The organism is Chryseobacterium sp. PvR013 (assembly GCF_017833095.1).
In the GTDB taxonomy this organism is placed as follows: domain Bacteria; phylum Bacteroidota; class Bacteroidia; order Flavobacteriales; family Weeksellaceae; genus Chryseobacterium; species Chryseobacterium culicis_A.
Genome location: NZ_JAFIBT010000001.1, coordinates 1,903,157 through 2,018,499, shown reverse-complemented (window position 1 = coordinate 2,018,499; position 115,343 = coordinate 1,903,157). Strand labels below are relative to the sequence as shown.

Below are 115,343 nucleotides of genomic sequence, written 5' to 3'. Positions count from 1 at the left end.
AAAGCTATTAATGATTTACGTTTTGATGTAGAAATTTATGCTGAAAATGCGGGTGATTATACATTAGATCTTAATAAAATCCACCAAAAAATATCTTTAAAAAAAGGAATCAATACAATTTCGGTTCCTTATGAAACGAAAGGAATGAAGCTTTGGCAGCCTAACGGCCGTGGGGAAGCTAACCTCTATGATTTCGAAGTAAAACTTTCTAAGGATCAGAAAAATATTGATGGTAAAAATATCAGGATAGGCCTAAGAACGGTAGAATTGGTCCAGGAAAAAGATGAAAAAGGAAAGTCATTCTACTTTAAAGTGAATGGGCAGCCATTGTATATCAAAGGAACCAACTGGATTCCCGGAGACAGTTTTTCACCAAGAATGACCAAAGAAAAATATCAGAAGCTGATCAAAGATACCAAAGATGCCAATATGAATATGATCCGTATCTGGGGAGGAGGGATCTATGAAGATGATGAGTTTTACAAAGCCTGTGATGAAAACGGAATTTTAGTATGGCAGGATTTTATGTTTGCAGGAAGTTTTTATCCGGCAGATGAAGCTTTTTTAAATAATGTAAAAGAGGAAGTAAAAGATCAGGTCAACAGACTTCAGAACCATCCTTCAATTGCTTTGTGGTGTGGAAATAATGAAATTGATGAGGCTATAGTCAACTGGGGATATCAGAAACAGTTTAAATATTCAAAAGACGACTCATTGCAGGTTTGGAAAGACTATAAAAAGTTGTTCCATGATGTCATTCCCAATGCATTGTCAGAAAACCTGAAATCAGATAAAAATATATATTGGCCAAGCTCTCCATCCATCGGTTGGGGACATAAAGAAAGCCTTACAGAAGGAGATTCCCATTATTGGGGTGTTTGGTGGGGTGAACAGCCCTTTGAGATTTACAACGAGAAAGTAGGACGTTTCATGTCGGAATATGGTTTTCAGGGCACACCCAGCCTTGAAACCACAAAATCTATGTTTTCAGGAACTCCGGAGTTGAACCTTCAAAATCCAACAATTAAAGCTCATGAAAAACATGCAAGAGGCTGGGATATTATTAATGAATATCTGAAGCGTGATTATAAGATTCCCACGGATTTTGTACAATATAATTATGTTTCACAGCTTTTGCAGGCAAGAGGAATGCAGATTGCCATTGAAGCTCACCGCCGCGCAAAACCTTACAATATGGGAACGTTGTATTGGCAGCTCAACGATTGCTGGCCAGTGGTTTCATGGTCTTCCATTGATTATCTTGGAAACTGGAAAGCCTTCCATTATCAGGCAAAAAGAAGTTTTGAACCTGTGTTGGTATCAATAGCTGAGACCGATAAAAGCTATGATGTTTATCTGATCAGTGATTTGATGAATACACTAAAGCTTAATACAAAATTTGAATTGATTGATTTTAAAGGAAAAACACTTTGGAAATCCACTCAGTCAGATGATATTAATGCTGATGTAAGTAAGAAAATTAGAAGCATCAGTAAATCAGAACTCGCTCAGTTTGATTTATCCGGAGTTGTTTTAAAAATAAGTTCTGATAAGGATTCGAAATTTGAAAAACACTTCTTCTTTAATAAGCCAAAAGATTTAAAACTTTCAAAACCGGAGATTACAATCAGAAAAATTTCACCCACCGAAATTGAAATATCAACGGACATCTTGGCAAAAGATGTTTACCTTATCGGAGATACTCACTTCAGTGATAATTTCTTTGACCTGTTACCGGGAACCTCCAAAAGAATCACTCTTTCAAAACCTTTGCAAGACGTTGAAGTGATGAGTCTTTGGGATGTGATAAAGAATTAATTTTTTTAACGTTCTGAAGTAGCCAAAGCATGTCAAGGTTTTAAACCTTGACATGCTTTATACCTAAAAAAATATAAATTTTACCCTTCCAACTCAAAAATCAGCCGTAAATTTGCACTATATTTCTTATAGTTATGGTAAATTTTGTTCTGATTGCAGTGTGTATCATTGCAGGAATGATATTCAAAGCAACAAAATCTATCCACCCCGATGCCCATAAAGGTATCAACACCTGGATTCTTTATCTTGCTCTTCCGGCAGTTTCGTTTAAATATCTGCCTAAAGTAAAATGGACGACAGAAATGCTGTTTCCCATTGCAGCCACATTTTTAATTTCTGTGTTCTGTTTCTTCTTTATGATGTTGTACAGCAAAAGCAGAGGGTATTCCAGGCGGTCCAGAAGTACTTTAGAACTGGCAAGCGGTTACAGCAATACTTCATTTATAGGATTCCCGTTAATCAGTGCTTTTTATGGGGAAGGGTTATTGAGTATTGCGATTATCTGCGATCAGACCATGTTTTTTGCCCTTTCCACACTCGGAATTATTGCTGCCGTAAAAGGAGGAAGCAAATCAGGAAAAGTAAGTGCCTTATTTATTTTAAAAAGACTGGTGACATTTCCTCCGTTAATAGGTTGTATTTCCGCCTTGGTATTGTCGCAGTTTATAGATTTTACTGTTGCAGAACCGTTTTTTGATAAATTAGCCGCTACGGTAAGCCCATTAGCTTTGTTTTCAGTGGGATTACAGCTGAAATTCAATGGATGGAAAAAACTGATTCCTCAGATGTCAATGTCGATGCTTTATAAATTGATTCTTGCCCCTGCAATTGTGTTGGGAATGGCTTTGTTATTGGGAATAAAAGGAGATGTGGCAAAAATTACTGTTTTTGAAGCGGCTATGCCTACACTTGTTACTTCAAGCATCATTGCAGAACAGTTCAGGCTGAATACAAAACTCACCAACCTGATCATTGGAGTCAGTATTATTGTCGGATTTTTTACTTCTGCATTTTGGTATGAGATGACTGAACTGCTTTTTTAATGATTAGTCATCATTTATTAATAAGGCCGGTTTTTTAACAACGCTTTATGTGCATTCTTTGTTATTTTGTAAGAATACCTTTGCTGAGTGGAACGCCCTTGCGAACGAATTAAAACGATTCATCATATCTTTGCAAACATTGCGTTTAGACCATGTTTTGGCTAAAGCCGATTGAGATTTTGATGATTAATTAAACGGACTAAAGTCCGTTCCTATTGAATTTTTTCTGACAAGGGTTGCTGGCACTGTTAAATAGTGCGAAAGAACTACTGTAAAGTTGCAGTTCTCTCAGGAAAAATCTAATTTTACACTTTAAATATTTCCCTTGCAATACGCTCAAATTGTTTTACCCCTGAACCTGAAAGGATCTTTTACCTATAAAGTTCCTGAAGAAATGATGTCTGAAATCCAACCTGGAATGCGTGTTCTGGTACCTTTTGGCGGAAAGAAGATTTATACGGGAATTGTATTTGAGCTTCATGATAACGCACCGGAAAACTTTGTAGCAAAGGAAGTCATCAGCATGTTGGATGATAAACCCATTATGCCTCAAGAGCAGATTGATTTCTGGAATTGGCTATCGGAATATTACATGTGCAGTCTGGGAGAAATCTACAGGTTTTCATTTCCTTCTTCATTAAAACTGGAGAGTGAAACCTATTTAAAATTAAAACCAGGAGTCGTTGTAGATTTTGAAAATCTGGATGTCAACGAAATGTACCTGATTCAGTCACTGGAAGTACGACAGCTGATTAATCTCACGGATATTGAAGCTTTTATTCCTAAAAAGGATATTATTAAAACAATCAATTCATTGATTGACCTTCAGTACATTGAGATTGATGAGAAAGTTGCTGAAAAGTATAAAGCGAAGGAAGTTGCTTATGTAAGAATCAATGATGAGGTTTTGGCCAATCAGAATCTTACAGACATTCTTTTAAAGCTGAACAGGGCTCAAAAACAGAAAGATCTTTTCCTTCTTATTTTGGAAAAGCAGACAGAAAATCCGAATGTTCCTATTAAAAAATCGGAACTGTTTGAAGATGGTTATTTCGGAAGCTCTCACTTCAAACCTTTGGCAGATAAAGGTCTTGTGGAGGAATATTACATGCAGAAAGACAGAATTGAAAGCTATGAAGGAGAAATTGAAGAACTCGAAGAACTTTCAGAACAGCAGAAAACAGCAAAATCTGAGATTGATGAAGCGTTTGAAGAAGGGAAGAATGTTTTGCTTCACGGAGTGACTTCCTCAGGGAAAACTCATATTTATTTAGAGAAAATTGATGAATGCATACGTGACGGAAAAAATGTTCTGTTCTTGCTTCCTGAAATTTCTCTCACCAAACAGATTACCCAGAGATTAGAAAAAAAATATGGCCGACAACTTGGTTTTTATCACCAGAAACTGACTGATTTTGAAAGAGTAGAAGTGTGGCGAAGAATCAGGCAGAATGATATCCGTATTCTGATAGGAACCCGTAATGCTCTGTTTTTACCTTATCAGAACCTTGGGCTCATTGTTGTGGATGAAGAGCATGATTCTGCGTACAGACCAAGAGAAGTTTCTCCTTATTTTAATGCTAAGGATGCATCATTGGTTTTAGGCGGATTTTACAATGCAGGAGTGATTTTAGGCTCTGCAACACCTTCTGTTGAAAGTTATTACAGAGCCCGGAAAGATAAAATGAAATATGTTTTCCTGAATGAAAGATTCGGGAATGTCAATCTGCCGGAATATGAACTGATCAACTTTAAAGAAGCTCTGGAATCAAAAAAGGTTTCAGGAAATTTCTCCCTGAAGCTTATTGAAGAGATCAAGAAAACTGTAGATGAAAAGAATCAGGCGATCGTCCTGCACAATCGTCGTGGCTATTCAAATGTCATAGAATGCGAGAGCTGTGGTTACGTAAATTATTGTTCCAATTGTGATGTGGTAATGACTTATCACAAAGCGGCTAATGAAATGAAGTGTCATTATTGCGGACAAAGAGCCTCAAAACCGAGAACCTGCCCGAAATGCAATTCTGAAAAGCTGAATGAAAGAGGAGTTGGAGTAGAACAAATCCATGAGGAAGTTACCCAACTGTTTCCTGAAAATGAAGTAGACAGAATGGATGTAGATTCTATGCGTAAAAAATTTGCCTACGAAAAGCTTTATGAGAAGATTGAAGATGGAGAAACAGATATCATTGTAGGAACACAGATGATTTCCAAAGGGCTGGATTTTGATCATATTGAACTGGTTACTATTCCTAAAGCGGATTCCTTATTATATGTACAGGATTTCAGAGCAGAAGAAAGAGCTTACCAATTGATCACCCAGGTTTCAGGAAGAGCGGGAAGGGTTTCCGGAAAAGGGAGGATCCTTATTCAGACCTTTAATCCTGATCATTCTGTATTTCAGCTGATCAAGATGAACAATCCTGCGAAAATCTATAAATATATCCTTACAGAACGTCAGAAATTTCATTATCCGCCATTTACCAAGCTGATTATGATTGAAATGAAGCACAGAAGGGAAGATAAAGTAGATCGGGCGTCTCAGTTTCTGGGTTCAATCCTCAGAAAATACCTTCCGGAAGATTGTGTGTTAGGTCCGGAAAGAGCTCAGATTGCAAAGCTCAATAATCTGTATCAGTTCCAGATTATGCTTAAGCTTCCCCGTGGAAAAAACTATGAGAAATTTAAAAACATGGTTTTGATTAGTTTGAAAGAATTTGATGAAATCACTGCTTATCAAAGCATTAAAAAAGATGTTTTTGTAGATTTTTAACAATTTTTAACAAACTTTACACTCTTTTATAACAGGTCGGTGGTCCGTTATATGACAATAATTTCTACTTTTGGACGTTGATTAAGTGTTTGGCTCTTTTATTGGATGATTTAACCTGTCATTTTTTATAGAGTCAAAACTATAGAACAAAAAGAAGATAGATGGTAAATTTCAGAAAATATATTTCAAGTGCGGCGGTGTTGGCTTCTGGTCTTTTCCTGGCTCAATCTACCGTTTCTACCGTTCTTTATTCTCAGAATTATGACAATCAGAAAAGCAGTTTAAACCTGCCATCACCCGTAAGTACGATGGTGGAGAAAACTGTTTTGTCAGCAAAAGAACTGGTAGACATTAATGTAAACACAATGATGGCGGACCCTGTGCTGAAAAATGCAACCTGGGGATTCGTAGTGTACGATCCGAAAACGAAGAAGGTAATCTCTTCGTACAATGAAAATACTCCTTTAGTACCTGCTTCTACAACAAAGCTCCTTACAACGGAAACCGCATTAAATATGCTGGGGGAAAACTACCGTTGGATGACGCAACTGGAGTACTCAGGAACTATAGATGAAAATGGAGTTTTGAATGGAAATCTTTATGTGATAGGAAGTGGTGACCCGTCTTTGGGAACAAACAAAGCAGGAGCTGCCTCTTATAGAGATATTATTTCAGATTTCGTAGGCGGAGTTTCAAGAGAGGGAATTAAAAAGGTAAATGGTGATATTATCATTCAGACAGCGCTTTTCAAAGGCAATATTTCAGTGCTTCCGGAAAATGTTGTATGGTTGGAAAACAATAATTACTATTTGCCGGTAGGAAGTACCCGCGATATCAATCCGGCCAACGAAAAACTGATTGTTAAAAAAGGAGGTTTCTCTACAGAAAAGAAGTTTTTCTATGTTTCTCCTTATAATCATCAGATGGTATATGCTGATAAATATGAAGGAAACGGCACTTTAACAACCAAACTTCCTGATGCTCCGGCTTACCTTGCCAATTCTTTCAGAACAACATTGGTAAAAAGCGGAATTTCTGTTACCGGAAAAGTAACCCCGAAAATGACAGATGCAGCTCCGGAAGGAAGAAAAATGCTTTCAGCGTATAAATCACCTACTTTGAATGATATTATTTATTATACCAATCAGCACAGTGATAACTCATTGGCAGAAGCTTTGCTTAGAACGGTAGGATATCAGAGAATGGGTGACCAGACTTCAGAATCAGGGAAAATTGTAGTAACTAATCACTTGAAAGAGGCAGGATTTGATATGATTGGTCTTAATTATATCGATGGAAGTGGGCTTTCAAGAAGTAATAATGTAACCCCAATTTCTCAGGTGAAGTTTCTTACTTCTTTAATGGATCAGAAATATTACAGATCTTATCTGACTTCTCTGCCAATCGGAGGACAATCCGGAACACTAAAAAGAATGTTTAATGTAGGAGGGAACGGACAGGTTTTTGCTAAAACAGGAACTTTAAATAAAGTAAAAACATTAGCAGGATATCTGAAAACAAATTCCGGGAAAACATTAGTGTTTTCTTTAATGGTAAATAACTATTCAGGATCTGTAGATATGGTGAAGAAAAGGATGGAGAAAATTCTTGAACCTGCATTGGATCTTTAAAAATTTTTTATTTTATATATTATAACAGCCTTTTAATCATTGATTAAAAGGTTTTTTTTTATATTTGATTAAATTTTTCTAAACATGACAAAATTGTACCTTTTGGTGTTGGGATTTTTATTATCCCAGCAATTCTATAGCCAGAAGCAACGGCAAAATACGGATATGAAAGGATTGATCGAAAAAGAGAAAAAATCCTTTACTCAAAAAATGAATATCGGGAATATCAATCCCAATACACTCAATTACGATTTACAGTATCAAAGAATGGATGTTAGCCTGGATCCTGCGGTATATAATATCTCCGGATCAGTGACTTCTCATTTTAAACCAACACAAAGTATGGGAAGTATTTATTTCGATCTTTCCAACTCCTTAACGGTTTCTCAGGTGAAATATCACGGAACCAATATTACAAGTTTCCAGCAGCTTCCTTCCAAAGAACTTAAGATTGATTTTCCGGCTTCTATTCCGGCCAATACACTGGATTCTCTTACCATCTATTATGCAGGAGCACCCTCTACAGCTAATGATGCTTTCAAAACTGCTCTTCAGAGCGGAACTCCGGTTCTTTCTACGTTGAATGAACCTTACGGTGCACAGGATTGGTTTCCTACCAAACAAAGCTTAAATGATAAGATCGAAAGATTTGATTTTAAAATTACTACGCCATCCAATTACAGTGTGGCAGCCAATGGAAAACTGATGTCTGAAACATTTCCTACAGGATCTACAAAGCTTACTTTCTGGAGAACAATGTATCCTACACCAGCGTATCTGATTGCATTGTCCATTACTAATTTTGTGAAGCTTACAGATACCATCGGAAATCCTCCGTTTCCTTTTGTCAACTATATTTATCCGTCCACGAATTCAAACCAGACCAGTCTGAATAATATTCAATGGACGAAGCAGGTCATGGGTACTTTTGAAACCTATTTTGGGGCTTATCCTTTCCGTAATGAAAAATACGGACACATGGAATTCATGTATGGTGGAGGAATGGAGCATCAGACGATGTCTTCCATGGGTGGATGGAGCAAGCAGCTGATTGCCCATGAGCTTACTCACCAGTGGTTTGGAGACAAAGTAACTTGTGGTGCCTGGAATGATATCTGGCTGAATGAAGGTTTTGCAACTTTTGGTGAACACCTTGCCAATGAAAAACTGCTTATGACCAATAGCGAATTTCTGAATTATCTACAGGGGCAATCCAATTACATTACTGCAAGTACAACAGGAAGTGTATATGTACCGGATAACGGACTTTCAAGCATCAACAGAATATTTGACAGCAGATTATCCTATTCCAAAGGAGGATATGTGCTGAGAATGCTGAAGTGGATTTTAGGAGATGCTGCATTTTATCAGGCACTTAAAGACTATCATGCAAGACCAAATCTGGCATACAACTATGTGCGTACAGCTGATTTTAATGCTTCTTTGCTTCAGTCTACCGGAACAGATTTTACAGAATTTTTTAATGACTGGGTATATGGAGAAGGATATCCTACTTATACTATCAAATGGATGCAGGGCGGTAATCAGGCTTTGTTTAAAGTTTCCCAGACGCAAAGCAGTCCTACAGTTAGTTTTTTTGAAATGCCTTTACCTATTAAAGTGACAGGAACTTCGGGGCAGACGGCTTACTTTGTTCTTAATAATACATCCAATAACCAAAGCTTTTTGCAGTCGGTAACATTCCCTATTGCAAGTGTTCAGTTTAATTATGAATATCAGATTATTGAGAAAAACTCTACGGTTACTCAGGATAATACTTTAAGTGTTTCTTCCGTTGAGAAGGAAGGTTTTGGCTTATATCCGAACCCCGCAAAAAATGAAATTAATCTGAAAGGAATTAACAGAGCTGTGGATTTTACGATTCATGCTATCGATGGAAAACTGGTAGGAAAAGGAACCTATCAGCCCGGCAAAGCAATTGGAATTTCAGAATTGATTCCCGGAGCTTATGTTATTACTATTGACGAAAAGAGTATTAAATTTATCAAACAGTAACAAGGAAGAGACTAAAGTAGGAATCCTTACTTTTTCGAAATCAATATAACAAAACAAAGAAGCTTTCAAATTTGAAAGCTTCTTTGTTTTCTGGCTGCTCTGGCTCCTCTTTTTCTGGCTAGCCTGACCTTGTAAGAGAACCATTTTTCTTTGAATATTTTACGCATAAGATTATCAAAATGCCTGGTGATGACCAGGTTTTTAAAACCCCTCCATTTTTCGAGAGAACTTGATGGAAGTGCTCTTACCGATATAGAATATCCTTCTGTATCATATTGAATATAATGCCACCATCCGGAAGGAATATAAAGGGTTTCTCCGGGATGAATGATGGCTTCGTAGCCATTTAAATAAAGAAGAGCCGGATATTTTCGGTAGTCAGGGTTTTTGATCTGAGCCAGGCTGTGGAAGTTATAAGGCAGTTTATACATAAAATCAGACTGTTCCCACGGGAAGAGCCAAATCCTTTTGATTCCCTGAAACTGTGTAATGAAAACGTGCGACATGTCGATATCAATATGGTTTCTGGTGACAGAACCTTCGCCTCCAAAAAACATAAAAGGCAGCCATTTTAGTATTTTACCATGGGTCACATCATTGTAAATAAGATCATTCTTAAGTTCGGGTTTTATTTTTAAGAGATTAAATAAGAAAAGTCTGTGTTCAGTTGGGGTAGACTGTATCAGATCAAGGTATTCTGAAAAAGTAGACTGAGCTATAGGATCACTGGCTACTCTGTCCAGGGAATCAAGCTCACTGCCATATATATTCACCCTGTGATCTCCTGCAATTTCCTTGAAGTATTCATAGTTCCACTTTTTGAAAGCTGGACTTTCCGGATGGATAAAGTTTTCAAGAATAATGGGAACTCTCGGCTTCATATGGCTGTTGATAAAGGTTTCTGAACTGATTGTCTTTATTTTTTGTACCGGCTTTAATCTCATGCATTAAAAATTTAAACAAATATAAATATTATCCTACTAAATTTATAGACTAATAGTGTTAAAACTGATTCCTGAATTGATTTTTTAGAATTAAGCTTATAAAAGGTTTTATTTTAATGCCTTTTTAGTAAATTAGCACATCTAAAAAATTACTAAAAATGATCTCTGAAAAATACCTTCAACATTTACAGAACGAACTTCAGAATATTGAGAATGACGGACTTTACAAAAGAGAAAGAATCATCACGTCTCAGCAGAGTGCAGAAATAGAAGCGAACGGGAAAAAGCTTTTGAACTTCTGTGCGAACAATTATCTGGGATTATCCAACAATCCGGAAGTGATGAAAGCTTCTCAGGAGATGATTCAGTCTCACGGGTATGGAATGTCTTCTGTACGTTTCATCTGTGGAACACAGGATATTCACAAAGATCTGGAGAAAAAAATTGCTGATTTCTTAGGTCTTGAAGATACCATCCTTTATGCTGCTGCATTTGATGCAAACGGAGGAGTTTTCGAACCATTATTTACAGAAGAAGATGCTATTATTTCAGATGAACTGAACCATGCATCAATCATTGATGGTGTTCGTCTTTGTAAAGCTGCGAGATACAGATATAAAAACAATAATATGGCTGATCTGGAAGCGCAACTGATTGCAGCTTCTGAAAAAAATCACCGTTTCAAAATTATTGTAACAGACGGAGTATTCTCAATGGACGGTATTGTTGCAGATTTAAAAGGTGTTTGTGACCTTGCAGACAAATATGATGCTTTGGTAATGGTAGATGATTCCCACGCTACAGGTTTCATTGGGAAAACAGGCCGTGGAACTCATGAAGCTAATGAAGTAATGGGTAGAGTAGATATCATCACTTCTACTTTAGGAAAAGCTTTAGGAGGTGCTTTAGGAGGTTTTACTTCCGGTAAGAAGGAGATCATTGATATGTTGAGACAGCGTTCAAGACCTTATCTGTTCTCTAACTCTTTAGCCCCGGGAATTGTAGGAGCTGCTTTGAAAGTATTGGATATGATCTCTGATGATACTTCTCTTCGTGATAAAGTAATGGAAAATGCAGAATATTTCAGAACGGAAATGAAAGCGAAAGGCTTTGATATTCCTGAAGGAGATGCTGCAATTGTTCCGGTAATGCTTTATGATGCACCTCTTTCTCAGAAAATGGCTGAAAAGCTTATGGATGAAGGAATCTACGTAATCGGATTCTTCTATCCTGTAGTACCAAAAGGAAAAGCGAGAATCAGAGTACAGTTATCTGCGGCTCACACAAGAGAACATTTGGATAAAGCCATTGCTGCTTTTGAAAAGGTTGGAAAAGAATTAGGAGTGATCTCTTAATCGTTAAATTGGTTACAATAATGAAAATATAATGTTCGGCTCGGGCAGCTTTGCTACCCCGAGCCGAACTATTTTTTATATAAATCTATTTTTACTTATATTTTCTTGATCAAAAGAAAATTATTTTTAACAATTATATAATAAGCTTATCTTTGCTGTTAATTTTTTCTGAATGCTTTACACAATAATCAAAGCGCTGCACATTATTTTTATGGTAAGCTACTTTGCGGGAATTTTTTATCTCGTGAGGATTTTCGTTTATTATAAAGACACCGATGAATTTTCTGAAGAAAAAAAGAAAATTCTGAGAGAGCAGTACACTTTTATGGCCAGAAGACTGTGGAATATTATCACAGTTCCTGCCGGAGTAATCATGGCAGTATGCGGATTGGTCATGATCTTTTTAAATACCGGGCTGATGAAAATGCCGTGGTTTCATTTGAAATTGACTTTCCTTATCGGGCTTGCCATTTATCATTACTGGTGCTGGAAAAAAGTTCTTCATTTAAAAGAACTACATGGAGATACACTGCCTATTGCCAATATCAAACTGAGACAGGCGAATGAAATTGCAACATTCATTCTGTTTCTGGTGGTATTTACCGTCATTTTAAAATCGATGGTGATTGAATACTGGTGGCAATTAATCACAGGATTTTTCGTTCTTGTATTTCTGATCATGATGACCGTTAAACTGGTTAATAAAAATAAAAATAAAAAAAACAAATAATTGTAGAGTAGGGCGTATGTTTTGAAACATTCATCCTTTTTACATCTTACAAAAAAACTATGATTGCAATTTTAAAGAAAGAACTTTGGAGTTACTTTGGAAACTGGAGTGCATGGGTGATCATCGCTGCTTTCAGTTTGATAGCAACCCTTTTCCTGTTCTTTTTCGACAACGATTCTAATATTTTTGAGATCGGAATGGCCTCGTTGCAGAGCTATTTTGTATTGGTTCCATGGCTGTTGATGTTTATCATTCCGGCACTTTCCATGAAAACTTTTGCAGAAGAACAGCAAACCGGTACCTTAAACTGGCTTTTCTCGCAGCCGTTAAGAGTTTCAGAACTAGTAACCGGAAAATTCCTTTCTGTATGGATCGTTGGAATTTTATGCCTTATTCCTTCATTGATTTACCTTTATACGGTATACGTGTTGGGAGTGCCAGCAGGAAATATTGATCTTGGAATGACCTTCGGAAGTTACATTGGTTTGATTATTTTAATCGCAGCATTTTCAGCCGTAGGAATTTTAGCATCTTCATTATCACAGAATCAGATTATGGCTTATCTGCTGGGTGTTTTCATGTGCTTCATTATGTATTTTGGAATCGAACAGCTGGCAAGTTATAAACTATTGGGAGGCGCAGATTTTATCCTTCAGAATATTGGCTTTTATCAGCATTTCTTAGGCTTTACAAGAGGCCTTATTGATTTTAAAGATGTAGCCTATTTTGTACTTGTCATCGGTGCTTCATTAGTATTGTCTAATCATTTTATTAACAAAAAGAAGTAGAATCATGAAGAAGTTCAATGCTAAATCTCCACTGGGAATTTTCCTAATTGCCATTGTTCCATTGGTAATTATCCTTACCTATTCAGGGATAAGATTAGACTTAACAAAAGAAAAAAGATATACCCTTTCCGATAACACTATCAAAGTACTGGAGTCTGTTAAAAAACCTCTGACTGTAGAAGTGTATCTTGAAGGTGATTTTCCGGCAAGTTTCAAACAGCTTCAGAGCGAAACGAAATTTATGCTGGAAGAGTTCAGAAAAATTAATCCAAAGATTGATTTTAAATTTATAGACCCTATTAAAACAAAAATGTCTCAGGATACCCTGATGGCAATGGGTATGCAGCCATCTATTCTTCCAGATGTAAAAGATGGGAAAATCTCACAGATCACGCTTTTCCCTTATGCTGTGATCAAGCATGGAAATGATGGGGTTTCTATACCATTGGTAGTACAACAGGCAGGAATTGATGCAGATCAGCAGTTGACAAGATCTATTGAAGGGCTGGAATACAACCTTGTTTCCAATATCAAAAATATTGCAGCGGCTAAGAGAAAGAAAATCGGGATTCTGGTTAATCAGGATGAATTAAGTCCGGACGAATTTCAGGGATTTGTACAGCTGGCCATGGAAAACTACGATGCAGGACCTATTATTCCTAAAAATCAGACTGAGCTTTCCATAGAAGATATTCCGCTATTGAAGCAGATGAGTGCTTTGGTGATCGCAAAACCAAGAAAAGCATTTACAGATAATGAAAAAGTAATTCTTGACCAGTATATCATGAACGGAGGGAAAACCCTTTGGATGATTGATGCCGTAAATGCTGAAATGGATACCTTAACAAGATCCAAAAAAGTAATGCCTTTCCCTGTAGATATCAACATGACAGACTTCTTTTTCAATTATGGGTTGAGAATCAATCCTGCTTTGGTAAAAGATGTTAAGAAGTTTGCCCTGTTAAGGCTGGTGACAGGAGAAGTAAGTGGAAATCCTCAGTACACAAGCTTACCCTGGCCATATTTTCCCCTGGGAATTGCAGAAAATAATAATCCGATCACCAAAAATATTAACCCTGTAAAGTTTGAATTTCCAACTTCCATTGATACTTTAGGAGGAAGAAAGAATATAAAAACAAAAGTTCTTTTCGAATCCAGTGAAAGAACATTGCTGAAACAGGTTCCGAACTATGTGGATTTAAAAGAGGTTGCAAGCGTAGACAGTCTTGGACAAATGGAAAAACCAAGTACACCGAAGATCTTTGCTGTAGCATTGGAAGGGAAATTTAATTCTGCATATGCTTCAAGAATTGAAAGAAAATCTTACCCTGGCTTCAAAACATCAAGCCCTGAAAATAAAATGATCGTTATTGCAGACGGAGATGTCGGCAGGAATAAAGTGATCAAAGGAAAACCGCTTCCATTGGGAGTTGATTTGTTAACGAACGAACAGTTTGGAAACGAACAGTTCCTGAGAAATGCTTTAGATTATTTGCTGGATGACAGCAATCTGATGGAGCTTAGAAATCGAAATATCGAAGAAAGACTTCTTGACAGACAAAGAATTACTGAAGAGAAAACCAACTGGCAGTGGCTAAATTTACTGCTTCCATTGGTCATTATCGGCCTTATCGGAGGATTGTTCTTCTGGTTAAGGAAAAAGAAATTTGGATAAAATATAAAAAATTCCGGAAGATTTTCTTCCGGAATTTTTATTGATAAAAATATCAGATTTTAATATATTATTAGATATTTTCTATTTTTTGTAAATTGGATAAATAGCAACCAGTGTCATTACAATTGTCAAGAATGCAATCACATATGTTAATATTACTATTTGTTTATTAAAACTATATTGTTTATTAACTAAACTATCTAAGGCTCTTTTCTCTTCAATTTCTTGAACAGAAAAAATCAGTTTAAATAATTGTTCAGAAATACTTTCAAATTTTACTCTCTCCCTATATAAATTGTATGAATAATCATTTACTGTAATATTTTCATACTTGTCATATGGATTGACATTTTTTTCAAATTTTTCCTCATGCTGAATTAAAAAATATGTTATATTTTTATTTTCAGCAGATGAGTGTAAAAATGCAGACTTTATTAGAAATGAAGAATATATTTGTGCACTATAGCTTTCTAAATATGGCTTCTTTTCTGTAATTGACTTTAGAGTTTTATATGAAGAATCCATTACTTTTTCTAAAATATCTAACTGAAATTTATCTACTTTTTCTTTCAAAAGTATATATGATTTTATTAGTTTTTTTAATTGATCATAATCTGAAAACGTTGCTAAACTGTTTTCAGGATCTGAAAAATATAAACCTTCCTCTAGTTCTTGTAGATTTTTTTTAAATTCTACATTTTTATCTTTAATATTTAAACTGTCATTTTGATTTATTCCTCTATATATTGAATCTAGATTGATTAAACCTTCCAAATAATAAAATGATTCACGAACACCTTCTGTTATTTGTTTAATATCAGTGGGAATAGTTAAAACTATACTGTTCTCTATTTCAAAAATGTGCTCTTCATCTTCCATAGAAAAATTAATTATAAAGCTTTATCTGGACTTAAATTTTTTATTCTCTTCCTTTAAAGCTTCCACCTGTTCTTCCAAAACTTTAATATAGCTCTGTAAATTTTCTACAATAGAATCCGGAATACTATGGAAGTTATTGAAATAGCTGCCTGCATTATCATTAAAAGTAGTATTGTCATGATTATTATGGACAATAGCTGTTTTTCTTTCCTCTTTGATCTCTTCTACAGGAACATCAAGCGCTTTAGCAAGTTTTTCCCATTCATCATCAAATATTCTTACTTCATCATTCTCTTTTCGGGAATAATTGGATACGTCTGTTGATATAATATTAGACATATATTCTTGTGTGTAGCCTCTTTGCTTTCTTAGATTTCTTAGCTTTTCCATAATGAATTTTATATTTGTGCCTTTGTACAAATATAATAAAATGGAACAAAATTTTAAACGTATTTTTGGAAATGATTCTGATACTTTTCCAATATATTCCAGATCCCATAAAAAGCATCATTCCCTTTTTTGTTTGAAAATTCGGATTAAAAAATTCTCCCAGAGTATTTTTCGGATCAAAAACAGTAGAAATTACTTCCGGATCACAAAAAAAGAAACCTGAAGGTTTCTCTTTTTTATTTTATAGCTATAAGATGTAATCATTTATCAGGCTGATGACTGAAATTATGTAAAGAAATTTCAGTATTATCAATCTGGATATCCAAGGATATTAGAGATATCGAACAGATTGGTATTTGTACTTTTAGGTTAAAAAAAATGAAGTCTGTTTCATTTCATAATTTTGAGGTAAAAGAAGAATCTAAGTTATTGCTGATACGTTTCTTTTGGAAGTAGAGCTGCTGTTCTGTAATAACTGATGTCAGTAGTGATCTGTGCCTGAAGATCCTGGAAAGTGTCATAATCATAATGTATCCAGTTTTCTTCATGATCAGGATCAGGGGTTTTATCTACTGCCAGCTCAAGTTTCCCGTCTTCCTGATAGCTGCATTCAATGGCGGCATATTTTTCCCCTTTTTCATCATGGGTATACCAGCATTTAATGGTCCTTTCAAGTTGAGGCTGATGAGTTTCATTGTCGATAACCTGTGAACAGATAAAGTTTTCCGGGTCATCCGTTTTGAAAACAGTTTTAGAAATTAAGGGCAGATCGTCTACAGATAAGGAATATAATTTATTGGTGGAAATAATAAAGCCGTCTGCAGCTTCCCTTTTTTCTATATCAAAAAAGTCAGATTTTTCTTTAAGATAATCCACTACCTGCGCCTCGTCTTCTTCGTCACTTAAAAAATAATTGATGTTGTAAATATTATCTTCGTTGATAAATTCAATTTCTTTCAGGAAATCGGAACCTTCTTTATAATAATACAGATGATATTCGCTCAGCTTCACAGCATTACTTTTGGAAATAATCTCTCCAAAAATGTTTTTGTACACTTTTCTCATTTTTAATCATGTTAGTTTGTTTCATCTATTAGTTTAAGTGGTGTGGCAAAGATAAGTTTTCTTTTTTATCTTAACCTGAAGTGTAAAATAGTATTTATTTCGTAAGTATTCTATATGTCCTTTATAAAATCCTCATATTCGTAGTAAAAGCGTTCAAAACCGTCCATTTTGTCTACAAAAAATTCAAAAATTTCCTGCCATGTATTTTTGTTAAAAATGGAAACATTATGTTTTTCAATCCATATTCTACTGATTATCTTACCGTTATCAAGGGTGAAATGCTCTTCTTTCTGAAAATCTCCGATGAAATCTTTTAAAATATCTTCCAATGACCAGATCTTTTCGTAGTAAGCATTCCGAAAGATCTCATCTTTCATTTCAATATCCAGAGAAACTTCTACTTTTTTATTGTCGGCAGAAAATTTAAATGCCATGTCCTTGATTTTGGTGTCATAAAGAATCCATTTTCTGGGAAATGATCTTCCAAAAGCTGTCCAAAATTCCTTTTTTAATTGCTGTGCCTCTTGTTTACTGAACATATGGCAAACATAATGATTTAATGGGAGAAAGGCAAAAGTGTGGTACCTAAAACCGTAAAATTACGGAGAGAAAAATTTATCTTTTTACTCTTTTACCATTTCGTTTTTCTCTCCTTCTTCAAATATTAAACAATTTTCTTATTTTTGCTGTAATGCTTTCAAAAAAATCTCAATATGCGTTTAAGGCGCTTTCATATCTTGTAGAAAAAAGAAATGAAGGCCCGATTCTTATTTCTGAAATTGCGGAACATAAAAAAATTCCCTTAAAGTTTTTGGAAAATATCCTTCTTGAATTGAAAAAATCAGACATCCTTGACAGTAAAAAAGGAAAGGGTGGAGGTTACTTTTTCAAAGAAAATCCTGAAGATGTGACGCTGGCGAAGATTATTCGTCTTGTAAACGGTCCTATTGCGATGCTTCCCTGCGTAAGTCTGAATTTTTACGAAAAATGTGCTGACTGCAATGAAGATCACTGCGGGCTTCACGATGTACTGATAGAGGTTCGGGATGCTTCCCTGAACATTCTGGAGAAAAAAACTTTAATGGATCTGGTAGATTAACCTGATCCTTTTTTTTGAATTAATAGTCTACTTGTTTTGTAGGATAAATATTTTATCAGATATTTGCACTACTTCAAATGAATAAATTATGATTTCAAAAGAAGAGGCAAACCAGTTACAAAAACTTACACCTTCTATTCCTGCAGTACATTCGGCTGCTGCACGTGTTATATCTGAAAACAGGTCTGTACAAAACAGATCATCGTTACATGTCTTTATGGTCAGTGCTGCTGATGATGAAGGAGTATGGATTAAAACGGTTTTGTAATATGGTGATCTCAAGAAAAATTCAGGTAAGGCTTAATGTCCTTTTTGTGACCGCTGTTATGATATCCATTGCTGTTTTTTCAATGTATGAACTGGGATATCTTGAAGAGCTGCAAACCATTCTGGCCAAAGATCATTATATTTTTTATTGGATGCTTTTGGTAGGTGTTTTTGCAGAAATTGTTGCAGGATCCATGGGAATGGGATATGGAGTCATTTGTACCACCACACTTATGCTTTTGAATATTCCGCCACATATTGTAAGTGCAAGTATTCACTCGGCGGAAAGTTTTACAACGGCAGCGGGAAGTATCAGCCATATCAGATTGAAAAACGTCAGTAAGAGTTTAGTGAAGAAACTTGCAGTGCCGGCAGTTATCGGGGCTGTTATTGGTGCAGTCAGTCTTACTTACCTTGGAGAATATTATGCGAAAATCACCAAAACACTGATTGCTTTTTATACTTTATATCTTGGGATTCAGATTCTATCGAATGCATTTAAAGAAAAGCAAAGTAAGGCTCTGAAAAGAAAAACCAATCTGACCAGGCTGGGAGTTATAGGTGGTTTTATAGATTCTTTTGCCGGAGGAGGCTGGGGCCCTTTGGTAACGGGAACATTGATCAAAAATGCATTTACTCCAAGATTTGCAGTGGGAAGTTCTACAGTGGCCAAATTCATCCTTACCATCACAGCAGCCGTTACCTTTTTCTTTACTCTGGGAATCCAGCACTGGAATATCATTCTCGGGCTTTTGATCGGAGGAATTATTACTGCTCCTTTTTCAGCGATGCTCACTGCTAAGCTTCCTGTAAAGAAAATGTTTGTGATTATCGGAACATTGGTGATTGTGATGAGTTCTATAACTATTTATAAATCAGTTTTTAATTAAAAATTATGCATTGTGTTGAAAAATAAAGGGCTTAAAAGGATATTCGGTTTTGAAAATATTTTACTTTTACATCACTAAATATTAGAACATGAATTTACATATCATTGCACTTTTTAAGTTTAATGAAAATTATCTGATGGATGCTGTAGAGCTGTTTCAGAACCTTGTGAAAGAAACAAGAAAAGAAGAAGGCTGCCTGCAGTATGACCTTATTGAGGATAAAGATAATAAAGGAACTTTTTTCCTGATTGAGCTTTGGGAAAGCGTTGAGCACCACAACAGACATAACGGTCAGGATCACCTTTTAGATTTCCGTAAAGATGCTTCCAAAATTATGGAAAGCTCAGCAGAGGTTTATAAAGGATTTAAGATATATTAATCTTTTAATATTTAAAGATTTAAGAATTTAAGAATTTAAGAATTTGAGAATTTAAAGATTTAAATGTTTTTAGTTTCCTTAAAGAATAAAAGGCGGTTCCAATACTATGAAACCGCCCTTTTTATTAGAAAAAATAGAAAGTATTAAAATAAAATATTTTATTTCACGATAAGCTTTTTCGTTTCTGAATGGCCACCGTAAGTAATTTTTACAAGATAATTTCCTGATGTAAGGGTAGAAAGGTTCAGATCCTGCTTATAGAATCCTGCCTGATTGGTAAGTTCCGCAGAATATACCTTTTTCCCGGTAAGATCATAAACTTCCACATTCCCTTTATTCCCTGCTTTTTCTTTAACATCAAAAAGAACAGTTACCTTTTTATCTGCTGTTGCCGGGTTAGGATAAATACCGAAAGAAGCTTTTTTTCCTACTTCAGTAATTCCCAACGTTTCCGTGATCTTTTTGTATTTGAAATACATATTTCCTGTACTGGCTCCACCATTGGTTGTGAAATACATTCTGTAGTAATCATTTCCTTTTTTAACGTAGTATACAACATCATTTTTTACCGTTCCGATACCTTTCCATGAGTGTCCTACAGTAGTAATCGCTGATGAGAAACTTGCATTGGCAGGAATAGTATAAGCCGTTGTTTGCTGAGTTTCCGGTTGTGTCATTGCTACTTTAACATTCGGGCTTTGGATGGCTCCGGAAAGCGGGTACATCTGCATTCCCATATAGAATGTATAGTATTTGGTAAATACAAAATCCCATGCAGTTCTGGACGGCTCCAGACTTGGTACTTTTGCTCCGGTATCAAAAGAGAAATAATTGAAATAAGAATCATCCGTACCATTCGCCAGGGTTCTTGTTTCTGTAGCTCCCCATGATGTACCGTTCCATTTTGAATATTTGAAGGTGTATCCCGCGAAGGCATCCTCAATAGCAAACTTAATATAAGTTCCTGAAGCATATTTTAACACAAAAATAGCTTTCCCCTGAATATGGTGATTTACCGGGTTGTAAACTCCCCAACCTGTGGAAGGGATATTAGGGTTTGGAGAGGTCACAGGTCCCTGTTCAAAGGCTCCCTGGCTCCAGTCTGTTGTCTGATCCGGATTGTAAAGCGGTGCTCCCCATGAAGCTTCATTACTGATGCTGATATTATCCCAGTCAGCTAAATTGGTTGAAGCAGTGAATACTTCAATATCTTTAGCATCATTTACTCTTGAACCGAATGCATAGTTTGAGTTTCTATAAAAAGCAATATCCCACGTATTGGCTGGCTGAGAAACCATATTACCGTCTGCAAGGTTTACAAACACACGGTTTTGGTATCCGCTTCCCATTGTCATATTTACCAGTGAGTATCCCAACGCATCAGTCTGTGCTAAAACAGTCTGCTGAACAGACATTGCCAGTACTGAAGCCAATAATAGTTTTGTTTTCATAATTTATTTTTTAAATCCTTATTTAGAATGATTCCACAAAAATATATAATTATTTTTAATCAGTCTAAATAAAAACATGATTTTTATCGTGTTTTTACTTTAAACATTCTCATACCTAAGAAAAAAGCAGACACGAATAAAGCCGGAAGGAGTGATCCCGCCGGCTTTAAAAAGGCAAATAATAGTCTAATAAACCTTATTTTTTGATGAATTTTGATTGGATCGTTTTTCCTTCTGCAGTTTCAATATTCATAAAATATACTCCTGACTGAAGAGCGCTGATATCAAATCTTTGTCCGTTCAGTTTTCCTTCCGCTGCTTTTTGTCCTGCTGCTGAATAGATTTGGATGTTTTTAGGATCTTTTTTTACGATAAATTCTAATGCTGACTGATCAGAATTTAGGGCAAACCTGAAATTTTCTGTTGATTTGATATGGTCTGACACTCCTAAAGAAGCCGTAGTATTGTACACTACATTATCTACCTGAATCGCTACGTGAGTCGCTGTAGGAGTGAATTTAAATACAATATATGAACCAGTTGATGCCGGAATATTCACACTGATATTCTGTACTGTACCAATAACCGATACATTAATAGGGCTTCCTACAGGAACGAATGTTGACATATCTGCAGGGTTGGATGCCACTCCTATCTGAATGCTTCCAGGTCCGGGAGATGGGGACACCAATGTAGTATCAAAAGTCAAAGTTTTATTTCCTGTTGGAGTTTCAATCTGTGGAGTAATCAGATAAGAAGAACCTGTAGCATTGTTTCCTGCATATGACTGAACGAATCTGTTAGAATCTCCCGCTACAATCATTCTTGGAGGTACAGGAGGAAACTCACCTGTGATGGGTGCAACGATGGCAGACCATCCAAATTGTGGGAAAGTGGTATTCCCAGCTGTAAAATTGTTGAAATTTTCATTGATGTTAGACACCTGAGCATTCGCCGTTAAGGCTGTAAACATCAGAGCTCCTAAAAGTAATTTTAATTTCATGAGATTATTTTTATTTAGAATTATTCCACAAAAATATACAATTATTTTTAATGAGTCTAAATAAAGTTTTATATTTGTCGAAAATTTGTACCCTTATGAAGAAGAAAGTGCTTTCCGTTCTATCGTTATCCGTGACCTTATGGGTAAATGCACAAGAAAAGGATTCTCTTAATCAAAAGAAAATTGAAGAAGTTGTTATTACAGGACAGTATATGCAGCAGTCCATTAACAAGTCCATCTATAAGGTTGATGTTATTGATGCAGAGCAGATTAAAAATATGGCAGCCACGAATGTTGCGGAAGTTTTGAATCAAAGTCTTAACATACAGATTACCCCAGATACACGCTCAGGAAACTCCACAGCAAGAATTATGGGACTTAATGGGGATTATGTGAAAATTCTTATAGACAATATTCCGGTAGTAGGGGATACAGGATTAGGCAGTAATATCGACCTTACTAAAATTACTTTAAGCAATATAGAGAGAATCGAAATTGTAAAAGGAAGTATGGGGGTTGAGTACGGAAATGGTGCCGTTGCCGGTGTAATCAATATTATTACAAAAAAAACCAGTACAAAAAAGATCAGTGTAAGAGGTTCTTTACAGGAAGAAACAGTAAGAGACCAGTATGATCTTAAGAAAAGAGGAAACGGAAGACATATTCAGAATCTGAATGTAGATTATAATATCAGTAATGAATGGTTTGCAAGTATCAACTTCAACCATAACCAGTTTATGGGATTTGCAGGAGAAAGCAAAGGCTATAAATATTTCGGACAGGATAACCAAAGAGGATATGAGTGGAATCCTAAAGATCAGTATGATGCTTCCGCATTGTTGAGATACAGCAAAAACAAAACAACATTCTTTTATAAACTGTCTTTCCTGAATGAAAAGTTTAATTTTTACAACCCTGAGGTAAACAGAAATCCTCTTAATGACGGGTTGGGTGGAGTAGCCTACGAAAGTAGAGACAGAGAATATAATACCAACCGTTGGGTTCACCAATTCAATATCCAAACCAATCTGGGACATATCCGTTACATGGGAGATTTCTCCTACCAGAATCAGGATAGACAATATTTCGACTACAATTACGATATCCCGAACAGAGCTGTAAAAAGCAAACAGGAAAAACAGTCTTATTATAAAACAGATGTCATCTATTCAAGAGGGATGTTTAGTAACTTTCTGGATAGTAAAGTCTTTGATTTCCAGTTAGGATATGAATTAGATTATACCAATGGATATGCTGCACTGATTGCAGGAGACTTCTTGGGGCAAGCAGTAAAAAGAAAGATATTTACCTATTCCAATTTCCTTTCAGCAGAATGGAATGTTTCAGATAAATTCTCTTTAAGACCGGGCGTAAGACTTTCTTTGAGTGAGAACTTTAACAATCAATATAATTACTCTCTGTCAGCTAGGTATAAGACTTCTGAGAATTCAAATCTTAGAGCAGTTGTAGGATCTGCCAACCGTTTTCCTAAATATGATGAGTTATATACCTATTTTGTAAACATCAATCACGATGTACAGGGAAATCCTGATTTAAATCCTGAAAAAGGGTTCTCAGCAGGACTTTTCTGGGATCAGAATTTTGTAACTCATAATGACTGGAGAATTGCTTACGGAGCAGATGCATTGTATCTGGATGTTCGTGACAGAATTGAAATGGTAATGGTAAAAGAACCTTCTACCTACAAATACATGAATCTTAATACGTATAAAAACTTATTGATTTCAGCGAATGTTGATTTCAGAAAAGATCAGTTTGCCTTAACATTAAGAGGATCTGTAAGCGGAACATCAGTATCGTTGGTTGATTTAAAATCTTCGTCCCCTACAGATTTCCAGTATTTGGTACAGGCAGGAGCTACAGCAACCTATAAACTGAAAAATACAGATACCAATTTTGCCCTTTATTACAAATTCACAGGTCCGGACAGACTTTATGTATCAGACCCAACAGAGGGGTTCCGGCTTGGAAAAATAGATAGCTTTCATATGATGGATTTCATTGTGAGCCAGCCCTTCTGGAATAAACATTTTGAAATTTCTGCCGGGGTAAAAAATATATTTGATGTAACGAGATTAAATTCTACCGCAGTGGCAGGTTCTGCTCATACCGCGGCGAATGGGTTTGTTAATTTATACTATGGCAGAAGCTATTTTGCCCGATTAATGTTTCAATTTTAAATAATAAGTTACGATTATGAAGTATTTAAAAATATTATCTGTTCTTTCTATCATGGCTGCCACACAGTCTTGCCTTTCTGCAGACGAAGATCCGGTTCCGGTTCCTCCTATGACAGGGTCTGAAGTAAGTGTGCAAATTGGCGGTCCTACAGAACCTAATCAGGTTTGGATTGATTTGAGTGACAATACCAATCCGGCGGTTAACAGCAGAACAGACTGGGATCTTGGTTTTTATAGTGGCGATGCCTATAGAGTGATTATGAACGGATCTCTTGCCATGACGGTGATTAAAATACCGAACGCTTCAGACATCAGTAAAGTAAAAGAATCTGATATATCCAGCTTGAAAGACATTGCTCAGGTGGGAACATTTGATGCAGCGAACATGCAATATGTTGACAACCCGAACGGAGATTTTCTTAATCAGACTTCCGGAATAGATGCCATCAAAGAAAATGATGCTGAAAATCCTGTTTATCTGATCAATCTGGGGAGAGAAATACCTTCTGCAGCCAATATCGGGGCAGGTTCAGTTTCATTGTCCGGTGATCCGAGAGGATGGAAAAAGATTCAGATCCTGAGAGCTCAGAATGGATACAAAATCCGTTATGCCGATGTGAATGCAATAGGAACAGATATCAAAGAATATCTTATTACCAAAGATACAGAATACAACTTCTCATTTTTCAATCTGAAAACAGGAACTCCGGTAAAAATTCAGCCTAAGAAGAAAAAATGGGATCTGGTCTTCACAACATTTACCAATGAAGTATTCATGGGACCTACAACCAGTGCAGGAAGTTATTTTTATGCTGACTTTGTAGCAACGAATACGCTTAATGGAGTAGGAGCTTATCAGGTAAGTGTTACAGGAAGTCTTGATGCGGCTTACAATTCATTTAAATTAAAAGATGTGGAGCCTGCAAAATTTGTATTCAATGACCAGAGAGCGATTGGAGATAAATGGAGAACCACTACCGGTACTGCATCCAATCCGGTTCCTTTTGTGTATGCAGACCGTTTCTTTGTATTGAAAGATGCCGAAGGTTTTTATTTCAAACTGAGATTCAATACCATGAAAAACACGAAAGGAGAAAGAGGATACACCAATTTTGAATTCGAACCTTTATAAATAATCAAATAATAGTATATCATGAAAAAATTCATCCTTGCAGCTTCTGTTCTTGTAGCAGTATACTCTTGCAAAAAAGCAGAAGCAGGAGCAAAAGAAAATACTACAGAAGCTACTTCTGAAGCACCAAAAACTAACAATAAAATAGTAACGCTAAACGGAGGAATTACTGAAATCGTAGCTGCTTTAGGCCACGAAAAAGAAATCGTTGCAACAGATGTTACCAGTACTTATCCAGCAAGTTTAAAAGCTGCCGCTAAAGATTTAGGGCACATGAGATCTATGACCATTGAGCCGATTATGGCGGTATCTCCTACCTTAATTTTAGCTTCTGATAAAGATATCAACCCTGAATTAATGGGGAAAATCAAATCTTCCGGAATTAAAACTGAAGTATTCAAACAGGAATACACTGTGGAAGGAACTAAAAAACTGATCGAACAAGTAGCAAAAGCGATCGGAAATACAGACTATCAGAAACTGAATGACAAGATTGATGCAGATCTGAAACAGGTACAGCCAATCGCTAAAAAACCAAAAGTATTATTCATCTATGCCAGAGGAAATATGCTGATGGTGAGCGGTAAAAATACACCCATGGCTTCATTAATCACCCTTGCAGGCGGAGAAAATGCAGTAACGGATTTTGAAGATTTCAAACCATTAACACCGGAGGCTGTTGTAAAAGCTAATCCTGATGTATTGTTCTTCTTTGAAACTGGTTTACAGGGTGCAGGAGGTAATGAAGGAGCACTTAAAATGCCGGGAGTATCCCAAACCAATGCAGGTAAGAACAAGAAGATCATCGCAATGGACGGAGGTTTAGTATCTGGTTTCGGACCAAGAGTAGGAGAAGCAGCAGTAGGATTAAACAAACTTTTAATTGAAAGCACAAAGTAAACTATACTTTTATCTTATTATAAGTGCAGTACTGCTTGTCATTATAGCAGTACTGTCACTTAATACAGGAGTTTATGATTTCGGAGAAAACTCTCCGTTCAGGGCACTGTGGCAATTTATAAAAGGAGATCCCCATTTATCATTGAGTGATAAATATGTGATTTGGGACGTAAGAGCAGCCAGAATTATCATGGCTATTTTAGTAGGAAGTATGTTGTCGGTTTCAGGAACAAGCCTTCAGGGGCTTTTCAAGAATCCTTTGGCAACGGGAGATTTAATCGGACTTACATCAGGAGCAACCCTGCTGGCAGCAATTGCGATTGTTTTAGGAGGACATTTCAAAGAATATCTTCCTGAAGCTGTACAATTTTCACTGGTAGGCATCGCAGCTTTTATAGGTTCTTTTTTATCTATGATGTTGGTGTACAGAATTTCAACAAGCGGAGGAAAAACCAATGTGGTGATGATGCTGCTTACCGGAGTTGCAATAACAGCGATCGGCTTTTCGATAACAGGATTTTTAATCTATATATCAAAAGATGAGCAGCTTAGAGATCTTACTTTTTGGAATTTAGGAAGTTTGGCAGCAGCAACATGGACGAAGAATATCATTCTGGCCATTGTTACGATTATTGCTTACATTATTTTATTGCCTAAAGGAAAAGCATTGAACGCAATGATGCTCGGAGAAAAAGATGCACAGCATTTGGGAATCAATGTGGAAAGGCTGAAAAAGCAGATTATTATCATTGTGGCTTTAATGGTGGGTAGCTGTGTGGCATTTTCAGGAACCATTGGTTTTGTAGGTCTTATTGTACCTTATATTTTAAGACTTTTATTCAAATCCAATTATGCTTTTATTCTGCCATTGTCGGCCATGTGTGGAAGTATCTTGTTATTGACGGCAGATACATTCAGCAGAAGCATTGTAGCACCATCAGAATTGCCGATCGGAATTTTAACAGCCTTAATGGGAGGACCTATTTTTGTCGCTATTTTGGTTAAATTTAAAAAATCACTGTAATGATCAAGGCACACCAGATTAATTATAAACATAAAGAATTCCGTATCTTGGATGGGGTAGATGTCTCTCTGGAATACGGTGAATTTCTCGCCATTGTAGGGCCCAACGGAGCAGGAAAATCAAGTCTTCTGAGTGTTCTGGCAGATGAAGTGAAATCCGGCAATAACAAAGTTTTATTTAAAGATAAACCGATCAGAGAATGGAATATCAGAGAGCTTTCCAAACACAAGGCAAAGTTCTCACAACATAACAGCAATGATATTCCGCTGGAGGTGAAGGATGTAATCATGATGGGAAGATACCCGTATTTTGATGCCCAGCCCGGAAAAGAAGATCTGGAAGCCATGAATAATATGATGTACGAAACTGATATTTTTCATCTCAAAGAAAGAGAATACAATACACTTTCAGGAGGAGAAAAGCAACGTGTACATCTTTCAAGAGTAATGGCACAGCTTGAAAATAACATCACCCATAAACTGGTTTTTCTGGATGAACCTTTGAACAATTTAGATATAAAACATCAATATAAAGCATTGGAAATTATCAAAAATTTCACAAAAAAAGCCAACAGTGCCATTGTTGTTTTACATGATCTGAACCTTGCTGCACAATTTGCAGATAAGATTTTATTAATGAAATCAGGACAGGTTTCCGCCTATGGAACGCCACAGGAAGTTTTTACTGAAGAAAATATCAGCAATGCTTATAACTTTCCCTGTACCATCTGCGGACATCCTATTACCAATAACCCAATGATCATTTTTGGATAACCATGGAAAAAGACGAATTAAAAATCCTCGCACAGAATCTTGCCAACCCTCAGGGGGAAAAAGGAATCGAGATTGGTGAAATGATGAATGCTACCAACATCAGTATGACGTTGGAAAGCATCAAAACACTTGTGATAGATGACGGTCAGCAAATCCTTGAAATAGGACACGGAAATGCCGCACACCTGAAAAGTATAATGAGTCTTGCCAAAAACCTCAGATATACCGGGATTGATATTTCTGAAACCATGCACAATGAAGCCAAAAGACTCAATAAAGAATTTGAAAACCAGGCAGATTTTGTTTTGTATGAAGGCAAAAATCTTCCCTTTCAGAATGAAACCTTCGATAAAATATTCACTGTAAACACCGTTTATTTCTGGGAAAATCCGGTGGAATTCTTAAACGAGATCTACAGAGTCTTAAAAGATGACGGAACATTCGTCCTTACATTCGGACAAAGAGAATTCATGGAAAAACTGCCGTTTACGGAATATAACTTCAGGCTGTACAGCAACAGTGAAATGGAAGAACTGATCTCCAAAAGCCATTTTAAAAGAATGAAAACTTCTGAAAAAGAAGAAGAAATAAAAAGTAAAACAGGAAACGAAACAATACAAAGAATTTATACAATTTTAACCATAAAAAAGTAAAGTAATGAGCACATTAGTTAATGATTTAAAGGAAAAATGGGAAGCTCTGAAAGCAGAAAATCCACATATCAGAATAAGAAATGCAGCAGCACAGTTAGCGGTAAGTGAAGCAGAATTGCTGGCAACAAGCATTGGAGAAGGAGTAACTGTCCTGAACCCGGATTTCCAGGGAATTCTTACAGAAGCTGAGCAATTAGGAAAAGTAATGGCTCTTACCCGTAATGATGAATGTGTTCATGAAAGAAAAGGAACTTACCTGAACGGAGATTTCAGCAGTCCTCATGCACAGCTTTTTGTGGGTGAAGATATCGATCTTAGAATTTTCCTTAACCACTGGAAATTTGCTTTTGCCGTATTGGAAGGAGATAAAAAAAGTCTGCAGTTTTTCGGAAAAGACGGTTTGGCACTTCACAAAATTTATCTGACTAAAAACAGTAATGAAGCTGCTTTCGATGCAATTGTTGAAAAATTCAAAACTGAAGATCAGAATCAGGCATTGACTTTTGAAGCAGTAGCTCCAAAACAGGCTGAAAAAGCAGATTCTGAAATTGATGTGGAAGGTTTCAAAAAAGCATGGACAGAGTTGAAAGACACCCATGATTTTTTCATGATGACAAGAAAATATGGAGTAAGCAGAACACAAGCTTTACGATTGGCTCCAGAAGGATTTGCTAAGAAAATTGATAATGCTAAAGTGGTCAACATCCTTGAAAATGCTTCTGAAAAGAATACACCCATTATGGTTTTCGTTGGAAACAGAGGAATCATCCAGATCCACACAGGAAACGTTAAGAAAACTCTTTGGCACCAGCAGTGGTTCAATGTAATGGATCCGGATTTCAATCTGCATCTTGATGTAACGAAAATTGCAGAAGCCTGGATTGTTAAAAAACCAACTGAAGACGGAGAAGTAACTGCTATCGAAGTATTCAACAATGAAGGTGACTTTATTGTTCAGTTCTTCGGGAAAAGAAAACCTGGAATTCCTGAACTTCAGGAGTGGAAGGATCTTGTAGCAACATTAGAGAAATAATAATTAGATGATTTGAATGGGACCGTTTTGTTTGTAAAATTCAAAGCGGTCTTTTTTATTGCAAAGAAGTAAAAAAGCAAATTTTCATATAAGCAGATTGACAAGTACTGTGCAGTAAATGACAAAATATTTGTTTAATTTGTGATTAAATACAATATAAAATGAAAAACATTTTCATAGCAATACTGCTTGCCGGTTTCTGTTCATTGAAAGCGCAGGAATTTAAGGCGTATCAATTTTATGATAAAAAAGGAAAGGAAATAAAGACCGAAAAACTGGTGAAAGAACTGGCAGATTATGATGTGGTCTTTTTTGGAGAAAATCATAACAGTTCTATCAATCACTGGCTTCAGCTTAAAATTACAGAAGCTCTGTTTGCAAAAAAGAACGGTCAGCTTATTTTAGGAGCAGAAATGTTTGAAAGAGATAATCAGGCGCAGCTGGATCAATATTTAAATGGAAAATTTGATGCGAAAACATTGAAAGACTCAGCCCGTTTATGGAACAATTATGCAACAGATTACAAGCCTTTGGTAGATTTTGCCAAAGATAAAAAACTGAATTTTGTGGCCACCAATATCCCAAGAAGATATGCCTCTCAGACGGCTAAAGAAGGTCTTGAATCTTTAAATAAATTAAGCGGAAAAGAGAAAACATACATTGCTCAGCTGCCTATCAAAGTTACGCTGGACACCCCAGGTTATCCGGAGATGAAAAAGATGATGGGAGACCATGCTGAAGGAACAAGAGTGATGAATTTTATCTCAGCCCAGGCTACAAAAGATGCAACCATGGCTGAGTCTATTCTGAAAAGCTTCCAGGCCGGAAAAACATTCATCCATTACAACGGAAACTATCACAGCAAAGAATTTGGGGGAATCTATTGGTACATCAAACAGAAAAATCCTAACCTGAAAATGGCAGTAATTTCTGTTTTTGAATCAGACGATCCTGAACTGAAAGTTCCAGCCAAAGACTATATCCCGACAGATTTCAATCTGATTATCCCGGGTGATATGACGAAGACTTTTTAATTTTTTTACAAAAGTGTCATTCTGACGAAGGAAGAATCTTACTATTAATTATGAGACTGCATTGCATCCCTTGCAGAATGACAAAAATCAATGACTTACATTAAATTCAATAGGAACGGGCTTTAGCCCGTTCATTTTTATATCAAAATTCCATCGGCTTTAGCCAAAACATAATGATTGATTAATCTTTAATGACCATTTTTACTCCACAATATTTACCTTTGTACAATACTCAAAAATATGAAGAAATTACCCATCCTGCTGATCTTTTTTATCGGACTGTTCAATGCTCAGAAACTTACCTCCAATGAGATTTCCATTATTAATCAGGGTGATGTAAATGCAGCATTACCGATCTATCAGACCACGGATGCCAGTCAGCACAAAACATTGCTGAACATTTCTTCAGAAGCAGATCCCCTTGATCCGAATACGGCAGTTCTGGTAAAAAGAATGAAAGAATCCCTTCTGTCAACAGATGGTGGAGTAGGAATCGCTGCTCCTCAGGTAGGAATCAACAGAAAAATAATCTGGGTACAGCGTTTTGACAAAGAAGGAACTCCGTTGGAATACTTTATCAATCCGGTAATTGTATGGCGATCTGATCTTCAGAACCTCGGTCCTGAGGGAGATTTATCTATTCCTGAATTCAGGGATCAGTTCTACAGAAGCAAAGTCATTCAGCTGGAGTATGTAGATCTGAAAGGACAAAAATATTCAGAAATTGTAGAAGGTTTTACGGCTGTTATTTTCCAGCATGAAATCGACCATCTTTTCGGAATTCTGATTTCCGATAAAAAAGAAAAAGAAAAAAACGATTCTTATAAAAAGGTAGATGCCTATCAGAAAAGTGATGTAAATAAAGACAGGAGGTGATGATGAATTATAAATTATAAATTATAAATTATAAATGATGAATGATGAATGTGAAATTTTTCCATCATTTACAATATACGCAATCATCTGTGCTCATCTGAGAAATCTGTGGGAAAATAAAATAAAAAGGAGCTGTTTCCATGGAAACAGCTCCTTTCGTTATAACTATGCTTAAAAAAATTGGATTAATCGTTGTTGGTTACTGATAGTTTCACCTCCATATTGTTTCGGGTTGCATTAGAATAAGGACAAATTTGGTGAGCCTTTTCAGTCAATGCCTGTGCTTCTTCAATAGAAACTCCGGGGATATTCACATCAAGTTCTGCTGCCAGTCCAAAACCCCCGTTTTCAATCTGTCCTATGCTCACTTGTGCGGTAACAGTTGTTTCTCCGGTTTTCACTTTAGACAGACTGATTACTCTGTTCAAAGCACTGTCGAAACATGCAGAATATCCGGCTGCAAAAAGCATTTCAGGATTGGCAAAATCATCATTGGCTCCTCCCAGATTTTTTGGCATTCTTACCTCAAGATCCAACACTCCGTTTTCACTTTTTACATGTCCGTTTCTGCCACCTTTAGCGGTAACCTGAGTTGTATATAACGTTTTCATTTATTTTTCTATTTTGTTTAATATTTTTAGGACTGTGTCTTTAAGATGCAGCAGTTCTTCCGGCTGTATTCCCAGTTTTTCCTGAATTTTTCCCGGAATTTCACATGCCTTTTTCTGAAGCTGTTTTCCAGCTTCGTCTAAAAATACTTCAACCACTCTTTCGTCCTCTTTTTTTCTTTTTCTGCTAATAAATCCTTTAGACTCCAGCCTTTTAAGAAGAGGCGTTAACGTTCCACTGTCCAGATACAGTTTTTCCCCGATATGGGTTACCGTAAGTCCGTCGCCATCCCATAATATCATCATCACAAGATACTGCGGATACGTAATGCCCAGTTCATCAAGAAAAGGACGGTAAAGCCCTGTAATCTCTTTAGCAATGACATACAGCGGAAAGCAAATCTGGTTTTCTAATTTGGGTGTATTCGGATTTTCCATAATATTGAGTACGAAAGATTCGATGAAGGTATTACTTTTTTATGATAAATTCATCCATTGGAATTCTGACTTTTTTCATAGAAGACAGCCAGTCATTGGCTTCATCACGGTATCCAAGGTATAAAAGACTTACACTTTTTAATCCTAATTCTTTTAATCCCAATACTTCATCTACTACAGCATTGCTGAATCCTTCCGCCGGAGTACTGTCGATTTTAAGTTCTGCAGCCTGTGCAAGAGCAATTCCTAAGGCAATATAAGTCTGGCGTGCAGTATGTGCAAAATGTTCTTCAGGAGTCTGTGCTCCATACATTTCTTTAATTTTATCGGTATAGCTTCCGAAACGACCTCTTGGAAGATCTCTTACATCGGTATGATAATCGTAAACTTTGTCAATCTTTTCATTAGAATAGCTGTCCCATGCTGCAAAAACCAAAACATGAGAAGAATCTCTCATCACTTCAGGGTTTAAAGCTCCTGCTACCATTTTTTCTTTCAGTTCCTGATTTTCCACTACAATGATTCGGAAAGGCTGCAATCCGGATGAAGTAGGAGCCAGTCTTGCGGATTCTAAAATAGTAGTAAGATCTTCCTGTGAAATTTTTTTGGTGGGATCATAAGCTTTTACGGCATGTCTCCAGTTTAGATTTTCTATTAATGACATTTTTTTATTGTTTTAAATTAAACTACTTGGTGATTATTAAACTTCTTTTTTTTTATTGAAGTAAATTAACATTGCAAATATACAGTCAATTTAATTGTGTACAATTTAATTTTGAAAGATTTTATTGATGTCAATTATTGATGAAACTAAAAAAGATAAAAACTAGTTATCCAATTCCGCATGATTCGGATTTTTTCAAAGGCTCTGTATTCCAATCTTTGCAATAGAAATTTAAACTAAAAAACAATGCAGAGATTTAAAAACAAAACAGCATTAATTACGGGTGGAACTAACGGTATGGGATTGGCTGCCGCTCAGAAATTTATTGAGGAAGGAGGATCAGTGATTATCACAGGGAGAAGTGAAGACACAGTGAATACTGCTCTGGAAAAGCTAGGAAAAAAGGCTTTTGGAATTGTCTCTAATGCCGGAAGCATAAAAGATCTGATGAACCTTCAACAGGAAGTCAGAAAATATACAGAACATATTGATCTGGTCTTTGCCAATGCAGGATACGGGAGATTTGCTCCGGTGGAATATGTAGATGAAAACCAGTTTGATGAACTTTTTAATATGCTGGTAAAAGGCCCTTTTTTTACAGTACAGCAGGTATTACCATTGATGAAAAGCGGAAGTTCCGTTATTTTCAATACATCAGTAGCTACGGAAATTGCCATGCCTAATTTTTCGGTCTATTCTGCAGCCAAATCAGCAGTACAGTCGTTCATTAAAACTTTTGCAGTGGAACTTACAGAACGTGGCATCCGCGTCAACGGAGTGAGTCCAGGGCATATTAAAACCAATATTTTTAGTAATACGGGTTTAACCGGAGAGCAGATTGAAAGTGCCATTGATGATATTATTCCTACCATCCCTTTTAAAAGACAGGGAGAACCGTCAGAAATAGCGAATGTAGTTCTGTTTCTTGCTTCAGAGGAAGCTTCATACATCCATGGAGCTGAAGTAAAAGTGGATGCCGGAATTTCTGTGATCAGATAGTCAGGATTATTTGACCTCTTTAATTTGTTTGATGATATTGGTTTTATTTTCAATCCCTATATCATAGGTTTTACTTTTTTTAAAGCTCAGTGTAGCTTTTTCTATAAGACTCTTGTAATCCGGTGATTTCTTTGAAATATAAAAAACCTGAGCACTTATTCCGATGGCCACACGAACAACTTCATTAGGTTTGTCCGGGTCTTCCGTAATATCTGTGATGGTGGAATTGTTATACCATGTTAAGTTTTGTGAACTGGAATTACCGGAACAAGATGTAATCATAATAAAAAGTAATAATAAATAGGACCAGGCTTTCATAGCAAAAAGTATTAAGTAAAAAGCTCCTGCAATGTATCAAAATAAATGCAGGAGCTCTATATAAATTAGTTAAAATCCGCAGCTCGCTACACTTGGTGCAGGAGAAGGAGAACATCCTGAAAGGGATGAGAATATATTCAATACACAATTGGTATTTACATAATTGTTATCATACAGTAAAGATCCTGATGGACTTCTGTAATATACATTTCCTGCTGTATTGGCATAAGAAGATACAGAAGCAGATCCACAACTTGTGTTGGTACAAGCGGCTCTCCATGCTGCGTCAGTTACAGGTCCGCTGGAGAATAATGAAGGATCGATGATTCTTTTCTCAACAATTCCGGAAGCATTTTTGAAGCTTACCAATATGGCTACGTGATATACCCATGATACGCAGCAAGTTCCTGTAGAAGCTCTCAGGTTTCCGTAAACGAACTGCTTTTCACAGTCGTAGCCTGCATTAAGGAGGATCTGTCTCATTTTGTGAGCTCTTGCATAGCATCCATCCACCGGATATCTGAAAGTGATACATGGAGAAGATGCTGTAGAAGTACCGCAAGCCTGGTTTTTAATCTGCGTAAATAAGCTGTTCAGTGTTGCCAGGTTAGGAATAACACTCACTGCTTTTTTGCTGTCTCCTCTCTCTTCTTTATTGAAAACAGATTTGAAATAACGGATATCATCATCAGTAGGTTTATCTACTTTTGCAATTTCATTGGAGTTGGTTTTCAGTAAGATATGAACAGGAGTTTCGTTTTCAACGGCTTGTCTGATCATAGAAATATAACCTGCATTTTCTTTACTGTCTTTAATGTGGTATGGCTGAGCACTCACCATAAAAGAGACTTTAAATTTTCCCTCTTCTTTTTCAATCCCTACCGGAACAGTTTTACCGAAATCTTTCATCGCGATTTCATTAGACTCTTTAGCAACAAGATTGGGATCCTGATTGGCACCTGAATCTGAACAGGCATTGAATGACAGCATCGTCACGAATACCATCATGGATAACAGAAATTTTTTCATAGTTTTTATATTTTGGTGGTTAATTTTCAGTGAACTTTATAATGGTGATAGTTCACTATTTTGTGACATTAAAAGTAATAAAATTTAAAATATGAGCAATATTTTTTTAGAAAAAAATAAATTATTTTGTTGCTTTTTTGATTTTATGATATTAAAAATGCTGATTTTTATAGAGATGTTCAGGAGGAATAGAAAATTTTTAAAATAATATTTTTTTGATTCTTGCAGTCTGGATTCCTACAGAATAGACAATTTGGATGGATAATTTATCACTAGAATACGGATGTTTTTAGTAGGTATCTTTTCTTTACTCGCTTTGTCATTTCGTAGGAATCTAAACTCCTATTTTATCTTCATTCATTATCACAAGCTTTCTGTATCTGGATTCCTGCGGAATGACAAACGTTGTGGATAGTCTAAGCGAATAAAAATAACAATATCATAAAACAAGCCCGGTTTCAACTATTGAAACCGGGCTTATTATATTGTAAGTAGACTTGACTATTTGTAAATCAGTTCTGCCTGAAATACCTCTGCAAAATGTTTTCTGATCTTAGCCTTGAGTTCCTCCATTTCTTCAGGAGTTAATTCTCTTTCAAGTTCTCTTTTTAAAGAAGTAACCTGTTTGTCTTTGATTCCACACGGAATGATGTATTCAAAATAACGCATATCCGTATTTACATTCAGTGCAAAACCGTGCAGGGTAACCCAACGGGAAGCTTTCACTCCCATGGCACACATCTTTCTTGCATAAGGTTTTCCTACATCCAGCCATACTCCTGTTTCTCCCGGAGAGCGTTCTCCTTTAATCCCATATTCGGCAATGGTTCTGATGATTACTTCTTCCAGATTTCTCATATATAAATGAATATCTGTAAAAAAGTTTTCAAGATCCAGAATAGGGTAGCCTACAACCTGTCCGTACCCATGATACGTAATATCTCCGCCACGGTTTACTTTTACGAAAGTAGCATCAATTTCTTTCAACTTATCAATACCGGCCAACATATTTTCCTCGTGCCCGCTTTTTCCCAAAGTATACACGTGAGGGTGTTCTACAAAAAGAAGGTGATTGGGCGTCGTACTATGCTCCTCTGCAGGAAGATCCCTGTTTTTTATTTTGGTGTCAATGATATTTTTCATCAGCTGTTCCTGATAATCCCAGGCTGGCTGATATTCTTTGACTCCTAAATCTTCAAATTCTACTGCTTTATTTAGATTTGTATTCATTTCAATTTTTGATATACAAATTTAGTGATTTTTACCCTTTTATGGAATGGATAAAATCTATAGCCGTTTTCTTCCAGTCTTTATCCTGAAGCAGGATATTTACAAAGGCTGTTCCGATAATACCACCGTCCGCTTTTTCTGTAACATTTTCAAAATCTTCTTTCGATTTGATCCCAAATCCGATCATTACCGGATTTTTGAGTGGAAGAGAAGCTACCCTGGAAAGGTAGTTTTCATTTTTTACCACTGCATTTTCATTACCTGTTGTAGAAGAAGAGCTTACTGCATACAGAAAACCTGAACTTAAAGAATCCAGATAAATCATTCTCTCATCCGAAGTTTCCGGAGTTACCAGAAAGGTGAAATTAAGGTTATATTGTTGTAAAATCTGCTGGTAGTTTTTCTCAAATTCAATAGGAGGAAGGTCAGGAAGAATCAGTCCTGAAACACCACTTTCAGAGCATGCCGCACAGAATTTTTCAAATCCGAAGCTTAGAACGGGATTGATGTATCCCATCAGGATAATCGGAATTTTGATTTCATCTTTGATGGCTTTCAACTGAGACAGCAGTTTTTCAATCGTCATTCCGTTTTGTAAAGCGAGTTCGTGCGCTTTCTGAATTACAGGTCCATCTGCCACAGGATCAGAATATGGCATTCCGATTTCGATCATATCTGCTCCGGAATCCTGAATCAGTTTTATAATATCAGCGGTATCTTCCAAATGAGGAATTCCTGCTGTGAAGTATATATTTAGTTTTTTCATTTTTTATTGTATTAAAGTATAATGTACAAAGTATAAAGTAATGAATACTAGCCGGGGAAATACATTGTACATTTTACATCCGACATTTTACAGATTTTTAAGATACGTTTCCATATCCTTATCTCCACGGCCGCTCAGACAAATAACGACAACATCATTTTCGTTAAATTTTTTCTTGTCCAGAACTGCAAGCGCATGAGAACTTTCCAGTGCCGGAATAATTCCTTCCAGTCGGGTCAGCTCAAAAGCACATTTTAGGGCTTCATCATCATTAATACTAAAGAATTCTGCTCTTTTCTCTTTAAATAAATTTGCGTGAAATGGCCCGATTCCAGGATAATCCAGTCCTGCGGAAATTGAATGGGGTTCTATAACCTGTCCATCTTCTGTCTGCATCACAAGGCTTTTGCTTCCGTGAAGTACTCCAAGCGTTCCTAAAAGGGTAGTCGCTGCAGATTTCCCTGAATTGACTCCCAATCCTCCGGCTTCAGCAGCGATAATTTTCACCTCTTTTTCTTCTACAAAATGATAAAAAGTTCCTGCTGCATTACTTCCTCCGCCTACACAGGCAATTACGTAATCAGGATTTTCCCTTCCTATTTTTTCTTTAAGCTGTTCTTTAATTTCTTTTGAAATAATACTTTGAAATCTTGCCACCAGATCCGGAAAAGGATGAGGTCCCACAACACTTCCAATCACATAATGAGTAGTCACAGGATTGTTGATCCAGTCTCGTAATGCTTCATTCACCGCATCTTTAAGGGTTTTTGAACCTGAAGTAGCTGCCACAACTTCTGCACCCAGCATTTTCATTCTTGCTACATTCGGGGCTTGTCTCTGAATATCAATTTCTCCCATATAAACAATACACTCCAGACCCAGTAAAGCACATGCTGTAGCGGTAGCAACGCCATGTTGCCCTGCTCCGGTCTCAGCAATAATCCTTGTTTTTCCAAGGCGTTTTGCCAATAGAACCTGTCCCAGCGCATTATTGATCTTATGAGCTCCCGTATGGTTAAGATCCTCACGTTTTAAATAAATCTTAGTCTGGTATTTATCGCTTAAGTTTTTAGCAAAATAGAGTGGTGTAGCCCGTCCTACATAGTTTTTAAGCAAATCCTGATACTCCGTCTGAAAACCTTCAGATTCTATGATTTCAAGATAGTTTTTTTGCAGTTCTTCTACATTAGGATACAGCATTTCGGGGATGAAAGCTCCTCCAAATTCTCCATAATATCCGTTTTCATCGGGGTTTTTATAATTCATTTTTTTATTCTTTAATAATTAAATAAGCGTTGTTTTGTGAGCTTAACTGATTCAGCAGTTCTTTTCTTTCCTGTGATGTATGAAAAATTAAAATATCATCATCTTCAGAATTTACCCAATCTGAGCCTATACTTTCTTTGATCATTTTGGCTTTGTCATAGAGTATTTCTATGTCACATTTTTCATAAAAAGGACGAAGATCTGAGTGGCAAAAACCAATAGTTTCTTTATTTCTATGAATAACATTTTCCTTGAAACGGCTCACTAAAGCTGCACCATATCCTTTCTTTTTATGAGTGGCTACAAGTCCTACAGCTTCTGCAAAAACATATTCTGTGTCTGCTATTTGTAAGGTAAAATCAAAATTTACCCTCAAAACTGCCAATATATTTTCATCTTTATCCATCAGAAAATGAAATTCCGAATCTTTGAAAAACATCCGGAAATAGGCTGATTTCATGGAGTTCCAGGCAGAAACATCCCAAAGTTTCAAGATATGTTCTATCTCATTTTCTGTTAAATCTTTTGTTTCTTTTATCTGATGCTTCATGGGTTTAAACTATTAATAAAAGTAAGATGGTAGTCATGTTGTTGTTTGGTAATCAGTTTTTTATAATGTAATAATTCTATTTTATGCATTAAATCAATTAAGGTTGCCTTATCTATTTTGGATTGATACATGGTGATGGCAATTTCCAGGTTATCAATCAGATAATAAGGGTCAGAATCTTCATACAACAGAAATATTTTAGCATAAATCAATCCCAAGTCATATTTTATCACTGTTCTGACATGGTTATCTAAAAATTTATCCGAAATAATCACCAGATAATAGCTGTTCCATAAGCTGATTCTCTCAAAGAAATACTGGATATCTCCTTCCTCAAAATCTTTAATAATGCTAATGAATTCAGACAACAATCCGCCAACTTCCCAGTGTTCCACATTGCTGTCATTCTGAGCAACAAAATGATACAGGTTCTGGAACTTTTTATTTCCGAATTTAGGGGGAAATAACGTTTTGTAAAATGTCTTCTTTAGCAAATGTATGTTCATCATTGTATGTGTTTTTTAATTATCTATTCTGTTGATACAGATTTTTGAATTTTTTTATTCTGTCAATATCTTTATTTCCAGGTTCTGTTTCAAATTTTGAATTGATATCTAAAGCAAAAGGCCTCTTTTTCAATGTTTCTGTATTCCGGATATTTTCTTCTGAAATCCCGCCGCTTAAAAAGTAGGGTAGAGGAATGGTAAAGTCATTCAGAATATTCCAGTCGAATTGTTTTCCCGTTCCGCCAAAAGCTTTGCTGTCTGTATCGAACAGGTAGTAGGTAACAGGTTGCAGGTTGGAGGAAAGAGTTTGTGCTATTTTATCTTTGTTGTCAGAATCAATATTTCCTATTCTAATTACTTTAATGATTCCAACCTTAGGATTCAGTTTTTGTCTTAATCCCAGGATGAAATCATTGCTTTCATCACCATGAAGCTGTACAAAATTTAAATCTGCGTGCTGAACGATCTTTACAATGATATCTAATTCTTCATTGACAAAAACGCCCACTTTTCCCTGATGATTAATGGTTGAGATCTCTTCCAGGCTCAGGTGGTTCAAAACATATCTTGGAGATTTTTCATAGAAGATAAAACCAAGGAAATCTACCCTCATAGAAATCAATTCCTGAATCTGTTCCGGTTTTGTGAGACCACAGACTTTGAGTTTTGGCAACAGGTTTGAGTTTATAGGTTGCAGGTTCATTGTTATTTATTTTAAATTTGAGAAGCAAATTCTTCAAAAGCTTTGGCTGGATCTGTATTTTTCATGAAATATTCTCCCATCAGGAAGCCGTCAAATCCTTTTTCTTTTAAAAATTTAAAATCTTCAAGGTTGTAAATACCGCTTTCTGCCACCGATAATGCTTCTTTTGGAAGCTGATTTTTTAGCTGAACGGAATGTTGAAGATCAACTTTGAAATCCTTAAGGTTTCGATTGTTTATGCCTACCAGATCAATTTTTGAGTGGAAATGTTTTAGCTCATCTTCGGTATGAATTTCCAGTAAAACTTCCATTTTCAGCTCATGGGCAAGTGCTGTGAATTCTTCTACCTGAGCAGGTGAAAGGCAGGATGCAATCAGTAAAATAACATCTGCACCTATACTTTTGGCTTCATAGAACTGGTATTCATCAATCATAAAATCTTTTCGCAGGATTGGAATTTTAATATCATTCCTTACGCTAACAATATCATTGAAGTTTCCTCCAAAAAAATCATGGTCAGTCAGGATGGAAATTCCGCTGGCTCCAAAATTTTCGTAAGCTGAAACCACTTCCAAAGGCTCTACACTATTGTTAATGATCCCTTTTGATGGAGATTGTCTTTTAAATTCAGCAATAATTCCACTTTTATTTTTGATAGAGTCTTTCAGAGAATAGGTTGCTCTTCCAAAGGATTGAGTGTCTTTTAATTGGTCAAGAGAAATGTGTGATTTTGCGGCTGCAATTTCCTCCTTTTTTCGTTCAATAATTTTATCCAGTATCGTCATTTTTTGTGCTTAAAATATTTTATTTTTTAACTAAAAGATTAAAACTATTCAAGGCTTTTCCACTTTGAAGACTTTCCTTCGCTAAAAGAAGACAGTCTTCATAAGTTCCAAATTTATGCGTGTTGTATAGGGCTACTGACGCATTGGCAAGAATCACAGAGTTCTGCTGTTCTGTACCTTTTCCTTCCAGAATATTCATAAATATTTTTGCCGTTTCCTGAGTAGAACTTCCAGCTTTAATATCTTCCAGCGTTACAGGATGAAAGCCTAAATCTTCTGCAGAATAAATTTCTTCCCCGTTTTTTGTAATGATTTTACTGTCGTCTGTAAGGCTTATTTCATCATATCCGTCAAGACCATGTACCAGGATAAACTCACGTTCTTCTTTTTGAAGGAGATATTGATAAATCCTTGCAATTTCCAGATTATAAACCCCAATCATGGAATACTTTGGTTTTGCAGGATTCACTAACGGGCCTAAAAGATTAAAGAATGTTCTTAGTCCCAGAGATTTTCTCAACAGTCCTACTGATTGTAATGCAGGGTGAAAATAAGGAGCATGTAAAAAACAGATGTTAGCTCTTTCAAGATCCTCATTCAATTGTTCTGAAGTGTTTTTGAACTGGTATCCAAGTTCCTCCAGTACATTGGATGAACCTGTAATGGTAGAAGCTCCGTAATTTCCATGTTTGGTTACTTTCTGTTCGGCTCCGGCCACTACAAAACTTGCTAATGTTGATATATTGATGGTGTCTTTTCCGTCACCTCCGGTTCCTACAATATCAATGGCATCAGGTGCATCAATATTTACTGGAACAGCCATTTGTAACAAAGCTTCTCTAAAACCTTCCAGTTCTTTCAATGTGATATTTCGCATTAAGAAAACACTTATGAATGCAGTTACTTCTGCAGCATTGAATTTATTCTGTGCAATCTCAATCATCATCGCTTTGGCTTCTGATTTTGACAGGGTATTATGGTTGAACAGGTATTGCAGTATTTCTTTCATTTGCGGTGTTTTTATTGTTGTTGCAGGGGTTTCTAATGTTTCCATTATACAAGGAAATTTTTAATGATTACTTCTCCTTCGGGCGTTAAAATGCTTTCAGGGTGAAACTGTACTCCATGTACATCATATGTTTTGTGCTGCAAAGCCATGATCATTCCGTCTTTATCTACAGCAGTAACTTCCAGTTCTTCCGGGAAATCTGACGGATTGACGGCCCAGCTGTGATATCTACCTACTTCCAATCCGGAACTTAAACCTTTGAAAAGTTTGGTGTCTTCTTTTGTCAGCTCAGTAGTTGTAGCCACTCCATGGAAGATTTCAGACAGGTTGATTAAACTTCCTCCGAAAGCTTCCGCAATAGCCTGTTGTCCGAGACATACGCCAAGAATACTTTTTGTAGGAGCATATTCTTTAATCAGCTCTAATAAAATGCCTGCTTCTTCAGGAATTCCGGGTCCTGGAGAAAGAATGATTTTGTCATATTGATCAATCTCTGCAAGGGTTATTTCATCATTTCTCACCACGTCTACTTTTTGATCCAGAATTCTTTCAATAATCTGGACAAGGTTATAGGTAAAGCTGTCATAGTTGTCGAAAACGAGAACTTTAAGCGATGGCTGCTGAGTGTTTATATTGTTGTTCATTGTTTTTTTGTTAGGTTGTTTTGCTAGTTGCTAGTTGCTAGTTGCTAGTTGCTAGTTGCTGGTTGGTGAGGCTTATTTTATTTTTCAACTATTTTTTCTGCTTTTTCCACTGCTTTTTTGAGTGCATTCAGTTTATTATTAACCTCCTGCAGTTCATTTTCAGGAACTGATTTTGCGACAAGACCGGCACCAGCCTGATAAAATAAAGTGTTGTTTTTGCTTAAAAATGTTCTGATCATAATAGCCTGGTTGCAGGTACCATTCAATCCGATGATTCCAATACAGCCTCCGTAATATCCACGGGAATCTTTCTCATATTCATTGATCAGCTGGAGCGCTTTATGTTTTGGTGCTCCGCTAAGTGTTCCCTGTGGGAAGGTGGCAGAAACCATTTCAAGAGGATTGATACCATCCGTCACATCTGCGGTCACTTCACTTACCATATGAATAACGTGAGAGAATAGCTGGATCTCTTTAAGCTTAGTCACTGTAACATTTTTTCCAAGTTTACCAAGATCATTTCTTGCCAGGTCAACCAGCATGGTGTGTTCTGCATTTTCTTTAGGATCAGCTTTTAAAACCTCGATAGCTTCAAGATCCGTTTCCAGATTTCCTGTTCTTTTAGAGGTTCCGGCAATAGGGTGGATAATAGCTTTGTTGTTTTTGATAATTAATTGGCTTTCAGGGCTTGATCCGAATAGTTTATAATTTCCGTAATCAAAATAGAAGAGGTAAGGAGAAGGATTGATGTTTCTCAAGGCACGGTATACATTGAATTCATCTCCTTTGAATTTCTGCTCAAATCTTCTGCTCAGAACCAGCTGGAAGACATCACCGCGCATACAGTGTTTCTGGGCTGTTTTTACCAGTTCAAGATAATCTTCGTCTGTAATATTAGAGGTTTCCTCACTCGTTTTTTCAAAAGGATAAACCGGAGTATTCTGATTTTTAATAAGGTTTTCCAAAAGATGAAGTTCAGATTTTACATCCTTAATAAAATTTTCAATGATATACATTTCATCATTGAAATGGTTGATCGCAATTACATATTGGTATAATCTGTATCTCAAAACAGGAATTTCAACTTCCTTGCTTTGCTCTTTAAGATGAATGTTTTCAAAAAACTGTACTGCTTCGAAGCTTGTGTATCCAAAAAGGCTCTGTGCAGTCTGTTCTATAGGGTCATGGGTTTCTTCACATTTAAAAATATTACGGAAGTCTTCAAATATATCCGTGATATTTCGCTCATTAATCAATTGCTTTACGGGAGCAGAAGCAGGAAGCTTAATTTCAAATTCGTTGAGGTTCTTCACTTCAATTCCGGCAATGGCATTCACTGCAATAAAGGAAAAATTATTGTCAATACTTTTTGAATCTGAGCTTTCCAGAAGAATGGTATCCCTGAATTTATCTCTGATTTTAAGATAAATGTTCATGGGAGTATGAAGGTCTCCCAGTGTTTTTTTCGAAACAGTTTTTATTGTAATTGTATCAGTAAACATCTTGTTGTTTTTTTAAAGTTGAGGAATAAAAAAAGGCTTTAACGGTATCCGTCAAAGCCTATATATTGTTTTTTGATTATTTCTGCTGCAATTAACAACATGACAATACCTTCAGACCCGACGAAGAGTTTGAAAGCCACCACCAAATATTGTTGTTCATTTTTAACATAGGACAAATGTAGAAATTTTTTTAATACAAAGACTAAAAAAACTAAAGAAATACAAAAACTTAATATAAAAATCCTTTATTTAAGCTGTTTGAGCTCTTGTTTCAATTCCTTGATTTTTTCTTTATAAGTTTCATCATTATAATATTCTAAATAATTTTCCATGGCAGAAATGTATTCTTCAATGAATTCCTTATTCGTTTTGTCTGCCTCATATTTGGTTTTTGCAGAGTTGACAGGAGCTTGCTTTTCATATTGCAATAAAATTTGTCCTTCCCTGGACTGATCATACAGGATAACTATGTTTTTTTCGTATCCGGGAATGTATTTTACCGGAATATCCTTGTCATCAGGTATTCTGATTGAATTGCTGATAGGATAGATGGCTGCACTGGTAGTGGAGAAGAAAGTAGTGGTGTATTTTCCATCCTGCTTTTTTACAATGGCTTCGTAATCATGGATATACATATCATTCAGTGTAGAATTGGTTTCTACATCTGAAGTAATGATAGCGGTACTTTCAACTCCGTATTTGTTTAAGAACCAGGCGTTCAAAAATTGTCCTCCAAATCCGTTTAAGATAGCCAATGGAATGATCGGAATCAAAAACAATGCTTTTTTAGTCAGATAGGAGAGAAGTCCAAAGAACACAAATAACAGCACCACAGTATAAAAACCATGATGGCTGGTAAAAAACAGAATTTTTGAAATTAAAACCATACGTTAAATATACTATTATAATCTTTTATGTAAACGCTATGTTCGCAAAGATGTTATTAATATGAATGTAAAAAGGTCGCAAAGGTGTTTCACTCAGCAAGGTACATTATGATTAAGGAGTATTGATTCGCAGGTATTAATGCGACTGGGAAAAATAATCATAAAGTCATTAGCTAAACGAAGTTCCCTTGCGAACAAAAAAATAGAGTTTTATCATAATTGCTTTACAAACATAGCGTTTAAAACAACTATTATTTAAACGCTATGTTCGCAAAGATGTTATTAATATGAATGTAAAAAGGTCGCAAAGGTGTTTCACTCAGTAAGGTACATTATGATTAAGGAGTATTGATTCGCAGGTATTAATGCGACTGGGAAAAATAATCATAAAGTCATTAGCTAAACGAAGTGCCCTTGCGAACAAAAGATAGAGTTTTATCATTATTGCTTTGCAAACATAGCGTTTAAAACAACTATTTTACTGGTTCAGACAAAGGAATATCAGGAGTTCCGCTATAGAAAACAATTAAGGTGGCTCCCTGATCTCCGGTTTTGCCTCTGTGGCCAACATTAACCATTTCAGGAAGTACCTGACCTTTTCTCACCCATTGTGTTTTGCCATCTTCTTTTCTTTCTATCTGGATTTCTCCTTTTTCTACATAAGCTGCATTGATGACTGAGTGTTTATGCCAGTTCAGAGCCGAATTGGGAGGGACAGCAATTTTAAGAACCGAAATTTCCGGCTGCGTTGTAGGGTAGGCTGGATACACTGTTCCGTCCCATGACTTTGTTGTTTTTAAAAGCGTTACTGATTCAATTTTATCAGAATATTCTGAATGAGGATCGTTTGATGAGTTATCACAGGAAAGAAGGAGGGAAGAAAGTAGAGCAACAAACGCTGTACTTAATACATTTTTTTTGGTCATAAGTTTCATATTTTTAGATTGATTTTGGTAATTTGTTATACAAAAATAGCAACCTAATTTAAATTTCCCTACTGTTTGAATTATTTTTTAATCATCAGATTAAAATCCAGTCCGTAAAAATATTTCTTAAAGAAAACATTTGTCATAAGTTTAAAAGTTTATTTTTTATACTTTTGCTTCCAAATTAGAATAAAATGAAAAAAGTATTAGCAATCGCATTTATCGGAGGTTTATTATTAGCAAGCTGCAAGAAAAAGCCAGATCATTCTTTACAGGATAGCAACACGATGCTTGAAGAGCCAGAAGTAACTACTGTTGTAGATTCTACGGCTAAAACTGCTGCTCCAGCTGCTGCAACTCCGGCTGCTCCTGCACCAGAAGCTGCTAAAACAGATTCTACAGCTAAGAAATAATGAAAAAAATACTTTTAGCAGGAGCTCTTGGTCTTATGATCATTTCCTGTTCTAAAAAAGAAAATACAGCAGAAGTGGCGGCTTCTTCTGAGACAGCTGCTGTTTCAGAGCCGGCAAAAACCAATCTTTCAGGTGATCAGATCATGGAAACATTGGATTGCTCGGGATGCCACTCTGTGAATGAGAGAATGATAGGACCTTCTTATAAGGAAATTGCAGGAAAGTATTCTGAAAAGGATACTGAATTGCTGGCTTCCAAAATTATTGAAGGCGGAAGTGGAGTTTGGGGAAGTGTGCCTATGGCTGCCCATCCACAGGTATCTAAGGAAGATGCCAAAAAAATGGTGGAATATATTTTAAGTCAGAAGAAGTAAAATATGTCCGCTGAAAAATCCAGTCTGCACACAAGAAATCTGCATCGTAATCCCTATGATTTTGATCAGCTTATTTCTTGTGTGCCGGAACTGAAACACTATGTTTTCGAAAATGCTTATCAGACGGTAACCATTAATTTCAGCATTCCAAAAGCTGTAAAACTGCTCAATAAAGCGTTACTCTTACATTTCTATAACATCAAAGGCTGGGATATTCCCGATACCAATCTTTGTCCTCCCATTCCCGGACGTGCAGATTATGTACATTATGTTGCTGATCTTCTTGCGGAACAATCAGATAAAATTCCTGCAGGAAACTCTGTAAAAGGGTTGGATATAGGAACCGGAGCCAATCTTGTGTATCCTTTAATCAGTTGCAGGTCTTATGGCTGGACGATGCTGGGAACAGATATTAATCAGGATTCTTTGAAAAATGCTCAGGATATTTTGGATCAAAATCCGGATCTTTCCTCTGTTATTCAATTAAAACGTCAGCCAAATGCTAATCATATCTTTAAAAATATCATTGGTTCTGAAGATAGGTTTACCTTTACGATGTGCAATCCTCCTTTTCATGATTCTGAAGAGTCAGCAATGAAAGGGAACATCAGGAAAACAAAAAATCTTAATAAATCAAAGAAAGTAAAGCCTTTGCTAAACTTTGGCGGTCAGCAATCTGAGCTATGGTGTGAAGGAGGTGAATTGGCTTTTATCACGAAGATGATTAATGAAAGTACATTGTTTTCATCTCAGGTTCTTTGGTTCACGTGCCTGGTGTCTAAAAAGGACAATCTCGATAAACTGACTCGTCTTTTAAAGAAAGTAAAAGCCGTAGAAGTGAAAACGATTGATATGGCTCAGGGACAAAAGATAAGCAGAATGCTGGCCTGGACATTTATTCCTCAGAAGGATAGAAGAGGGTGGCTTGTGTAAAGTTTAAAGTTCAAAGTTTTTAGTTAAGTTACTGGTTGCTGGTTTTTTTTTGTTGCAAGTTTATTTCGTTGATGCTTAAAATTAAGGATAGACGTTCTAGCTCTATTAAAAAATTCACCATTCACTTGCGAAGCAAAATTCACTATTGACAGCATCCCGAATCTTATATCCCAATATCCCGAATCTCGTATCTCAGCACCATTCCTCTTCACATTTTAAAATTTCTGAAAAAAGGCATTGATGGTCAGGTCAAAAATGCCTAAATTTGTACGCTTTTAGAAAAATAAGAAATGCAATTATCAGAACAAGAAATCATTAGAAGAGAAAAGCTGAATAAGCTTACTGAAATGGGGATTAATGCGTTCCCTGCGGATGAGTATACCATTACAGATACTACAGAATCTATAAAACAGGAATTTTCTGAAAGTAAACAGGTGAAGATCGCTGGTAGATTGATGTCCCGCAGAATTCAAGGTAAGGCTTCTTTTGCTGAATTGCAGGATTCTAAAGGAAAAATCCAAGTTTACTTCAACAGAGACGAAATCTGTCCGGGTGAAGATAAGGAACTATATAATGAAGTATACAAACACCTTTTGGATATCGGAGATATTATCGGTATTGAAGGAGAATTGTTTACGACTCAGGTAGGAGAGAAGACGGTTTTAGTGAAAAATTTCGTTCTTCTTACGAAGGCATTACGTCCTCTGCCTCAGGCTAAAACTGATGAAAATGGTGTTGTACACGACGGATTTACAGATCCTGAATTAAGATACAGACAGCGTTATGTAGATTTGACGGTAAATCCGCAGGTTAAAGAAATTTTCGTGAAGAGAACAAAAATGTTCAATGCCATGAGAACCTTCTTTAATGATGCAGGATATTTTGAGGTGGAAACGCCTATTCTACAGTCGATCCCTGGTGGAGCTGCAGCAAAACCGTTTATCACGCACCACAATGCATTGGATATTCCATTATATTTAAGAATTGCCAACGAATTATATCTTAAAAGATTGATCGTAGGTGGTTTTGACGGAGTATATGAGTTCTCTAAAAACTTCAGAAATGAAGGAATGGACAGAACTCACAATCCAGAGTTTACGGCTATGGAAATCTATGTAGCTTACAAAGATTACAACTGGATGATGGATTTTACTGAGAAATTATTGGAATTCTGTGCCACTCAGGTGAACGGAAATTCAGAATCTACTTTTGGTGAACATACCATCAATTGGAAAGCTCCTTATCCAAGAGTTTCCATGACAGAAGCGATCCTGAAATATACAGGATTTGATATTACAGGAAAAACTGAGAAGGAACTATACGATTTTGCCAAGTCTATCGGTATTGAAGTAAACGAGACAATGGGGAAAGGAAAATTAATTGATGAGATTTTCGGTGAGAAATGTGAAGGAAACTTCATTCAGCCGACTTTCATTACAGATTATCCCATCGAAATGTCTCCACTGACAAAGAAACACAGAAGCAAAGAAGGCTTAACAGAACGTTTTGAATTAATGGTATGCGGTAAAGAAATCGCAAACGCCTATTCAGAGCTTAATGATCCTATTGATCAGAGAGAGCGTTTTGAAGCACAGATGGCTTTATCTGAAAGAGGAGATGATGAAGCAATGTTCATCGATCAGGACTTCTTAAGAGCATTGGAATACGGTATGCCGCCAACTTCAGGATTAGGAATCGGTATGGACAGATTAATCATGTTCTTAACGAACAATGCCTCCATCCAGGAAGTATTATTCTTCCCGCAGATGAGACCTGAAAAAGCAGTTCCGCAGATTGAATTAGGTGAAGATGAAAAAGTAATCCTTGAAATCCTTAATTCTCAGGAAGAAGCAATGTCTTTAGCTGAAGTAAAGGAAAGAAGCCAGTTATCCGGTAAAAAATGGGATAAAGCTTCCAAAACTCTGACAAAGAATAATATTGTGAAAGTAGAGAAGATTGACGAAAATCTTTTGATGAAATTAGCTTAAGATTCCTCAGAAAATACAAATATAAAAGGTACAGAACTATTCTGTACCTTTTTCTTTTTTCCATTTCCGAAGCTGTGTCCTGAAATTTTTAAAAGGAGCTACGGTATTGATATGAATCCATTTCCAGGCCGGCCACTGAGCGGGTGTTGTTGCCCATTTTCTCTGTCCGGGAGTGAATAAAGTGTCGTGATCAAGGCTTTCTATCCAGATGATAATTTCATTAACCTGAGTTCGCAGCAGTTCTCTTTGCTGTTGTAAGCTATGAGAGCCATATTGATCATAAAAAGATTGATATAATCCTTTCAGGTTATTCCATTTGTATTCAGGTGTAGGAGTTTTTACTTCCAGGCCTTTTCTTTCATCATTTTCCCATTGTAAAAGCAGATGGGTCCATCCTAGCTGATAGGAAATATTTTGTGATGGAGTTTTGTCAACTCCCTGCTGAAGAAGATCTTTTTCATCTTCCTTGATGGTATTAAATTCCTGATCGTAAAGATCATATCTTTTCTTGATTTCCTCAATAAGCTCTGTTCTATCCTGATAGCTCTGCATCGTAAATCTATTTTCTCAACTTACTGAAAGAAGCCATCAGATAAAATAAAAACGGCAGGATAAATAATGAACCTAGCATCAAAGCCCATCCCAATGCTGCAATAGTTTTTGGCGGAGCCATATGCTCCAATAATGAAAGATGCTGTCCGTTTCCTAATAAAATAATATCCGGATTGTGCTGATAAGTAGCAGCTACTAAAATCATCACCATTTGAAATCCTGCCAAAGCACGTACAGGAAGTAATTTCTGACGGTTCATGGCTCTTAAAATAAGCAATAATGCAATCGTTGCAAAGGCAATTGCCATAATCCCCAAAGGTTTGGAAAATACCCACATCAAAAGAGGAATATCTGAAATATAAGCAGTTACAAATACCAGAATTCCTGTAATCACAACGAAGATCATCGTCTGTTTGGATTTTCTGATCATTAATAAAAGATCAGCTTTATCACGGGTTTCTCTTAATGAAAAGATGGAAGCAAGATAGGCACAAAGCGCTACAGTAAACAAACCTACAGAAACTCCAAACCAGTTCAGCCAGCTGAAAACATACAAATCCAGAAAGCCTACAGCGTCAGGATTGATAGAATGTGAAACAGTTGCTGCAGCAATTAATCCCAAAAAGAAAGGCGTTAAAAGACTTGCATAGTAGAAGATCTGGGTGTACAGAACCTGCCAGTTATCCTTTACTGCATCATAATGTCTGAACGTAAATGCTGTTCCTCTCGCGATAATCCCCAGGAGCATCAAAACCAAAGGAATGTGAAGATAGGTAGACATCGTCGTATAGATTTCGGGAAACCCTACAAAGAGAATTACAATGGCGATGATCAGCCACATATGATTGGCTTCCCATACAGGTGCAATAGACTCATACATGATTTCCTGAGTCTTATTTCTGGCTTTTTTATGAGTGAAAAGCTCTACAATTCCCGCTCCGAAATCAGCACCTCCCAGAATAATATAAAGACAGATAGATAGCCAGAGAAAACCTATTACAATGTAGATCATGATTTGTTGTTTTTATCGTTAAACTGAGAGTCGGTAGGGTCGTAAAGCTTCGGTACCATTTGGATCTGTCTTTTTAAAAGGAAGATAAGAATCAATGATAATGAGACGAAAATAGCAGTAAAGAAGTAGAATGAATACTGTATTCCAGGCATTGGTGTTACCGCATCTACCGTTCTCATAATTCCGTAAATAATCCAGGGCTGTCTTCCGACTTCCGTCACTGTCCATCCTGCTTCCAGAGCAATATATCCGAAAGGGGTGGCTATTAAAAAGGTCTTTAATAACCAATTTTTACTCAGCCATTCTTTTTTGAAGAAGAAAGCATATAAATAAATAGCTCCAATACCAATCATCACCATTCCGAAGAAAATCATAATCTGAAAAGCGTAATGAACAACCGCAATCGGAGGCCATTCATCTCTCGGGAAATCTTTAAGACCTTTTACTTCAGAATTGAAATCATTGCTTACCAGAAAACTTAAAACTTTTGGGATTTTTATAGCATATTTTATTTCTTCCTTTTCCTCATCAGGAATTCCCCCAATCACAAAAGAAGCGCCTTTCTCAGTTTCAAAATGAGCTTCCATTGCAGCCAGTTTAATAGGTTGTCTTTCTGCTACTGATTTTGCTGCAATATCACCACTTAAAGGGGCACCAAATGCTCCAATCAAAGCAAATCCTACAGCAATTCTAAAAGCTTTGGTATGAAATTCAATGTTTCTTTTGCGCATAATCATAAAGGCATGCACTCCGGCTACAGCAAATCCTGTGGCACAAAATGCAGCAACCGTCATATGAAGAGCCTGTGGAAACCATGCGTCATTAAACATCGCTTTAATAGGATCTATATTAAGATACTGACCATTAATATAATCAAAACCGGTAGGAGAATTCATCCATGAGTTGGCCGCAACCACCAAAATACCGGAAGCCAGGCCGCTTACTCCTACAAGAAATCCGCAGAACCAATGAAACCATTTATTGAATCTTTCCCAGCCATATAAGAAGAATCCGATGGCAATAGCCTCGATGAAAAAGGCTGTTCCTTCCAATGAAAAAGGCATTCCGAAAATAGGGCCTGCATGTTTCATAAAACCGGGCCACAAAAGCCCAAGTTCAAAGGATAGCATTGTTCCGGAAACAGCTCCGGTAGCAAAAAGAATAGCGACTCCTTTGCTCCATGCTTTTGTCAGTCCTTTATATACTTCATTATTTGTTTTTAAGTATTTCCAATGGGCAAAAGCCATGAGAAAAGGCATCACCATACCCACACAGGAGAATATAATGTGAAAACCCAGAGATAGTGCCATCTGGGCGCGTGCTGCTATAAAATCATCCATAATATCAACTTTTCAGTAAATAAATTTACGCATAAATTATTGATGTTGAATATGATTTACAACAGTTGATATTTCACCCATACATTTTAATTTTGAATCTTTTATTGGAATACTTTTCCTTATGTTTTCACTAAGAAAACTCTACATTTTTTTGACACTTTTTAACTTTCATACCTCGAAAAAAATCACGATATTTGTAAGTCTTTGCATAGAGCAAGATTTTTAATATTTAATATGAGTCAAAAACAATATACAGCTAGTAGTATTCAGGCATTGGAAGGAATGGAGCACGTTCGTATGCGTCCTTCAATGTACATTGGTGATGTAGGAACAAGAGGTCTTCACCATTTGGTTTATGAAGTAGTAGATAACTCTATTGACGAGGCATTGGCAGGGTACTGTGACACGATCTTCGTTAGCATCAAGGAAGGAAACGGAATTGAAGTAAGTGATAACGGTAGAGGTATCCCGGTTGATTTCCACGAAAAAGAGCAGAAATCTGCCCTTGAAGTGGTAATGACAAAAATTGGAGCCGGAGGTAAGTTTGATAAAGACTCTTATAAGGTTTCAGGAGGTCTTCACGGGGTAGGGGTTTCGTGTGTGAATGCACTTTCTAACGAAATGGTAACTACCGTTTACAGAGATGGGAATATTTATCAACAGATATATTCTAAAGGAAAAGCACAGACTCAGGTTGAAGAAATCGGTCACAGTGATACAAGAGGAACTAAACAGTTTTTCCAGCCGGATGATACTATATTTACAGAATTAATCTATAATTACGATACATTAGCAAGCCGTTTAAGAGAGCTTTCTTACCTAAATAAGGGAATTACGATTACGCTTACCGATGAAAGAGAAAAATTGGAAGACGGTTCTTTCCGTTCAGAAGTTTTTCATTCTGAAGGTGGTTTGAAAGAATTTGTTGCCTACATCGATGGTAGCCGTGAATCTATTATGGAGCATGTGATCTTCATGGAAGGCGAAAGAGATGATATTCCTGTTGAGGTGGCAATGCGTTATAATACATCATTTAACGAAAATCTTCACTCTTACGTTAATAATATCAATACGCACGAAGGAGGTACTCACCTTGCAGGTTTCAGAAGAGCTTTAACAAGAACTTTAAAGAAATATGCTGATGAATTAGGACTTCCGGCAAAAGAAAAAGTAGAAATTACCGGTGATGACTTCCGTGAAGGACTTACAGCTGTAGTTTCTGTAAAAGTAATGGAACCTCAGTTTGAAGGACAAACCAAAACAAAATTAGGAAACTCTGAAGTTTCCGGTGCTGTTGATAAGATTGTAGGAGAAATGCTTACCAACTTCTTGGAAGAAAACCCTAACGAAGCTAAAATCATTGTTCAGAAAGTTGTTTTAGCAGCTAAAGCAAGACAAGCAGCTAAAAAGGCTAGAGAAATGGTTCAGAGAAAATCTCCAATGGGAGGTTCAGGTCTTCCAGGAAAACTATCTGACTGTTCATCCAAAGACCCAGCTGAATCTGAACTTTTCCTTGTAGAGGGAGATTCCGCAGGTGGAACAGCGAAGCAGGGTAGAGACAGACACTTCCAGGCTATTCTACCATTAAGAGGTAAGATTTTGAACGTAGAGAAGTCTATGCTTCATAAAGTGTATGATAACGAGGAAATCAGAAATATTTATACTGCACTTGGAGTTTCTGTAGGAACAGAAGAAGATAGCAAAGCTTTAAATATGGCAAAATTAAGATACCATAAAATTGTTATCATGACCGATGCCGATATTGATGGATCTCACATTTCTACATTGATCCTTACTTTCTTCTTCAGATATATGAAGGAACTTATTGAGAATGGATATATCTATATTGCTCAACCTCCTTTATACTTATTAAAGAAAGGGAACAAAAAAGTGTATGCTTATAACGAAAAAGAACGTGAAGAGTTTACTTTAGAAATGGCTCCGGATGGTAAAGGTGTAGAAGTACAGCGTTACAAAGGTCTTGGAGAAATGAATCCTGAACAGCTTTGGGAAACAACACTGAACCCTGAACACAGAATTCTGAAGCAGGTAACTATTGATAACGCAGTAGAAGCAGACAGTGTATTCTCTATGTTGATGGGGGATGAGGTACCTCCAAGAAGAGAGTTTATCGAGAAAAATGCGAAATATGCAAAAATTGATGCATAAACGTTTTTAAAAATATAATAAAAAAAGCTTCTAATTATTTAGAAGCTTTTTTTATATTTGGATAAACCAAAAAAACAATAATATGTTAACTCTTTTACAGACAGACCCTTATAATGGGACAGATGCAGTGTCTGGTGCAGCCGCTGCAGGATTAGGACTCGGAACAATGTTCTTCGGCCTGTTATGCTATATATTCTATGGATATTGCATGTACAAAATCTTCCAGAAAGCAGGAAGACAAGATGCCTGGGCAGCCTTTATTCCTATTTATAATACAATTGTACTATTAGAAATCGTGAAAAAACCCATTTGGTGGATCATTCTTTTCTTTATTCCACTGGTAAACATTTTTGCATGCTGGGTAGTGTATGACAGACTTGCTAAAGGGTTTTCCAAGGAAACGCCTCTGTACACAATTTTGATTCTTCTTTTTGGATTTATCTTTATTCCTGTACTGGGGCTTGGAAGCGATCAATTTGATAGTAAACTGGTTCCGAATGATTAAAAAGAAAGAAAAAAAACTAAAAGACTTCAGTATTGGAGTCTTTTTTTTATGAGCAAATTTCAGGATTGTAGAATTAATTGTACTTCTTCTTGTTATTAATTCTACAATATTTGAAATACATGAATCATATTTTATTCTATTTTTGAAATGCAGACAATATGAAGTTTTACCCTTCATAAAAACAGAATAAATATTCCTTCTCCAAAATAGAATGATTATAAATATTCTGTTCTAACTTTTCAGAAATAGAAAATGAAAAGTTGATAATGTGTTCATATCCTTATAAGTACATATGAAATTGTACTTTTTAAGTATTAGGTTGAAGGCTTCATATGTTGAAGCCTTTTATATTTTTTTTAACAGTTATTAAGATTTTATTATTTTTGTATAACTTTAATAACTATGATGAAAATATTAGTCTTGGAGGCTTTATCTACCGCCTCATTCTATTTCGGGCAGAGCGACCCTGCTTCTGCAATTTCTACGAATTCTCAAAATCAATAAAAACCGATGAAAATTAATGCTAAACTTACAGTAGCGGTGAGCTGCCTTGTATTTAATACATTTTTTGCACAGCATAAATTCCTCTCTCCACCTTTATTTGATGAAGCTGATCTAAAAAAAACGAATTCACTTATAGAAAAGGACGCCCCTGCTGAGATTCTCTACAATAGTGTTCGATATAATATCATGAATGATAATTCTTTGGAAAAAGAGTGGTATTCAAAAATTAAAATCTACGACAAAAAGCGCTCAGAAGATTGGCTTAATATAAACATCCCTCTTCTTACCGATGAATCGTTGAGTAAGTTTGAAGTGAGAATATATAACCTCTCCAATAATAAAGTCGAAAAAATAATAATTGATAAAAAAGAACAGTTAAAAGAGAATTTTACTGAAGGGGTAAATATTTATAAACTTGCTTTACCTAATATTTCAGACGGATCTGTAATAGAATACAGTTATAAAGTGACGAGTAATAATATCTCCAATCCGGTATATTTTCTGGAATACAATATTCCGGTTGTTTATCAGGAGTATAATTTGGAATATCCTGATGAGCCTATTACGTATTCTTTTAACAGCACAGGAAGTATTTTTAAACCAAAATACCATATTTCCACTACTGAGGATCGTTTAGGAGCTTTATATAATGTTTTCAGATTTGGATATGAGGATATGAAATCTATTCAGAAGGAAAAATATGTAAAAGACCTGAATAGATTCAGAGGGAAAATTAAACCTGAACTTAAAAGATTTTCAACCAAATATTTTACGTATAGTGAGTTCAAAGACTGGAACAACCTTGCAGACAAGCTTTATAGCTTTGATGACTTTGGAAGTTTTTTAAAAGGTAATGTGAAAGATATTCTTCCTGAGAATATTAAAACCTATTATGACCCTTTAGGAAGAGCAGATAAAATTTTCAATTTTGTCAAGGAAAATTATAGATGGAACGAGAAGACAGGAATAATGGCTTCCCAGAATTTAAGACAGCTTATCAAAACAAAATCTGGAAATAGTGCAGATATAAATCTTCTTTTGACTATGCTTTTGAGAGATGCCGGAATTGAAGCTAATCCTCTTCTGATTTCTACTGTTGATAATGGTATTCTGAATGTTATTTCACCTAATATCAATAATTTAAATTTTGTTTTGACATCCGTTAAAATTAATAATCAAATTTATTTTTATGATGCAACTTCATTTAATTCTAAGGTAAATATGCTACCAGAGAGGGATTGGAATGATTTCGGAATTTTATTGGAAGGAAAAAAAGGAACATCTCTGTCATTCTCTAATACCAATATCAGTAAAAAAGAGATGAATATCAAAGCCAGCTTAGACCTGGGAAATTCTTTAGTAAAAGGAATTTTCACACAAAAGGATAGCGGCATGTATGCAATTAACTCTTATGATGAATTTGATAGAAACAAAGATAAATATAAACAGGTGTTTCCGTCGCGATATAATATAGATGGGAAAAATGTGGAACCAAAACTCCTGGACAATGGTGATTTTGAAACTCAGATGGCATTTTCCGATTCTAACCTGATGGATGTAATAGGAGACAAAATCGTTATCAATCCAATCATGTTTTTAAATGCTGAAAAAGAATTGTTTGATCAGTCCCATGAAAGGAAATATCAGATTGATTTTATTTCGGCTTTTAATAAAGAAAAAAGAATAGAACTTGAAATTCCTGAAAATTATAAAGTGTTAAGCCTTCCGAAAGATAAAAAGATGGCTACGGATGATCAGGAAATATCTTTTTTATACAAGGTTGAAACACTTGGTAATAAAATAATAATTACCTCAAAAATAGGTATTGCCAGTCAAAATTACCCTAAAGAATACTATCCGTTTTTTAAACAAATCTGGAAAACGATTTCTGAAACGGAAAATCAGGTCATTAGTTTGGTAAAAAAATAATACAAAATTTTAATAATTTATTTAAAATTAGCAGTAATGATGAAAATACTAGTCTTGGGGGCTTTATCTGCCGCCTCATTCTATTTTGCACAGAGCTATCCTGCCTCTGCAATTCCTGAAAATTTAAAGAAAAATGCTAATCTGGTAGTCAGAAAAGATCTGACCACTGTGAACATTCATAAGATTGATGATATAAAATATCAGATTAATACGGTAAAAACTGTTTTAAATAAAGATGGTGATGATAAAGCAGTTGCCTATATCCCCTATGATAAAGGAAACAGTATCTCTGATGTGAAAGTTACCATCTATAATGAAGCAGGAAAGAAAATAAAAAGTTTTTCAAAATCAGATTTTGGTGATTTTGCCAATAACCGTCACGGAATTTTTTATTCTGACAGCAGAATTATGGTTTTTAACTATACTCCAACGGAATATCCTTATACAGTAGATTTCTCTTATCAGATATCAGATAAAAATACGGTTTTTATTCCTGATTTTGTACCTTTCTTTTCTACCAATACCTCTTTGGAAGAAGCGGAATTTAAAATTATCAACACCTCCGGGATAGAGCTTAGAACGAAAACGTATCCGTCAAAGTTCAATTATGCATCAGTTGCAGAAAGTGGGAGTGCCAATGAAAAAGTATTTACCTACAAAAACGTTCCCGCCATTGATGATATTTCTTTAATTCCACAACCTGCCAAAATTTTACCGAAAGTAAGTTTCTCTCTGGCGAAATTTAATCTTGCAGGAAAACAGGGTACTTTGACGAACTGGACAGATTTTGGAACATGGTACTACAATAACCTTATAGAACCTGTTGCCGTTTCTACTCCGGCTATCAAATCTGAGATAGCATCGCTGAACTTACAAGGATCTGTAGAAGATAAAGTAAAGACGATTTATCAGTATATGCAGAATAAGACCAGATACATCTACGTAGGGTTGGGAATTGGCGGATGGCTTCCAATGCTTCCTGATGAAGTGGACAAAAAAGGCTACGGAGACTGTAAAGGACTTACCAATTATATGAAAACTCTTCTTGATGAAGCAGGAGTGCCTTCTTATTATTGTGTTATTAATTCCGGAGCTTCCCAGATATCTTTTGATCCGGATTTCCCAAGAATGGGAGGGAACCATGCTATTTTAATGGTACCTACAGAAAAAGGGAATATCTGGCTTGAGAATACATCCCAACAAATTGCATTCAACCACCTGGGGTACAGCACAACAGACCGAAATGTACTTTCAGTAAAGAAAACGGGGATAGAACTCATCAATACTCCTGTATATTCTGCCGAACAGAATAAAGAAAAACAGACCCTGAAAATCAAAGTAGGAGAGGATAACAGTATTCAGGGTGAAGGAAGTTTTCATTACACAGGATACCAGTATGATTATAATTTAGCATTTACCGGTTTAAGTCCCAAAGAAAGAAATGATGCTTTAAAAAGATCTTTGGATATTTTGAACTTTGAAAAAGTAGAAATGAAAAATTTTGTCAATAATAGAGACAATGCTTTCATAACCTATGATATTGATTTTAAAGCCAGCCATTATGCTAAAAAAGTAGGAAACAGTTTACTATTCAGAGCGGTTCCTATATACAATGATGCCATCCATAAAACGGACGAAAGCCGTGAACTTCCTTTTGAAATCGGACAATCTTATGAGGATGAATATGAAATCAGTTTCAGCCTTCCCAATGGATATAAAGTAGAAGAGACTCCTGAAAATATCAACCTTAAATCTGAATATGGTTTCTATACCTTAAATTTTGTAAAGAATGGAGAGGGAATCATCGTGAAAAGAAAAATACAAATCAATAAAGGAGCTTATCCCAAAGAAAAATATAACGAATATGTAAACTTCATAAAGAAAACAATAAACATGGACAATTCAAAAATTTTAATTACAAAGGCATAATGATGAAAAAAATAGTATTGTTATTGGTTTGTTCTACAAACCTTATATGTATTAAAGCACAAAAGCATGAATTTTTAGAGGCTCCAAAATTTTCAGAAGCAGATTTATCCAAAGTTAAATCTTTACTGGATGAAAATGCACCCGCTGAAGTTTTGTACAGATCTATACATTTCAGAGTAGATGCCTCTACAGGCGATCTACACAGAGAATATATTTACAGAGTAAAAATTTACAAAAAAGATAATGCAGAAGACTTATTAAATGTAGAAGTTCCTCTTTATACAGGAGTTAATGAACATGAATCATTAACTAAATTCAAGGCATTTACCTATAATCTGGAAGGTGGAAAGGCTGTACCGGTAAAGGTTGAAAAAAGCTCTAAATATAAAAGCAAGGAAAATAAAAATACTACGGTTAACAAATTTGCTTTTCCTAATGTGAAAGACGGATCGGTATTAGAATATCAGTATGAAGTGATCACACCGTTTGCGTTTCTTTATACGATTCCTGAAATCGTTATTGAGCTGGATACTCCCTCACTTTACACAGAATATGTTATGGATACTCCCGTGAGTATTTCTTATAATATTAACTATACCGGAAGTCTTACTCCTAAATATAATGAAGTTTCTGACAGAACATTATATGGTGCCCAATATAGAACATACAGATTTGGTTTTGAAAATTTGAAAGGTTTTAAAGCGGAGAAGTTCGTGAGAAATAGCAGAAACTTTCGTACAAAAATCAGTGCTGAGCTTAATTCCACCAATTTTGGGGAACTTAAATTATACTCATCTTCCTGGGAACAGATTAAGAAAAGACTCTATGATAATAATGATTTCGGAGGTGAGCTTAAAAAAACAAAACTGGCGAAAGAAAATATGCCGGCGGGAATAGCTGATATGAAAACTGACCTTGAAAAAGCAAATGCCATATTCAGATATGTTCAGAAAACATTTACATGGAATAAAGATAAAGGAATCTATACGGAAGACGGTATCAAAAAACTGATTGAAAGCAAAACAGGTAATGCTGCAGAAATTAACCTGTTCTTAATAATGCTTCTTCGTGAAGCAAATATTAAAGCAGATCCATTACTTATTTCAACCGTAGAGAACGGTCTGATTAATATTGTATCTCCCAACGTTACCAACACAAATTTTGTTTTAGCAGCTGTAGAAACTGCAGGAGGTATTCAAATCTTTGATGCTACTTCAAAACAATCTTCCATGAATGAACTTCCTCTGAGAGACTGGAACCAATTTGGTATTTTGCTGGGTAAGGAGAAAGCTGTTCAACTTCAGATGGTAAATACTAAACCTGGAAATACTTACCTTACCGTAAATGCGAAAATTAATGAAGATGGCAGCGTTTCCGGTGCTTATTCTGACAGAGATACCGGTGTGTTTGCAATGTATGTGAAGGATGATTATGATGAAAACCCTGAAAAATATAAAAAACAGTATAAAGAGAATTTCTCAATGGATTTCACGGATATCGATTCAAAAGTATTGGAGAACGGCGAGTTTGAAAGCAGCATGAAGTTTTCTTCAACGAATCTTATTGACAAGGTAGGAAAGAAAATGATCATTAATCCAATGTTGTTTTTAAATAAGAATTCCAATGAATTTGATCAGACAGAAGCCAGACAATTTCCTATCGATTTTGGGGCACCTAGTACCAAAATAAAAAAGGTGATTCTTGAAATCCCTGAAGGATATGTGATTGAGGAAATGCCTAAAGAGAAAAAAATTGTTACAGAAGATAAAGAAATAGAATACAACTATTCTGTAAAACAAATAGGAAATAAACTGGAGGTTACCACTACCTCAAAAATTAGCAGTTCAGATTATCCGAAAGAATATTATCCTGCATTTAAACAAATCTGGGGAGTCGCTTCAAAATTTGAAAATCAGGTGATCAGCCTTGTTAAAAAGTAATGTTTGGCAGGAGTTAAACAAAAAAATAAAATTTTTTCAAAAACCATTCATCTTTTGAATGGTTTTTGTATTTGATACCCCAAAAATAAAATTATGAAAAATACGATTGCTGTTATAGCATTATCTTCTTTCTTAGCAGTTGCCGCCTGTAAAAAAAATGAAACGGCGGCAAAAGCAGAGAATATAGAAAACAAAAAAAGTGAAGAATTTGTAGTAGACTCTGTAAAAGTAAGTGACTCTACAAAAATTACAGACTCTTTAAAAGTGAGCTACACTTCAAAGCTGTTGGTTTTTCCTACTTTAAAAGATAAAAAGCTACTGGACAGCATCTATTTCCAGAATGAAAAAATTAAAGATTTCTCCAAAACCGGTCTTCAGGCTTATCTGGATAGTGAAAAGAATAGTTATTTCAACTCTGTCAAAAAAGATAATAAAGACTGGGCTTCAGACGTTACTTATGCTCAAAACTGGTATTCAAGCTCCCATATGAATCTTATTTCTAATATAAACGGCTATATGCATATCCAATATGTAGGAAGCGGATATGAAGGAGGAGCGCATGATAACTACGGATTTTCCGAAAGGGTTTTTGATCTTAAAAACAGCAAAAAATTAGAATTAAAAGATATTACTTCATTGCCTAAAAATAAGATTGAAACCATTCTGATGAAAAATATTGATAAAATTAACAGCGGAACAATGGATGGAGATGGAGAAGTGAAAAACTCAGAAATGCTTTTAGTGGATAAAATTCCGGCCTCTGATAATTTTTATTTTGATGATAAAAACCTGTATTTTCACTATAGTCCCTATGAAATTGCCGCTTTTGCCGCCGGAGACATTACAATTCCTGTTTCATGGGAAGACCTGAAAGGCACTTTAAATGCAGAATTTAAAGAAAGAATGAAAATTAAGTAAATTAATGCTTCCAGTTCTGGAAGCATTTTTTAATTTTGTGGCAATGGACAAAGTAGCTTTTATTATCAATCCTTTTTCGGCCAAAAAAAATTATCAGCCGTTTTTGAACGAACTTAAAGCAAAGGTTAATGATCCTTTGTATTATGTTTCAGAATCTATTGTCGGAACCGATGAATTTATTCAGGCTCATTTCGAACAGGTAGATATTTTTGTGGCGATAGGAGGAGATGGTACCATTTCTACAGTAGCCAAAAACCTTATTAATACAAACAAAATTCTGGCTATTTTTCCGGCAGGTTCTGGAAACGGATTTTCCAATGAAACACGATTCAGTAAAAATCTTGATGAACTGTTAGAGAAAATAAAAGTTAAAAACTCCAGAAAGATTGATACTTTTACTGTAAACGACAGGCTTTCCATCAATGTTTCAGGAACTGGATTTGACGGTAAAGTGGTGAAAGAGTTTGAAAAAACAAGCCGTGGATTCAAAAACTATATTAAGGTTTCCCTGAAAACATTCTTCAATTATAAGCCCATCAAAGTAAAGTTTGATGATGAAAAATATCAACAGTACAACGGCCGTTATCTGATGATGAACATTGCCAATACGCGTCAGTTTGGGAACAATGCTTACATTGCACCAAAAGCCAGTAAAAGTGACGGTTTGGTGGATATGGTTTTGGTGAAAAAATTTCCACTGACCTATTCTGCACTGTTTGCTTTCAGAATGTTTACCAAAAGACTGAAAGATGATGAATATGTGACCTACCTTCCAGTCTCTGAAATAACATTTAAAGTGAATACCAAGAACTGGCATCTGGATGGTGAATTTAATAAAATCAAATCACCGGTTCATGTTAAAGTACAGCCAGCGAGTTTGAATATTTTGGTGTAAGGTACAGGTGCTGGTTATTTTTGTTGCTAGTTATTTTTGTTGCTGGTTCTATTAGGTTGTCATTATCTTGGCTCTTGAATCTTGGTTCTGTATCAAAATTCACCATTCACTTGCGAAGCAAAATTCACTATTGACATCATTTCTAATCCTTACCACCTAATCCCTATTACCTAACATCTGCCTAATTACAGCCTGCGAGTTTGAATATTTTGTTGTAGGGTACAGGTTGCTGGTTATTTTTGTTGCTGGTTCTATTAGGTTGTCATTATCTTGGCTCTTGGCTCTTGAATCTTGGTTCTGTATCAAAATTCACCATTCACTTGCAAAGCAAAATTCACTATTGACATCATTTCTAATCCCTGCCACCTAATCCCTATTACCTAACATCTGCTACCTTCTTACATCTCCAGTTTTTTCTCAACTTCAGCCGGATGATCCAGGCAGTACTGAAGCTGTTCTTTGTCGAGCTGTTTTTCCCAGTTGGCAACCACTACGGTGGCTACAGAATTTCCGATAACATTTGTTAAAGCCCTGCATTCACTCATGAATTTGTCGATTCCAAGAATTAAAGTCATTCCTGCAATCGGAATTTCAGGAACAACTGCCAGAGTTGCTGCCAGAGTAACAAATCCTGCACCTGTAACTCCTGCTGCACCTTTTGAACTTAACATAGCGACCAAAAGAAGCATCAGCTGTTTTTCAATAGGAAGATGAATATTTAATGCCTGGGCAATAAAGAGAGAGGCAAGCGTCATGTAGATATTGGTTCCATCAAGATTGAAAGAATAACCGGTAGGAACCACAAGACCTACAATTGCCCGCGAGCAGCCTGCTTTTTCAAGTTTTTCCATAATACCCGGCAAGGCAGATTCTGATGAACTTGTCCCTAAAACGAGAAGAAGTTCCTCTTTAAGGTAGAAAAGGAGTTTGAAAATATTAAATCCGTTATACCATGCTACTGCTCCTAATACCAGAACAACAAAAAGAATAGACGTGATATAGAATGTACCCACCAGAAATATAAGGTTGAGTACAGAATGAAGTCCGTATTTTCCAATCGTGAAAGCCATTGCTCCGAAAGCGCCTATTGGGGCAAGTTTCATAAGCATGTGGACAATTTTAAATACTGGAGTCGATAAATCTTGTAGAAAATCGGTTACTTTCTGGCTTTTTTCTTTTGTCAGAACCAAAGCGACCCCCATTAAAATAGCAACCAAAAGAACCTGGAGAATATTTTCACCTACCAATGGACTGAATAAAGTCTCCGGAATAATATTCATAATAAACCCTGTGAGCGTTGACTCATGAGCTTGTGTTTGGTATTGCGAAACATCACCTGAGAGTGTAGATGGATCAATATTCAAACCATGACCAGGTTGTAAAATATTTCCTACCAATAATCCGATGATAAGAGCAAGGGTTGAAAATGTGAAAAAATAAATCATTGCTTTGATAGCAATTCTTCCCACTTTTTTCAAATCGGTCATGTGGGCAATTCCCAAAGTAAGGGTAATGAAAATTACCGGAGCGATAATCATTTTTACCAATTTGATGAATCCGTCTCCTAAAGGTTTCATCTTTTCTCCCAATTCAGGATAAAATTTTCCCAGAAGAATACCCGCAACAATGGCTATAATTACTTGGAAATAAAGCTGATTGTGTATTTTTTTTGCTTTCAAAGAACAGTCGTTTTGTTTTTTTAAGGGCGAAAATTAAGAAAATTTATCTGAAAACATGACAAAAGTCATTGAAAAGAATCTTCTGAGCAGGCTTTATAGGCAAAAAACTCCGGCTTCATTTCTAAAAGACAATTATCCCTTTAGAAATGAAGCCGGAGCCCTATTTAGTTTTAACGGATTGTAAAATGATAATTATTCTATTGCTACAGAATCATCGCCACGACCGTCTGCCACTGCGTGAATATTTCCGTTGTCATCAAGAACAATCATTTCTGTTTTACCAATGTATTTTGTCTTTTCAATGATGTAATTCTTACTTTTCAGCTCAGAAATGGTACTTTCGGGGAAATTATTTTCCACAGTGATGGTTTCCGGCAGCCACTGATGGTGAAACTTTGGAGCATTCACTGAAATATTGGCATTCAGTTTAAAATCCACCACATTCACAATAGATTGATACACTGAAGTTGGGATTGTAGTTCCTCCTGGTGTTCCCACAACCATATAAGGTTTTCCGTTTTTAAGAATAATCGTTGGGGTCATAGAAGAAAGCATTCTCTTGTTGGGCTGTATTGAATTGGCTTCACCCCCTACAGCTCCGAACATATTCGGTACACCCGGTTTGATGGAGAAATCATCCATTTCGTTATTTAAAAAGAATCCTGCCCCTGAAACAAGTACTTTACTTCCATAATAACCGTTAAGAGTTGTGGTTACAGAAGCAGCATTTCCATCCTTGTCCAATACGGAAATATGAGTAGTCTGCATAGATTCTTTAGGTTGTTCTATGATTTTACCCACTTCTGCACTTGGAGTTGCTTTATCAAAACTAAAGCTTTTCCATCTGCCTTTCAGGTATTCGTCAGAGATCAGATAAGACGTTTTATCCTGAATAAAATCAGGGTCTCCCATATATTCTGCTCTGTCTGCATAAGCCCGGCGTTCTGCTTCAGTCATAATCTGGACCGCTTTTGTAGAGTTTTGCTGGTATTTTTCAAGATTTTCAAAACTTGCCATTCTTAGCATCTGGGCAAGAAGAACCCCACCACTCGAAGGTAAAGGCATCGTAACGACATTGTTTCCTTTATAATCAAATTCCAGGGCTTTTCTTTCAGCAACCTTGTAATTTTTAAGATCTTCCAGTGTGATAATTCCATTTCCTCTTTTCATTTCGGCAATCAAAAGATCAGCAGTTTTTCCTTCATAAAAGCCTTTAGCTCCCAATTTCTGGATCAGTTTCAATGTTTCAGCTAAGTCTTTTTGAACCAAAAGATCTCCAGCTTTCCATGGAGCATCCTTTACAAAAATGATGGAAGATTTATTGTGTTTCTGGAATTTTTCTCTTTGGTTATTCAGCATTTCTGCTTCCTTATCCGTAATGGCAAATCCTTTTTCCGCCAGATCAATTGCGGGTTGGATAATTTTTTCCATAGGAAGCTTACAGTATTTCAGGGTAGCAAAGAATCCTGCCACACTTCCGGGAATACCTACCGCCAGTCTTCCGTTTTGGGAGAGGTCAGTATCTGCTTTTCCTTTTTTGTCGATGTACATGTCTCTGGAAGCCTTTTTCGGAGCTGTTTCTCTGTAATCCAATGTGAATTTTTCCCCATTACTTTTTACACCCACCAGGAAACCACCACCACCAATGTTTCCTGCCTGAGGATACACAACAGCAAGAGCGTATTGTGTAGCTGTTACAGCATCGTAGGCATTTCCGCCCATCTTTAAGATTTTAGCTCCCGCTTCACTGGCTAATGGGTGTGCAGACACTACAACACCTTTATTTTTTACCTGTACTTCTTTAATAATATTGATATCTGTAAATTGAGCCCAGCTAAGCTGTGCCGCCAAAAGCATCGAAGCAATTAAAATCTTCTTCATATGATTGTTTTTTCTTACAACAAAATTATTGAATTTTAAGTTAATGTCAGCTTTTGATGATTGTATTTGATTATTTCTATTGTTGAGGAGAATTTTGACTGGCTATCAGTACCTTCTCCCTGAGAAATGTTTTTAAATCCACCTTTTTTATTATGGTTGGCATGTTTTTTTTACTTTTGTACAATTCTAAAAAAATCTGAAAATGGAATCCTATACGGAAAGAATACTGATTACAGGTGCCTTGGGACAAATTGGTACCGAACTTACGAACAGACTTGTTGAAATCCACGGAGCGGAAAACGTTGTTGCTTCAGGATTGGACAGATGGCAGGAAGGAATTACTTCTGCCGGACACTATGAAAGAATGGATGTTACCAATACACAATTGGTAAGACAGGTAATTCATGATTATGAAATCACTACAGTGTATCACCTGGCTTCACTTTTATCCGGAACTTCTGAAAAGCAGCCTATTTTTGCGTGGAAACTGAATCTTGAACCATTGCTTCATTTTTGTGAAATGGCGAAAGAAGGGCTTCTTAAAAAGATCTTCTGGCCAAGTTCTATCGCTGTTTTTGGAAAAGGAATTCCAAAGCATGAGGTAGGACAGGATGTCGTGTTGAACCCTACAACTGTTTACGGAATCTCTAAAATGGCAGGGGAGAAGTGGTGCGAATACTATTTCGATAAATATGGGGTAGATGTAAGAAGTATCAGATATCCTGGATTGATCTCCTGGAAAACTCCAGCGGGAGGTGGAACTACCGATTATGCCGTTGAGATTTTTTACAAAGCTATTGAAGAAGGAAAATATACAAGTTTCATTTCTGAAAATACCGGAATGCCGATGTTGTATATGGATGATGCCATCAATGCTACTCTGAAATTAATGGATGCTCCAAAAGAAAGTTTAACAGTTCGTTCTTCTTATAATTTGGGCGGAATGTCATTTACTCCAAAAGAACTGGCAGAAGAAATCAAGAAAGAAATTCCGGATTTTGCAATTGATTATAACCCGGATTTCAGACAGGCAATTGCAGATTCTTGGCCTGCTTCTATTGATGATTCAGTCGCTAAAAAAGACTGGGGTCTGACGTATGATTTCGGAATTTCTGAAATGACAAAGGACATGATTAAGAATTTGAAAGTAAAATTAGGAAAGAATTAATTATATAAAGTAATACTTTAATTAGTTTTATTTTTAACATCTGATTTTTAATATTTTATAGAATTTATATAAACTTTAATTTAAATGGTATTATTGACTTTTAACATCACTTGTATTGAGGCTGAAGTAAAAAAAGGCTCTTCTATTACCGATGATGAGAGATTGAAAATCATAGAAAATAATACCAGAGCAATTCTTAGAATTTTAGATATTCATGATATCAAATCAAGTTTTTTTGTAGAGGTTTCTCTCATCGAAAAACTTCAGAATTTAATAAAAGCAATTTCATCCAAAGGGCATGAAATTGCTTTTTATAATAAAGGATCAAATCCGGAAGAAATTGAAAATGCCAAGAAGAATATTCAGGATCTTCTGGAAAAACAGATTAGAGGAATTCGTCAGAAAGATGTAAAAGTTTCACAGGAAATTTTGAAGCTGATGGAATTTAATTATGTTTCCAATATCGATAATGCCAATATTCTTTTTCCTTTCAAAAGACTCAAAAGAGATACGGTAATTACAGAAGAGGACGGATTGAGTATTGTTCCGGAAAGTATCTCTCCTTACAGCCAGCTGCCCTATAATGATTTTGTATTTCAGATTTTGCCAATGAAGTATTATCAGAATATGGTGCTGGAAACTTTGCAGAACGAAGAGTTTGTTTTGATTTATCTCAATACATGGCAGTTTACAGATTTCAAGAAATACCGTTTTGCTATTCCTTTTTACCGAAGCTTATTTTCGGGCAAAAAAATGGAGGACAAATTAGATGCCCTCCTTACTTTTCTCAATGACAGGGAAATGGCTACTTCCCGTATGAAAGATTATATTTTTTAGGTTGCAGGTGATAGGTTGCAGGGATTAGGGAGAATTCAAGGTTCAAAGTTTAAAGTTCAAAGTTTAAAGTTTAAGGTTGTGTAGCCAGCAACTAGTAAACTTGAAACAAAAGAAACCCACAACTCGTAACCAAAACAACCAGCAACCAAACAACGAGCAACTAATAACTCGCATCCCGAAACCCATACTCTAGCTTAGCTCAAAAAGAGTGATTTCTGGCAATACACCCACTCTTCCCGGATATCCTAATACGCCAAATCCTCTGTTTACGTACAGTAATTTTCCTTCGCTTTCATATAAGTCGGCCCATTTTGGGTATTTGTATTGTACCGGAGACCATTTTACGTTTTTAAGATCCAGTCCAAACTGCATTCCATGGGTATGTCCTGAAAGGGTTAAATGGATGTTTCCAGGGTGTTTTTTTACCACGTAATCAAAATGGGTAGGGTCGTGGCTCATTAATATTTTAGTGGCAGATTCCGGTACGCCTTTTAACGCATCATCTATTCTTCCGAATTGAGGGAATGGTTTCAGTCCCCAGTTCTCAACCCCCAGAATATAGAGTTTATCTCCATTTTTCTCAATGACTCTATGCTCATTTCTCAGCATGTCAAAACCAGCCTGCTTTTCATAGCCAATCAATGTCTCAAGGTTTTCTTTTTTAGCAGCACGGGATTCCCAGGTTACATAATCTCCGTAATCGTGGTTTCCTAAAACGGCAAATTTGCCATCTTTAGCCTGAATTTTTGAAAACAAAGGAATGAATGGCTTGAATTCATCCGCAACATTATTTACCATGTCTCCGGTAAATAATACAAGGTCGGGCTTCTGTTCATTGATCAGGTCGATAGCATGTTGTAATTTGTTTGGGTCTGAGAAGCTTCCGCTGTGAACGTCAGAAATTTGAATGATTTTGTAGCCTTTGAAACTTTTTGGGAGATTGGCAAAATTTACTCTTACCCTTCTTACTGTATGCCTGTATTTCCCAAACGTAATTCCGTCAATGAAAAGAGCTGAAAGTACCCCGCTCATTCCCAGTCCTACCAGACTCAGGAACTTCCTTCTTTCCGGGAAGAAATTTTCAGTGGGTTTGGCAAAGCCAATCAGATAGCCTCCGGTTCTGATGATATCATCAATTAATAAAAACAGGACCACGAAAATTTTAGGAAGGATGAAAATTAAAAATAATGAAATCATGATCTGAGTCCTTACCATACTTCGGTCTGATCGTTGGTAATGATTGACTTCATAGGCGAAAATTCCATATACGGCTAACGATATTACCCAATATCCGGTTCTGATCCAGAAATTATCGGTAAGCGTTCTGACAGCCTGATAAATATACACTTCCAAAAAAAGGAAGATTCCGGCGATGATTAAAAGGTTCTTTTGCATGTTCTGATCAAAAAAAGCACAAAGAATAACTTCCCTGTGCTTTATATTTTTTGTTTATTAAATATTTTTAAGGAAATCTGTAAACGATAGCATTGATGTTCATTCCGGCTCCTACCGAAGTCATCACAATGTTACCTTTTTCTTTAAACGATTGACCCTCCATTTTTCCTTTAATTATTATATCATACATGGTAGGAATTGTTGCTACTGAAGTATTTCCAAGATCCTGGATCGTCATAGGAGAGATCGCATGATCGTATTCTTTTACGTCATAAAGCCTGTGAAGTCTTTCAATCATGGCGTAATCCATTTTAGCATTGGCCTGGTGAATTAAGATTTTATCTATATCTTCAATAGAAAGACCTGCATCAGTAATGGTGTCCTTGATAGCATCCGGTACGTTTTTAAGAGCGTATTCGTAAATCTTTCTTCCTAACATTCTTACATAAAGACGCTTTTGATCTGCTTCTTTATTGATAGAAGGTTGATTTTCAAGGTAGTTTAATTCCGGTCCATTATCACAGATCGTGTTGTGGGCAATAATTCCTACATTCTCTTCGTCAGTTGCTTTTACCACTACCGCTCCGGCACCATCGGCAAAAATCATTCTGTTTCTGTCATATGGATCAGTCACTCTGCTTAATGTTTCAGCTCCGATGACAAGAATTGTTTTTGCTACTTTAGCTTTAATTAAATTATCAGATAAAATCATTGCTTCTACCCATCCCGGACATCCGAAAACCATGTCATAGGTTACGCATTTTCTGTTTTTGATCCCCAGTTTATTCTTTACTCTGGCTGCCATTGTTGGCATAAAATCAGCATATCCGTTTTCGGTAACTTCCCCGAAATTGCTTGCATAGATGATATAATCCAATTCTTCGCCGTCTACTTTGGCATCCTCAAGGGCAATTTTTGCAGCTTCATAACCGATTTGAGAGTTGGAAAGATCATCCTCAATGAATCTCCTGTTTTCGATTTCTGTAATTTCTACAAATTTCGCAATGGTCTCTTCCACAGGCTTTTCAATCTTTACTCCGTCTTCAGTATAGAACTCGGAATTCATAAAGTAATCTCTACCAATAACTCTGTTCGGAATATAAGATCCAGAGCCAATAATGATCGTATTAGGCATTCGTTTATATGATTTTTTTAAAGATGCAAAGTTAATAATTAATATTAATAACGGAGAATTAAAAATATTATTAAATTTGCAAAAATTGTACTTTACAATCTATGAAAAACAATTCATCCTTAAAAGGCTTACTTATTGCAGCTGTGGCGTTTATCGTTGCCTTTGGGATCTACTTCCTTTTTTTAGCCAAGAAGAATTATTATGTTGTAGATAATCCTACCCCGAATACGTATTACTTTAAGATCAATAACGGGTCTGAAGGCATTATTTCTGCGGGACAGTTTGTGCATGTGGATTTGAATAAGGGGAAAAACTCTATTCAGGTTTTTGATCAGAACAAAAAAATGCTTTATGATTCTGCATTTGAAGTGAATAAAATTCGGGGTCTGATTAATATCACTCATCAGGATTACTACGTAAATGATCAGTATTACGGATATAATCTTAAAAAAGATTCGTTACTGGCAAACCTTGATAAAACAGTTATTGACGGAAAGGATTATTACGGAGGAGCGAAACGCTTCAATAAGCTTTACACAGAAGATTTTTATTACAATGTAGATGAAGACTATGACAAAGTGATCAAAAATATCCAGAAAGTGGAATCACGATCTAAAATCTTCAGAAAGCAGGATTACCTAAATTATTATAAAGAATATTACAAGTTTTAAGTTTTGACAAAAGATATCACCAAAGTTACTCCCTACAATTCAGAGGCTACAAAAAAAAGCCAGGTAGAGGATATGTTCGACAATATTGCGCCGAAGTATGACCTTCTGAACCGTGTTTTATCCATGAAAATTGATATTTTGTGGAGAAATAAACTGGTAAAATGGATGAAAAATGATAATCCGCAGGAAGTGCTGGATGTGGCTACAGGAACGGGAGACCTGGCAATTACGATTGAAAAAGGAACCGGTTCTAAAGTAGTTGGATTAGATTTATCACAACAAATGCTGAATGTTGGCGTTATTAAAATAAAAAAACTTAAATTAGACGGCAAAATTTCCATGCAAAAAGGAGATGCTGAAAATTTACCTTTCGAGGATAATAGATTTGATGCTGTTTCCGTTGCATTTGGAGTAAGGAATTTTGAAAACCTTACCAAAGGTTTGGCAGAGTTAAGAAGAGTAGTTAAAGATAACAAAAGTGTTTATATACTGGAGTTTTCAAAGGTTGAGGGTTTCATGGGACCATTTTATATGTTTTACTTTAAAAATATATTACCTGCCATTGGCAGACTGGTTTCTAAGGATAATAGGGCGTATACATACCTTCCGGATTCTGTAAATGCTTTTCCTTTCGGGGAGAAGATGAAGCAAATTCTTTTAGATACGGGATTTAAGAAAGTTGAATATAAAAAATTAAGTTTAGGTATAGCCACAATTTATAAAGCAACAAAGTAACCTATGAATAAATTTCTATTAAAAGCACTGGTTTTAACCTCAGTAAATGTTGCCGTTTTTGCAAACGCGCAATTCAGAACCCGAAACAAAATGGATAAGTTGGAAGATTTCGACGAGCAGAAATTCAGTTGGGGGTTTTATTTGAACGGGAACAGACTGGATTACCGCATTGTTTTGCATCCGAAATATGGGATGAATGATAATGAAAACCTTGTTACCTCCAAGGAAAGTTATAGTTTCGGTGCCGGGCTTATTGCAAAATGGAGACTGAATGACTATCTTGATGTAAGAATAGAACCAGGTTTACAGTTTGCACAAAGACAGTTGACTTTTAATACTCAATCCAATGACATTTATGCAGGTGGATCTTTAACGAATCCTCCTTTTATGCCATTCCCTTTACAGGAAAAGGATAAAGTAAGAGAAATTAAATCTACATTGATCGATATTCCGGTACTTTTGGAACTTCACGGACAAAGATGGTACAATTCAAGACCTTATGTGGCAGCAGGGGTAAACTATGTGGTGAACCTTCAGTCTAACGCAACTTCTACAGATGATAACATGCAGGGGATTTACAGATCTACCACTCACAACTTCGCATGGTCTGCAGAAATGGGAATTCAGTTTTATTTCAACAAATTTAAACTGACTCCTGCCGTAAGAGGAACATTCTTCATGAACAATGAGAAGGTGGCAGATAACGCTACTACACCTCCTTACTGGTCATCTGCTATTTCTACATTGCAGACAAGAGCGGTAATGTTCGTTCTGAAATTTGAATAAAAAAATATTTCATTGAAAAATACACAGGAGGTGCGCTGGCGCCTCCTTTTTTGTTTGTATTTCAAAATATAGAGCGTTTTATTTTTGTTAGTGCTATTATTTTTTTATTTTTGCTTTTAGTTAGAATATACAAACCTGAAATGCTTCAAGATTTAGAAAACAATTTTTCAGAATTAGAGAGAAAGATTTCGACTCTGCAAAAGAACTATAAAAATCTTACGGAAAATTTAAGAGAATTAAATATTGAGCATGAAGACTTGAAGAAGAAGTATGATGAGGAAAGAAGAAAGAATCAGGTATTAGCAGAAGAACAAAAAAATATAAAACTTTATTCAGCAATATCAGGAAATCCTGAACACAATAGATTAATGAAGAACCATATCAACAGATTGGTGAAAGAAATTGATTTCTGTATTGCTCAGCTTCAAAACAGTGGATTATAATGGAGGTAAGGAGAATAACCGTCAACATTGCAGGAAGAGTGTATCCGCTGAACGTACCGGCAGCAGAGGAAGAAACTTTGCGTAAAGTAGGGAAGCAGATCGAGAATATGATTAAAGATTTTGAACAAAACTTCGATGTAAGAGATAAACAGGATGCTTTGGCTATGTGTGCCCTTAAACTGGGAACCAATGCAGAAGTAGTTTCTCTTAACTACGAGAAAAATATTAATTCAACCAACGAGAGGTTAACGCAGATTAATCAGTCGTTGAATGAAATCGGGAAATAGATTTTTTTTCCTGAAAAATTACTGCCTACAATAATTCTAACACATTAAAGGTAAACTCAACGCTAAACAATTACCGAACAAATGTCCATCGAATGGCGTGCCGGACTTCCGGATTACAGACAGTGGAAATCAGTTCAAATCGTGTTGATTAGGAGTTTACTCTCAATCTCTGGATTATTGTAGGCTTTTTTTATGTAAAGAATATGAATACAATTAAAACTCAATATATATTATGATAGAAGTTATAGTCGGTGTTGTTTGTTTAGTAATCGGAGCCGTGGTAGGAATGTTTTTTTCCAGAAGTTCTCTGAATACTAAAGCAAAATTCATCATAGATGATGCCAAGAAAAATGCCGAAAACCTTATAGAAAAAGCTAACGTACAGGCTGAATCCATAAAGAAAGAAAAGAACCTTCAGGCTAAAGAAAAGTTCCTGGAACTGAAATCACAGCATGATGCAGATATTCAGTCCCGTGAAAAGAAAATGCAGGAAGTTGAAAAGAGAACGAAAGACAAAGAGCATAAGCTGAATGATGAACTTAGCAAGACTGGAAAGCTTGAAAAAGATCTAGACAAGCAAATTGCAGATTACGCTAAGAAGAATGAAATTCTGGAAAGAAAACAGCAGGAGTTAGATACAGCTACTGCTAAGAAAGTAGAAATACTTGAAAAAATCTCGAATTATACAGCAGATGAAGCGAAAGCAGAATTGGTAGAAACCATGAGAGCTGAAGCTAAAACAAGAGCTCAGGCGCACGTTCAGAGCATCATGGAAGAAGCTCAGATGAATGCTAAAAATGAAGCGAGAAAAATCGTTATCCAAACAATTCAGAGAATCGGAACTGAGCAGGCTATCGAAAATTCAGTATCCGTTTTCAATATCGAATCTGATGAGGTAAAAGGTAGAATTATCGGTAGAGAAGGTAGAAATATCCGTGCTTTAGAAGCGGTAACAGGAGTAGAAATTATTGTTGATGATACTCCGGAAGCCATTCTTCTTTCATGCTTTGACCCTGTAAGAAGAGAGATTGCAAGATTATCCCTTCACAGATTGGTAACCGATGGTAGAATTCACCCGGCAAGAATTGAAGAAGTAGTAGAAAAAACAAGAAAACAGATCGAGGAGGAAATCATTGAAGTAGGTAAGAGAACCATCATTGATTTAGGAATCCACGGATTACACCCTGAATTGATCAAAATTGTAGGAAGAATGAAGTACCGTTCTTCTTATGGACAAAACTTACTACAGCACTCGAGAGAAGTAGCAAATATTGCTGCGACAATGGCTGCTGAGTTAGGATTAAACGTAAAATTAGCAAAAAGAGCAGGTCTTTTACATGATATCGGTAAAGTTCCTGAGCAGGAATCAGAATTGCCACACGCCCTTTTAGGTATGCAGTGGGCAGAGAAATACGGTGAAAACCCAGAAGTAGTAAATGCAATTGGAGCTCACCACGACGAAATTGAAATGAAGTCATTATTATCTCCGATCATTCAGGTAGCCGATGCAATCTCAGGCGCAAGACCGGGAGCAAGAAGACAGGTATTGGAATCTTACATCCAGCGATTGAAAGATCTTGAATCTGCAGCGTTAAGCTTTGATGGTGTATCCAGTGCTTATGCAATTCAGGCGGGTAGAGAGCTAAGAGTAATGGTAGAGAGTGGAAAAGTAAATGATGAAGTAGCTTCTCAGCTTTCTTACGACATCTCTGAGAAAATACAGAACGAACTTACTTATCCGGGACAGGTAAAAGTAACAGTAATCAGAGAAACGAGGGCTGTGAATATTGCCAGATAATAATCGTAAAAAGATATTTAATAAAAACCTTTCAAGAAATTGAAAGGTTTTTTATTTTTATCAAAACTTAAAAATGCAAGAACTGTCTCTGTCTTCAAAACTGAAGTACATTTTCTCTATTCCCGTTATTATTTCTGCCTTAGGCTATTTTGTAGATATTTATGACCTCCTTCTATTTGGGATTGTAAGAATTCCCAGTTTAAAGGCATTGGGACTTAATCCTGATGCAGACGGAACCTTTATTCTGAACTGTCAGATGGTAGGCCTTCTCATCGGAGGCGTATTCTGGGGGATTTTCGGAGATAAAAAAGGGAGACTTTCTGTGCTGTTTGGATCTATTTTGGTTTATTCATTAGCTAATATTGCTTGTGGTTTTCTTCCATATTTTCCGAAAGAGCATTTAGTGTATCAATATGCCGGTTTAAGGTTCATAGCGGGTATTGGGCTTGCCGGAGAGCTCGGAGCGGGAATTACACTGGTTTCTGAGAGTCTGCCGAAGAATTTAAGGGCAATCGGAACCTCGGTGGTAGCTGGTTTTGGATTAATGGGTGCCGTAGTGGCTCAACTTACCGTAGAACTGGCCGGAGGCTGGAACATTTCTTACATCATCGGTGGGATCATGGGAATTATGTTATTGATACTAAGAATAAGCGTATCAGAATCCGGAATTTATAAGAATATAGAGCATAAAGATGTTTCAAAAGGAGATTTTTTATCCTTTTTTACCAATAAAGACCGATTGATCAGATATCTAAAATGCATCGCAGTAGGATTACCCACATGGTATTGCATTGGGATTCTGGCCGTTTTAGCCAATCAATTTGCTCCTGAATTAGGTATTACAGAGATCAACCCCGGAAAAGCAATTATGTGGGCCTATGTAGGTATTTCTGTAGGTGATTTACTGAGTGGTTTTATTTCCCATGCTTTAAAATCACGTAAAATGGCTATCTTCTATATGCTGATCTTTACTCTCATCGGTGTTGCTATCATGTTGTTCGGGAATACCAATACAGAAACAAAATACTATTTATTCTGTGTATGGCTTGGCTTTGGAACAGGATATTGGGCTATGTTTGTAACACTGGCAGCCGAACAGTTCGGAACCAATATCAGAAATACCGCAACCACAACAGTTCCGAATATGGTAAGAGGACTGGTGCCGGTTATGATATTTGCTTTTGATTCCCTTAAAGGACATTTCCCTGTTGTGGAAAGTGCTGCAATAGTAGGAGTAGTAGTATTCGGACTTGCTTTTTATTCTTCACTTACGATTTCTGAAACCCATGACAGAGACCTTGAATTTACAGAATAATTTAAACTGTTTAAAAAAAATACATAGAGGATTCCTTATTTTGAATATAATAATTAAGTTATAATCAATAAATTATTAACTTTTGTGTCGTTTTTTGTTGCGAGTATTTAATATTTGTTTAACTTTGGAAGGTAACTAAAACTAAATTATTTAATTAAAACTAAATCTCACGAACATTATGAAAAACGCTAAAAAACTGAGAAAACAAGACTTGAAAAATATTACAGGAGGAATAAGCGGTAATCCGGATTTATCTCTTTGCGGATGCAGCTGCTCAGGATCTGTAACAGGACCTTGGTATTGTGTACAGTATATCGCTTGTCCGCAGGTATATACTTGTGGTGAAGCCGCAATCTAAAGAAAATTATTTCAATTAGAAATAAACATTTCCACATTTAATATGCAGCACCCTTTTGATATCAAAAGGGTGCTGCTCTTTTTAATGGATTATGTAAAGAAGACTACCAACACTTATGGTTATCCACAGGATAACTGCCATAGCTAAAGGTTTTAATCCGATTGATTTCAGTGTTTGGAGAGAAAGGGTGGAACCAATGAAAAATAAAGTCAGATTCAGTCCGGATTTTGCCAAAACAGTGATAGAAGCACTGAAACGATCCATAAAAGGAAAATAGGTATTCAACAGAATCGCCACAATAAAATACCCGATAAACCAGGGAATCTTTATTTTGGAATCTTTGCTTTTAAAAATGAACATGGTGATCAATGAAACCGGGATGATCCATAAAGCACGCGCCAGTTTTACAGTAGTTGCTATTTTCAACGCTTCATCACCATATTTACTGGCAGCACCTACTACTGAGCTTGTATCGTGAATTCCTACCGCACACCAAAGTCCAAACTGTTCCTGTGACAGATTCAGAAAATGTCCTATGGCGGGATAGACAAACAATGCAATAGAGTTTAACGTGAAAACAATAGCTAACGCAAGGGAAATCTGTTTCGTACTGGGTTTAATAATAGGGGATACGGCTGCAATGGCACTCCCTCCACAAATAGCTGTTCCTGCAGAGAGCAAATAAGCTAAAGGCCTTTCCAGTTTAAATACTTTTCCCAGAAAATATCCCAAAACCATTACTGTAACAATACTTACAACCGTTAAGAGTAAACCTGTTTTTCCGGCGTGAAGAGCTTCGTCCAGCTTCAGCCCGAATCCTAAACCTACAATTGATATCTGTAATAGCAAATGAATATAATGATGAAGATGTTTTTCAAAAGGATTTCCGATAAAAACAGCCAGCCCAAATCCCAATACAAGAGCTATAGGAGAAGAGATAAGCGGAGTAAGACATACTACTGCTAAAACAATAAAAAATACTTTCCGTGTCATTTCATTTTGAATGAAATCTTTCATAATGCGAACTTTTAAAATCTGCATCAAAATTCCGGAATTTAGTATTACAAAGTAAATCGTATTTTGTTATAACGAATAACCAAAAGTTATAAAGTAAAAAGTAAAAAGTAAAAAGTAAAAAGTAAAAAGTAAAAAGTAAAAAGTAAAAAGTAAAAAGTATTTCGGATAAGCAACTATAGTAGCTGGCAAATTATTAATACTTTTTACATGAATACTTTGTACATTATACAAATGATTTACTCTGCAAATCTCAGGAAAAGGCTGATCAGTTCAGATTGCTCGCCTTTAGGAAGGATAAAATGAAAATCCCTTTCAATACTGAAATTTTTAATATCAATAACCGTCAGAATATTATTTTTCAGCTCATTCAGTATGGTGCTGATAGAAAGAAATGCCATGCATTCAGAATGGAGAAGATAATTTTTAATGCTTTCACTGCTTCCAAGTTGCATAACGGTATTCAGTTCATGGATATTGATTTCCTTTTCTTTGAGTCTGTTGTGTATAAACTCAAGAGTACCTGAACCTTGTTCCCTGAAAATCAGATCCAGCTGATAGAGATCTTTTAAATTTAGGGTTTTATGGGCTAGAGCGTGGTCGGATTTTGCCGCCAAAACAATTTCATCAGGCTTAAAAGTCCTGTATTCAAAGTAAGAAGACTGAGATTCGCCTTCAATAATACCCAGATCAATTTTTTCTTCTTTTAAAAGTGTTGAGATTGTTTCTGTATTTCCCGTAAGAAGCTCAATCTTGATATCTTTATAATAAGAATTGAATTTGGCTAAAATTTCAGGTAAAATGTACTGTGCAACGGTTGTACTGGCTCCAATAATCAGTTTTCCTTTATGCTGCTGATTGATTTGGCTGATCTCAAACTCCATATCACGGTAGATATTTCTGATCTTCTCTGCATGTTCAAACAGGATTTTCCCGCTTTGAGTCAGCTGAATAGAAGTTCCTTTTCGGTCAAATAACTTAGCACCTATCTGAGTTTCAATCTCTTTAATATGTTTGGTAACAGCGGGCTGGGAAATATGAAGCTCTTCTGAAGCTTTCGTGAAACTTAATCGGGAAGCTACTGTATGGAAAACTTTTAATCTGTAATCGAACATGGGGTAAAATTACGAATTATAGTTGGAAACGGCGAAGGAGATGTTAGTGAGTTTGAGAGTGGGAGAGCTTGAGTGTAGCTGGGTTTGTGTTTTGAGATACCGGATTCGAGGGTTTAAATTTGTAGGTAACCAGTAACTATCAACAAAAACAACTAGAAACTAGAAACAAGCAACCAAAACAACCAGCAAACCAAAACCAACTTATAAAAAATCCGAAACAGACTTATCCTGCTGACTTTCAAATCGTCTGTTTTTTGCTTCTCCGATTTTCTGTTTCGTATAAATACTGTTGTGACCGGAAAGGAGATAAGAAACAACACAGGCAATAGCTACATAGACACCACATTCTGCTCCGAATAATTCAATTCCCATCAGCATACACGCTAAAGGAGTATTGGTAGCTCCGGCAAATACCGCTACAAAACCCATTCCTGCCAATAATCCGAACGGAAGCGGAATAAAAAGAGATAAAGCACTCCCTAAAGTAGCGCCGATGAAGAACAAAGGGGTAACTTCTCCACCTTTAAATCCGGCTGAAAGGGTAACAATGGTAAAAATCATTTTTAATGCAAAATCATATAAAGGAAGCTGTTTCTCAAAAGATTCCACAATCACAGGAACTCCCAGCCCTATATAACGGGTTGTGCCCATCGCAAAAACAGCAAGCGCAATAATAATTCCTCCCACAACAGGGCGAAACGGAGGATATTTGATTTTTGATTTGAAAACAGAGCTCATCCAGTGGATCATTTTGCTGAAAGCTGCGGCACATATTCCGAAAGCTATTCCGGCCAGAATACTGTAGAGAACTGGCAAAAACTCAAGCTTTGGAATAAAATCAATATGATAATGGGTATGCTTTACATTCCAGAGATTGGTAGCCCAGTCGGCCAGAATTGCAGAAACGAAGGCAGGAAAGATGGCATTGTAACGAATTCTTCCGATCAGAAAAACCTCAAGTCCAAAAACGGCACCTGCCAGTGGAGTTCCAAATACAGAGCCAAATCCGGCCGCAATAGCTGCAATAATTAATATTTTTCTTTCATTTCTGTCCAACTTAAAAGGTCTGGTAAGCTGATCCGCGATAGCCCCTGCCATTTGAAGTGCCGTACCTTCACGGCCTGCAGAGCCTCCGAAGAAATGGGTGACAATGGTTCCGAGATAAACAAAAGGCGCCATCTTAAACGGAATAATTCCCTTTGGTTCATGGATGGTATCAATGAGCAGATTGTTTCCAGCCTCAACATCTTTCCCGAAATAATAATAAAGAAGCCCAATCAGGAATCCCGCTGCTGGCAGCAAAGCAATCAGCCACAGATGATTTTCCCTGAAGTTCGTTGCCCATTCTAAGGATTGAAGAAACCCTGCAGAAGCTGTTCCCACTAAAGTTCCAATAATTGTACTGATGCACAGCCATTTTAAAATATAGGGCAGAGCCGGAAACTTTCTGAAGAAAAAATGAGTGTGAAAAACTGCTTTTTTACCTAATGTTCTTTGGTTTTTTGACATGATAATCCTGATTAGTTATTTGTTAATAATCTTTTAATCAGGCGTCATCAGCTTTTGTAAAGCGGTTGGGTAAGGAAGAACACCATTTCCTTTTGTTCATGCAAATATATGAATAAAGATAAAAGATAAAAGATAAAAGATAAAAGATAAAAGATAAAAGATAAAAGATAAAAGATAAAAGATATTGTCGCTAAACAACTTCTATGTTTTTAATAATGTATGGCCTTATCAATCTCAAGCGGATTGTTGTATTTTCTTATCACCTCCTGCATGCTTTTGGTCTGAGTGTTCAGCTCATCTACGTTGTGGATCTCTTTTCCGTTAATATTTATTTTCAGGTCGTTGTTGGATTTGCTGAAATTGTTTCTTTCAAAAGCAAAAGGATCATTGTAAAACTCCATGGCCAGCTTATGTTTCTGTTTTTCATTGATGGAAATAGCTTTATTTCCGAAATTGGATTCAAGAAAACTATCGGTAGCATATGTCTCTGCCAGTTCCTGACTTTTAATAAGATGATAAATGAAATTTTTCTTTGTATCGTAGATTTCAAATACCAAACCTGGAAGCCCTGAAAATTTAAAAGGACCTTCATTAAATGGGATCTCTTTATTGAACCAGGCAATCCAGCTTCTTCCACCAAACTTAGCCGTTGCTTTTTGTAATGTATATTGCTGAACCTGTCTGGTTTCGCTGGAAATATTCCACTTTATTTTATCATTGGTTTTAAAAGAGTAATATCCAAATTTTATATTGATAAAATTTTCATTTTCAGTAGTGTTTATCTTTCTTTTTACCACTTGTCCGGACATATCAACGTGTTTGTTGTCCATGTTTCCGAATTTTTTATTCAAAGAATCTGCGATAAGAAGATTTCTTCCGTAAAATTTTACCTCTTTCGCATTAATATCTAAAATCATGTTGAATTTCTGATATTCAGATTCTGTAGAATCCATTTTTAATTGAAGCTCATAAATAAATCGATGGGTTTGTGAGTTCAAAGAAATAATAATCAGTAAGCAAAAGAGTTGTAAATTTTTTTTCATGATTAAATATCTTTAGATTCAAGTTTCATTAAAGTAAGAATGTTTAAGTATATACTTTTTACTCATCTTTATACTGTCAAAAATATCTTTATCACTGGAATCCTGTTCCAGAAACCAATGTTTCAATCCTGCTTTTTCTCTGGCTTCGAAAATTTTTTTAAAATCAAGGGTGCCGTTTCCGATTTCTGCAAAATCTTTTGTTCCTGCTTTCATATCTTTCACATGCCATAATGGAAATCTTTTCGGATATTTTTCAAAATAAAGCAACGGATCTAAACCTGCTTTTGAAATCCAATATAAATCCAGCTCCATCTTAACTGCACCTGATGAAGTATTTTCTAAAATGAAATCATAAAAATTATTCTTTTCATCCATCTTTAAAAATTCAAAATCGTGATTATGATAAGCCAGCTGAATTCCGTTTTGTTTGGAGTAATTTCCTGCATTTTCAAGAATCTCAGGAAGTTTTTTATAATTTTCAAGTGTTCTTTCCGCTTCGGGAAGGTAGGAGCAAACTGCATATGTTGAACCAATAATGCTGAGATCCTCCAACGTTGTATTCCAGTTTTTCAAAAGAGTTCCGTCTTTCAGATCTGTAATTCCGGTTTGATGATGTGAACTGATCACCTTTAAACCATGAGCAGACAAAATATGTTTAAATTCTTTTGCTGTTTTTCCGAAAAAATTTCCGTCATAACCATAGATTTCCAATGCTGTAAAACCAAGTTCTGCCAGTTTTTCAAAAGTCTTTTCGAGATTGTGAGACATGGAATCACGAACAGTGTACAGTTGAATGGCAAATGGTTTTTTATTCATATTTAAATTTGAAACCCCACAAGAATACAACCCCAAAAATCCCAGTGAAGAAAGTCTGATGAAATCTTTTCTTTCCATTATAAAAACGGTTTCATCTCATCCTCAATCTGTGTTCTCAGTTCCATCAGGCGTTTGGCATATATTTCCTGCTGTTTTTCCTCTTCGGTTGTTGGGATCCATTTCGGTACAGGTAGTTTTTTTCCATTTTCGTCTACGGCAACAAAAACAATGATACAATGTGTTTTTTTCTCAAAGTTCGGCTGCTTCAGGTTTCTTGAAAAGACATTAATGGCAATATGCATGCTCGAAGTTCCTGTATAAATTACCTGAGCATCAACTTTTACCACTTCACCGATTTTAATAGGATCATAAAAACGGATTCCGCCCACATACACGGTGACAGAATAATTCCCACTCCAGGTCGTCGCACATGCATAACCGGCCTGGTCAATCCATTTCATAACACTTCCTCCATGTACATTTCCTCCGTAATTAACATCTGAAGGCTCCGAAATAAACTGAAAAGTAATAGGCTTGTTCTGCATCTTTATAAAATTTGAATAAAGTTATTTAATAATTTCCAAAGTTTTAGATTAAATCCTACTTTTGAAAGACGAAACTTTCAATGAAAGAGAATTTTAACAATAACAGATTTAGAAACCGTAATGAAGAAAGTATTTTATCTCAACACATGTGATACCTGCAGAAAAATTTTAGCGCAATTTGACCTTACAGAGTGGGAGCTTCGCGAAATTAAAAAAGAGCCGATCACGAAAGAAGAATTGGCAGAAATGCATAAAAAAACAAAATCATACGAAGCTTTATTCAGCAAAAAATCTACTCAGATCAAATTGAGAGGTTTGGATGTAAAATCTTTGACAGAAAAAGACTTTAAAGAATTGCTTCTGGATCATTATACCTTTTTGAAAAGACCTGTCTTTATTACAGATAAAGAGATTTTCGTAGGAAATGATAAGAAAAATGTTGAAGAACTTCAGAAGTTCTTTGGTGTACATGAATGAAATATCTGATTTCCATATTGCTTTGTCTTGCCGTCAGTGTAAAAGGACAGACGGTTTACAGAACTCCTTCGGGTACAAAGTTTCATACATCATCGTGCAGAATGGTGAAAAATGTTTCTTTCAGCCTGTCTGTAAATAAAGCTCTGGAACTTGGACTTCAACCTTGTAAGATCTGCAATCCTGGTCAAACATCAGGATATGGAATGGTTTCCAGCCCTAAAAAAGTGAATGGTATCAATAAAGGAAATCAATGCTTGGGAACAACCAAAAAAGGAACCAGATGTAAGCACTATACCAGCATTGGTAATGACTATCGCTTTCAACATGTTCCAAAATAAATTTTATCTGTAATTTGTGATTTATTTCAATTGGTTAATTATTAAATACTTAACTTTATAATTGCCAAAAATTACATCATGAAAACAAACTTTTCAAAAACAAAGAACCTTAACAGATCAGCCTTAAAGGAAATCAACGGAGGACTAAGACCTCCTCTGGTAAACTGCTTTACGTTATGCGGGCCTGCTGGTGGAGTAATTTCGAGTACACCCGGAGTAGGTGACGCCTGTTCACCGGATAGAAAGATCTGCTGTATCTGCTATTAAATTAAAAAGAGTCCATGATTATCACGGACTCTTTTTTTGTTCTTATATTTAAAACACTTATACAAAAGGAGCTTTCACCACTTTTGCAGGAATGTTTTTGTTTCTTACCTGAATGAAGATTTCAGAACCTAATTTGAAATGAGGTTTGTCTACATAAGCAAGACCTAAACCAACTTTCTTCATTGGAGACTGTGTTCCGGAAGTCACTTTCCCGATTACATTCCCTTCAGCATCTACTACAGGATAATCATGTCTTGGAACTCCTTTATCTGTAAGTTCAAAACCTACTAATTTTCTTATAACACCTTCTTCTTTCTGTTTTGCAAAAACATCTTTAGAAACGAAGTCTTTATCAAACTTAGTGATCCATCCTAAACCAGCTTCAATAGGAGAGGTAGTATCATCGATATCATTTCCGTAAAGACAGAATCCTTTTTCCAGTCTTAAAGTATCTCTGGAAGCTAATCCACATGGGATAATTCCTTCTTCTTTACCTGCTTCCATTACAGCATCCCAAAGTTTTTCAGCACTTTCGTTATTGAAATAAATCTCAAAACCACCGCTTCCTGTGTATCCTGTGTTTGAAATGATCACATTGTTTTCTCCGGCAACACTTCCTACTGTGAAATGATAGTAAGGAATTTCCGAAAGGTTTACTTCCGTAAGTTTCTGAAGAATTTCAGTAGCTTTAGGTCCCTGAACTGCTAATAATGACATTTCATCAGAAGCATTGGTCATTTTAGCCCCGAAAGTATTGTATTTTGAAATATGATTCCAGTCTTTGTCGATGTTAGATGCATTAACTACTACAAAATATTTGTCATCTTCCATTTTGTAAACGATAAGGTCATCTACAATTCCGCCGTTTTCGTTAGGAAGACAAGAATACTGAGCTTTTCCGTTTTCTAGTGCATCTACATTATTGGTAGTTACAAACTGTAAAAGATCTTTTGATCCTGGCCCTTCGATGAAAAACTGTCCCATGTGGGAAACATCAAATAATCCTGCTTTTTCTCTTACTGCAAAGTGCTCTTCTGTAACCCCTGAATATTGAACAGGCATTTCAAAACCTGCGAAAGGTACGATCTTAGCTCCCAAAGAAACATGTTTGTCGTACAAGGCTGTTTTCTTCATATTTAATTTTATTTCTTTATTTTAAAACTGTTAAAAGTCTCATTGAATAGGGTCATATAGTTTCCGTTCCAGAATTTCTGGCCACAGTTGATGGAAACTAAATATAAGTTTTTGTCTTTTTGAAAAGCCTTGGTGATCCAGAAAAGCTTTTCCTTTTCATCAAAGTGTTCATACAGATATTCTGTATATCCTTTCTGGCTCTTTTTTTCTTTTACTTTTTTCTCTTCATCTTTCGACTGATAAAGGGCAAGGATGAATTTTTTCACTTCATCTTTTGGAAGGGGAAGATCATGATATTCCGAAATGGTAACAGCACCTATCTGGCTGGTAGGGAAAATATTAATAATCTCACTGTCATTCGTAGATTTCCAGCCCTCCGGAATCGTAATGGAGTAATTGGAATTTTCATATACTTTTGCTTTTTGGGCAAAAAACAGACTTCCCGTTAAAAGCGCAGAAAAAAACAATATTTTTTTCATTATTAAAAATGGTGTTTATATTCTTCCAGAATAATTTTGAACCACTCAGTAAAGTTTTCAGGATGTTCAGCAATTTCTTTATCCAGATTTTCAGGAGTAATGAATCGTACTTCTTCCACTTCTTCTTTATTTAAATTGAAATCCGCTTCATGATTTCCTACAAATACATGATCCAGCTCGTGCTCCCAAAGGCCGCCACCCACATCTGCTTTGTAAATAAAATTGAATTTTTCTAAAAGTTCCGCCTCAATTCCCAGTTCTTCTCTTAATCTGCGCACAGCTCCTTCCTGATAAGTTTCCCCTTCTCGTGGGTGCGAGCACACAGCATTGGTCCATTGGCTAGGAGAATGATATTTTCCTGAGGCTCTTTTCTGAAGAAGCATTTCTCCTTTACTGTTAAAAAGAAATACAGAAAAAGCACGGTGTAACAGGCCATTGATGTGAGCCTGCTGTTTTTCCATCAGTCCTAAAACTTCATCTTCAGGATTTACTAAAACAACATATTCTTCCATTCCTACAAATGTAAGAGTAATAAATGTATTTTGGAAATTTTTAGATAAACATCATGCTTTTTATAATAATGGTAATAAAGTAAAGAAAGCTTGCCGATAAATTGATCAATTGGCTGATCTGTTTTTTACAATCTCAGCTTTCTCAGCTTAAAAAGAAAACGCAAAACGAAAAATTTTAACTATTTCGAAGGAAATAATTAATAAAATATTGATATTATTCTTTAAATAGTAGTTTTTGTAGTATAATATTAACATAAACTAAGATTAACGTGCCTGATAGTTGTAAAAACGCTAACTTTGTTACTTAATATTTAGTAATGGAATTAGAATACATTGAACACATTAGTCCTATTCTAAAGGATGGAATAAAAAATTACTTAATAGATATCGACGGAACCATTACTGATGATGTTCCCAACGAAGAGCCGGAAAGAATGGTGACCTGCGAACCTTATCCTGATGCTCTGGAAACAATCAACAGATGGTATGACGAAGGACATCAGATCTGCTTTTTTACTTCAAGAACCGAGAATCTAAAACAAATCACTATCGACTGGCTGGATAAGCATGGCTTCAAATACCATAGCGTGCTTTGCGGAAAACCAAGAGGCGGAAATTATCACTGGATAGACAACCACCTGGTAAGAGCTACAAGATATAAAGGAAGATTTACGGATTTGGTTGAAAAGCAAGTAACCATTGAAGTATTCAAAGAAGACGGCGAATAAAAATATAATTTAAAGATTTAAAAATTAAATGGAAATCAGTTCCTTTAATTTTTAAATCTTTCATTTTTTAATATACTTGATATTTTATGAAAGTTTTAGCAAATGACGGCCTTGATCAATCTGGAATAGATGCATTGACAGAAAAAGGCTTTGAGGTTATCACTACAAAAGTTCCACAGGAGTTTTTAGTAGATTATATTAACGAGCACAAAATCCGCACCCTGCTGGTGAGAAGTGCTACACAGGTAAGAAAAGATATTATTGACGGATGCCCATCCATAGACATTATTGGTAGAGGAGGTGTTGGTATGGATAATATTGATGTAGATTATGCAAGAGAAAAAGGGATTCATGTGATCAATACGCCTTCAGCTTCTTCAGAATCGGTGGCTGAACTTGTTTTTGCTCATTTGTTTTCAGGAGCAAGATTCCTTCAGGATTCCAACAGAAAAATGCCTTTGGTAGGAGATACTGAATTTGGAGGCCTTAAAAAAGCTTATGCAGCCGGTATTGAATTAAGAGGAAAAACAATTGGTATTGTTGGAATGGGAAGAATCGGACAGGAAGTGGCAAGAATTGCTTTAGGACTTGGAATGAGAGTTGTAGCAGCCGATAATAATGTTGGGAAAGCAAGTATTAAGGTGAAATTTTACAACAACCAGTTCATCAATGTTGACATAGAAACAGAACCGTTACAGGAAGTTTTAAAACATTCAGACTTTATTACGCTGCATGTCCCGGCACAGAAAGACGGTTATATGATTGGTCAGAATGAATTTGAAATAATGAAAGACGGTGTGGCTATTGTCAACTGTTCAAGAGGTGGAGTTATTGATGAGACAGCTTTAATTCAGGCTTTAGATTCAGGTAAAGTAAGATTTGCCGGATTAGATGTTTTCATTAATGAGCCAACTCCTTCTAAGGAAATTCTTACTCATTCTAAAATCTCTCTTACCCCTCACACTGGAGCTTCTACCCTTGAAGCACAGGATAGAATCGGGCTTTCTCTTGCAGAGCAGATTTCAAGTATCTTACAGATTCAATAATTTGAAATGATATAATCTAATAAAAGCACCTCAATCGAGGTGCTTTTTATTGTAAAACTGTTTATACAGCTTATATATTTTTACTTTTCAATAAGTCTCTGATCTCAGTCAGTAATTTTTGATCTTCTGTAGGTCCTGCGGGAGCCGGAGCATCTTTTTTGTTTACTTTGTTAGCCAGTTTAATGATCCAGAAAAGAACCATTGCAATACAAAGGAAACTGATTACTGCTGAAAGGAAATTCCCGTAAGCAACACCATTCCATGTAAGTTTTGCGATGTTTTCTGCACCGGCTGCTTTCAATGCCGGATTTAATATCAGAGGCGTGATTACATCTTCTACCAAAGACGAAACAATTTTTCCAAATGCTGCCCCAATGATCACACCGACAGCAAGATCGAGAACATTACCCTTAAAGGCAAACTCTTTAAATTCCTTTACAAATCCCATAATTTATATTTTTTTTAATTAGTATATACACAAAAATATAATTAAAAAATGTAAAGGACACTACGTTTTATAGTTTTTTATTCCCAAAATATTGAATTTTATGCCGAATTTCTATGATCTGTTTTAATGAATATTTTGGCTTTGTATCAATATCTTATTTCATTAATGATGACTTTTTATTTTTATTAATGACGTGATATCATAATGAAAAATCTTTTGTAATTTGCTTAAAAGTTGATTTGCCTATGAAAGTTTTCACTGCAGCACAGATACGCAGCTGGGATCAGTTTACGATTTCTCAGGAGCCGGTTTCTTCCATTCAATTAATGGAAAGGGCTTCAATGGTTTTGGCTCATTGGATCTCAGAACATTGTAAAAACCATAAAAAACTGGCCGTATTTTGCGGCAAAGGAAATAATGGAGGTGATGGATTGGCTGTTGCAAGAATACTTTATCTGAAAGGTTTTGATGTAGATGTATTTATAAGCGATTCTAAAATAAAATTTTCAGAAGATGCTTCTGTTAATCTGAAAAGACTCCGGGATTTGTCAGGAATTTCAGTCAGGAAGTTTGATCAAAATGAATATTATAATTTTGATGATAAAACAATTATTGTAGATGCTCTTTTCGGAACAGGATTGTCCAGACCGTTGGAAGGAGAATACAAAACGCTTGTTGAACAGTTGAATACCAAAAAGAATATTAAAATATCCATAGATATTCCTTCCGGGTTGTCTGCAGATGAAATATTTGATAATGATCCTGTTATTCTGAAAGCCGATTACACGCTCACCCTTCAATGCTGGAAACGCACTTTTTTACATCCGGAAACAGGAAAGTATACCGGAAAAGTAGAAGTATTGGATATTGATTTAAGTCAGATATACGCTGATACAACTGATTCTGAATATTCAGTTATTGATGATCAGCAGGTAGGATCCATATTCATTCCGAGACAGGAATTTTCCCATAAAGGCAGCTATGGTAAGGCTGTTATCATAGGAGGAAGCTATGGAAAAATAGGTGCCGCAGTGTTGGCAACACAATCGGCTTTAAGAACCGGAGCAGGACTTACTTTTACGCTGGCTCCAGAGTGCGGCTACGAAATTTTACAGATTTCATGTCCTGAAGCTATGTTTATAAAAGGAGGAGAGCAGATCATGACAAATTTTGAGTTTGACAAGGATTTTACCTGTGGCATAGGGCCTGGTCTGGGAACTCATCCCGATACTGATAAAAGCTTTCTGAATTTTCTGAAAAACTATTCCCAACCTTTGATATTGGATGCCGATGCCTTGAATATCCTTTCAAAAGATCCAAAATATTTAGAATTAATTCCTAAGAAATCTATTATTACTCCTCACCCGAAAGAGTTTGAAAGGCTTTTTGGAAGTACAGATCATTCTTTTAAAAGACTTGAATTAGCCAGGGAAAAAGCAAAGGAACTGGATATTTATATTGTATTAAAGGATCATCACACACAAGTCATTACTCCACAAAGAAATGTCTTCTATAATATAACGGGAAATGCCGGTCTTGCAAAAGGAGGAAGTGGAGACATTCTTACCGGAATTCTGACCTCGCTTTTAGCCCAGAAATATTCTCCGGAGCAAGCCTGTATTCTGGGTGTTTGGTTACATGGAAGATCAGCCGATATTGCTTCTGAAAAACATTCAAAAGAATCTATGCTGCCTACTGATGTCATTGATGCATTGGGTGCTGTTTTTGAAGAACTGAACAGAAGGGTGGAGAAGAACCTGTAATGAGACAACAGCGAAATAATTTTTAAGATATTAAAAAAGGCAAATCTGTATTTCTACAAATTTGCCTTTTTATATGTTGGTCTTTTTGATTACGATTATTCCGGCTTCTCGTTTTCAGCCTGAGTGATCTTAAATTTCTTGGAAACAATCATAATGACAACTCCTGCAATCATAAATGGAATAGAAAGAACCTGGCCTGTATTAAGCCCGCCTATCTGGATGAATTCATCGCCTTGTGGCTCTTTAAGGAACTCAACGAAGAATCTGATGGCCCAAAGAATAATAAAGAACAGCCCGAATAACCATCCCTGTTGATATTTTTTATCTGTTTTTCTGTAAAGTATCCATAATAAAATGAATAGTAGAACATATCCTACCGCCTCAAATAACTGGCTTGGATAACGTGGTACAGTAAGACCATACTCACTGCTCTGTTGTGGGAAAAGCAAAGCAAACGGAGAATTTGGATCAGCTGGTTTACCTACAATTTCAGAATTGAAAAAGTTCCCCATTCTTACAAATGCGCCTCCTAAAGCGACTACAATACCCAATCTGTCATATACCCAGAATGGATTTTTTCTGATGATTTTGAATGAATAATAAAGCGTGGTGAAAATCAAAGCGATTGTTGCACCATGGCTCGCCAGACCTGAAAACCCTGTGAATTTTAAACCATTTTTTGTGCTTATTGGTAAAAATACACTCCAGAAATCCTCTTTAAATAATTCCGGCTGATAAAAGATAACATGTCCTAATCTTGCTCCAAGTATAGTTCCGATTAATGTCCAGGTGAACAAAGGTTCCAGGTATTTTTGGTTAACATGATCAATCTTAAAGATTCTTGTCATTAAGATATATCCGAAACCAAAGGCAAATACAAACATTAAACTATAAAAATGAAGGGTAAATGATCCGATATGAATACCTTTCGAAGGATCCCATATTTTAAATGAAGTTTTAAGTTCTACTTTATCAGCATCAGTGATGGGTTTTACAGATTTTACTGCATATTTGAAAGTGGTAATGTTTTCTTGGGTAACTGCAGTATCAATAAGTTTGAAGTTTTTATCAAAAAACTGGTACTTTGAATCTTTATACTTCGCTAAAGTGGAAGCACCATAGTTATAATAAGCAGGTTCAAAATTGGATTCATTAAGGATCACAACAAAAGATTGGCTCTTGTCTGATTCTCTGTCCGGAAAAGCCGTAAGATCTCCCATTTCCGTAGTAGAATAGATTTTTACAGGAACATTGCTTCCATTGATATCTAAAGTCCCGTCAGATAAACCTCCAGGGTATTCCTGTGCAAAAAAAAGCTGCGTTGTAAACGCAAACAGCACAAGATAGATTCTGAAAAAGATAGTATTCATTTTTCTATTGATTTAATAGTTTGATTATTAACATTTATGTTTGGGTGGAACAGGGTCATAACCGCTTCCTCCCCATGGGTGGCATCTTAAAATCCTTTTAAATCCCAGCCAGAAGCCTTTAAAGACACCATGTACCTGGAGCGACTCAATCATATAGTGAGAGCAGGTAGGTTCGTAGCGGCAGTTTTTGGGAAGTAAGGGCGAGATGAACCATTGGTAAAATTTGATCAGAATTACCAGTGGAAATGTAATGATTTTATGGAATGTAAGTTTCAAAACAATGCAAAAATAGGGTAAAAAAATGAAAATTAGTTTAAATTTGTTATAAGTTTCGGAGATCAGAAATCCGGAACTTTGATCTTAAAAAATAGAATTACTTTGAACCAAAATATTCCATTAGCTGAAAAATTAAGACCCAAAACCCTGAATGATGTATTGGGGCAGGAGCACCTTACCGGAGACAAGGGAACAATCCGAAAAATGATTGAAAACAACACCTTGAATTCACTGATATTCTGGGGACCTCCGGGAACCGGGAAAACTACGCTGGCTGAAATTGTCTCGGAGCAGTCGGGGAGAAAATTCTATAAACTGTCTGCGGTTTCTTCAGGGGTGAAAGAGGTGCGTGATGTGATCGAGGATGCCAAAAAGCAGAATCTGTTTTCAGGAAAATCACCGATTCTATTTATTGATGAAATTCACAGGTTTAATAAGTCTCAGCAGGATTCATTACTGCATGCAGTAGAAAAAGGCTGGATTGTTTTGATTGGAGCCACTACAGAGAATCCAAGCTTTGAAGTGGTTTCGGCTTTGCTTTCAAGAAGTCAGGTGTATATTTTAAAGGCTTTGAGTTACGAAAAGCTTGAAGAATTGATCGATATTGCTTCTGAAAGATACAATAAAGATGAAGGAACAGATTTTACCATCCTTGAAAAAGAAGCTTTCATTCAATATTCCGGTGGGGACGCCAGAAAACTTATTAATTCTGTAGAATTGGTTTTGAATCAATTTAAAAACTCTGATACAAAGGAAATTCTTAATTCAGATGTTCTTGAAGTCCTTCAGGAGACTATGGCACTGTATGATAAAAACGGAGAGCAGCATTATGATATTATTTCAGCCTTTATCAAATCGATGCGTGGTGGTGATCCGAACGGAGCGGTGTACTGGCTGGCGAGAATGATAGCAGGAGGTGAAGATATCAAGTTTATTGCAAGAAGAATGCTTATTCTGGCAGCTGAGGATGTGGGGCTGGCTAATCCAAACGCTTTGGTGGTTGCCAATAATTGTTTTCAGGCGATTAATGTAATCGGGAACCCTGAAGCAAGGATTATATTAAGTGAAACGGCCGTATATCTGGCGGTTTCTCCCAAAAGTAATTCAGCATATATGGCTATCAATGAAGCGCTGGCTTTAGTGAAACAAACAGGAAATCTGCCTGTGCCACTTCATTTGAGGAATGCCCCAACAAAACTCATGAAAGATCTGGATTACGGAAAAGAATATAAATATGCCCATTCTTATGAAGGGAACTTTGTAGAACAGGATTTCCTTCCGGAAGAAATCAGGAATGTGAAACTGTATGAACCTGGTAATAATTCTACAGAAAAGAAAATTTATGAAGAGCTTAAGAAAAAGTGGAACAATAAATATTAAAATTAAAAGGATGCTGTTGTAAGCATCCTTTTTTATGGTATTAATTTTCGGTAGTGTAAATAAATAATGTTTTCTTACCATTGTAATCTTTTGTTTCCGTTCTTTTCTTGATTTCAGGATAAATTACGGTACTTGTGTCTGTAAATTCATACCCATCAATAAATACAGGATTATTTGCCGGGATATTATATTGTACATTGATGTCAGATAATGGCATTCTGTCAAATATATTTTCTCCGTTTTTGAATTTATATTCAGTTAACCCTTTTGTAAAAACAGAACTGTATTTTTTAAAACTTTGCGGAAGGCTTGCCGGAGTATTGTATACTTTTGAAACCTGCAATACGTTCTTTCTTGTATTGAACAATTCTACTGTTCCAATAGCGTTGTCAGCCACTGCAAACTTCACAGCAGGATTTTTTTGCTGTGCAAATAAAGTAGCGGAGGATAGTATTAAAAAAGAATAGAGTAATTTTTTCATAATCAGAATATGTAACTGTTAAAAACGTGATAAATATAGTTATTTTTTATAAAATTTGAATAAAATCTTGAATTGTTTTAAATTTTATTTAGAAATAAAAACTTTTACCCTGATTATCAGTCTGCGCTTTCTTCAGTTTTGTCTTTTTTATCCATCATATTTTTGATCATATTTTTCAGGCGCTGGAAAGTGAAAGAACTCAATAATAAAATAATTCCGAGTACAATGAATGCGCTGATTCTTGAAATATTGTCCATTTGCCATACATCATAACCATAAAGTTTTAATACCATGAGCCCTATCAGTGCAAAACCAATTTTGTTATATTCCTGAATATCTTTTTTCAAACCATTATAAATAAAAATACTGGCAAGAATTGTCCATATAATAGGAAGATAAAGAATATTAAAATGTTCACTTGCTTCATAAGACTGGGCAAGGCTATGGGAAACCATTACAATATAAGAATGGTGCAGTTCATAACTTACAGAGATGATAAGTGTCAAAGACAGTATCCAGTATGAAATCTGTTGTTTGTGAAACACAGAAGAAGGAATGATTTTATAACCTATATAGATAAAAGGTATCCATTGTATCAGATGTAAAAAATAAAAGCTTATATGTAATTTTTTTGTTAAAATAGCTGTGATGACGGGAGGTGTAGAAACGGATGTATTAATAATCAGCAGGAAAAAAAACAAATAAATCAGGAGAGTCTGAATGTCATTTCTGATATTCAGCGGTTTTCTGAAAAGTAATAAGATGAAAATATAATAAATACTGAATAAAAGTCCCACGCTGGTAATCGCGGACCATGGCATTTCCGAAATGTGATACGTGATTTCAAGAAGGAAAGTAATATAAATAACTCCGTAGCTGATGACCGTAATAAGATCTTCAACAATGTTATTGGCTTTCCCTTGTAGTTCTTTTGCCGTATTCCTTAATAAATATAAATTAATCATGATGGAAACTATGGTAAACGAACTGGTAATAAACGGAGGATTGAATATAATATTGAAATCTTTTGTCCCAAAATACTCTGTCCAGGTTACAAGTTGTGCGATCATAACTAATGGAAACAGAATGTAAAAGAAAATTTTAAAAATCCTATGACCTGTTTTTTTCCATATAAAAAGAAGGAGAGTAGCTTCTATTGCCCAAATACTGGTGATGAGATGGGTTTTAAACTGAATAGCAATCGCAATGGTTATAAGACTGGTAACAAGCCCTGCGAATACAGAATAAGCAACCCCAAAGTTTTTGCGGGTATATTCCCTAAACAGAAGGATGGAATTTAAAGCAGCAAAAATAAGAGGAAAAATAATCGGAGGTTCATATTTTAGGGTATCAAAAATATAAAGCAGTCCTAAAATACTCGATAAATTTGAGAGGGCGAGTATTAAAATATCAGAGGTTGAAAGTATGCTTTTTCTGAAATAGTCGTGCAGGGCAAAAATGTAGAAAATCACATAGCTGATCAGATAAAAAGTAATGCTTAAAAGTTCGGGACTTTCATCGGTCCAGAAGAAAAGATAGCCTGTTGTAAAAATATAAGCGGTCCATCCCACACTTTTCCAGTGCTTCAGAAAAGAGGCTGCCAGCATTCCGGTATTTAAAAGAGTAATATAAATAAAAAGGAAAACATAATTGCTTTGTCCTGTACTGATCATCAGAGGAGCTGTAAAACCGCCTATAAGGGAAAAAATAATCAATACTTCACTCTTATAATAATAGGATAAGATGATAGAGGCTGCGGTAATCAGCGCAGTTATGACAAAGGCGGTGTTTTGGGTAAACAGATGATATTCACGAAAGGCAATGGTGGCTGTAAAATATAAGACGGTAATTCCACCTCCTGTAATGATGGAAGAGAAGGCTTGGTAATTTTTTCTCAGAAAATGTCCGGTTATGATAATTCCTGCTCCGGTACAGAAACCGATTCCTGCTCTTGCGGTTTCTCCAATCCAGTTTTTATCGATAGCATATTTCACAAAATAACCAATTCCAAGAACGAGGGTGAAAATACCAATGATGGTAAGTGCATTTTGTTTTAAAAAATCAAGAACAGGAGTATGCCAGTCTTTTTGAACTGGTGTTGAGGTCTTTTCATTATCTTCATGATGCTTTGCCTCTTCATGATAAACCTGTTGAGTTTGTACCTGCTGTGGTGTAGGTGCTTCTTCCGTTGGTGTTTTCTTATGAGTGGCTTCAGTTGGAGCCGGAGAAGTATTATTGATTTTATTATTAAGATCAGAGATCTCCTTTTCAAGCTTTCTGATTTTGGTGTTCAGGTTGTTGAAAATAATGAAGATGATTATAAGGAGTATGACAGCAACAAATTCATTCATTTCATTAGTTTTTATCAAATATAAAGAAATGTTTGATATGCTCATTTAAAAAATTAACCCATCACGGTATAAGCGATGGGTTAAATGGTATAGATAACTAACAATATGTTTTTACTAGTTTGATACTTTGTAAATGTAGAATGATGCAATACTGGATCCCAATAATCCTACAGTGAAAACACCGGCATCGGTAAGTCCGAATGATACTTTGTCACCTGCCTGGAATGAATACAAAGAGTGGATGCTGGAATCAGAAAGTGTTAAGTTAACTGCCAATGCAAGGTTAACCCCACTGAAAGGGCGGCTGTCTATTATTGTTGATACTCCTGTTCTGGTTCTTGCGATACCGATTCCCGGAGTTCCTGATAATAGGGATGCCTGCAATCCTGTTCCATATCTGAATGCAAATCCCACAGCATATACACCGGTTGATGGGATATTATAAGCACCATCGCTATCTGAAAATAAAGCGGAGCTACCAATGTTTCGGTCGGCTGCTAAAAAGTTGACAGGCTGGAAAGATGCTGGGAAAGCTCCTACGCTCAGAAGACTGATGCCCGTTGTTTTTTTCGCGGCATATACAGAAGTATTCGTTCCTGATGCTGCTATTAATAGCGCTGGATCAACACTATAAACCTGAGTGGTTCCCTGGTTAATTGCTAAAACTTGATATCCGGGTAGCGCTGTAGCTGCAGGGGTATCACGAACTTTCATCGTTCCGTTAACATCTAAAGTTGCAGATGGAGTAGCTGTATTGATACCGACTTGTGAGAATAATGGTAACGTTGCACAGGCTAACATTAAGCTGTAAAGTTTAGTTTTCATGATCAAGATTTTTAATTAGTTGCTAAGCAAATATACAATAAAAATTATACTCCACATTGTGATATTTGCAATTTTAACGTTAATATGATGTAATATATTTAAACATATGTTTATATTTTGATTGATATTTATGCATAATTTAATTACGACTTATTATATTTACTTTTTATTTAACGTGTTGTTTATTAGTGCTTTATAAAAAGATAATTCTCTCTGTAGTGTGGGTTATTTTTTGTTTAAACAAAGGGAATTGTTGTGTGGTTATTTAGGTAGATTTTTTTTTGAATTTTGTGTTTTTAAGAGCAGAAACGAAAAAACACCGCCTAAACGGCGGTGTTTTTTGTATAGGTTTATTGATTTTTTCTAGCTCTCCAGAAGAAATTCTTTATAATTACCAAGAAAATCAACATTGGCATTGAGGGATTCCAGTTCTTTTAGTGCGTTTTCATGCAAGACCTCTTTCCATGGACCTTCAACATTGATGAAGAAGAAATAATTTCCCAATCCGGTCTTTAAAGTTCTGGATTCAATTTTACTGAGATTCATTTTTCTCCACGCAAAAACAGATAAAACCTGATGCAGTCCACCAGGATGGTCTTCAGGAAGGGTGATCAGCATTCCTGATTTTTCGCCCAGTGTTTCCAGTTGATCATTCTGATATGTATTCTGTTCCTTGGAAATGATGATAAATCGGGTGTGGTTCTGTTCAAAATCCTGAATATTACGGTTGATGATTTTTAAACCATACAAATTGGCGGCAAACTGATTGGCTACTGCTGCAATAGGAGTGTCAGGATTCTCAGAAACAAATTTAGCGGCAGCGGCAGTTGAAGAGAAATCCTGTTTCGGAATCTCTTTATAGTGAGTATCCAGAAAATGAAAGCTCTGTGCAAGCGCCTGCGGGTGAGAGTATATTTTTTCAATATTCTCTATGGCGTTTTCCGGATGAATCATCAGGTGATGGGCAATAGGCATTACTGCTTCTGCTTCTATTTTAATGGACGGAGTCTTATATAAATAGTCCAGCGTCATAGATACGGTTCCTTCAATAGAGTTTTCCAAAGGTACAACCGCTTTTACCGCTTCTCCGTTTTCAACAGCATTAAAACAATCCAGAATACTGGCTTGTGGTAATAACTCTTCATTGGGAAATAGTTGGGCAGCGGCAAGCTGTGTAAAACTGGCATGAGGTCCCAAAAATGCAATCTTCATAATATATAATATAAGGGATGATTAAAATAAAGGTACAAAGGTGCGAATTAATTCATAAATAGAGTGCGTGTTGCGGGTTTGTTTTGTTAACGGGTTGAGAGTTGCTGGTTTCTTTTGTTGCTAGTTTCTTTTTGTTGCTGGTTTCTTTTGTTATTGGGTAAGTAGAGATAAATATCTTAATTGCGTTAAAAAATTCACCTTTCACCTGCGAAGCAAAATTCACCATTGGCATCAATGGCCTTTCATCAATATTTTACAGGATATCTCCCTAATCCCTAATTCCTGCTACCTGATATCTACTACCTATCACCCCTCCTTCCAACTCTTCTCAATCATTTCCATCAGGAATTCCGGACACTTGATGACTTTGTTGGTTTTTGCATCCAAAAAGAATAGAGTAGTGGAAGCTTCTGTTATTTTAATATGCTCTTCATTGTAAATTTCATATTCAAATTCAATTCTTACACCCGGAATTTTTTTTACATACGTATGAATTTCTAATTTTTGATCATATAAAGCTGGGCGGATATATTTAATTTTATAGTCGGAAACGGGCAGCCAAATTCCTTGGTTTTCAATTTCATCGTATGAAATTCCTATGCTTCTGAAGAGTTCAACTCTCGCTACTTCGAAGTACGTTGCATAGTTTCCGTAGTATACATATTTCATTGGGTCTGTTTCTGCGTAACGTACTCGTATTGAGTGTGTTGTGTGTATCATTTTACGTGTTAAATTATACATACAAATATATTTTTAAATAATCAATACCTGCAATATTTTTTTTTGAAAAGAAAAAATTGGACCTTTGTCTTCCTTCTAAACACAGTACAAACAAAGAATAATCGGGGCTTAAAAAATGGATGACAATTTAATGATGATATGGCAGAAATGCCTTCAGTTTATGCGCGATAACCTCAACGCTGCTGAAGACAATTCTGACCTTAAAAAACTTGAAAAATCTTTCGATATGCTATTCGATAAGGTTCAGCCGCTTTCATTGGTGGCCAACAACCTTACGTTGATCGTACCGAGCGATTTTTACAAGGAATATATAGAGGACAATTATCTGTCCTTGCTTTCCGCTGCCCTGAAGAAAAATATTGGAAAAGGAGTGAAATTATGGTATTCTGTAATGGAAAACAGACCAAAAGGTGAAGAAAAACCTGTTACCATGAACATCAAGGGACAAAGCGTTCCTACTCCGAAAACACAGGAAACAATGCCACAAGGTTTTTCTGCTAATATTGTAAACCCGTTTGTAGTTCCTGGAATTAGAAAAGTAAATATAGATTCTAACCTGAAGCCTGACTATTCTTTTGATAGTTATGTAGAAGGTGAAAGCAATAAATTTGCAGCAACTGTGGCAAGATCTATTGCAAAAAGACCTGGTGCAACAGCTTTCAACCCATTATTTTTATATGGAGGTTATGGAGTTGGAAAAACACACTTAGGACAAGCGGTTGGTCTTGAAGTAAAAAACCAGTTTCCGGATAAAGTAGTTCTTTATCTGTCTTCTGAAAAATTTATCCAGCAGTTTATCTCTGCTGCCAAAGCACATAAACAAACTGAGTTTGCGAATTTCTATCAAATGGTAGATGTACTGATTATTGATGATATTCAGTTCCTGTCTGGAAAATCAGCTACTCAGGACAGTTTCTTCCATATTTTTGATCACCTGCATCAGAATGGAAAACAGATTATCCTTACTTCCGATAAAGCACCGGCAGATATTATGGATATTCAGGACAGGATTGTTTCCCGTTTCAAATGGGGACTTTCTGCAGAAATCAAATCACCGGATCTGTCCACAAGAAGACAGATTATCGAAGATAAATTAAGCAGAGACGGAATTGTTCTTCCGGGAGATATGCTTGACTTCCTTGCTGTGGAAACGAAAACCAATGTAAGAGAACTTATCGGAGTAATTAACTCGGTAATCGCTTACTCTACAGTATATAAGAGAGACCTTAGTCTTGAATTGCTTAAGGAGACTATCAACAGAATTGCAGCCAACCAGAAAAAGATCATCAATATTCCTTACATTCAGGAAGTGGTATGTGATTATTTCGGAATCAAAAAAGAGCAGTTGCTTTCTAAAACAAGAAAAAGAGAAATTGCTTTGCCAAGACAGCTTGCGATGTACTTCTCGAAAGAATTCACTAATTCTACATTTACCAAAATTGGTGAAGAAATGGGAGGAAAAGATCACTCTACAGTAATGTATGCTTGTGATACCATCAAAGATGTTTCTAAAATTGATAAAGAAATCAAGAAGTACGTAAAAGATCTTACGGAAAGAATCAAACAATAAATAGCATTGAGCTTAAATAAATTAAAATGAAGGATAGTTTTATTCTTCATTTTTTATTTAGTTTTGTCGTGATAAAAGACTCTTTTTAAATACATAGAATATGAAAATATTAATGGTTTGTCTGGGGAATATATGCAGAAGCCCACTGGCAGAAGGAATTATGAAAGCAAAACTGCCGGATCATTATACGGTAGATTCAGCCGGAACCATTTCCATGCATGAAGGAGAACATCCTGACAAAAGAGCCATTAAAACTGCTGCTAATCACGATATTGATATATCAAAACAGAGATCAAGACCTATCACCAGAAAAGATTTTGAAACCTTTGATAAAATCTACTGCATGGATATTGATGTACTCGGGGATGTAGTTTCTAAAACTAAAAATGAAGAAGAACGGCAGAAAGTATCATTGTTTTTAGAAGTATTGGGAGACCACAAAAATGCTGAGGTTCCGGATCCTTATTGGGGAGATATAAAAGATTTTGAAATGGTTTACCAGCTTTTGGATAAAGGATGCAACGCAATCAGAAACCAAATATCAAAATAATAACCATGAAGAAACTGCTGTTACTGTTTGTTTTTAGCTATAGTTTGTCTTTCGCTCAAACCAAAGATGAAACAGAAATCCGTAAAGTTATGGATGACTTTATGGGATGTATTAAATCCAGAGACGAGGTCAAATATCTTTCTTTATTCCAGGAACCTGTGCTTTGGACCGGCATATACAAAGACCGAACACAGGCTAAGCGTCTGGAGAAAAATCCTAAGGCTGATTACTATTTTGCAGATGATTATAAAGCTTTTATCAAAAGTTTTAAAGATGATAAATCTGAAGAAAAATTTGACAATATTAAGATAGTGGAAGATGGAGCTGTTGCTTCTGCCAATTTCGATTACAGCTTTTGGTACGATGGCAAAATGGAAAACTGGGGAAAAGAAATCTGGACACTTATGAAGATCAACGGAACCTGGAAAATTACTTCTGTTACTTTTTCCATGGACCTTACAAAATACTTCCCTCAACCTACACTTAACGAAAGAACTAAAAAATAATACAATGCTTTTTTTACTCCCTGCTTACTTATCAGAAAATACCTCTATCAATCATTTTTCGCCTGTTTTGAAGGATTATATCATGCAAACAGATTATTTCTTTGTGGAAAATGAGAAAACAGCGCGAAAGGTTGTGAAATTTTTTGCTCCTGAAAAAAAACAGGCCGATCTGAAGTTGTTCTTATTGGATAAATACACTGAAAATGCAGATATCAAGGAAGCTCAGGAACTGATGATGAAAGGGCAGGACTTCGGATTGCTGTCGGAAGCCGGATTGCCTTGTATTGCAGATCCCGGAAACCTGATTGTAAAATGGTGTCATGAGAAAAACATCAGAGTGATCCCAATTTCAGGGCCTTCATCCATTATTCTGGCTTTAATTTCCAGTGGATTCAACGGGCAGGAATTTACTTTTCATGGTTATCTTCCAATTGATAAAGGAGAGAAAAAGAAACAGATCATGAACCTTGAAGGGCTTGTTCAGAAAACCGGATATTCACAGATTTTCATGGAAACACCGTACAGGAATAATCAGCTTTTTGAAGATCTGTGTAAATTTTTATCGCCGAATACAAAGCTTTGTATCGCTGCCAATATCAACGATCCGGAACATGAGTTCATCAAAACAAAATCAATAAAAGACTGGCAAAAACAAAAGCCGGAACTGCATAAAATTCCTGCGGTATTTGTACTGGGGAAATAAACTATACTCCTGTAGCTTGATAATAAGTATGAGAGCTGTTGTGACTAGTCCTAAATAAGCGTTACATATTAATAGGATAAAAATACTAATATTTATTATATAGTTGTTGGGTTTTCCCGACAACTATATTTGTTTTTATACGTTCTTATTTTTACACTATTTTGTTTGTGCATCTGCTCCGGTGTTTTCATATAACACGACCAATGTGGTCTTTTGGTATTATAAATGTGAACTGCATCTTCTACCAATAGCTTCATTGTCTGTATATTTACCTGATAATCTTCTAATAAGAACTCTTGCTTGAGTATTCCGTTTACTCTTTCTGCAATAGCATTTGCATAAGGATCATAGCTTTCAGTCATTGAGGGTCTGATATTTTTCTTTTTCAATATTTTTTGATAAACATGACTGCAATATTGTAACCCTCTGTCGGAATGATGAATTAAGCTTTTTTTATAATTTCTTCTCTTTATAGCCATATTCAGGGCCCGCAGAGATCCCTCAGTTGCCAAACTATTAGAAAGATCATATCCCATTATTTTCTTAGAATAAGCATCTGTAACCAAAGCCAGATAGCAATTCCTGTCTCGCCCTCCAATATAAGTGATATCTGAAACCCATACTTGTTCCGGCTGTTCCAATGGCATATTTTCTATTAGATTCTTATGCTTTCTGAATCGATGATGGGAATTGGTGGTTATTCGATAGTTTCTTTTGGGTTTTATGAGCATATGATTGGCTCTGAGTATGCTGAAAAGTTTATCTCGTCCCACATGTAATGTATGCAGAGAGTCCGCCAGCATATGATAGATCTTTCTTGTACCCACACGAGGCATCATCAAACGCAGGTTATTGACCAGTGTAATCACTTGGTCAGCCCGGGCTTGTTTTTGATCTCTAAGCCAAAAGCTTCGATAATAGTGCTGTCGGTTGATCCCGACCAATCTACAAAGATAACTTATCGTTTTTTTTGTTTCTTTGCTGAGATGCTGGATTGATCGGGAAAGGAGTTTTTTCTTACCGAAATCAAATATTCTTCCTCCGCCAGGTCTATCAATTTATCCAAAATAGCGGCTTTGTCTTCCGATTCCATTAAACGGGTTTCAAGATATTCGTTATGACGTTCCAGACGTTTTAACTTCTCTTCCAGCTCTTTAATCTTTTGTTCAGGTGTTTGCATAGCTTTATGTTGGGAGCGGTTGTCTATATCAAAGGTACCATATTTTCTTCGCCATTCCGTTATAGTGCCGTGACCTTGAATACCATACTTACGCATTGCTGCACGATTGCCAATACTGCCACTCTCTACTTCTTTTACTACCGCCAATTTAAAGGAGACGCTGTAATCCTTTTGGCTACGTTTTACATACTGATTGTGAAATGATTCCATAAAATTACTTTTTTTGTGTAACGCTATGTTAGGACGAGACATTGAGAAAATAGAAAAAGGCTGTGAATATTTCATGGCCTTTTCTTTTTTATTTAAAATCGTCTGGAATATTATAAATAGGATTTGTAAACTCCTCTTTTTTTTGTCCTTTCATTTATTCATGAATAATTTTAACTAAAAATATTTCAACTGTTAGTGATAATTATCATGGGATTTATATATTTTTGTAATATAAAATACCCTAATTTTATATTTAAATATAACGCATTATGAATTTTACAATTTTAATGTAATTAATAATATTCATGATGTCGTTTTATATAGTTTGGCTTTTTATTATACATATTATAATTGAATTGTTTTAAACGCTGCAGGTAAATATCGCTTGTATTTTTTGAATTATTGATGATGTAAGTTCCGTTTTGCTTACAATCAATTCAGCCCAATCAACACCAAAATATTAAAATATGATGACACGTAAAATTTTTTTTCCGGTATTGCTGATGCTGGCCATACTGGTACCTTCTTTAATTCATGTATCCGCACATGGATATGTAATGAGTCCTGCCTCACGAGGATATCAGGGAAGCCTGGATAAGGCTGCATTGGGTTATTCTGCCGCATTTGGAATCTATGGATCTGTAATTAATGAACCCGCTTCTCTGGAAGCTCCAAAAGGCTTTCCTGCGTTTGGGCCTGCGGATGGAAAGATTGCGTCCGCTAATGGAAGTATAGGAGGAGATACTACCCTGGATATCCAAAATGCTAACCGGTGGAAGAAAACCAATATCACTACCGGTATAAATGCGTTTATCTGGAAATATACAGCTTATCATGCGACGGCAAAATGGCATTATTATATGACCAAGCAGGGTTGGAATCCCAATCAGCCGCTTACCCGTCAGAATCTTGAGCTCATTGGTACAGTTATGCATAATGGAACCCCACCACAGGATAATGTTTCTCATCAGATTACAGTTCCTGCTAATCGTACAGGCTATCATATTATTTTAGCAGTCTGGGATGTAGCAGATACTACCAATGCATTTTATAATGTTATTGATGTGAACGTAACCTCAGGAACAGGAGTTTCGGCACCAGCCACTCCTACAGGGTTAACGCAGTTGGGAGTTACCGGTTCCTCTGCTAAAATTAGCTGGACGCCACAGTCAGATGCCGTATCTTATATTGTGTTCCGCAACGGACAAAGTCTGCAGCAAGTGAATGGAGCTCAGTTTGAAGATACGGGGTTAACGGCTAATACAGTTTATACTTATGAAATACAGGCCAAAGGTTCTTCAGGACTTACATCAGGGAAGAGTGCTCCGCTCAGTGTGAAAACGAACAGTGAAGGTATTCCTGAAAAACCCACAGCGCCATCAAATCTTCATTCAATGGGAGTTACTGAAAATTCTGTTTCCCTGATGTGGGTGGCCTCAACCCATACCCAAGGCGTTAAAAATTATCATGTATTTGAAAATGGGATTAAAGTAGGAGAAACTGTTCAAACAAGCTTTTCAAGGACAGGTTTGGCACAAGATACAGAATATCGTTATACGGTAAGATCTGTTGCTGTGAATGATCAGCTTTCTGATATGAGTAATGAATTAAAAGTCAGAACAAAGAAAGTAACACCTGGTAATGGTCAGTTGTATTGTGGAGCAGAGCAGTACAATGCTGCTAATGCATATCCTACAGCTGGAGTGAAAGTTTTTTACTCCTGTAAAATCTGGAAAAATAATTGGTATGCGAATCCGGGAGAACTGCCAGGAACAAATATGGTATGGGAGGAAGTAAGTGCTTGTGCCGAAGGTCCTGGCTGTGAATCGGGCGGGCCGGTGACCTATTGTGGAGCACAGGAATATAATCCGGTAAAAACTTATCCAGCAGCAGGAACAAAGGTTTTTCATGCCTGTAAAATCTGGGAAAACAAATGGTATGCAAATCCGGGAGAAGCACCGGGAAGTAATGCGGTCTGGAAGGTGGTAAGTGACTGTAATGAAGGAACAGGCTGTACTGCCGGGCTTACCAATAAAGAAGCTGGTTTTTCAATAGTTGTATCTGACCATCTGATCAGTTTCATACCTGAAAGCGCTTACAGTAAAATAAGCAGAGTAGATGTCATTACTCCTCAGGGACTTCAGATCATGACTTTCATGAATCCTGGGCAGAACAATATGAATATCAGCCGCCTTCAGTCTGGAATATATTTTGTAAAAATTCTTTACAAAGATGGACGCAGTATCATTAAAACAATCAGAAAATAATAAACAAAAAGGTGGTCTCAAAAGTATCATTCTGAATGAAATGGAGTGAAGAATCTCATATTACAAATTACAAATAAAGTTCTTCCTTCGTCAGAATGACAAAATACAAATTGTTTGACTTTTGAGACAATTTCTTTTTTCAAAAATATTTAACAGCTCTTAACAAGATTATTGCACTATTCTTGTTATTAAAGCCTATACTGGAAACAGTATAAATTGTTGATAATGCAGTGAAAATCCGGGCATCAGAGATGCCCGGATTTTTAACAGATTAATTTTTATTTTTTTTTCCTGATTTCCATTTTCTCCAAAGGAAAACCATAACGGGAATAAGCAAAAAGAACGGCCATAGCGAAACCAATCCCAGGAGGAAGCTTACAAAACTGTTCCAGCCTTCTGTCAGAGAATCCATAAACCGACTTCCAAAACCGATTTTTGAGGTGGCTGAGCTTCTTACTTTCTCTTTGTATAAGTTGAGCGTTAAAGTGCTGTAATTTACACGGTCATCAATAAAACGAAGTCTGCCTTCAGCAACATCAATCTCATCTTCCAGCTCTCGGATATTTTCCTGAATTTCCAGCATATCCTTTGTGGTAGCAGCACTTTTGAGCATATTACGATACTTTTCAAGATAGATTTTTTTATTGGCCAGTTTTATCGATATATCAGTGTACTCTTCCGTGACATCATTGGATGAAATATTTTTGGATAAAACCGAGCCTACTCCGTCTGAAAATGAACTGACAAGAGCATCGAAATTTTTATGAGGAACTCTGATGATCAGGGTAAGGTTATCATCCATGTCCGTATTTTGAAACTCTTCTTTCTGGATATAGGCATTATTTTTCTTTATGATTTCATTGACCTGACTCTGTGCTTTTTTAATATCACCAACCTGAATTTTCATATCTCCGTTTTTGATGATTTTTTTGGAGATGGTATCTGTTTTCTTTGTGTTGTACAGATCTTTGTTAGATATATTTTCATCGGGAAGCAGTTTCTCTGAAACAGCAAGGGGTGGAGGTGGAGGTACAGCCACAGCAGCAGATGCATGATCTTCAGTGATAACTTCCATCAGATCAGCTTTAACTTCCTGTTTTGCCACTCCTGATTTATTACAATTAATAAGAATAAGTCCTGATAAAATGAGAATAATATTTTTCATGGGTTAGTTTTTTGTGGATATGATCAAAAAGTGTGCTTAAAAATGTTCATATTTTAAAATTGTTAAAAAATTAAAATGAAATAAAACGTAAGAGCAGATCAAAAAATAATAAGATGGCTTTAAAACCGGGCTGAAAAATTGCTGAGACTGATAAATTATCTCTATTTTTAATTCATGAAAAAAAGTCTTTTAGCATTTGTATTTTCACCATTTCTGATGTATGCCCAGGAAGCTCCAAAACTTACAGACGAAATGGCCATGAAATTGTCCGACAAGCCTCTTCACTGTATCAATCAGGAATATCCAAATAAAACAGCCCATATTATCAATAATGCTGGCGAAGTTCCTCTGACTCCCAAAGATCTTCACCCTAGTTTTTATGGGTGTTTTGATTGGCATAGCTCTGTTCATGGACATTGGATGCTGACAAGACTTTTGAAAACAAAACCTAATCTTTCTCGTGCTAGAGAGATTGAAAAAATTTTAGATGAATCTTTTCAGAAGGAAAAACTGCAGACAGAAGCAGATTATTTTACAAAATATCAGCTTACAGGAACTTTTGAGAGAACTTACGGCTGGGCATGGATCTTAAAACTGGACGAAGAACTGACCAACTGGGATCATCCAAAAGCTAAAATATGGCATGAAAACCTGAAACCGCTCACTGATCAGATTCTGAAGTCATGGAAAACATATCTTCCAAAACAAACCTATCCGAACAGAACCGGAGTTCATCCTAATACGGCATTTGCAATGGCATTTGCCATAGATTGGGCAAGAGCCAATAAAGATAAAGAGTTTGAAAAACAGCTGATGGAAAAGGCGAAATACTTTTTCTTAAAAGATCAGAAAACACCTGCTTATCTTGAACCGGACGGGTCAGATTTCTTTTCGCCAAGTCTTGAAATTGCAGATTTGATGCGAAGAGTTCTCCCTCAAAAAGAATTTGTACAGTGGCTGAATGCTTTTTATGAAAAAAGAAGCCTGGAGAATGTTGAAAAAATTCCTGTAGTAAGTGATCTTAGCGATTATCAGACGGTTCACCTGGTAGGACTTTCTTTTTCCAAAGCATGGTGTATGAAAGGAATTTCAAATGCTCTTCCTGCCAATCATCCCTTGAAAAAGGATTTCAGGAAAACGGCTGACGTATTTCTTGCCAATGGACTGCCTTTGCTTTTCCAGGGAAATTATGGAGGAGACCACTGGCTGGCAAGTTTTGCTGTATATGCTCTGGAGGATTAATATTTGATTCCTGTTTTTTTCAGAATAAAACCTAGAAGCCATATTGGTCCTATCAGAAGAAACTGCAGATCTTTAAGGAAAGAAGGTTTTTTTCCTTCAATTTTATGACCTATAAACTGAAAAATCCAGGTGATAATAAATACACTAAGGTAAACCATCCATGATTGTCTTCCGACATTGATATTGGTGAGATAGATAAAATGCTCCATAATAAGCATTACTACAATCATCACAATGGCGATCCGAAAAGACAGTCTTATATAGAACAGCGTGATCAGAATAATAGCAATAATGCTTATGATACTGGCACATCCGAAGTAGGAAGCGCAGAAATGAGGGGAGGGAATCAGGGATGCAAAACCTAGAATTGTCCAGAAAATTAAGGGTACACAAATCCAGTGAATAAGCTTGTTGGTCGCATTTCTGTGACTTTTACTGTATTCGGCAAATAATAAATCGACCTTTCTCATGCTGAAGGGAAATTGGATGAATGCTAAAATAATAAAATTTTGTAATCACTGGTAAGATTGCTTACATTTGTCTTATGTCTGCCCTAGAAAAATTCGGAGTTGATATTTTTACGGAAAAAAATATTTTCGAGAGAATTGCTGTCGACAAGCCTTTCCGTCCTGATAATCCTGCATTTATATTTATTAAATCAGGAACGATAAAACTGCGTCAGCATTTCAGTGATCTTGAAGTTTCCGCCAATATGTTTATGGTAACCGATCCGCAAACTATTTATGAAGTGGTTTCTGTGACAGACGATTTTCAGTCTAGGATGGTTTCTTATAAAAGAGGATTTATTTCGGCCTTATCATTGAAGTTTAACCGTTTGATTACTTACCGGTATTTCAGGCAGCAGATGAATAAAGGAGTTCCTTTCCCTGAAGACGAAATGGAAGTGGTCTGGAAAAGTGTTAATTTCCTGAAATATATCCTGGATTCTGATACGGAAATGCTTTACAAGAAAGAAATGGTAGAGCATCTTTTCTCTGTTTTTTGCTACCAGATGGCAGGAATCATTTCCAAGGAAGATAACAGTTCTATGAACCAGATGTCCAGACAGGAAGAAATTGTATTTGTATTTCTCACCGATCTTTCGGAACATCATCTTACAGAAAGAACTGTTGAGTTTTATGCCGAACGACAATCAATTACAACCAGACATCTTTCTGCAGTAGTGAAGACAATTACAGGAAAGTCTGCAAGCCAAATCATTGCTTTAATTGTGATCAATGAGGCAAAGGTACTCTTAAACTCTTCCAGTAAACCGGTTTCAGAGGTTTCTTCTATTCTCGGATTTAGCGATCAATACTCATTTTCTCACTTTTTTAAGAAGCATCTGGAGGTTAGCCCTACACAGTACAGACATCAGTTTGAAAACTAAAATCTTACATTTGAACATCTTTTTCCAAAAATCAAACATTTGATTGATTTTGTTGTTGACCTAACTTTGCATCTGTAAAACAAGGTAAAATGACAAAGAAAATAAAAACAGCACTATCTGTATTGATAGCAGCTTTTCCTGCGCTGTTTTTTTCACAACAGATTAAGCAGATGACCGCAGGTGAGGTAGCGGAACTCGCTGTTCAGAACCATCAGCAGCTCAAAGTGTCTGCACAGAACATCGGTATTGCAAAGCAAAACACGAATGTTGTTAAACTTCAGAAACTTCCTACGATTACGGCTTCTACAAGCCAGTTCTATCTAGGAGATGCAGTTGCCATCGATAAAGATTTTTCAAATTCTACAAATGTTCCGATGCCACATTATGGAAGTTCCTATGCGGTACAGGCTACACAGCTGATCTTTAAGGGGGGATTGGTGAATAAGTCTATCGAAATGGCAGGACTTCGTGAGCAGCTTTCTGAACTGGATCTTGAGAAAAATAAGCAGGATGTGAAATTTTTAGTAATTTCCAATTATCTGGATGTCTATAAGATCATCAATCAGGAAGAGGTATTTCAGAATAATAAGAAGCTGGCTCAGGAACGTCTTAAAAATATCCAGAAATTCTATCAGCAGGGAATGGTAACCAGAAACGAAGTGATTCGTGGAGAATTGGCCATCAAAAATCTGGATCAGGGGATTCTTACTCTTTCAAACAATAAAAAAATCCTTAATTATAACCTGAATATTGCTTTAGGTCTATCTTCTGACACGGAAATTATTCCTACAGAAAGTTTAGAAAACAAAGAATCCGGAATAGGCATGGAATACTATACAGATCTTGCCCATGAAAGCAATCCATTGTTGAAGTCTGCCCAAAAAAATATTGCGGTTGCAGATAAAAATATTGAGATCATCAAAACGGATAATGCACCTACACTGGCTGGATTTGGAGGATATACGCTGCAAAGACCGATTACAACCAGAAATCCTGTGTTGGATATGTATTCAGGAGGATGGCAGACAGGGGTTTCTTTGAGTTATAACATAGATACGCTGTATAAAACGAAAGAAAAAGTAAAATTAGGAGAGCTGCAAAAGAACCAGGCGAATGATGCAATGACTCTGGTACAGCAGAATGTAGATATGGGAGTGAATGCAGCCTATACAAAATATCAGGAAGCCATTCAGCAGGCAGATATTCTTAATGATTCCAAAAGGCTGGCAGAAGAAAACTACAAGATTACAGAAGCCAAGTATCTGAATCAACTGGCTGTACAGGCAGAAATGATTGATGCACAGAACCAGAAACTGCAGTCAGAACTCGATTATGCCAATGCTGAGATCAATGTTTTGTATCAGTATTACAACCTTTTGAAATCTACAGGAACACTTTAATTTTTAACACTGAAAATCAACACAATGGAAAACAAGGGACAAACTACTCAAGATACTACATCAACTCAAGCAGCATCTGCTGTAGAAAACAAGAAAAAGAAAAATAAAACCAATAAAATCAGAGCTATTATTTCCAATATCATCGTTTTTTTGGTGATCGGTTTCGGATTGTTCTGGTTAATACGTGAATATTTCCATATTGGCAGCAAAACCTATACAGAAGCTGCACAGGTAGAAGAATTTATCAATCCTGTTAATACAAGGGTTTCTGCTTATATCAAAGAAATTAAGTTTATTGAACATCAGCATGTAAAAAAAGGAGATACACTGGTTATCCTTGACGAACGTGAAATTCTTACCCAGCTGGGACAGGCAGAAGCAGCATATCAGAATGCGATGGCTCAAAAAACAGCAACAAGTTCTTCCGTGAATACTGTTTCCAACAATATCAATGTGATGCAGTCTAATATTGCGGGAGCAAAAGCCAGATTATGGAATGCTGAACAGAATTTAAACCGATATAAAAATCTTTTGACGGCCGAGGCAGTAACAAGACAGCAATATGATCAGGTAAAAACAGAATATGATGCTCAAAAGGCGGCTTATGAAACCCTGGTAAATCAAAAACAATCTGCAAACCTTTCTACAACTGAAGTGAAAAGTAAGCTGGGAATCAATGATGCTGAAATTAAAAGAACAAAATCTGCTCTGGATATGGCAAAAATCAACCTTTCGTATACGGTGATCACCGCACCTTATGATGGAGTAATGGGAAGAAGAACCATCTCCGAAGGTCAGTTGATCCAGCCGGGGCAACAGGTGGCAACCATCGTACTGAATGGTCAGAAATGGGTAACGGCCAACTTCCTGGAAAGCCAGATGCCCAATATCAAAATTGGAGAAAAAATTTCGATGACAGCAGATGCTTTAGGAGGTAAACAATTCGAAGGTGTGGTAACAGCGGTTTCTGCGGCTACCGGATCAAGATATTCAAGTGTACCAACGGATAACTCTACCGGAAATTTTATTAAAGTACAGCAGAGAATACCGGTGAGAATAGAGTTTACAGCTTCCAATAAAAAAGAAGATCTGGATAAACTGAGCGCCGGAATGAATATGAATGTGAATACTAATAAAGACTAAAAGACGGAAGATATCAGATTTCAGACCATGTTCGTATGGAAAACCTAGGTTGAATGTTGAAAGTCTGCTATCTGATATCTGAAATCTATTACCTAAAAAAACATGTACAATAAAGGATTATATAACAATTGGGTACCGAAACCCATACAGCTGCTGCTGATTGTATTACTGCTTGCTGTGGTAATGCCTATCGGTGGAGTGTATACGGGGAATATCAGTTCTCTGGTAAGTGGTACCGGCGCCATGACAGAATATTTTATGTGGGCCAATTATGCTACCACCATTGGTATGGGAGCCTGTATGCCTGTTGTCCTCAGAATCAAAATGAGATTCAAAGTAAGGGATAAGATGGTTTTGCTTCTGGTACTTTTAGGGCTGCTTAGCTATGTGAACGGAACTACTTTACAGCCATTGATCTTCATATTTACTTCTTTACTCATTGGTTTTATGAAGATGATGGTCACCATAGAGCTGTTCCTGCCACTCATGGTTATGATTGGAAACCGTGGTATGTTTTATGGCGCTTTCTATACATTCGTTCTTGTGATGAATCAGGTGGCTACTTATTATGCCGCAGAGTTTGCCCTGGTTTATAACTGGCAGCAGTTTTATCTGTTTACAGCAGTTTTATGCTTTATTTTAGCATTGATACACTGGATTTTTATGCACAATAAATATTTTGCGTTAAAAGTTCCTCTTCATTATATTGACTGGTTGAGTATTTTGCTTTTCATTTCAACGTTCATGTTTTCAGCATACGTTTATTCTTTTGGAAGACAGCAGGACTGGTTCAATTCGAAGAATATCATGAATGCCAGTATTGCTGCTTTTGTAAGTTTTGCATTGCTTTCTATCCGCCAGCTAACCTTAAAACGACCGTATATTTCTTTCAAAATTTTTAAAAAGAATAACGTACAGCACGGTTTATTTATGCTTTTCTGGTTGGGAATGTTTCTTGGAACAGCCTCTATACAGAATAGTTTTGCGGTGGGAGTTTTGGGATATGATCAATTGACCAATACCAGACTGAGTTTACTTATGATTCCCGGAATTATTCTGGCCGGAATTCTTGCAATTTTCTGGTTTAAAAAAGAAAAACCTTTGAAAATGTATATTCTTTCCGGTTTTGCCGCAATGATTGGATATGCCATTATTATGTACTTTTCTATGGTATTGGAGTTCAGTTATGACAACTGGTATCTGCCTATGTTTTTAAAAGGTTACGGAATGTGTTCTCTGTTCATCTCCGTATGGTTTTATACACTGGATAAGCTTGAAATGGATGAGATGCTGGCTGCCATCGGACTTGTATTGGTTTGGAGAACTTTCCTTGCGGTAGGAATTTTTTCAACCCTCTATTCTTGGTTTCAGTACCGATTTCAGGTGACAGCAATTGGAGATCTTGCCGTTTATATGGATGGAATGACCGTTACTCCTCAGAATGTAGCTGCCAATATGAAAACAATTCAGTTGAATGCCATTATTGTAGCGACCAAAAAAATATTCGGATATATCATTTTAGTTGGATTTGGAGTGATGATTTATATTACTACCCATCACTTTGGAGCCAAACGTTTTCAGTATTTCAGATTTGTAAGAGTTCTTG

The 115,343-nt window shown here is 36.1% G+C and carries 113 protein-coding genes and 1 riboswitch (2 of these 114 running past the window's edge); of the genes, 61 read left to right on the top strand and 52 right to left on the bottom strand.

What is annotated here, in order from left to right:
- The 5 genes from JOE44_RS08950 to JOE44_RS08930 all read left to right on the top strand — a co-directional run.
- Positions 1 to 1,818, top strand: partial view of a glycoside hydrolase family 2 protein gene (locus JOE44_RS08950; protein WP_209785279.1) — the 3' portion only. The gene continues 651 nt to the left of window position 1, outside the view; only the last 1,818 of its 2,469 coding nucleotides appear in the window; its start codon lies beyond the left edge, outside the window; it ends in the stop codon at positions 1,816 to 1,818.
- A gap of 134 nt (positions 1,819 to 1,952) precedes the next feature.
- Positions 1,953 to 2,861: an AEC family transporter gene (locus tag JOE44_RS08945; RefSeq protein ID WP_209785278.1), complete on the top strand. Its 909-nt coding sequence runs from the start codon at positions 1,953 to 1,955 to the stop codon at positions 2,859 to 2,861.
- A gap of 325 nt (positions 2,862 to 3,186) precedes the next feature.
- The gene (gene priA, locus JOE44_RS08940; protein WP_209785277.1) at positions 3,187 to 5,634 is read left to right on the top strand and encodes a primosomal protein N'; all 2,448 of its coding nucleotides are present in this window, start codon (positions 3,187 to 3,189) and stop codon (positions 5,632 to 5,634) included.
- Between the two features lie 161 nt (positions 5,635 to 5,795).
- Complete coding sequence (gene dacB, locus JOE44_RS08935) at positions 5,796 to 7,265, top strand: D-alanyl-D-alanine carboxypeptidase/D-alanyl-D-alanine-endopeptidase (protein ID WP_209785276.1); 1,470 nt, start codon at positions 5,796 to 5,798, stop codon at positions 7,263 to 7,265.
- 84 nt (positions 7,266 to 7,349) lie between these two features.
- The gene (locus JOE44_RS08930) at positions 7,350 to 9,281 is read left to right on the top strand and encodes a M1 family metallopeptidase (protein WP_209785275.1); all 1,932 of its coding nucleotides are present in this window, start codon (positions 7,350 to 7,352) and stop codon (positions 9,279 to 9,281) included.
- A gap of 65 nt (positions 9,282 to 9,346) precedes the next feature.
- Here JOE44_RS08930 and JOE44_RS08925 read toward each other — a convergent pair whose 3' ends face one another.
- Positions 9,347 to 10,225 (bottom strand): cupin-like domain-containing protein, encoded by an 879-nt coding sequence (locus JOE44_RS08925; protein ID WP_209785274.1) that lies wholly within the window; start codon positions 10,223 to 10,225, stop codon positions 9,347 to 9,349.
- Positions 10,226 to 10,383: 158 nt separating this feature from the next.
- Between JOE44_RS08925 and kbl the strand changes: the two genes are divergently transcribed.
- The 4 genes from kbl to gldG all read left to right on the top strand — a co-directional run bounded on the left by kbl (position 10,384) and on the right by gldG (position 14,773).
- Positions 10,384 to 11,580, top strand: a complete 1,197-nt coding sequence (gene kbl / locus JOE44_RS08920; RefSeq protein ID WP_105683686.1) for a glycine C-acetyltransferase — start codon at positions 10,384 to 10,386, stop codon at positions 11,578 to 11,580.
- A 172-nt stretch (positions 11,581 to 11,752) separates the two neighbouring features.
- Entirely contained in the window at positions 11,753 to 12,310 is a 558-nt protein-coding gene (locus tag JOE44_RS08915; protein WP_209785273.1) for a CopD family protein, read from the top strand.
- 59 nt (positions 12,311 to 12,369) lie between these two features.
- Complete coding sequence (locus JOE44_RS08910; RefSeq protein WP_105683683.1) at positions 12,370 to 13,098, top strand: ABC transporter permease; 729 nt, start codon at positions 12,370 to 12,372, stop codon at positions 13,096 to 13,098.
- A 4-nt stretch (positions 13,099 to 13,102) separates the two neighbouring features.
- Complete coding sequence (gene gldG / locus JOE44_RS08905; protein ID WP_105683682.1) at positions 13,103 to 14,773, top strand: gliding motility-associated ABC transporter substrate-binding protein GldG; 1,671 nt, start codon at positions 13,103 to 13,105, stop codon at positions 14,771 to 14,773.
- A gap of 81 nt (positions 14,774 to 14,854) precedes the next feature.
- On the opposite strand, the gene JOE44_RS08900 is transcribed toward gldG, so the two are convergent.
- From JOE44_RS08900 to JOE44_RS08885, 4 genes are all read right to left on the bottom strand, one after another.
- Positions 14,855 to 15,652 (bottom strand): hypothetical protein, encoded by a 798-nt coding sequence (locus tag JOE44_RS08900; protein WP_209785272.1) that lies wholly within the window; start codon positions 15,650 to 15,652, stop codon positions 14,855 to 14,857.
- Between the two features lie 21 nt (positions 15,653 to 15,673).
- Positions 15,674 to 16,042 (bottom strand): helix-turn-helix transcriptional regulator, encoded by a 369-nt coding sequence (locus JOE44_RS08895; protein WP_209785271.1) that lies wholly within the window; start codon positions 16,040 to 16,042, stop codon positions 15,674 to 15,676.
- 426 nt (positions 16,043 to 16,468) lie between these two features.
- Positions 16,469 to 17,107 (bottom strand): hypothetical protein, encoded by a 639-nt coding sequence (locus JOE44_RS08890; protein ID WP_209785270.1) that lies wholly within the window; start codon positions 17,105 to 17,107, stop codon positions 16,469 to 16,471.
- Positions 17,108 to 17,217: 110 nt separating this feature from the next.
- Positions 17,218 to 17,646 carry a DUF4268 domain-containing protein gene (locus tag JOE44_RS08885; RefSeq protein WP_105683680.1) on the bottom strand — a complete coding sequence of 143 codons (429 nt, stop codon included), beginning with the start codon at positions 17,644 to 17,646 and terminating at the stop codon, positions 17,218 to 17,220.
- Positions 17,647 to 17,798: 152 nt separating this feature from the next.
- On the opposite strand from JOE44_RS08885, the gene JOE44_RS08880 reads away from it, so the two are divergent.
- From JOE44_RS08880 to JOE44_RS08865, 4 genes are all read left to right on the top strand, one after another.
- The gene (locus tag JOE44_RS08880; RefSeq protein WP_105683679.1) at positions 17,799 to 18,206 is read left to right on the top strand and encodes an Rrf2 family transcriptional regulator; all 408 of its coding nucleotides are present in this window, start codon (positions 17,799 to 17,801) and stop codon (positions 18,204 to 18,206) included.
- Positions 18,207 to 18,294: 88 nt separating this feature from the next.
- Positions 18,295 to 18,474 (top strand): hypothetical protein, encoded by a 180-nt coding sequence (locus JOE44_RS08875; RefSeq protein ID WP_209785269.1) that lies wholly within the window; start codon positions 18,295 to 18,297, stop codon positions 18,472 to 18,474.
- Positions 18,416 to 19,363 (top strand): sulfite exporter TauE/SafE family protein, encoded by a 948-nt coding sequence (locus JOE44_RS08870; protein WP_245169743.1) that lies wholly within the window; start codon positions 18,416 to 18,418, stop codon positions 19,361 to 19,363. Before JOE44_RS08875 ends, JOE44_RS08870 begins: the two co-directional genes overlap by 59 nt.
- An 88-nt stretch (positions 19,364 to 19,451) precedes the next feature.
- The gene (locus tag JOE44_RS08865; RefSeq protein WP_047376912.1) at positions 19,452 to 19,742 is read left to right on the top strand and encodes a putative quinol monooxygenase; all 291 of its coding nucleotides are present in this window, start codon (positions 19,452 to 19,454) and stop codon (positions 19,740 to 19,742) included.
- 158 nt (positions 19,743 to 19,900) lie between these two features.
- Here the strand turns inward: JOE44_RS08865 and JOE44_RS08860 are convergent, their stop codons facing one another.
- Both JOE44_RS08860 and JOE44_RS08855 read right to left on the bottom strand, forming a co-directional pair.
- Positions 19,901 to 21,193, bottom strand: a complete 1,293-nt coding sequence (locus JOE44_RS08860; protein ID WP_209785268.1) for a T9SS type A sorting domain-containing protein — start codon at positions 21,191 to 21,193, stop codon at positions 19,901 to 19,903.
- Between the two features lie 196 nt (positions 21,194 to 21,389).
- Positions 21,390 to 22,196: a choice-of-anchor J domain-containing protein gene (locus JOE44_RS08855; protein WP_105683675.1), complete on the bottom strand. Its 807-nt coding sequence runs from the start codon at positions 22,194 to 22,196 to the stop codon at positions 21,390 to 21,392.
- A gap of 95 nt (positions 22,197 to 22,291) precedes the next feature.
- On the opposite strand from JOE44_RS08855, the gene JOE44_RS08850 reads away from it, so the two are divergent.
- From JOE44_RS08850 to JOE44_RS08810, 9 genes are all read left to right on the top strand, one after another.
- Complete coding sequence (locus JOE44_RS08850; protein WP_209785267.1) at positions 22,292 to 24,397, top strand: TonB-dependent receptor; 2,106 nt, start codon at positions 22,292 to 22,294, stop codon at positions 24,395 to 24,397.
- A 16-nt stretch (positions 24,398 to 24,413) separates the two neighbouring features.
- Positions 24,414 to 25,529: an HmuY family protein gene (locus JOE44_RS08845; protein ID WP_245169742.1), complete on the top strand. Its 1,116-nt coding sequence runs from the start codon at positions 24,414 to 24,416 to the stop codon at positions 25,527 to 25,529.
- 21 nt (positions 25,530 to 25,550) lie between these two features.
- Positions 25,551 to 26,429 carry an ABC transporter substrate-binding protein gene (locus tag JOE44_RS08840; protein WP_209785266.1) on the top strand — a complete coding sequence of 293 codons (879 nt, stop codon included), beginning with the start codon at positions 25,551 to 25,553 and terminating at the stop codon, positions 26,427 to 26,429.
- The gene (locus JOE44_RS08835; RefSeq protein ID WP_209785265.1) at positions 26,413 to 27,453 is read left to right on the top strand and encodes an iron ABC transporter permease; all 1,041 of its coding nucleotides are present in this window, start codon (positions 26,413 to 26,415) and stop codon (positions 27,451 to 27,453) included. Before JOE44_RS08840 ends, JOE44_RS08835 begins: the two co-directional genes overlap by 17 nt.
- Positions 27,453 to 28,226, top strand: a complete 774-nt coding sequence (locus tag JOE44_RS08830) for a heme ABC transporter ATP-binding protein (RefSeq protein WP_209785264.1) — start codon at positions 27,453 to 27,455, stop codon at positions 28,224 to 28,226. The genes JOE44_RS08835 and JOE44_RS08830 overlap by 1 nt, the downstream gene beginning before the upstream one ends.
- A gap of 2 nt (positions 28,227 to 28,228) precedes the next feature.
- Entirely contained in the window at positions 28,229 to 28,879 is a 651-nt protein-coding gene (locus JOE44_RS08825; protein WP_209785263.1) for a class I SAM-dependent methyltransferase, read from the top strand.
- 4 nt (positions 28,880 to 28,883) lie between these two features.
- Entirely contained in the window at positions 28,884 to 29,912 is a 1,029-nt protein-coding gene (locus JOE44_RS08820; RefSeq protein WP_209785262.1) for a ChuX/HutX family heme-like substrate-binding protein, read from the top strand.
- A gap of 161 nt (positions 29,913 to 30,073) precedes the next feature.
- Positions 30,074 to 30,946, top strand: coding sequence for a ChaN family lipoprotein (locus tag JOE44_RS08815; RefSeq protein ID WP_209785261.1), 873 nt, complete (start codon positions 30,074 to 30,076; stop codon positions 30,944 to 30,946).
- Between the two features lie 240 nt (positions 30,947 to 31,186).
- Positions 31,187 to 31,822 (top strand): peptide deformylase, encoded by a 636-nt coding sequence (locus JOE44_RS08810; RefSeq protein WP_209785260.1) that lies wholly within the window; start codon positions 31,187 to 31,189, stop codon positions 31,820 to 31,822.
- Positions 31,823 to 32,007: 185 nt separating this feature from the next.
- Here the strand turns inward: JOE44_RS08810 and JOE44_RS08805 are convergent, their stop codons facing one another.
- From JOE44_RS08805 to JOE44_RS08795, 3 genes are read right to left on the bottom strand one after another with little or no spacing between them, the layout of a single operon-like run.
- Positions 32,008 to 32,433, bottom strand: a complete 426-nt coding sequence (locus tag JOE44_RS08805) for an organic hydroperoxide resistance protein (protein ID WP_209785259.1) — start codon at positions 32,431 to 32,433, stop codon at positions 32,008 to 32,010.
- Positions 32,434 to 32,868 (bottom strand): MarR family transcriptional regulator, encoded by a 435-nt coding sequence (locus JOE44_RS08800; protein WP_209785258.1) that lies wholly within the window; start codon positions 32,866 to 32,868, stop codon positions 32,434 to 32,436.
- A 31-nt stretch (positions 32,869 to 32,899) separates the two neighbouring features.
- Positions 32,900 to 33,532: an NAD(P)H-dependent oxidoreductase gene (locus JOE44_RS08795; protein ID WP_209785257.1), complete on the bottom strand. Its 633-nt coding sequence runs from the start codon at positions 33,530 to 33,532 to the stop codon at positions 32,900 to 32,902.
- Positions 33,533 to 33,778: 246 nt separating this feature from the next.
- Between JOE44_RS08795 and JOE44_RS08790 the strand changes: the two genes are divergently transcribed.
- A complete protein-coding gene (locus JOE44_RS08790; protein WP_209785256.1) occupies positions 33,779 to 34,531 on the top strand; it encodes an SDR family oxidoreductase in 753 nt (250 codons plus the stop codon).
- A 6-nt stretch (positions 34,532 to 34,537) separates the two neighbouring features.
- Here the strand turns inward: JOE44_RS08790 and JOE44_RS08785 are convergent, their stop codons facing one another.
- The 14 genes from JOE44_RS08785 to JOE44_RS08720 form a co-directional block, all read right to left on the bottom strand.
- Positions 34,538 to 34,849, bottom strand: coding sequence for a hypothetical protein (locus JOE44_RS08785; protein ID WP_209785255.1), 312 nt, complete (start codon positions 34,847 to 34,849; stop codon positions 34,538 to 34,540).
- Positions 34,850 to 34,918: 69 nt separating this feature from the next.
- Complete coding sequence (locus JOE44_RS08780; RefSeq protein WP_209785254.1) at positions 34,919 to 35,878, bottom strand: protein-glutamine glutaminase; 960 nt, start codon at positions 35,876 to 35,878, stop codon at positions 34,919 to 34,921.
- Between the two features lie 501 nt (positions 35,879 to 36,379).
- Positions 36,380 to 37,108 (bottom strand): lipoyl(octanoyl) transferase LipB, encoded by a 729-nt coding sequence (gene lipB / locus JOE44_RS08775; RefSeq protein WP_079241098.1) that lies wholly within the window; start codon positions 37,106 to 37,108, stop codon positions 36,380 to 36,382.
- A gap of 31 nt (positions 37,109 to 37,139) precedes the next feature.
- Positions 37,140 to 37,874, bottom strand: a complete 735-nt coding sequence (trpA, locus tag JOE44_RS08770; protein WP_209785253.1) for a tryptophan synthase subunit alpha — start codon at positions 37,872 to 37,874, stop codon at positions 37,140 to 37,142.
- 87 nt (positions 37,875 to 37,961) lie between these two features.
- Positions 37,962 to 39,140 (bottom strand): tryptophan synthase subunit beta, encoded by a 1,179-nt coding sequence (gene trpB, locus JOE44_RS08765; RefSeq protein ID WP_209785252.1) that lies wholly within the window; start codon positions 39,138 to 39,140, stop codon positions 37,962 to 37,964.
- Between the two features lie 4 nt (positions 39,141 to 39,144).
- Positions 39,145 to 39,690: a GNAT family N-acetyltransferase gene (locus JOE44_RS08760; RefSeq protein ID WP_209785251.1), complete on the bottom strand. Its 546-nt coding sequence runs from the start codon at positions 39,688 to 39,690 to the stop codon at positions 39,145 to 39,147.
- Positions 39,687 to 40,199 (bottom strand): hypothetical protein, encoded by a 513-nt coding sequence (locus JOE44_RS08755; protein ID WP_209785250.1) that lies wholly within the window; start codon positions 40,197 to 40,199, stop codon positions 39,687 to 39,689. The genes JOE44_RS08760 and JOE44_RS08755 overlap by 4 nt, the downstream gene beginning before the upstream one ends.
- Before the next feature lie 16 nt (positions 40,200 to 40,215).
- Positions 40,216 to 40,899 (bottom strand): phosphoribosylanthranilate isomerase, encoded by a 684-nt coding sequence (locus JOE44_RS08750; RefSeq protein WP_209785249.1) that lies wholly within the window; start codon positions 40,897 to 40,899, stop codon positions 40,216 to 40,218.
- An 11-nt stretch (positions 40,900 to 40,910) separates the two neighbouring features.
- On the bottom strand, positions 40,911 to 41,684 hold the full coding sequence (trpC, locus tag JOE44_RS08745; protein WP_209785248.1) for an indole-3-glycerol phosphate synthase TrpC: 774 nt from the start codon (positions 41,682 to 41,684) through the stop codon (positions 40,911 to 40,913).
- Positions 41,685 to 41,703: 19 nt separating this feature from the next.
- The gene (gene trpD, locus JOE44_RS08740) at positions 41,704 to 42,693 is read right to left on the bottom strand and encodes an anthranilate phosphoribosyltransferase (protein ID WP_209789143.1); all 990 of its coding nucleotides are present in this window, start codon (positions 42,691 to 42,693) and stop codon (positions 41,704 to 41,706) included.
- A 44-nt stretch (positions 42,694 to 42,737) separates the two neighbouring features.
- The gene (locus JOE44_RS08735) at positions 42,738 to 43,337 is read right to left on the bottom strand and encodes an aminodeoxychorismate/anthranilate synthase component II (RefSeq protein ID WP_209785247.1); all 600 of its coding nucleotides are present in this window, start codon (positions 43,335 to 43,337) and stop codon (positions 42,738 to 42,740) included.
- A 77-nt stretch (positions 43,338 to 43,414) separates the two neighbouring features.
- Positions 43,415 to 44,839 carry an anthranilate synthase component I family protein gene (locus JOE44_RS08730; protein WP_209785246.1) on the bottom strand — a complete coding sequence of 475 codons (1,425 nt, stop codon included), beginning with the start codon at positions 44,837 to 44,839 and terminating at the stop codon, positions 43,415 to 43,417.
- 245 nt (positions 44,840 to 45,084) lie between these two features.
- A complete protein-coding gene (locus JOE44_RS08725; RefSeq protein ID WP_209785245.1) occupies positions 45,085 to 45,726 on the bottom strand; it encodes a hypothetical protein in 642 nt (213 codons plus the stop codon).
- Between the two features lie 473 nt (positions 45,727 to 46,199).
- On the bottom strand, positions 46,200 to 46,652 hold the full coding sequence (locus JOE44_RS08720; RefSeq protein ID WP_209785244.1) for a cupin domain-containing protein: 453 nt from the start codon (positions 46,650 to 46,652) through the stop codon (positions 46,200 to 46,202).
- 194 nt (positions 46,653 to 46,846) lie between these two features.
- On the opposite strand from JOE44_RS08720, the gene JOE44_RS08715 reads away from it, so the two are divergent.
- The 4 genes from JOE44_RS08715 (at position 46,847) to lysS (ending at position 50,360) form a co-directional block, all read left to right on the top strand.
- Positions 46,847 to 47,065, top strand: coding sequence for a hypothetical protein (locus JOE44_RS08715; protein ID WP_209785243.1), 219 nt, complete (start codon positions 46,847 to 46,849; stop codon positions 47,063 to 47,065).
- A complete protein-coding gene (locus tag JOE44_RS08710) occupies positions 47,065 to 47,439 on the top strand; it encodes a c-type cytochrome (protein WP_209785242.1) in 375 nt (124 codons plus the stop codon). The genes JOE44_RS08715 and JOE44_RS08710 overlap by 1 nt, the downstream gene beginning before the upstream one ends.
- A 3-nt stretch (positions 47,440 to 47,442) precedes the next feature.
- Positions 47,443 to 48,372, top strand: a complete 930-nt coding sequence (rlmF, locus tag JOE44_RS08705; protein ID WP_209785241.1) for a 23S rRNA (adenine(1618)-N(6))-methyltransferase RlmF — start codon at positions 47,443 to 47,445, stop codon at positions 48,370 to 48,372.
- 290 nt (positions 48,373 to 48,662) lie between these two features.
- Entirely contained in the window at positions 48,663 to 50,360 is a 1,698-nt protein-coding gene (lysS, locus tag JOE44_RS08700; protein ID WP_209785240.1) for a lysine--tRNA ligase, read from the top strand.
- Between the two features lie 36 nt (positions 50,361 to 50,396).
- Here the strand turns inward: lysS and JOE44_RS08695 are convergent, their stop codons facing one another.
- Genes JOE44_RS08695 through JOE44_RS08685 form a run of 3 tightly spaced genes read right to left on the bottom strand, consistent with a single transcriptional unit; the run spans position 50,397 to position 53,264 of the window.
- A complete protein-coding gene (locus JOE44_RS08695; protein WP_209785239.1) occupies positions 50,397 to 50,912 on the bottom strand; it encodes a ClbS/DfsB family four-helix bundle protein in 516 nt (171 codons plus the stop codon).
- Positions 50,913 to 50,919: 7 nt separating this feature from the next.
- Positions 50,920 to 51,924, bottom strand: coding sequence for a cytochrome d ubiquinol oxidase subunit II (locus tag JOE44_RS08690; RefSeq protein WP_034695999.1), 1,005 nt, complete (start codon positions 51,922 to 51,924; stop codon positions 50,920 to 50,922).
- On the bottom strand, positions 51,921 to 53,264 hold the full coding sequence (locus JOE44_RS08685; RefSeq protein WP_209785238.1) for a cytochrome ubiquinol oxidase subunit I: 1,344 nt from the start codon (positions 53,262 to 53,264) through the stop codon (positions 51,921 to 51,923). Before JOE44_RS08685 ends, JOE44_RS08690 begins: the two co-directional genes overlap by 4 nt.
- A 234-nt stretch (positions 53,265 to 53,498) precedes the next feature.
- On the opposite strand from JOE44_RS08685, the gene gyrB reads away from it, so the two are divergent.
- The 7 genes from gyrB to JOE44_RS08650 all read left to right on the top strand — a co-directional run bounded on the left by gyrB (position 53,499) and on the right by JOE44_RS08650 (position 64,053).
- A complete protein-coding gene (gene gyrB, locus JOE44_RS08680) occupies positions 53,499 to 55,433 on the top strand; it encodes a DNA topoisomerase (ATP-hydrolyzing) subunit B (RefSeq protein ID WP_209785237.1) in 1,935 nt (644 codons plus the stop codon).
- Positions 55,434 to 55,515: 82 nt separating this feature from the next.
- Positions 55,516 to 55,938 (top strand): DUF5684 domain-containing protein, encoded by a 423-nt coding sequence (locus JOE44_RS08675; protein ID WP_209785236.1) that lies wholly within the window; start codon positions 55,516 to 55,518, stop codon positions 55,936 to 55,938.
- Positions 55,939 to 56,448: 510 nt separating this feature from the next.
- On the top strand, positions 56,449 to 58,371 hold the full coding sequence (locus tag JOE44_RS08670; RefSeq protein WP_209785235.1) for a DUF3857 domain-containing protein: 1,923 nt from the start codon (positions 56,449 to 56,451) through the stop codon (positions 58,369 to 58,371).
- A gap of 36 nt (positions 58,372 to 58,407) precedes the next feature.
- Positions 58,408 to 60,300, top strand: coding sequence for a DUF3857 domain-containing protein (locus tag JOE44_RS08665; RefSeq protein ID WP_209785234.1), 1,893 nt, complete (start codon positions 58,408 to 58,410; stop codon positions 60,298 to 60,300).
- Complete coding sequence (locus JOE44_RS08660) at positions 60,300 to 62,240, top strand: DUF3857 domain-containing protein (RefSeq protein WP_245169741.1); 1,941 nt, start codon at positions 60,300 to 60,302, stop codon at positions 62,238 to 62,240. The genes JOE44_RS08665 and JOE44_RS08660 overlap by 1 nt, the downstream gene beginning before the upstream one ends.
- 93 nt (positions 62,241 to 62,333) lie before the next feature.
- Positions 62,334 to 63,158 (top strand): RsiV family protein, encoded by an 825-nt coding sequence (locus JOE44_RS08655; protein WP_209785233.1) that lies wholly within the window; start codon positions 62,334 to 62,336, stop codon positions 63,156 to 63,158.
- Between the two features lie 43 nt (positions 63,159 to 63,201).
- The gene (locus tag JOE44_RS08650; protein ID WP_209789140.1) at positions 63,202 to 64,053 is read left to right on the top strand and encodes a YegS/Rv2252/BmrU family lipid kinase; all 852 of its coding nucleotides are present in this window, start codon (positions 63,202 to 63,204) and stop codon (positions 64,051 to 64,053) included.
- A gap of 398 nt (positions 64,054 to 64,451) precedes the next feature.
- On the opposite strand, the gene JOE44_RS08645 is transcribed toward JOE44_RS08650, so the two are convergent.
- Together JOE44_RS08645 and ggt are read right to left on the bottom strand one after the other, a co-directional pair.
- The gene (locus JOE44_RS08645; protein ID WP_209785232.1) at positions 64,452 to 65,732 is read right to left on the bottom strand and encodes a dicarboxylate/amino acid:cation symporter; all 1,281 of its coding nucleotides are present in this window, start codon (positions 65,730 to 65,732) and stop codon (positions 64,452 to 64,454) included.
- Positions 65,733 to 65,924: 192 nt separating this feature from the next.
- Complete coding sequence (ggt, locus tag JOE44_RS08640; protein ID WP_209785231.1) at positions 65,925 to 67,613, bottom strand: gamma-glutamyltransferase; 1,689 nt, start codon at positions 67,611 to 67,613, stop codon at positions 65,925 to 65,927.
- A gap of 202 nt (positions 67,614 to 67,815) precedes the next feature.
- On the opposite strand from ggt, the gene JOE44_RS08635 reads away from it, so the two are divergent.
- Both JOE44_RS08635 and JOE44_RS08630 read left to right on the top strand, forming a co-directional pair.
- Positions 67,816 to 68,781: an NAD-dependent epimerase/dehydratase family protein gene (locus tag JOE44_RS08635; RefSeq protein WP_209785230.1), complete on the top strand. Its 966-nt coding sequence runs from the start codon at positions 67,816 to 67,818 to the stop codon at positions 68,779 to 68,781.
- 84 nt (positions 68,782 to 68,865) lie between these two features.
- On the top strand, positions 68,866 to 69,618 hold the full coding sequence (locus JOE44_RS08630; protein ID WP_209785229.1) for a polysaccharide deacetylase family protein: 753 nt from the start codon (positions 68,866 to 68,868) through the stop codon (positions 69,616 to 69,618).
- Between the two features lie 189 nt (positions 69,619 to 69,807).
- Here the strand turns inward: JOE44_RS08630 and JOE44_RS08625 are convergent, their stop codons facing one another.
- Positions 69,808 to 71,013, bottom strand: a complete 1,206-nt coding sequence (locus JOE44_RS08625; RefSeq protein ID WP_209785228.1) for a metallophosphoesterase — start codon at positions 71,011 to 71,013, stop codon at positions 69,808 to 69,810.
- A gap of 67 nt (positions 71,014 to 71,080) precedes the next feature.
- Positions 71,081 to 72,148: a ketoacyl-ACP synthase III gene (locus JOE44_RS08620; protein ID WP_105683632.1), complete on the bottom strand. Its 1,068-nt coding sequence runs from the start codon at positions 72,146 to 72,148 to the stop codon at positions 71,081 to 71,083.
- A 101-nt stretch (positions 72,149 to 72,249) separates the two neighbouring features.
- Between JOE44_RS08620 and JOE44_RS08615 the strand changes: the two genes are divergently transcribed.
- The 8 genes from JOE44_RS08615 to JOE44_RS08580 all read left to right on the top strand — a co-directional run bounded on the left by JOE44_RS08615 (position 72,250) and on the right by JOE44_RS08580 (position 78,541).
- Positions 72,250 to 72,819, top strand: coding sequence for a hypothetical protein (locus JOE44_RS08615; RefSeq protein ID WP_209785227.1), 570 nt, complete (start codon positions 72,250 to 72,252; stop codon positions 72,817 to 72,819).
- Between the two features lie 3 nt (positions 72,820 to 72,822).
- Positions 72,823 to 73,554 carry a bifunctional demethylmenaquinone methyltransferase/2-methoxy-6-polyprenyl-1,4-benzoquinol methylase UbiE gene (gene ubiE / locus JOE44_RS08610; RefSeq protein ID WP_034695974.1) on the top strand — a complete coding sequence of 244 codons (732 nt, stop codon included), beginning with the start codon at positions 72,823 to 72,825 and terminating at the stop codon, positions 73,552 to 73,554.
- Positions 73,555 to 73,557: 3 nt separating this feature from the next.
- On the top strand, positions 73,558 to 74,340 hold the full coding sequence (locus tag JOE44_RS08605; RefSeq protein ID WP_209785226.1) for a porin family protein: 783 nt from the start codon (positions 73,558 to 73,560) through the stop codon (positions 74,338 to 74,340).
- 140 nt (positions 74,341 to 74,480) lie between these two features.
- Positions 74,481 to 74,783 (top strand): hypothetical protein, encoded by a 303-nt coding sequence (locus JOE44_RS08600; RefSeq protein ID WP_105683630.1) that lies wholly within the window; start codon positions 74,481 to 74,483, stop codon positions 74,781 to 74,783.
- Complete coding sequence (locus JOE44_RS08595; protein ID WP_034695967.1) at positions 74,783 to 75,070, top strand: cell division protein ZapA; 288 nt, start codon at positions 74,783 to 74,785, stop codon at positions 75,068 to 75,070. Before JOE44_RS08600 ends, JOE44_RS08595 begins: the two co-directional genes overlap by 1 nt.
- A gap of 232 nt (positions 75,071 to 75,302) precedes the next feature.
- Complete coding sequence (rny, locus tag JOE44_RS08590; RefSeq protein WP_209785225.1) at positions 75,303 to 76,868, top strand: ribonuclease Y; 1,566 nt, start codon at positions 75,303 to 75,305, stop codon at positions 76,866 to 76,868.
- A 73-nt stretch (positions 76,869 to 76,941) separates the two neighbouring features.
- On the top strand, positions 76,942 to 78,183 hold the full coding sequence (locus JOE44_RS08585) for an MFS transporter (RefSeq protein ID WP_209785224.1): 1,242 nt from the start codon (positions 76,942 to 76,944) through the stop codon (positions 78,181 to 78,183).
- A 178-nt stretch (positions 78,184 to 78,361) separates the two neighbouring features.
- Positions 78,362 to 78,541: a hypothetical protein gene (locus JOE44_RS08580; RefSeq protein WP_209785223.1), complete on the top strand. Its 180-nt coding sequence runs from the start codon at positions 78,362 to 78,364 to the stop codon at positions 78,539 to 78,541.
- A gap of 81 nt (positions 78,542 to 78,622) precedes the next feature.
- Here the strand turns inward: JOE44_RS08580 and JOE44_RS08575 are convergent, their stop codons facing one another.
- The 6 genes from JOE44_RS08575 to JOE44_RS08550 all read right to left on the bottom strand — a co-directional run bounded on the left by JOE44_RS08575 (position 78,623) and on the right by JOE44_RS08550 (position 84,583).
- Positions 78,623 to 79,558 carry a putative sulfate exporter family transporter gene (locus JOE44_RS08575; protein WP_209785222.1) on the bottom strand — a complete coding sequence of 312 codons (936 nt, stop codon included), beginning with the start codon at positions 79,556 to 79,558 and terminating at the stop codon, positions 78,623 to 78,625.
- A gap of 236 nt (positions 79,559 to 79,794) precedes the next feature.
- Positions 79,795 to 80,670 carry a LysR substrate-binding domain-containing protein gene (locus JOE44_RS08570; protein WP_209785221.1) on the bottom strand — a complete coding sequence of 292 codons (876 nt, stop codon included), beginning with the start codon at positions 80,668 to 80,670 and terminating at the stop codon, positions 79,795 to 79,797.
- A gap of 201 nt (positions 80,671 to 80,871) precedes the next feature.
- Complete coding sequence (locus JOE44_RS08565; protein ID WP_209785220.1) at positions 80,872 to 82,179, bottom strand: voltage-gated chloride channel family protein; 1,308 nt, start codon at positions 82,177 to 82,179, stop codon at positions 80,872 to 80,874.
- 31 nt (positions 82,180 to 82,210) lie between these two features.
- Positions 82,211 to 82,278: riboswitch (Fluoride riboswitch) on the bottom strand.
- A gap of 110 nt (positions 82,279 to 82,388) precedes the next feature.
- Complete coding sequence (locus JOE44_RS08560; protein ID WP_209785219.1) at positions 82,389 to 83,222, bottom strand: GLPGLI family protein; 834 nt, start codon at positions 83,220 to 83,222, stop codon at positions 82,389 to 82,391.
- Positions 83,223 to 83,240: 18 nt separating this feature from the next.
- Positions 83,241 to 84,116 (bottom strand): sugar phosphate isomerase/epimerase, encoded by an 876-nt coding sequence (locus tag JOE44_RS08555; protein WP_209785218.1) that lies wholly within the window; start codon positions 84,114 to 84,116, stop codon positions 83,241 to 83,243.
- Positions 84,116 to 84,583 carry an acyl-CoA thioesterase gene (locus JOE44_RS08550; RefSeq protein WP_047383407.1) on the bottom strand — a complete coding sequence of 156 codons (468 nt, stop codon included), beginning with the start codon at positions 84,581 to 84,583 and terminating at the stop codon, positions 84,116 to 84,118. The genes JOE44_RS08555 and JOE44_RS08550 overlap by 1 nt, the downstream gene beginning before the upstream one ends.
- Positions 84,584 to 84,703: 120 nt before the next feature.
- Here JOE44_RS08550 and JOE44_RS08545 point away from each other — a divergent pair, with 120 nt between their 5' ends.
- The 3 genes from JOE44_RS08545 (at position 84,704) to JOE44_RS08535 (ending at position 85,665) form a co-directional block, all read left to right on the top strand.
- Positions 84,704 to 85,060, top strand: coding sequence for an ArsC/Spx/MgsR family protein (locus tag JOE44_RS08545; RefSeq protein ID WP_105683626.1), 357 nt, complete (start codon positions 84,704 to 84,706; stop codon positions 85,058 to 85,060).
- The gene (locus tag JOE44_RS08540; RefSeq protein ID WP_209785217.1) at positions 85,057 to 85,398 is read left to right on the top strand and encodes a hypothetical protein; all 342 of its coding nucleotides are present in this window, start codon (positions 85,057 to 85,059) and stop codon (positions 85,396 to 85,398) included. Before JOE44_RS08545 ends, JOE44_RS08540 begins: the two co-directional genes overlap by 4 nt.
- 78 nt (positions 85,399 to 85,476) lie before the next feature.
- Positions 85,477 to 85,665, top strand: a complete 189-nt coding sequence (locus tag JOE44_RS08535) for a hypothetical protein (protein WP_209785216.1) — start codon at positions 85,477 to 85,479, stop codon at positions 85,663 to 85,665.
- A gap of 57 nt (positions 85,666 to 85,722) precedes the next feature.
- On the opposite strand, the gene gcvT is transcribed toward JOE44_RS08535, so the two are convergent.
- The 3 genes from gcvT to idi are packed head-to-tail and all read right to left on the bottom strand — an operon-like array spanning position 85,723 to position 87,790.
- Positions 85,723 to 86,799 (bottom strand): glycine cleavage system aminomethyltransferase GcvT, encoded by a 1,077-nt coding sequence (gene gcvT, locus JOE44_RS08530; RefSeq protein ID WP_209785215.1) that lies wholly within the window; start codon positions 86,797 to 86,799, stop codon positions 85,723 to 85,725.
- An 8-nt stretch (positions 86,800 to 86,807) separates the two neighbouring features.
- Entirely contained in the window at positions 86,808 to 87,278 is a 471-nt protein-coding gene (locus tag JOE44_RS08525; RefSeq protein ID WP_245169740.1) for a hypothetical protein, read from the bottom strand.
- A gap of 2 nt (positions 87,279 to 87,280) precedes the next feature.
- Positions 87,281 to 87,790: an isopentenyl-diphosphate Delta-isomerase gene (gene idi, locus JOE44_RS08520; RefSeq protein ID WP_209785214.1), complete on the bottom strand. Its 510-nt coding sequence runs from the start codon at positions 87,788 to 87,790 to the stop codon at positions 87,281 to 87,283.
- Between the two features lie 317 nt (positions 87,791 to 88,107).
- On the opposite strand from idi, the gene JOE44_RS08515 reads away from it, so the two are divergent.
- Positions 88,108 to 88,518: a phosphoheptose isomerase gene (locus JOE44_RS08515; protein WP_002980498.1), complete on the top strand. Its 411-nt coding sequence runs from the start codon at positions 88,108 to 88,110 to the stop codon at positions 88,516 to 88,518.
- Positions 88,519 to 88,604: 86 nt separating this feature from the next.
- Positions 88,605 to 89,564 (top strand): D-2-hydroxyacid dehydrogenase, encoded by a 960-nt coding sequence (locus JOE44_RS08510; protein WP_034695946.1) that lies wholly within the window; start codon positions 88,605 to 88,607, stop codon positions 89,562 to 89,564.
- 70 nt (positions 89,565 to 89,634) lie between these two features.
- Here the strand turns inward: JOE44_RS08510 and mscL are convergent, their stop codons facing one another.
- Complete coding sequence (gene mscL, locus JOE44_RS08505; RefSeq protein WP_047432100.1) at positions 89,635 to 90,012, bottom strand: large conductance mechanosensitive channel protein MscL; 378 nt, start codon at positions 90,010 to 90,012, stop codon at positions 89,635 to 89,637.
- A 245-nt stretch (positions 90,013 to 90,257) separates the two neighbouring features.
- Here mscL and JOE44_RS08500 point away from each other — a divergent pair, with 245 nt between their 5' ends.
- Entirely contained in the window at positions 90,258 to 91,775 is a 1,518-nt protein-coding gene (locus JOE44_RS08500; protein WP_209785213.1) for an NAD(P)H-hydrate dehydratase, read from the top strand.
- 95 nt (positions 91,776 to 91,870) lie between these two features.
- On the opposite strand, the gene lgt is transcribed toward JOE44_RS08500, so the two are convergent.
- On the bottom strand, positions 91,871 to 92,719 hold the full coding sequence (lgt, locus tag JOE44_RS25255) for a prolipoprotein diacylglyceryl transferase (RefSeq protein WP_209789136.1): 849 nt from the start codon (positions 92,717 to 92,719) through the stop codon (positions 91,871 to 91,873).
- Positions 92,720 to 93,172: 453 nt separating this feature from the next.
- Positions 93,173 to 93,421: a membrane protein insertion efficiency factor YidD gene (gene yidD / locus JOE44_RS08490; protein ID WP_209785212.1), complete on the bottom strand. Its 249-nt coding sequence runs from the start codon at positions 93,419 to 93,421 to the stop codon at positions 93,173 to 93,175.
- A gap of 102 nt (positions 93,422 to 93,523) precedes the next feature.
- Between yidD and JOE44_RS08485 the strand changes: the two genes are divergently transcribed.
- Positions 93,524 to 94,801, top strand: coding sequence for a replication-associated recombination protein A (locus JOE44_RS08485; RefSeq protein ID WP_209785211.1), 1,278 nt, complete (start codon positions 93,524 to 93,526; stop codon positions 94,799 to 94,801).
- A 40-nt stretch (positions 94,802 to 94,841) separates the two neighbouring features.
- Here the strand turns inward: JOE44_RS08485 and JOE44_RS08480 are convergent, their stop codons facing one another.
- The 5 genes from JOE44_RS08480 to JOE44_RS08460 all read right to left on the bottom strand — a co-directional run bounded on the left by JOE44_RS08480 (position 94,842) and on the right by JOE44_RS08460 (position 100,390).
- Complete coding sequence (locus tag JOE44_RS08480) at positions 94,842 to 95,282, bottom strand: hypothetical protein (RefSeq protein ID WP_209785210.1); 441 nt, start codon at positions 95,280 to 95,282, stop codon at positions 94,842 to 94,844.
- 116 nt (positions 95,283 to 95,398) lie between these two features.
- Positions 95,399 to 97,633: a DUF2339 domain-containing protein gene (locus JOE44_RS08475; RefSeq protein ID WP_209785209.1), complete on the bottom strand. Its 2,235-nt coding sequence runs from the start codon at positions 97,631 to 97,633 to the stop codon at positions 95,399 to 95,401.
- Between the two features lie 114 nt (positions 97,634 to 97,747).
- A complete protein-coding gene (locus JOE44_RS08470; protein WP_209785208.1) occupies positions 97,748 to 98,458 on the bottom strand; it encodes a hypothetical protein in 711 nt (236 codons plus the stop codon).
- A 363-nt stretch (positions 98,459 to 98,821) separates the two neighbouring features.
- A complete protein-coding gene (pheA, locus tag JOE44_RS08465) occupies positions 98,822 to 99,670 on the bottom strand; it encodes a prephenate dehydratase (RefSeq protein WP_209785207.1) in 849 nt (282 codons plus the stop codon).
- A 306-nt stretch (positions 99,671 to 99,976) separates the two neighbouring features.
- Positions 99,977 to 100,390: a thioesterase family protein gene (locus tag JOE44_RS08460; RefSeq protein ID WP_209789135.1), complete on the bottom strand. Its 414-nt coding sequence runs from the start codon at positions 100,388 to 100,390 to the stop codon at positions 99,977 to 99,979.
- Positions 100,391 to 100,526: 136 nt separating this feature from the next.
- Here JOE44_RS08460 and dnaA point away from each other — a divergent pair, with 136 nt between their 5' ends.
- From dnaA to JOE44_RS08440, 4 genes are all read left to right on the top strand, one after another.
- Entirely contained in the window at positions 100,527 to 101,981 is a 1,455-nt protein-coding gene (dnaA, locus tag JOE44_RS08455; RefSeq protein ID WP_047376841.1) for a chromosomal replication initiator protein DnaA, read from the top strand.
- Between the two features lie 100 nt (positions 101,982 to 102,081).
- The gene (locus tag JOE44_RS08450) at positions 102,082 to 102,531 is read left to right on the top strand and encodes a low molecular weight protein-tyrosine-phosphatase (protein WP_209785206.1); all 450 of its coding nucleotides are present in this window, start codon (positions 102,082 to 102,084) and stop codon (positions 102,529 to 102,531) included.
- A gap of 5 nt (positions 102,532 to 102,536) precedes the next feature.
- Complete coding sequence (locus JOE44_RS08445; RefSeq protein WP_209785205.1) at positions 102,537 to 103,037, top strand: nuclear transport factor 2 family protein; 501 nt, start codon at positions 102,537 to 102,539, stop codon at positions 103,035 to 103,037.
- A gap of 4 nt (positions 103,038 to 103,041) precedes the next feature.
- The gene (locus JOE44_RS08440; RefSeq protein ID WP_209785204.1) at positions 103,042 to 103,740 is read left to right on the top strand and encodes an SAM-dependent methyltransferase; all 699 of its coding nucleotides are present in this window, start codon (positions 103,042 to 103,044) and stop codon (positions 103,738 to 103,740) included.
- 95 nt (positions 103,741 to 103,835) lie between these two features.
- Here JOE44_RS08440 and JOE44_RS08435 read toward each other — a convergent pair whose 3' ends face one another.
- Together JOE44_RS08435 and JOE44_RS08430 are read right to left on the bottom strand one after the other, a co-directional pair.
- Positions 103,836 to 104,684, bottom strand: a complete 849-nt coding sequence (locus JOE44_RS08435) for an IS3 family transposase (RefSeq protein ID WP_209785203.1) — start codon at positions 104,682 to 104,684, stop codon at positions 103,836 to 103,838.
- 14 nt (positions 104,685 to 104,698) lie between these two features.
- Positions 104,699 to 105,205 (bottom strand): transposase, encoded by a 507-nt coding sequence (locus tag JOE44_RS08430; protein ID WP_209785202.1) that lies wholly within the window; start codon positions 105,203 to 105,205, stop codon positions 104,699 to 104,701.
- Positions 105,206 to 105,597: 392 nt separating this feature from the next.
- Between JOE44_RS08430 and JOE44_RS08425 the strand changes: the two genes are divergently transcribed.
- A complete protein-coding gene (locus JOE44_RS08425; protein ID WP_209785201.1) occupies positions 105,598 to 107,397 on the top strand; it encodes a lytic polysaccharide monooxygenase in 1,800 nt (599 codons plus the stop codon).
- A gap of 271 nt (positions 107,398 to 107,668) precedes the next feature.
- Here JOE44_RS08425 and JOE44_RS08420 read toward each other — a convergent pair whose 3' ends face one another.
- On the bottom strand, positions 107,669 to 108,562 hold the full coding sequence (locus JOE44_RS08420) for a DUF4349 domain-containing protein (RefSeq protein WP_209785200.1): 894 nt from the start codon (positions 108,560 to 108,562) through the stop codon (positions 107,669 to 107,671).
- A gap of 174 nt (positions 108,563 to 108,736) precedes the next feature.
- Between JOE44_RS08420 and JOE44_RS08415 the strand changes: the two genes are divergently transcribed.
- Complete coding sequence (locus tag JOE44_RS08415; protein ID WP_209785199.1) at positions 108,737 to 109,804, top strand: DUF2891 domain-containing protein; 1,068 nt, start codon at positions 108,737 to 108,739, stop codon at positions 109,802 to 109,804.
- Here the strand turns inward: JOE44_RS08415 and JOE44_RS08410 are convergent.
- Complete coding sequence (locus JOE44_RS08410) at positions 109,801 to 110,274, bottom strand: Mpo1-like protein (RefSeq protein WP_209785198.1); 474 nt, start codon at positions 110,272 to 110,274, stop codon at positions 109,801 to 109,803. The two genes, JOE44_RS08415 and JOE44_RS08410, sit on opposite strands and share 4 nt — an antisense overlap.
- A 74-nt stretch (positions 110,275 to 110,348) precedes the next feature.
- Between JOE44_RS08410 and JOE44_RS08405 the strand changes: the two genes are divergently transcribed.
- The 4 genes from JOE44_RS08405 to JOE44_RS08390 form a co-directional block, all read left to right on the top strand.
- Positions 110,349 to 111,194 carry an AraC family transcriptional regulator gene (locus JOE44_RS08405; protein WP_209785197.1) on the top strand — a complete coding sequence of 282 codons (846 nt, stop codon included), beginning with the start codon at positions 110,349 to 110,351 and terminating at the stop codon, positions 111,192 to 111,194.
- Positions 111,195 to 111,283: 89 nt separating this feature from the next.
- Positions 111,284 to 112,594, top strand: coding sequence for a TolC family protein (locus tag JOE44_RS08400; RefSeq protein ID WP_209785196.1), 1,311 nt, complete (start codon positions 111,284 to 111,286; stop codon positions 112,592 to 112,594).
- A 24-nt stretch (positions 112,595 to 112,618) separates the two neighbouring features.
- On the top strand, positions 112,619 to 113,737 hold the full coding sequence (locus JOE44_RS08395; protein WP_209785195.1) for an HlyD family secretion protein: 1,119 nt from the start codon (positions 112,619 to 112,621) through the stop codon (positions 113,735 to 113,737).
- Between the two features lie 102 nt (positions 113,738 to 113,839).
- Positions 113,840 to 115,343, top strand: the 5' portion of a protein-coding gene (locus tag JOE44_RS08390) for an MFS transporter (RefSeq protein ID WP_209785194.1). 89 nt of this gene lie beyond the right edge of the window; the window shows 1,504 of its 1,593 coding nt (coding positions 1-1,504); the start codon lies at positions 113,840 to 113,842; its stop codon lies off the right edge, out of view.

What these genes read in the sequence shown, in the direction of transcription:
- JOE44_RS08570 (WP_209785221.1), bottom strand. Translation starts at nt 80,670, where the DNA reads ATGTTCGATTACAGATTAAAAGTTTTCCATACAGTAGCTTCCCGATTA.
- JOE44_RS08780 (WP_209785254.1), bottom strand. Translation starts at nt 35,878, where the DNA reads ATGAAAAAATTTCTGTTATCCATGATGGTATTCGTGACGATGCTGTCA.
- dnaA (WP_047376841.1), top strand. Translation starts at nt 100,527, where the DNA reads ATGGATGACAATTTAATGATGATATGGCAGAAATGCCTTCAGTTTATG.
- JOE44_RS08760 (WP_209785251.1), bottom strand. Translation starts at nt 39,690, where the DNA reads ATGAAGCATCAGATAAAAGAAACAAAAGATTTAACAGAAAATGAGATA.
- JOE44_RS08525 (WP_245169740.1), bottom strand. Translation starts at nt 87,278, where the DNA reads ATGAAAAAAATATTGTTTTTTTCTGCGCTTTTAACGGGAAGTCTGTTT.
- JOE44_RS08870 (WP_245169743.1), top strand. Translation starts at nt 18,416, where the DNA reads ATGTCTTTATGGTCAGTGCTGCTGATGATGAAGGAGTATGGATTAAAA.
- JOE44_RS08660 (WP_245169741.1), top strand. Translation starts at nt 60,300, where the DNA reads ATGATGAAAAAAATAGTATTGTTATTGGTTTGTTCTACAAACCTTATA.
- trpB (WP_209785252.1), bottom strand. Translation starts at nt 39,140, where the DNA reads ATGAATTATAAAAACCCCGATGAAAACGGATATTATGGAGAATTTGGA.
- JOE44_RS08715 (WP_209785243.1), top strand. Translation starts at nt 46,847, where the DNA reads ATGAAAAAAGTATTAGCAATCGCATTTATCGGAGGTTTATTATTAGCA.
- JOE44_RS08925 (WP_209785274.1), bottom strand. Translation starts at nt 10,225, where the DNA reads ATGAGATTAAAGCCGGTACAAAAAATAAAGACAATCAGTTCAGAAACC.
- JOE44_RS08605 (WP_209785226.1), top strand. Translation starts at nt 73,558, where the DNA reads ATGAATAAATTTCTATTAAAAGCACTGGTTTTAACCTCAGTAAATGTT.
- JOE44_RS08815 (WP_209785261.1), top strand. Translation starts at nt 30,074, where the DNA reads ATGAAAAACATTTTCATAGCAATACTGCTTGCCGGTTTCTGTTCATTG.
- gcvT (WP_209785215.1), bottom strand. Translation starts at nt 86,799, where the DNA reads ATGAAGAAAACAGCCTTGTACGACAAACATGTTTCTTTGGGAGCTAAG.
- JOE44_RS08810 (WP_209785260.1), top strand. Translation starts at nt 31,187, where the DNA reads ATGAAGAAATTACCCATCCTGCTGATCTTTTTTATCGGACTGTTCAAT.
- JOE44_RS08895 (WP_209785271.1), bottom strand. Translation starts at nt 16,042, where the DNA reads ATGGAAAAGCTAAGAAATCTAAGAAAGCAAAGAGGCTACACACAAGAA.
- JOE44_RS08755 (WP_209785250.1), bottom strand. Translation starts at nt 40,199, where the DNA reads ATGATGAACATACATTTGCTAAAGAAGACATTTTACAAAACGTTATTT.
- JOE44_RS08410 (WP_209785198.1), bottom strand. Translation starts at nt 110,274, where the DNA reads ATGAGAAAGGTCGATTTATTATTTGCCGAATACAGTAAAAGTCACAGA.
- JOE44_RS08885 (WP_105683680.1), bottom strand. Translation starts at nt 17,646, where the DNA reads ATGTTCAGTAAACAAGAGGCACAGCAATTAAAAAAGGAATTTTGGACA.
- JOE44_RS08720 (WP_209785244.1), bottom strand. Translation starts at nt 46,652, where the DNA reads ATGACCAAAAAAAATGTATTAAGTACAGCGTTTGTTGCTCTACTTTCT.
- JOE44_RS08880 (WP_105683679.1), top strand. Translation starts at nt 17,799, where the DNA reads ATGCTTTCAAAAAAATCTCAATATGCGTTTAAGGCGCTTTCATATCTT.
- JOE44_RS08655 (WP_209785233.1), top strand. Translation starts at nt 62,334, where the DNA reads ATGAAAAATACGATTGCTGTTATAGCATTATCTTCTTTCTTAGCAGTT.
- JOE44_RS08695 (WP_209785239.1), bottom strand. Translation starts at nt 50,912, where the DNA reads ATGCAGAGCTATCAGGATAGAACAGAGCTTATTGAGGAAATCAAGAAA.
- JOE44_RS08535 (WP_209785216.1), top strand. Translation starts at nt 85,477, where the DNA reads ATGAAAACAAACTTTTCAAAAACAAAGAACCTTAACAGATCAGCCTTA.
- JOE44_RS08800 (WP_209785258.1), bottom strand. Translation starts at nt 32,868, where the DNA reads ATGGAAAATCCGAATACACCCAAATTAGAAAACCAGATTTGCTTTCCG.
- trpA (WP_209785253.1), bottom strand. Translation starts at nt 37,874, where the DNA reads ATGAAAAAACTAAATATATACTTCACAGCAGGAATTCCTCATTTGGAA.
- JOE44_RS08415 (WP_209785199.1), top strand. Translation starts at nt 108,737, where the DNA reads ATGAAAAAAAGTCTTTTAGCATTTGTATTTTCACCATTTCTGATGTAT.
- JOE44_RS08860 (WP_209785268.1), bottom strand. Translation starts at nt 21,193, where the DNA reads ATGAAAACAAAACTATTATTGGCTTCAGTACTGGCAATGTCTGTTCAG.
- JOE44_RS08830 (WP_209785264.1), top strand. Translation starts at nt 27,453, where the DNA reads ATGATCAAGGCACACCAGATTAATTATAAACATAAAGAATTCCGTATC.
- JOE44_RS08450 (WP_209785206.1), top strand. Translation starts at nt 102,082, where the DNA reads ATGAAAATATTAATGGTTTGTCTGGGGAATATATGCAGAAGCCCACTG.
- JOE44_RS08855 (WP_105683675.1), bottom strand. Translation starts at nt 22,196, where the DNA reads ATGAAATTAAAATTACTTTTAGGAGCTCTGATGTTTACAGCCTTAACG.
- JOE44_RS08460 (WP_209789135.1), bottom strand. Translation starts at nt 100,390, where the DNA reads ATGATACACACAACACACTCAATACGAGTACGTTACGCAGAAACAGAC.
- JOE44_RS08575 (WP_209785222.1), bottom strand. Translation starts at nt 79,558, where the DNA reads ATGAAAGATTTCATTCAAAATGAAATGACACGGAAAGTATTTTTTATT.
- JOE44_RS08420 (WP_209785200.1), bottom strand. Translation starts at nt 108,562, where the DNA reads ATGAAAAATATTATTCTCATTTTATCAGGACTTATTCTTATTAATTGT.
- JOE44_RS08615 (WP_209785227.1), top strand. Translation starts at nt 72,250, where the DNA reads ATGAAAAACAATTCATCCTTAAAAGGCTTACTTATTGCAGCTGTGGCG.
- JOE44_RS08890 (WP_209785270.1), bottom strand. Translation starts at nt 17,107, where the DNA reads ATGAGAAAAGTGTACAAAAACATTTTTGGAGAGATTATTTCCAAAAGT.
- JOE44_RS08845 (WP_245169742.1), top strand. Translation starts at nt 24,414, where the DNA reads ATGAAGTATTTAAAAATATTATCTGTTCTTTCTATCATGGCTGCCACA.
- JOE44_RS08750 (WP_209785249.1), bottom strand. Translation starts at nt 40,899, where the DNA reads ATGAACCTGCAACCTATAAACTCAAACCTGTTGCCAAAACTCAAAGTC.
- JOE44_RS08550 (WP_047383407.1), bottom strand. Translation starts at nt 84,583, where the DNA reads ATGCAGAACAAGCCTATTACTTTTCAGTTTATTTCGGAGCCTTCAGAT.
- JOE44_RS08910 (WP_105683683.1), top strand. Translation starts at nt 12,370, where the DNA reads ATGATTGCAATTTTAAAGAAAGAACTTTGGAGTTACTTTGGAAACTGG.
- JOE44_RS08585 (WP_209785224.1), top strand. Translation starts at nt 76,942, where the DNA reads ATGCAAGAACTGTCTCTGTCTTCAAAACTGAAGTACATTTTCTCTATT.
- JOE44_RS08650 (WP_209789140.1), top strand. Translation starts at nt 63,202, where the DNA reads ATGGACAAAGTAGCTTTTATTATCAATCCTTTTTCGGCCAAAAAAAAT.
- JOE44_RS08475 (WP_209785209.1), bottom strand. Translation starts at nt 97,633, where the DNA reads ATGAATGAATTTGTTGCTGTCATACTCCTTATAATCATCTTCATTATT.
- JOE44_RS08675 (WP_209785236.1), top strand. Translation starts at nt 55,516, where the DNA reads ATGTTAACTCTTTTACAGACAGACCCTTATAATGGGACAGATGCAGTG.
- JOE44_RS08665 (WP_209785234.1), top strand. Translation starts at nt 58,408, where the DNA reads ATGATGAAAATACTAGTCTTGGGGGCTTTATCTGCCGCCTCATTCTAT.
- lysS (WP_209785240.1), top strand. Translation starts at nt 48,663, where the DNA reads ATGCAATTATCAGAACAAGAAATCATTAGAAGAGAAAAGCTGAATAAG.
- dacB (WP_209785276.1), top strand. Translation starts at nt 5,796, where the DNA reads ATGGTAAATTTCAGAAAATATATTTCAAGTGCGGCGGTGTTGGCTTCT.
- pheA (WP_209785207.1), bottom strand. Translation starts at nt 99,670, where the DNA reads ATGAAGATTGCATTTTTGGGACCTCATGCCAGTTTTACACAGCTTGCC.
- JOE44_RS08565 (WP_209785220.1), bottom strand. Translation starts at nt 82,179, where the DNA reads ATGTCAAAAAACCAAAGAACATTAGGTAAAAAAGCAGTTTTTCACACT.
- JOE44_RS08600 (WP_105683630.1), top strand. Translation starts at nt 74,481, where the DNA reads ATGCTTCAAGATTTAGAAAACAATTTTTCAGAATTAGAGAGAAAGATT.
- JOE44_RS08820 (WP_209785262.1), top strand. Translation starts at nt 28,884, where the DNA reads ATGAGCACATTAGTTAATGATTTAAAGGAAAAATGGGAAGCTCTGAAA.
- JOE44_RS08510 (WP_034695946.1), top strand. Translation starts at nt 88,605, where the DNA reads ATGAAAGTTTTAGCAAATGACGGCCTTGATCAATCTGGAATAGATGCA.
- JOE44_RS08875 (WP_209785269.1), top strand. Translation starts at nt 18,295, where the DNA reads ATGATTTCAAAAGAAGAGGCAAACCAGTTACAAAAACTTACACCTTCT.
- JOE44_RS08900 (WP_209785272.1), bottom strand. Translation starts at nt 15,652, where the DNA reads ATGGAAGATGAAGAGCACATTTTTGAAATAGAGAACAGTATAGTTTTA.
- JOE44_RS08685 (WP_209785238.1), bottom strand. Translation starts at nt 53,264, where the DNA reads ATGGATGATTTTATAGCAGCACGCGCCCAGATGGCACTATCTCTGGGT.
- JOE44_RS08840 (WP_209785266.1), top strand. Translation starts at nt 25,551, where the DNA reads ATGAAAAAATTCATCCTTGCAGCTTCTGTTCTTGTAGCAGTATACTCT.
- JOE44_RS08785 (WP_209785255.1), bottom strand. Translation starts at nt 34,849, where the DNA reads ATGAAAGCCTGGTCCTATTTATTATTACTTTTTATTATGATTACATCT.
- JOE44_RS08730 (WP_209785246.1), bottom strand. Translation starts at nt 44,839, where the DNA reads ATGTTTACTGATACAATTACAATAAAAACTGTTTCGAAAAAAACACTG.
- trpC (WP_209785248.1), bottom strand. Translation starts at nt 41,684, where the DNA reads ATGACGATACTGGATAAAATTATTGAACGAAAAAAGGAGGAAATTGCA.
- lipB (WP_079241098.1), bottom strand. Translation starts at nt 37,108, where the DNA reads ATGAATACAAATCTAAATAAAGCAGTAGAATTTGAAGATTTAGGAGTC.
- JOE44_RS08670 (WP_209785235.1), top strand. Translation starts at nt 56,449, where the DNA reads ATGAAAATTAATGCTAAACTTACAGTAGCGGTGAGCTGCCTTGTATTT.
- JOE44_RS08725 (WP_209785245.1), bottom strand. Translation starts at nt 45,726, where the DNA reads ATGGTTTTAATTTCAAAAATTCTGTTTTTTACCAGCCATCATGGTTTT.
- JOE44_RS08735 (WP_209785247.1), bottom strand. Translation starts at nt 43,337, where the DNA reads ATGAACAACAATATAAACACTCAGCAGCCATCGCTTAAAGTTCTCGTT.
- idi (WP_209785214.1), bottom strand. Translation starts at nt 87,790, where the DNA reads ATGGAAGAATATGTTGTTTTAGTAAATCCTGAAGATGAAGTTTTAGGA.
- JOE44_RS08480 (WP_209785210.1), bottom strand. Translation starts at nt 95,282, where the DNA reads ATGAAAAAATTACTCTATTCTTTTTTAATACTATCCTCCGCTACTTTA.
- JOE44_RS08560 (WP_209785219.1), bottom strand. Translation starts at nt 83,222, where the DNA reads ATGAAAAAAAATTTACAACTCTTTTGCTTACTGATTATTATTTCTTTG.
- JOE44_RS08635 (WP_209785230.1), top strand. Translation starts at nt 67,816, where the DNA reads ATGGAATCCTATACGGAAAGAATACTGATTACAGGTGCCTTGGGACAA.
- JOE44_RS08445 (WP_209785205.1), top strand. Translation starts at nt 102,537, where the DNA reads ATGAAGAAACTGCTGTTACTGTTTGTTTTTAGCTATAGTTTGTCTTTC.
- JOE44_RS08470 (WP_209785208.1), bottom strand. Translation starts at nt 98,458, where the DNA reads ATGAAAACTAAACTTTACAGCTTAATGTTAGCCTGTGCAACGTTACCA.
- JOE44_RS08405 (WP_209785197.1), top strand. Translation starts at nt 110,349, where the DNA reads ATGTCTGCCCTAGAAAAATTCGGAGTTGATATTTTTACGGAAAAAAAT.
- JOE44_RS08515 (WP_002980498.1), top strand. Translation starts at nt 88,108, where the DNA reads ATGGAATTAGAATACATTGAACACATTAGTCCTATTCTAAAGGATGGA.
- JOE44_RS08395 (WP_209785195.1), top strand. Translation starts at nt 112,619, where the DNA reads ATGGAAAACAAGGGACAAACTACTCAAGATACTACATCAACTCAAGCA.
- JOE44_RS08945 (WP_209785278.1), top strand. Translation starts at nt 1,953, where the DNA reads ATGGTAAATTTTGTTCTGATTGCAGTGTGTATCATTGCAGGAATGATA.
- gyrB (WP_209785237.1), top strand. Translation starts at nt 53,499, where the DNA reads ATGAGTCAAAAACAATATACAGCTAGTAGTATTCAGGCATTGGAAGGA.
- JOE44_RS08915 (WP_209785273.1), top strand. Translation starts at nt 11,753, where the DNA reads ATGCTTTACACAATAATCAAAGCGCTGCACATTATTTTTATGGTAAGC.
- JOE44_RS08545 (WP_105683626.1), top strand. Translation starts at nt 84,704, where the DNA reads ATGAAGAAAGTATTTTATCTCAACACATGTGATACCTGCAGAAAAATT.
- rny (WP_209785225.1), top strand. Translation starts at nt 75,303, where the DNA reads ATGATAGAAGTTATAGTCGGTGTTGTTTGTTTAGTAATCGGAGCCGTG.
- JOE44_RS08400 (WP_209785196.1), top strand. Translation starts at nt 111,284, where the DNA reads ATGACAAAGAAAATAAAAACAGCACTATCTGTATTGATAGCAGCTTTT.
- gldG (WP_105683682.1), top strand. Translation starts at nt 13,103, where the DNA reads ATGAAGAAGTTCAATGCTAAATCTCCACTGGGAATTTTCCTAATTGCC.
- JOE44_RS08620 (WP_105683632.1), bottom strand. Translation starts at nt 72,148, where the DNA reads ATGCCTAATACGATCATTATTGGCTCTGGATCTTATATTCCGAACAGA.
- JOE44_RS08710 (WP_209785242.1), top strand. Translation starts at nt 47,065, where the DNA reads ATGAAAAAAATACTTTTAGCAGGAGCTCTTGGTCTTATGATCATTTCC.
- JOE44_RS08930 (WP_209785275.1), top strand. Translation starts at nt 7,350, where the DNA reads ATGACAAAATTGTACCTTTTGGTGTTGGGATTTTTATTATCCCAGCAA.
- kbl (WP_105683686.1), top strand. Translation starts at nt 10,384, where the DNA reads ATGATCTCTGAAAAATACCTTCAACATTTACAGAACGAACTTCAGAAT.
- JOE44_RS08805 (WP_209785259.1), bottom strand. Translation starts at nt 32,433, where the DNA reads ATGAAAACGTTATATACAACTCAGGTTACCGCTAAAGGTGGCAGAAAC.
- JOE44_RS08850 (WP_209785267.1), top strand. Translation starts at nt 22,292, where the DNA reads ATGAAGAAGAAAGTGCTTTCCGTTCTATCGTTATCCGTGACCTTATGG.
- rlmF (WP_209785241.1), top strand. Translation starts at nt 47,443, where the DNA reads ATGTCCGCTGAAAAATCCAGTCTGCACACAAGAAATCTGCATCGTAAT.
- JOE44_RS08795 (WP_209785257.1), bottom strand. Translation starts at nt 33,532, where the DNA reads ATGTCATTAATAGAAAATCTAAACTGGAGACATGCCGTAAAAGCTTAT.
- JOE44_RS08790 (WP_209785256.1), top strand. Translation starts at nt 33,779, where the DNA reads ATGCAGAGATTTAAAAACAAAACAGCATTAATTACGGGTGGAACTAAC.
- JOE44_RS08690 (WP_034695999.1), bottom strand. Translation starts at nt 51,924, where the DNA reads ATGATCTACATTGTAATAGGTTTTCTCTGGCTATCTATCTGTCTTTAT.
- mscL (WP_047432100.1), bottom strand. Translation starts at nt 90,012, where the DNA reads ATGGGATTTGTAAAGGAATTTAAAGAGTTTGCCTTTAAGGGTAATGTT.
- JOE44_RS08500 (WP_209785213.1), top strand. Translation starts at nt 90,258, where the DNA reads ATGAAAGTTTTCACTGCAGCACAGATACGCAGCTGGGATCAGTTTACG.
- JOE44_RS08865 (WP_047376912.1), top strand. Translation starts at nt 19,452, where the DNA reads ATGAATTTACATATCATTGCACTTTTTAAGTTTAATGAAAATTATCTG.
- JOE44_RS08440 (WP_209785204.1), top strand. Translation starts at nt 103,042, where the DNA reads ATGCTTTTTTTACTCCCTGCTTACTTATCAGAAAATACCTCTATCAAT.
- trpD (WP_209789143.1), bottom strand. Translation starts at nt 42,693, where the DNA reads ATGAAAGAAATACTGCAATACCTGTTCAACCATAATACCCTGTCAAAA.
- JOE44_RS08625 (WP_209785228.1), bottom strand. Translation starts at nt 71,013, where the DNA reads ATGCAAAAGAACCTTTTAATCATCGCCGGAATCTTCCTTTTTTTGGAA.
- JOE44_RS08540 (WP_209785217.1), top strand. Translation starts at nt 85,057, where the DNA reads ATGAAATATCTGATTTCCATATTGCTTTGTCTTGCCGTCAGTGTAAAA.
- JOE44_RS08430 (WP_209785202.1), bottom strand. Translation starts at nt 105,205, where the DNA reads ATGAAATATTCACAGCCTTTTTCTATTTTCTCAATGTCTCGTCCTAAC.
- JOE44_RS08595 (WP_034695967.1), top strand. Translation starts at nt 74,783, where the DNA reads ATGGAGGTAAGGAGAATAACCGTCAACATTGCAGGAAGAGTGTATCCG.
- JOE44_RS08555 (WP_209785218.1), bottom strand. Translation starts at nt 84,116, where the DNA reads ATGGAAAGAAAAGATTTCATCAGACTTTCTTCACTGGGATTTTTGGGG.
- JOE44_RS08630 (WP_209785229.1), top strand. Translation starts at nt 68,866, where the DNA reads ATGGTATTATTGACTTTTAACATCACTTGTATTGAGGCTGAAGTAAAA.
- JOE44_RS08580 (WP_209785223.1), top strand. Translation starts at nt 78,362, where the DNA reads ATGAAAAACGCTAAAAAACTGAGAAAACAAGACTTGAAAAATATTACA.
- ggt (WP_209785231.1), bottom strand. Translation starts at nt 67,613, where the DNA reads ATGAAGAAGATTTTAATTGCTTCGATGCTTTTGGCGGCACAGCTTAGC.
- JOE44_RS08425 (WP_209785201.1), top strand. Translation starts at nt 105,598, where the DNA reads ATGATGACACGTAAAATTTTTTTTCCGGTATTGCTGATGCTGGCCATA.
- JOE44_RS08825 (WP_209785263.1), top strand. Translation starts at nt 28,229, where the DNA reads ATGGAAAAAGACGAATTAAAAATCCTCGCACAGAATCTTGCCAACCCT.